Genomic DNA, 101,842 nt, shown 5'->3' with positions numbered 1-101,842 from the left:
TTCTCACGCGTTACTCACCCGTCCGCCACTAAATCCGAAGATTCCGTTCGACTTGCATGTGTTAAGCATACCGCCAGCGTTCATCCTGAGCCAGGATCAAACTCTCCGTTTTGAATAAGTTTGTTTTTAGCTCAATTGGCTGGTTTTACACCTCAGCCCGGTGTTTTTTATTTTCTTGACGCAGGCTATTGTTGTATACTAGCTTTCAAACTATAATATTTTCATGGTTCGGCTCCTTTGAGCGTCGCTTTATCGCGTCCGTCTCTCAGGCACTTATCCAATATAGCTAACCTATTCAGGGCTGTCAACCTTTTTTCCAAGATTTCTGGAAAACATTTTTTCGTCGCTTCAAAACTCCCCACTCAGATGCTTTTCAGGCAACAATGGTGTAGGCATTTTGCTGAGTAAGCGAGGGTAGAGCATGAATTTTCAATCGGTAATAGCTACGTTACATCAGTTTTGGGCTGAACGCGGTTGTTTGATTGCACAGCCTTACGATATTGAGAAGGGGGCGGGGACAAAAAATCCGCATACGTTTTTGCGGGCTTTGGGGCCGGAGCCTTGGGCGGTGGCTTATGTTGAACCTTGTCGTCGTCCTACTGATGGGCGTTATGGTGAGAATCCTAATCGGGTTCAGCATTATTATCAGTACCAAGTTTTGATTAAACCTTCGCCGGATAATATTCAGGAGATTTATCTTGATTCTTTGAGGGCTTTGGGTATTCGTCCTGAAGATCACGATATCCGGTTTGTGGAAGATAACTGGGAAGATGCGACGGTGGGCGCTTGGGGCACTGGTTGGGAAGTTTGGTTGGATGGGATGGAAATTACTCAATTCACTTACTTCCAGCAGTGTGGGGGTATTGATTGCCGTCCGGTGTCGATTGAGATTACTTATGGTTTAGAACGCTTGGTGATGTATCTTCAGGAAGTGGAGGCGATTACTAAGATTCAGTGGACGGACAATATTACTTATGGTGATATTTTTCTGCAAAATGAGATTGAGCAGAGTACGTATAATTTTGAAGCGTCGAATCCTGAGTTGTTGCTGACGTTGTTTAATTTGTATGAGCAGGAAGCTAGTCAGTTAACTGAGAAGGGTTTGGTTTTGCCTAGCTTGGATTATGTGATGAAGTGTTCGCATACTTTTAATTTGCTGGATGCTAGGGGTGTGATTTCTGTGACTGAACGTACTCGTTATATTGCGAGGATTCGTCATTTGGCGCGGAAGGTGGCTAGTTTATATGTTGAACAAAGGGAGAAGTTGGGTTTCCCTCTGCTGAAAAATGCCTCGGTTACACGGTAGAAATTGGTGCTTAATTTTTGTTAAAACTTAGTAAGATTTCTTAACCCTCTTACACTCAGGAGGGTTTGTCTATTTTATATCTTGCACTTTTTCAATAAGCAAATGGTGGGCAGTGCATCGGCCTACGAAATAATGAGCTTTTGGGCTTTTTATTTTGGCAATAAGACAGTAGTGCAAGATTTTCAGTTATTTGAAAAATACTAATGGTGGGTGAGATATGGTGAATTGGAGTGAAGTTTTAGAACCTATTGCGGCTTGGTTTCGTTCTTTGGGTATCCCTGAACCGATTGTGCATTGGGGACATCCTTTGATGATGGCGATTGTGATTTTTGTTTTGGGTAGCTATGTTGCTTGGGCTGGTTGGCAAGGTAGGCTGCTGGAGGGGACAGATAAGGATAAGGCAATTAAAAATCGACTTTCTCATCGACTATTAGCGCCTTGGCTGTTTTTATTTTTGGCTGGTGGTTATACGGGTGGGGTGTTGTCTTTGGTGATGCAGCATAAGCCACTGTTTGAAAGTCCTCATTTTTGGACTGGTTCGCTGGTGTTGGTACTTTTATTTATGAATGGGGTAATTGCTTCTATCGGATTTGGTGGGGAAAAGAAGGGGCTGCGGGGAGTTCATGCTTATTTGGGGACGGCGGCGATCGCAGTTCTCTTCTTCCATGCTTTTCTCGGCTTTAATTTGGGTATTTCTCTGTAATCTAGTGATACAACTTTATTTATAATGTGAAGCCCGCCTGTGCGGGCTTTGTTTGTTTAGAGTTGATGAACTATACTTCACGAGAAAGTATTCACAATACTACCCCCAGATGTTGCCAGAAGTTTTATGATTCAAACCAGTGGTGTGATTATCTGCCTTAGCTACATTTTAGGATTGTTATTTACGGCGGTTCCTGGGGGCGGGGTGTGGATTTTAGTTTTAGGAATTGTCTGTGCAGTTTTTTTCAGGAGGGGGGGAAAGTCACGAAGGCTACTAAAAAAATCAACAACTGATGTAGCGGCTAACAATTTACAAGTGACTCCGCTTGCAAGAGTTTGGTTAATTGCTGGGTTGGTGGGGTTTTTGGCAAGTTTTTATTTGCAATGGCGGACACCTCAACCGACTACAACGGATATTAGTAAATTTGTGCCGCCAGATGGGAGTAATCAAGAACAATTGGTAATTGTGCGGGGGGAGGTGGCTAGTAGTCCGCGTTTAACTCGCAGTCAACGGGGGCAATTTTGGCTGGAAGTTTCTCAGTTGAATGAAGTGAGAAATCAAAAAGATACGGAAGGAACTCAGCAAGGGGCTACAGGTAAGTTATATGTGACTGTGCCAATACTTAAGGCGACTGGGTTACATCCTGGGCAAGAGGTGGCGGTGACGGGGGTATTGTATAAACCGAAGGCTGCTGCTAATCCTGGTGCTTTTGATTTTAGAAAGTATTTGGAACGGGAGGGGACGTTTGCTGGGTTGATGGGACGGCAAATTAATATTCTGGATGAGGAAAGAGGGTGGGGATGGTGGCAAATTCGGGATAAGATTGTGCGATCGCAAGTGATGGGGTTAGATATACCAGAAGGGCCGCTTGTGAGTGCAATGGTGTTGGGTAGCAGGGCGGTTGATTTACCTTATGATATCCGCGATATGTTTGTCCAGGCGGGGTTAGCCCATGCTTTGGCGGCTTCAGGGTTTCAGACTTCGCTGATTTTGAGTGTGATATTGCAGTTAACTAGGCGGGCGAAAAAGGTAACGCAAGTCAGCCTGGGGACGTTGGCGTTGATTGTTTTCCTGAGTTTGACTGGGTTTGCGCCTGCTGTGTTGAGGGCTGTGATTATGGGTTTTGCAGCTTTGATTGGTTTGGCTTTGGATAGGAAGGTGAAACAGTTGGGTTCACTTTTATTAGCTGCAACTATATTATTACTATTTAATCCGTTGTGGATTTGGGATTTGGGTTTTGAGTTCAGTTTTTTGGCGACTTTGGGGTTAGTGGTGAGTGTCCCTGCAATTACTAGTGGTTTGAGTTGGGTTCCGCCGGCGATCGCATCTTTAATTGCTGTTCCTCTAGCGGCGACAATTTGGACTTTACCTGTACAACTCTATGTGTTTGGGGTTGTGCCTGCTTATAGTTTGCTACTAAATATTATTACTACACCGTTGATTTCTGTTATTAGTATTGGTGGAATTATTAGTGCGATATTTACTTTAATTTTACCAGAGGCGGGTAGTTTTGTCGCTGGATTTCTGCACTATCCTACTGATTGGTTAATTCAATTAGTGGAATATTTTAGTAAGTTACCAGGAAATGCTGTTGTTCTGGGTACTATCTCAACTTGGCAGTTATTGAGTATCTATGCACTAATTCTGCTAGTTTGGTTGCTAGGCTGGTGGCAAAAACGCTGGTGGTTTGCAGGTTTAATTGCGGTTGGTTTGGTGCTATTTCCGGCTTGGCACTCTGCTAGTACATTATTACGGATAACGGTGTTGGAAGCTGGGGCTGAACCTGTTATGGTTGTGCAGGATAGGGGTACGGTAACTCTAATTAATAGTGGTGATGAGGGTACGGGACGCTTCACGATTGTACCCTTTTTACAACAGCAGGGTGTGAACCAAATTGATTGGGCGATCGCCACAGACTTTCAAAATAATAATAACGATGCTTGGTTGGAGGTTCTCCAACGTCTGCAAATTAAAAATTTCTACACCTACGCTACCAATAAGGAAAATTCTCTGGCAGATCAAGCCATTCCTCAAGTATTGCAACAACAAAAAGGAATTTATCAGGTTTTAGCTGTGGGGCAAACTATTAATGTTGGTTCTACGGTGGCGCAGTTGATTAATGAACAGCCAATTGTGCAGTTGCAAGTTTTCGGGTTGAGTTGGTTATTGGTGGGAGATGTGGAACCGAAGGAGGTGGAAAGAATTATGAAGGCTGGGGGATGGTCGAGTCCGCAGGTGTTATGGTGTAATGCTGAGTCTTTGAAGGATTTGGTAACTGCTTTGAAACCACAGGTGGCGATCGCTTCTTCTGGTAATGTTGATAGTAATGTGTTATCTGAACTGAGTAGTATACCTACTAAAGTTTTTGTTACAGGGCAGGATGGGGCTGTGCAATGGACTCCTAATGGTGCGTTTGAGTCTTTTACTCAGGTGAGTGAAAGTAAGTCTTCGGTTTTGTAGTTGGTGTTTTTTCACGCAAAGGCGCGAAGAGTTTTATTGGAGGGTTTCGGCTAAGGCGACTGCACCCCATAATGGCGCATCGTCTCCCAATGCTGCGGGGACAATTTCAAATGACACTTCTGGTAATGCTGTTGCTGTGGCTGTTTGTTGTATTGTGTTCCACCAAGTTTCGCCTGCTTTGGTGACACTACCGCCTAAGATGAAGCGTTGGGGGTTGATCAAGTTGGCGATGTTACCAATGCCTACACCTAAAGCCCATGCAGATTTTTTTAACACTGCTTGAGCTATTTTATCTCCTTTTGCTGCTGCTTGGCTGATTAATTGACCTGTGATCAAATTGAGGTCGTTTTCTACTAAGCTTCTCAGTATTTCCCCACCTTGTTGTTTTTGTTGACTTTGTAAGATATCTTTGGCATTTTGCGCCATGTAAGGCCCCGATGCAAAACGTTCTACACATCCACGTTTGCCACATAAGCATACAGGCCCAGCAGGATCTACAACTATATGCCCAATTTCACCAGCCATCCCACCTGCACCTTGCCAAGATTTACCGTTGATTATCCAACCACCGCCTACACCTGTGCTGATGGTAATATAAAATAAGCTATCGTATCCTTGACCTGCACCAAAGCGGTGTTCGCCTAAAGCTGCAACGTTGGCATCGTTATCTACAATGGTAGGTAAGCCAAACTCTTGTTCTAGTAAGTTTTTTAGGGGAATGTTTTCCCAACCAGGGACGTGATGAGATAGTCTGACTGTGCCGGTGGTTGCATCTACGGGGCCACCGAAGCTGACACCGATCGCTGTTGCTATTGTACCTTGGAGTAGGGAAGCAATGAGCGATCGCATGATTTCCATGTCTGTGTTAGCATCTGCATTTGCTGGGGAAAGCCGACGTTCATAACGTAGCCATTCTCTAGAACCTGACTCTACTAATGCTGCGGCTAGTTTCGTTCCCCCAAAATCCAGCGCTAAGATTGATGCCATCGTCTTCTGCTCACAAAGGAATACCAAGTTAAGTCTAAAATATCACCATAGGAAATTCGCAATTCCCAGTTCCGAAACAACAATCTCATCTATTGAGAATCTTTATTGATTGTATTGAGGGTTTCAATAGCGAAAAATATATGCTAATTAACAGATAAATTGTTATAACCCTTATCTGGACTGGATTATTACAATTGATTAATTAGAACAGTATCAGCAATATTAATAAATACTTGCATTTATTACTGCTTTGGGCTAGATTAGTCGTAAACGCTGAAAAAATCCCTCTTAACTATTAACAGTTGAGAAAGACAGATAAGCAAACAATGTCTAACCTGTCAATCTAAGCTGCATAGAAATTGCCAGTGGTCATATATCAACTAGAATCTAGACATTTAAAGTAAAAATTAAAAAATTGGGCATTAGTATGCTGATGACACTTCAGTTTCCTAGGTACGAGGAGGCTATGTTTATAGCCACTCATTACTTCCATATATTTTTTCAATACTTATTGAGAAATTTTATCAATATATCTTGTTGCTTCTATGCTTTCGATTTACTCTCAACTTGCACATTTTAAAAGCCTGAGAAAGTAAAGCTTTGTGAAATCTCAGAAAAATATGAAAGAAACACAACTATTTCCTATGTTCTGAGAATAATTATGTTATGTACCCATCTAGTAAAAGTGCAAATCAAAAAAATAACTGAATAGTAAGTTATGTCAACTATCCAGGGAATTATCTTTAAACAAAAAATTAAATATTTATTCAGTTATTCCCTTCAGGAATATTTCCGTTTGTGGGCTGAGGTCATCAGTTAACTAGTTATAAATACGGTGTTTTTGATTATATATGCTAAGAATTTAACTAAATGTTTGGTTTTTAACTACTGCTTTCACAGTTCTGCTAAGTTAAATATTTGGAATGATTAACCGGATATGAGCAAAAAATTATTGATATCTTAAATAGAATTATTCTTAATAGGGAGGAAAGTGATTAAAAATGATGTTAGAAAGTATCTACTGGGATATACCCAGTAGGCTCAAATGATAGCTTTTAACTTGATAAAATGCAAAAATTGTCGTTGAAAACACAATTGTGTTTTTGATAACTTCGTTAATGAAAAAAATTAATTAGTATAAATCAATGAGTAATTTATTTTGTGCAGATAATACAAGACAAATAGGAGAGGATGTGATTGGTAGTGCAGTAGATTACCAAACATATATTCTAATTGAATGTCCTCAACCTTGGCTAGCAAATGCTTTTAGTTCTAGATGGGTTCCCAGTAGCTTGAGGATTTTGGTAGAAGAAGTAAATAAAGCTAAATTACCAGTTAGGTTTCTTTTAATTGCTAATGAGCTTACCCATAAAGCAGAATATACGACTCTTTTAATTTATCAAAAACAAGAGGGTTTAAGTCGTGGGTATATCAACCATGAATTTAAGCTATCACATATTGAACAAGTAGCTGATGTTGTCAGGAAATGGTTATGGGGTAAAAGACCGGATGCTGAAACAGCTACAAACATAACTAGAGATATCCTAGTTTGTACGCATGGTAGTTATGATAAGTGTTGTGCTAGATATGGCAATTCTTTTTATTTCCATGCTCATGCTACTATAACTAACTTAAAGTTGGAAAATACCAGAATTTGGCGATCTACTCATATTGGTGGACATCGATTTGCACCCACAGCTATAGATTTACCAGAGGGTAGATATTATGGGCTTTTAGATCAGGATTCTTTCCAGTCAATTTTGACTCGCACTGGTGATATTCAACGCTTGAAAAGTGTTTATAGAGGCTGGGGAATTTTACCTCCTGCTATTCAAGTTTTGGAAAGAGATTTAATGTTAAGTCATGGCTGGAATTGGTTTAGTTATAAAGTAGCAGGCAAAATTTTAGAGCAAAGTTTAGACAATAATATTATGTTAGGGCAGCTAACTTTTGAACAAGGCTCTAACCAGTATACTTATCAAGCTAAATTGATGAAAGATAACAAGAGGACTGTGGAAGTGCAGAGTTCTTGTAATGCTAATCAAACTTCCTTAATTGTTAAATATGCAGTGGCTGACCTGTGTTTGCTGACTGAGAATGCCTTAAGTTTGAGTAAATAAAACTGATAATTATTGATGTTATCAAATGCTGCATCTACTCAAGCGATCGCCATCCTCAGTTATCTTTTATAGGACTCACGCAACTGGTACTTGGGGTAGGGTGCGTCAGATGTGGAAAATCCTTGAATGTATACGAAATTATTGGGGCTGACGCACCCTACAGTTAGTTTAGTTATAGCAGTAGCCACATAGGTTAGGACATGGATGAATCATATAATCCAGGACTTACGCACTGAAGTTATCTGTCGAGACAGGGTGTAAGGGTGTAAGGGTATAGGGGTATAGGTTTAGCGCTTTTACACCCCTACACCCCTATACCCCTGTACCCTTGCCAAAACCCTTGATTTTTCGTTTTCATGCGTAAGTCCTATAATCTTTATAGAAAGTGGCTTTTCAGCCTATCACCTGTCCCCTGCTATAACAGGTAATTGGCTAAGTCCCTAACATTTGTAGGTTATGTAAAGTAGAATAAAGCCCTCCTGACTTTAACAATTCCTCATGGCTACCTTGTTCTATTAGTTCACCACGTTTTAATACAAGAATCCGGTCTACGTTGCGGATGGTAGATAAACGGTGAGCAATAATAATTGCAGTTCTGCCTATTAACAATTCGTTTAAAGCTTGTTGAACTAACGCTTCCGTACCTACATCTAGACTAGCAGTTGCCTCATCCAAAACTAAAATTTGGGGATTACGAATTGCTGCACGGGCAAAAGCTAAAAGTTGCTTTTGTCCGCTAGAGAGATTTGTCCCTCGTTCTCGTAATTTAGTGTCGTAACCCAATGGTAATCCTTCAATAAATTCGGCAATATTAGTTTGTTGTGCGGCGGCTTGAATCTCTTCAAAAGTATAATAATCGCCCAAAGTAATATTACTTTTGACATTACCAGCAAACAGGAAACCCTCTTGTAAAATTACTGCCATATATCGACGCAGTTCTGCTTGGGGTAACTCGCGGATATCTATACCATCAACTAAAATACGTCCTTGAGTGGGTTCGTAGAGACGGCACAAAAGACGGATGATAGAACTTTTACCTGCACCTGTTGGGCCTACTAAGGCGACTTTTTCGCCGGGATGAATTACAAAGTCTAAATCTTTAATGACGTAATCATCATCTTTATAAGCAAACCAAACGTGTTCAAAACGGATCTCTCCTAAATTTGGGATATCGCTGACAGTTTGAGATTCTAAATCAGCGACGATTTCATCAATGAACCCGAATTTAGCATCATAGACGGAAATGCGGGGGTTGGTGCGATCGCTAATTTCTATCGGTTCATCTAGAATATCACTTACTCGCTCAATGGCAGTAAACCCAGACTGAATGATGGTAAATTTTTCGGCAAAATCTTGTAAAGGCTCGAATAAACGCTGGGCATATAAAATAAATGTCGATAAAGTCCCAAAATCGAGTTTATTGTCTAAAAGTAACCAGCCTCCCATCCACAATACACAAGCGATCGCAATTAAGCCAATCCATTCTAATGTGGCTGAAACAGCCGAATCATAAAAAATAGTTTCATCTACTTGTTGTGTGTAGCGGCTATTTGCTTTACGGAATAACTCTGCATTAAACTTTTCTCTGCGGAATAATTGGACTACATTAATCCCTAAGATATTTTCTTGTAGCTGGGAATTTATTAAAGAAAGTTCTTCCCTCGCTTTGTAATTAGCTTTGCGGTACTTTCGCTGGAAGTAAATAATTAGTAAAGTTACTGGCAATAACATCACCAGCAGCATGGAAGCAAGTTGCCACTGGATGGAAAACATTACACCACTAATTACCACCATTAAGACAATATTAGAGAAGATGCCGATCGCGCCAGTGGAAAATACGTCTCCTAGCACTTCTACATCGCTAGTCAGGCGAGTAATTAACTTACCTACAGGTGTACGGTCAAAAAACCGCACAGCCAAAGATGTCACGTGATGGAACAGGTCTTGACGAATGGCTGCTGTAATCTTCTGTCCTAACTTCTGGAGTAGGTAGCCTTGATAACCAGTGAGGGTCAACCGAATAATTATAGTTAAGAGCAATAGACCCTCGATTATATATAGCCCTTGTGACAAAGGACGATTCCGCAGAAATTCGTAGGCACTGGGTTCGTTACGAATTAAAGATACAGCCTGTCCAATTAATAGCGGTTGTACTGAGTTAGCCAAAGCCACTGGCAATAACAATCCTAATGCTAGGATCAGCAGTTTAGTGTTACGCCCAGCATAGGGGACTAGACGTAAAAATAGCCGCCAGTCATTGTTACGCCAACGGTTTTGTTTGTAAGATTTTTGGGATTGGTAGATGCTCATAGTCGGAGCATGATATTAATTTTTACTGGAGTGTGTGTGTCAGTTATTTTATTCTAAAGACAACTGTCTGAAGTAACATTTACTTTGCTAGTCATGCCATGCCTGAGATAGAAACTACCAGATTAAGATTAAGGTACTTTAATTTACAGGATTTTGATGATTTGTTTCGTCTCTACTCGGATACAGAAGTGATGAAATATTTGTCACCTCGAAGTCGAGAGCAGACTGAGGCTAGTTTACTCAAACACATCCAACATTGGCAAGAACACAACTTGGGGATGTGGGCTGTAGTTGACAAACAAAGCGGGAAAATGATTGGTCGTTGTGGTTTAGGATTTTTAGATAATACCTCGGAAGTTGAGCTTGGCTATGTGTTAGACAAGTCGTATTGGAATATGGGATTAGGCACAGAAGCATCAATTGCTACTTTAAATTACGGATTTCTAACTATAAACCTAGAACGAATAGTGGCGATCGCTAATCCAGCAAACATAGCATCAAGGCGAGTAATTGAGAAGGTAGGCATGAAGTATCAAAAGCTAGCTCACTACTACGGTCAAGATGTAGTTTACTACGCCATCTCGCAATCGGAATGGCAACCAGATAATACTTTTTATTTGATAGAAACTTAGGAGCTAACAGGTACATTAGTTACATTACTGCGAAACTGTACCATTGCTTCACTAGCGCCAAAATATACCGCAATCTCAGGTAAACGCATTTTTCTTTGTGTTGCCCATAGTAAACCACGTTGAGGAATTTGGAGACATCCACCTAAATAAGTGGCTTCATCTTCGTTAATTTGTTTGCGTTTTGGTAGCCCCGTCAATGAATCGAACCCAACAAACTTATGATTTAACAATATATGAGCTATTTCGTGCATCACATTTGACTCATATCTTGTAGCTGCGTGACGGGGATTATAAACAATTATGACTGGGCGATCGCACACAATTGCGCCTGACCACTCATCACTTTTCAGTAACCGTTCCACTTGCTCTGCTGGTAAATTGGGAAACTGATCAGGTGTTAAGAGTGTAGCCTTTAACTTAGCGGCTAGGGTATTTGCTGGTAATCGCTCAAAAGCTTTCAGTTGCAATAAGTTACGTTGTTCAGTGGCGATCGCTTCACAGCGTTGCCTAAACTCTGCCGATAGTTTTTCAATTAATGACATAGTTATGGGTCTTGCTTGGATTCGTCATCTTGTTGCGAAAGGTCTCGATAGGCTGCTTTGACTAAGGACGCTAAAGCATTGGCGATCGCTGGATCAAGTTTTTTGTCTGCTCGTAATTGAATTGCGATCGCTTCAGGCGTATCTAGTTGATCCTCCTCCGTAGTTCTAAATAACTCCGCAGGTGGCACTTGTAGCCAGTCACAAAGCGCTAAAAATGTTTCCATGTCCGGCATTTTACCGCCCTCTACCCTTGATAGAGTAGATGGACTTACATTCCCAATTTCTGCCGAAGTTTCTCGCAGTCCTCGGCTACCGCGCTTTTTACGAACTAGGCTCGCCAAGCGTTCTATATCTAGATAACTTCCCATTCTCCTATCCTTGTGTCATGTAAAAATCAATCGTTTCTTAGTTGACACATTATAAATAATACTGTACGGTATATGAAACAAATGTATCACAAATGATAAGAGTGTGGCGATTAAATATACTCAAACAAGGATTATCCCTTATGGACATTAGCGAATTTGACCGTCTTGTCATTGGTTTAGCAGAGTTTGTCCGCCGAGATGGCAAGTATCCATATCCAGAACTGCTGCGTCATGCGCTGAATAAACTAGCGCTAGAGATAACTGCTGTACCATATCCGCGTACTCTGACTGGTCTTTTAGCTCTACTGGAAAAACCTGTGAAAACTTGGTATCCAAAGCGTTTAATAGCAAAAGAATTTGACTCAGACTTTGGCTTACTTTACGAAGGAGGATTAAGTGAAGAAGCAAATCGATACTTTTATGAAGAAATAATTGCGCGGACAAAGTTACCAGATTACGCAACTGCGGTAACTCAGGAAATTGCGATAGAAAATCTACACTTTCAGAGAATTTTGTCACATTTGCAAGAGTCATACAACAACGATAACGAGCCTGAGATTGTGCAACGGGAATACATTTTACTGCGGCGATTTCTGATTGAAAATCGATACCCAACTACGGCACAAATCCGCAAGGTATTTTTGAAGACAAAATATATTAAAAATGAAGAAGTTGGTAATTTATATGAAGATTGTGAAATAGAGGAGCTTTACTGGGATTGCGATCGCTGCGGCCCTTTGTTTAAAAAGTATGGACAGCTACGTGGTATTAAACCTAGTGTTTGCAACGACCATCGGCAAAGTTTGCCCTATGTGAAAAAGATTACATGGCAACATGGGCTGCGTCACTTGAAGTTTGGGATTCACTTACGTATCTGTTTACCAGGAATACCGGAAATACGATTATTTGAAATTTTGGCAGAACTACAAAGGAAATTCCCACAACAACTTTGCAGCGTTCATCTTTACCCTGGTATTGATCGCTATGACTTACAACTGTGCTTTTGCGACCAAACAACCTGGGCTGTAGATATTAAAGATTATCAAAGCCCCTACAAGTTAGCACCAAAGCTGACACCTCTATTTGGCGAGGGTGATTTGCGTTATGACGAAAGTTTCTATGTCATTCCTATCGAACGTTTACAACAAACAGAGAATTATCTAGAAATTCTTCGAGAACAGGCGGCAAAACTGCCAAGCGGTACTCATCTTTTGAGTGATGCTGTTTTTGAGGAACGGGTGATCAATAAAATTGAGCGCTTGCGGGAAGGGAATAGTTAATGAGTCAGAAGACCTTATTTGAGCTACCAAGAGAGTTTACAGACCGCCTCGAACAGTTGAAGGATGAAGGCTTGGATCGTATTCAAGCCCAATTGCTACTTCAGGTAGAGCTTTGCTTTGTTCTGATGGAGCGTTTGCAACTTGATGATGAGCCAGTTACCGCACCTTGGGCGATTTTGAGTGGAATGCCTTTAAGACATCCGCGTTTACAAAACTTAGATGGGATGGCAAGAAAAGCGATCGCCAACGCTCGCCAAATTGCTCCATTTTCTGCCCGCTTCGCTTGGTTAGGCGCATTGCGTTCTTATCTGAAGATTCCTTTAGATTGGCGTAACTATGGAGATTTCACGCCGCAAAATTGGGATACATATATTATCAATGCTGCCAAAAACCTGCGACATCCAGCAAATCAAGATGTATATGAACGGTGTTTAATAGCCACTTTGGTTTTTCGGCATCGTCAAGTTGAGCAAGTAGAAGCTGACGTTGCTTATCAATTCGAGGCGAAGACAGGAGAACAGACAGTTATAGTCCCAATCAAATTTACCCAGCAACAGGTACGTAATGCACAGATAGGCTTACCCCAGTTTGCCACATCTCGTTCTCGCAGTTATTTTTCCCTCCGCATTTCAGATTTAGAGCAAGATGCAGCCTGGATTGATGAACGAGAGGAAGCGTTAACCCGACAATATGGGTGGGATGAAACCGCCAAAGGACATTGGGTAAATCGCTTTGGCAAGATTAACTTCCACAGAGTACAGGAAGATGCCACACTGCTTGAGCAAGAGGAGCGGATTCTGGAGTTAGACGGCTTCAGAAACATTGCTGGTATGGTTGCTTCTGGGAAGACCACCTTTTCACAATTGCTGACTGTGAATATTGTGCGACATTATGGCGATCGCCGCATCACCCTAGTCGTCAGTGATGTGCAATCAGCGCTTAAATTAGCTAACCAAATCAACTGGTGGTTCTGTGATGACCCAGAGAATGATGATCCCATAGCAGTACCAATCTTGGGGCGCAGTAAACGGGATGCACACCTGCGGAGTTTCTCTAAGTCGAAGGATTATCTAGAACATCAGCAACGTAGACAGCCGCATTGGGGTGAACGTTGGTTAGGCACAGCTTGTCCTCTACAGGGTCAGATTAATAAGCGTTCCTTTCAGGAATTTTTAAATAACAAACCCCTCATACCGGGAACAGAACCTTGTTACTCTCTGCAAAAGATGCCTGCAAGCGCTCGCCAAAGAAGACGTAAAAGCAGAGGCTCATATCATTTGTGTCCATTCTTTGCCAAATGTCCATCCCAACAGCTTTATCGTGATATGCCAAATGCCCGTGTTTGGATCACAACTCCAGGCGCGATGGCAATGGCAGGATTACCACGTCATCTAGAGTTGCGTCCTATGAAAATAGGTGAACTCGTCTACGAACAATCAGATTTTGTTGTGTTTGATGAAGTAGAGACAGTTATTAAGTGGTTTGATGACACCTACGCTGAGGAGGTGGTGCTTACCGACGGTGGTAAAAACGGGGTTTTTGATGATATTGGCGTGAAAACAGAGCAATTTTCCACAACTAACCGTGTGGTGTCCCCATTAACTCAGAGATGGACTGGTGCAGAACGTGATGCCCAAAAAGCAATTACAGCCACACTAACACTACTTGATAAACATTTTGGACATCAGATTTTACGAGATTGGATTAAACGCGGCTACTTTACACCCAACACTCTGCTGTTCAAATTTGCCCGTCGTCTAGCGGGATTAGAAGAATTTGAACCTCCAGAAACCCCAGAAGCTCGTTCGCAAGCCAACGCTCGACTGATAAAGCCAATTCTGCGTTATTTTGATGCTTTGCTAAATGAGGAAGATCCTTTACGGATGGATTCTCCTCATAACCCAAATCAAAATCCAGTGTATCGTTTAGCGCGTCTCATGCAGGAAATCAACAGCACTGGTGAAAGTGCATTAGATGACAAAATATACATAGCTTGTAGAGCTTGGATTGTGGAATTTTTTCCCAACACAGGAAGGCGTTTAGCACGACTGCGAACAGAATTAGAAAATCGTCAGCATTCGCCACAAACAAGCAATGAGGATGAGGTAGATACTATAGAAACTTTAGCTTACCGCCTACAATTTGCGCTGACGATCGCTCTTTTGGATAGACACACGCGCATTGTCTTCTATGAGTGGCAAAATCGGCCTCAATCAATTACCGATGATTCACCCCATCAGCGAATGCCGTCGGCAATGTTGAATATTTTGCCGCTACCCCTTACAGGAAGACAGTTTGGCACATATTATTCTAGAGACAATGAGAGCAATAAAAGAGCCAAGAATGGTAGTAATAATACGCTAACGTTGTTTGCTTATACAAATATTGGACGTTGTTACATTCTTGATTTCCATCGTTTACTCACAGACTTCAACGGTCAACGAGGCCCCAATGTGCTGGCACTTTCTGGAACATCGTATTTACCGGATTCTACTAGCTTTCACGTTCGTAATACGTATGGTGTTTTAATGCCGGAACAGGAAGCAATGGAGGCGATCGCACAAAGTCACTTCAAGTTTCTGCCCCAATTCAACCAAAATAACGAACCCCTGCGGATTTCCGGTAGTGCTGAACGGAAAAAAATGAGCTTATTTCAAGAAATAGCGCGATCGCTTGTTGGCAGTAATGGTACAGGTCATCTAGGACAAGAACTTAGGGAATTGAAAAATCTTGGTGATGATGCAAGTAACCATTGGCGCGATCGCAATCGGCTTTTATTACTGGTCAACTCCTATGATCAAGCCCGTTGGGTAGCCAAGGAAATTGGCAATTGCTGGTCAAGTATGAGGGAATCTGTTTATCATTTAGTCCCTGATAATACAGATAAATACACAGAGGATGACTTTGATGAAGTAGACAAACTTCTACAACCAACGGATAAAGGTGCGCTCTATCGCGCAGATATTGAGACTTTCGGGCAAACCAAAGGTAAGATTTTGGTTGCGCCTATGAGTGCAATCGGACGTGGCTTTAATATTTTGAATGCCAATGGAAAAGCAGCATTTGGTAGTGTTTACTTTCTCACTCGTCCCTATCCCCATCCCCATGATACACAAGCGATCGCCCAAGAAATGAACTGTCGCGCTTTAGAGTGGGTAAAGAAAGAGGACTTTACAGCCTGGTTGCAGGGAGATGGAGTCGTTCAACGTGCAGAAAAAGTACGGCAACTAGCAGCAGGTTATTGGCGATCGGTTGAACAGCGCTCATACTATAAAACTCTACGTGATGATGAGGAATTACTTGCTTATCCAAGATTTGATTTGGCTGCAACTACTGCTGGGTTAGTCATTCAAGCCGTTGGTCGTCTGTTGCGTGGTGGTGTGCCATTTCGTGCTTATTTCGTTGATGCAGCTTGGGCCCCTAAGAGTGCAGCGAGAATAGCTAATCCTGAACTGAGTGAACATGATACGGAACAAACTAGCCTACTCGTCGCCATGATACTGCGAATTTGCGAGTATGCCGAGGAGGAAAACAGCGTGGGAAATGCACTTTATAAACCCCTGGCTGATGCAATGGAAAAAATTGATAATCTACATTTCTAGCTTTTTGTGTGCAGGAGTTGACAATGCCTAAAAAATCTGATTCAGATTCCCTCTTACTGGCGCGAATGACGCTTCGAGAAGATGCTTTAAACAATTTGCAAATTGCGGTACTTCAGTTTCCATTTGCCGAAATTATTGCGGACTTTAGTAACAGCATGGAGGAGGTTTTATCCCCTAATCGCAAAAAAAAGGTTTATGCCCCGTACCGACAATTGAACAATGGTTTACTTGCCTGTGTATCAACTTTAACTTATGGTTTTGAGTATTTTGGTCAAGGTGATTATCGCGCTTTAGCTGTAGGTACAGATGAAAATCCGCTTCGAGTTCCTACGCCAGAGCAAATACATGAGCTAGTGATTATTTGGGCGCAGGAGTGGACAAAGCAATTTACTGGTAAGGGAAAAGCAGATCAGGTGGCTAGTGTTTGCGTAGGCGTAGCCCGTCGTAGACATCGCTTTCTGGAAAAAATAGAAATGATTCCCCCTAATTGGTATTGGCAACCTATCCTACCAGAAAACCTCATCCAAAATATTAACGCCGAAAAAGGACTTGGATTTCAAGCTATTCCCAGCTTACTAGCAACTATTTTGCATGGGAAAACCTGTGTTATTCGTTCTGGACAAAGAGAGCAAGAAATTCAGTGGCGAAAGGCACAAGGCAATGGCTCAGGAAGAACAGGACTATTCCTAGTTAGTCAACCATTTCTTGCTCTTTACCTAGATGATAATGGCAAATAAAGGACAGGATATTTTGTTTATCGCTTAGATTTTCGTTTACAAACTCAATCAGGAAGGTTTAATGAATCTGGTAAACTCAAACCTTGGATATTTTTACATTTAAGTTGCCAGAGATATGCTCATGAACCATTAATAGAAACTAATTATGGACGTGATATTTCTGTGTTGATGGGCATGAATGAAGAACGCTTATCTGGGTATGATATAGATTCTACTTTAATCAGGCTCACTATTGAAAATAATGGCAGAGAAGACAGTAAGCAGTGGAAATTTCAATTACCAAATTTACTATCTGCTTTTAAGGCGCGATCGCTTCAATCTAGCAATGATATTCTACTGAATCCTAGTAAATATACCAATTTACAAAATATCCCTGACTGGCTAAAAGATGAATATTATATAGTTCATGCTGAAGGATATAAGTATGAACATGAAAACTCTAAAAGAGGACACAGCATTAAACCTGGATTTAGTTTGCAGGAGCGTGGAGATATAGTAAATCAAGTATTGCTGTTATTAGATAATATACTTATTCCAGATGAGCCGATCCAAACTGATATTCCTACTCCATCTGGACAAAATACACCCTTAGCAATGCGTAATTACGAATTTATCTCCCAGCCTAAAATCATTACAAAACCGGAAAAAGCAAAGCTGAGTGAAGCAGAAATTAAGGAACGTGTAGATAAACATCATCAGAAAAGACAAATAATCATTGCTGATGCTATGCGAAGAGCATTAGCAGGAAAAATCATGTATATCTTTCTATTATGGCGCGAACGAGATACCCATGATGTTGTCTATCAAAAATTACGCGATGTTTTTTTACTAAATGAAGAAGAAAATTTTCCCGCGTATATCAAAGTAGTACCTATTTGGGTTGATGATGCCAATCTTTTAAAGCCACTAGATACAAATGGATTAGCTCCTAAAGATGGTCAAGAGTTTGATAAACAAATTAGTAAACAGTATCAGAGTAAACGCGAGGAATGGCGTAAGTTCCTGCAAGTAAAGCTTAAGCCTTTTATTGATGTTTCCATACAACATTATTGCTTTGCAATTGTGGAAATTGGACAAACGAAAAAGAAAGGAGTATATCCACAGCAAAATATTTATGGAGCAGTTCGGGAAGCTTGTGTGTTAGAAAAAATTAGTTCCCAAATGGTGCAAACTGTTTCACCAAAAGCTAATAAGCAAGAAGATAATGAGAAAAATGTTACACCCTCTTATAATAAGAAAACTGAAGGGCGAATCTTAAACGCCGTATTGGATTTGACATTACGTCAGACTGGCACACTATATGGTTTACCTTCAGAAGTTTATGAACGAGCGGGGATAGGGAAGGAAATTGCACAAAACCTAGATGTAATTGCCTTGTGCCGTCGTCAAGTCAATCAAGCTAGTAATAATATTCACTATATTCTTGCAGTTCGTCTACGGGCAACTGGTGAGGTTGATGTATTATTTCCTCATGCAAAGGATTGGATTCCTTATCCAAGAGCAGGAATTGAACTTGGGCTAATTTTCTCACAGGTAAGACGCGATCGCCATCTCTTAAAAACAGTTCAATTAAAGGGGATAGAACTAGCTAAATTTGCGGCTGATGTACTCACACAAATTAGCGCCCCCACACTGGTTTTAATTGAGGCGGAGGGATGGCGTAACGAGCGTGGTGAGGATAATGAGGGTCAAGCTTGGTTTCAATTAAAAAATGAATTTCTTTTTGCCAAGCGTGATGTATTAGATTTCCAACACATTCCGGGTCATGCTTGTGTGTATACTCGTGACCATGAGGTACTCAAAAACTTACTGGGAATCATCCGCTTACGCTCTGGCGATGAAACATCCCAATATATCACTAATAGAAAAACTTGGGATGAAAAGTCTCCAGCAAGGGATCTAATAAATTTAAGTGGCTATTACGATACATCTGTACCTGAGTTACTTCATTACTTCTCAATTGGCAAATTACCAACTACTCAAAAAGGTCAAGATACCCCAACAACAAGGGAACTCTATATGCTTGATTCTCAAAATGAAGAACACGGTGCAAATATTGCTTTCAAGCATCAACAAATATTAGAAATGGTTCCCTTCTTCATTCATCCAGATTTCCAAAAAACAGCAGAAAGTATCAAGGCCCTTTGCCGAGTACCGCATTATCTACGCATTTCTCCAGCATGGTCTATGGGTAATATTATTTCTCCATATCCCTTGCATTTGGGTAAACAACTCATCCAAGATTATTTATGTATTTTGGGCATAGAAATTTAAGTTGATATTTCATATCATCACTTCATGCAGTGCCAACAATAATTCATTGACAGTGTAGGGTTTGGCTAGGAATGAGTTAGCGCCAGTATTAACTATTTCATTTAACTTATTTTTAGAAATCAGTCCACTGGTAGCAATAATTTTGACTTGGGGGTTAATTTTCTTTAAGGTGCGGATAGTCGTCAACCCATCTAGCACGGGTAACATGATATTCATGAGTACAGCACTAATTTTATCGGCATTTTTGGCGTAGAGTGCGATCGCCTCAACCCCATCACTAGCAACTAAGGCTTTATATTGATGAGTTTCTAAGGATGTTTTTGTAATATCCTGTATTGAAGGTTCATCATCAACAATCAAAATTAACTCTCCATGACCTGGAGGCGGTATAAAATTATCACAAATCGGCATTTCTGAACCTGCCACAGCTGGCAAGTAAACTTTAAAAGTAGTACCACGCTCTGGTTCACTATGAACGCTAATAAAACCGCCGTGGCTTTTGACAATACCCAAAACGGTGGAAAGTCCTAAGCCTGTACCTTGTCCTATGGCTTTGGTGGTAAAGAATGGCTCGAAAATTCTATCTAAGTTTTCTTCAGAAATACCAACGCCTGTATCGGCAACTGACACCATAATATAAGAGCCTTGTTTGGCTTCCAAGTTCATGCGGGCGTAATTCTCATCAATTAAAAGATTCTCAGCAGAGATTGTCAGCTTACCACCGTTAGGCATGGCATCGCGGGCATTTACACAGAGATTCATCAGCACTTGATGGAGTTGAGTACTATCTCCCGAAACCATCCATAAGTTACCGGGTATATCTGTGTAAACTTCGATAGATTTGGGAAATGTTTCTTTTAAAATTTTGGCAACTTCCACAATTAAATGCTTCACTTGTAAAGTGATACGCTTCCCTTCTACACCTCTAGCGAAGGACAGCACTTGTTTAACTAAATCAGCACCACGTTTAGCATTAATTTCTAAAATTTCTAATAAGTGTTGAGTGCGTTCATCTGCGTCAGGAAATTTAAGTGGTAATAATTGCGCTCCTGCTAAAATTGGTGTCAAGATATTGTTGAGGTCATGAGCGATACCACTAGCAAGAGTGCCAATACTTTCTAAACGTTGAGTACGAAATAATTGAGCTTCTAAATGTTTTTTCTGCGTAATATCTGTATCGACAGAGAGAATAGATTTTGGTCTTCCCTGTTCATCACAGACTAAACTCCAGCGACTAGCTACTATTATGTCCTTCCCAGCTTTGGTAACTTTATTTAATTCTCCTTGCCAATTACCTTGAGAAATTACATTTAATAAAGCTGCTTCCACTTCTTGAGAGGGTTCACGAAATAAAAGCTCAGTAGCATTTTCTCCTGTAGCCTCATCAGCTTGCCAACCGTAGAGATTTTCTGCACCTTTATTCCAAAACAGAATTTTATTTTCCAAATCACGCACGCATATTGCATCTGTAGTGATGTCGAGTAAGGCTGCTTGTTCGCGAATTTTGGCTTCGGCTAATTTACGTTCACTAATATCAATACAGGCACAAGTTATACCCACAATTTCTTGCGACTCATTCCGCAATGGCTCGACAGTTAAATCGTAATATTTTATTCCTAAAGGCGTGTTAATAGATACTTCCTGACGAGTACCTGTGCCTGTGGTGAGGACATGATATTTGATGGCTGTGAGGCATTGTACATCTTGCTCTGACATAATCTCAGAGTCTTGTTTGCCTAACATTTCTTCAATTGTCCACCCGGTAATAGGGTTATAAATCCAGGTATAACGCAAGTCTGTGTCTTGATTAAACACAAAAATAGGGGAGTTTTTCAAGGCTACGCGAAATCGCTCTTCACTATGGCGCAGTGCTTCCTCTATTCGTTGACGTTCTATGGCATAACGCATGGAACGTACTAATAAGTCGCCAGTGACTTGTCCTTTGACTAAATAATCCTGCGCTCCCTCCTGCATCGCTCTGAGTGCTAAGTTTTCATCATCCATGCCTGTTAAGACGATGATGGGAATAGCTTTTGTCTCACGGTTAGCTCTGACAAAGGTATCTAGACCTTGACTATCAGGTAGCGATAAATCTAATAGCATGACATCAAAAGGTGAACTAAGTCCACCAGAGGTATCATCGGCTAAAATTTTGATTGCTTGTGATAGTTTTTCAACTGTTTCTAACTCTACCTTGGCTGTATTAACCTCTTTAATTAACTCTTGAATTAAAAAAGCGTCCCCAGGATTATCTTCTACTAATATGACCTTAATAATTTCATCTGCCATTGCGTTCACTCCGGTGGCAGCTTGACGATCGCAAACCAAAAGTTTTCTATAGATTGTACAATTCTAACGAATTGGTCAAAGTCAACTGGTTTAGTTATATAACAATTAGCCGATAAGTTATAAGCTTTGATAATATCTTCCTCTGCCTGAGAAGTAGTCAAAACGACTACAGGAATGCGTTTGAGATGGTTATCAGTTTTAATTTCCGCCAATACTTCCCGCCCATCTTTCCTTGGCAGGTTTAAATCAAGCAGCACTATATCTGGGTGAGGTACATTGCTATATTTATCCTGCTTTCGCAGAAACGCCATTGCCTCTACCCCATCTTCGACTATATTCAAGTTAACTGAGATTTTGCTATCTTCCAAAGCAATGCGCGTAAGTTCAGCATCTCCGGGGTTATCCTCTACTAACAAAACCTCAATTGGCATAATAGCTGTTGTAATATTCACGATTGTTTTCCTACTTGTTCTGGAATTGTGAAGTAGAAAGTCGAGCCTTGGCCCGGTTCCGACTCCACCCAGATACGACCACCGTGGCGTTCTATTATTTTCTTACAAATTGCTAGACCAATGCCTGTACCTGGGTATTTACTTCTACCATGCAGGCGTTGAAAAATTACAAAAATACGCTCGGCATACTGGGGTTCTATACCAATGCCATTGTCGCGGACTGAGAATAACCATGTTTTTTGGGGGTTGGGGGTTGGGGACTGGGGACTGGGGACTGGGGACTGGGGACTGGGGGGAGATGGGGGAGTGGGGGGAGATGGGGGAGATGAGGGAGTGGGGGGAGATGGGGGAGATGAGGGAATGGGGGGAGAATATTGGTTTTCCTCCTGTTCCCTGTTCCCTGTTCCCTGTTCCCTGTTCCCTGTTCCCTGTTCCCTGTTCCCTGTTCCCTGTCCCCTGTCCCCTGTCCCCTGTCCCCTATCCCCTGTTCCCTGTCCCCTGTCCCCTGTCCCCTGTTCCCCCCCTGTTCCCTCAAGTCCAATATGGATTTTGGGTGCTGCATCTTGGCGGAATTTGATGGCGTTGGCGATGAGGTTTTGCAATACTTGGGTGAGTTGGGTGGGGTCTGCTATGACTGTAGGTAAGGGGTCGTGGGTGATGACTGCCCCAGATTCTTCAATGGCGATTTTGAGATTAGCGATCGCTCGTTGTAAAATTACACCACAGTCAACTGAAACAAATGGTTGTCCACGGGTGGTAACTCGTGAGTAATTTAATAAGTCGTTGATTAAGGTCTGCATCCGCCTTGCACCATCAACGGCATAGTTAATGAACTGTTCAGCGTTGCTATCTAGTTGATTTTTATACCTCCTTTCCAATAATTGTAAATAACTAGTCACCATCCGCAAGGGTTCTTGTAAATCATGGGAGGCTACGTAGGCAAAGTTTTCTAGTTCGGTGTTAGAACGAGCTAGTTCCTGGCTTTGCTTGGTTTGTAGTTCTAATAATTGCCCTTGGGCTAAGGCGATACCAATTTGGTTGGCTAGCTGTTGCAATAATTCCAATTCAAAATTATTCCAATGACGGGGAGCAGAACATTGATGGGCTATGAGTAAGCCCCAAATTCCATCACGGTTAAGAATGGGAACTACGAGGTTAGCTTTCACACCAAATTGTTGCAAAAATTCTCGATGACAGTTTTGAATATCTGCTTTAGTAATATCTAATATGGCGCTAACTCTGCCTTGACGATATTTCTCGACGTAATCTTCGGCAAAACAAGGGTCAAGAATATTCTGCCCCAATACCACCGGCCAGCCTGGAAGGACAGCTTCTTGTACTACGGTTCCCGAACCATCAGCCCACAACCGGAAAATCAGTACTCGGTCAGCTTGTAACAGTTGCTGCACTTCCTTAACTGATGTTTGCAGAATTTCGTCAATATCTAAGGTCTCTCGAATTTTCAAGGTGATTTCGGCAAATAATTGCGATCGCAAATTCTGTCTTCTTAATTCTTCTTCTGTCCGCTTGCGTTCTGTGATATCGGTATGAGACCCTACCATTCGCACTACATTACCTGCTTCATCCCAAAGCGCCTGACCTCGATCCAAAATCCATTTATAACTACCGTCTTTACACAATACACGATGCTCGGTCACGTAATATGGTGTTTTCTTGGTCAAATGGTCTTCAACTGCTTGCATTACCCAATCAATATCATCAGGATGCACCCGCTTTGACCATTCATCAAAATGGTTAGTAATTTCCTGGTCTTCATACCCCAACATTTGTATCCAGCGACTGGAAAAGAAGACTTCGTTTGTCTTCACATTCCAATCCCAGATACCATCATTGTTACCATTTAACGCCAACAGCCAACGTTCCTCACTCTCGCGCAGTGCGGCGGCTGTGCGTCTACGTTCAGTTATATCTTGGAAGTAAACAGATAAGCCGTCTTTACTTGGGTAGATATGCACTGCAAACCATTTGTTAAGCGGTGGATAAAATTCCTCAAATTCCACGCTGATTTTTTGGGCGATCGCTCGGCGCGTCTCACGATAAAATAAAGAAGCTTCTGTATCTAAAAATACTTCCCAAATACTTTTCCCTAATAGCTCATGTTGGCTTTTCTGTAGTAACCTAGCCGCTTGACCATTGACGTAAGTAAATATCCAATCTTTATCGATGGCAAAAAACGCATCAGTAATACTTTCTAAGATATTGGCAATCTGATCTCTTGCTGCTTCCGATTGTATACGTACTGCTTGCTCGTGATTCATTAACTTTTCGCTAATCCGAGCCACATCAGCTATATTGCGCCTCAGTTCCAACTGACTAATTACTAGGCGGCTTAAAGCTTCAAGTGCGTGAATTTGTTCTGGAGTTAGTTCTTTTGGCTGTCTGTCAATTACACAAAGTGTTCCTAAAAAATGCCCTTCTGGTGTTAACAGTGGTACACCTGCATAAAATCTTACATGAGGATATGATGTAACGACTGGGTTATGAATGAAGCGATCGTCAGCCAAGGTGTCAGGAACTACTACAACACCTTGTTTCTCCTGACAAAGATAAGATAAACCCACATTCCGGGGCATTTCTGGCACATCTATACCGAGTTTCGCTTTAAACCATTGACGATTTTCATCAATAAAATTAACCAAAGCTATGGGTGTACCACAAATAAACGCCGCTAATTGAGCCAAATTGTTATAAATCTCTTCCGGTTCAGTATCCAAAATTTGATATTGGCGTAAAGCTGCTAGTCTCGCCTGTTCATCATGCAAAGGATATTTCATGAAAAAAATTATATAAATTTTTGCTAAAATTTGATACAAAAATAGATTAAAAGCTGCTTATCAAAAGAGAAAGTATAACTAACTTATAGTCTAGACAAAATTATTTATATAATTAAATTAAAAAAAATTATTAAAAATACCCACCTCCAGGGAGATGTTTGTGTAGTGTTCTGGAGGAGGGATGTTGTTAATTATTTTGGTGGGCAGTGCAGCGCCCTACTGTCACTATCCCCTATGATCTTTCTAAACTGCGGCGACAATTTGCGATCGCCTACGGCGCGGCGTAAGCCAATCGCACTTCCTCAACCAATTGATGTAAGTTACCCGTATTCAAGCGATAGCTGAGGGGATGAGCAATTAACCTAGCTGTACTTTCATACAAAGTAGTAATTTCAATCAAACCATTCTCTTTGAGAGTCCGGCCTGTAGAAACGAGATCCACAATAGCTTCAGACATACCCGTAATTGGCCCAAGTTCCACAGAACCATAAAGTGGGACTATTTCCACAGGTAAATCCAAACTTTGGAAATATTCACGAGCGCAATTCACATATTTAGAAGCCACCCGGCTGTGCGGTGGTAAATCTTGCGGTGACTTGTAAGGACTTGATGCTTTAACAGCCACCGACATCCGACAATAGCCAAACTGTAAATCGACTAAATGCGCCACCTGTGGCTGTTTTTCCCGCAGGGTATCGTAACCGATAATACCGATTTGTGCTTGTCCGTACTCCACATAGACAGGCACATCTTGCCCTCTCACTAATAATCCTTTTGCCGTTCCACTAGCATCAGTGATTTGCAACTGACGATTTCCTGAGTCTAAAAAAGCACTAAAATCCAAACCTACAGATTGTAGTAGGCGGATGCTATGTTTGAGTAGTTCCCCTTTCGGCAACGCAACAGTTAACATTCGTTTTCTTGGTATCCTTAGCTAGAGACACATTCTAGTGTCAATATTGAGGATATCTCTATTGCTTCCCCCAAGCACATGAGAATTTTATTAGTTGATGACGAAGTAGAACTAGCAGATCCCCTAAGCCGCGCCTTAACTCGTGAAGGGTACACCGTAGATGCTGCTTATGAAGGGGCAAAAGGTAGCGAAATGGCCAGGGTAGGTAATTACGACCTACTGATTTTAGACTGGATGTTACCAGGAAAAACAGGCTTAGATATTTGTCAAGAATTGCGCCAAGAAGGCAAAGTTACGCCAGTTTTATTCCTCACTGCCAAGGATACCTTAGATGACCGCGTACAAGGTTTAGATGCAGGTGCAGACGATTATTTAGTCAAGCCCTTTGAACTGCGAGAACTGCTAGCTAGAGTCCGGGCTTTATTGCGGCGTTCCGGTTCTCAAACCTATGAAGCAACACCAGGAAGATTAACAGTAGCCGACTTAGAACTTGACTGTGAAAATCAAGTCGCCTACCGTCAAGGGCGAGTCATTGAACTCTCGCAAAAAGAAAGCCAACTGCTGCAATACTTCATGGAACACACCGGACAACTTTTAACCCACGCCCAAATTCTGCAAAATCTTTGGCAAGATAGCGAACCACCAAATAGTAACGTGATCGCCGCGTTAATCAGATTGCTCCGCCGGAAAATCGAAGTAGGCAAAGAACAACCTTTAATTCATACAGTTTACGGTAAAGGCTACCGCTTCGGGATATCTTCAACGGAGTAAGGACTTACGCAACTAACACTTGGGGTAGGGTCTGACTTTTCAAGTCATGTGGAAAAGCTAACGACAGACCTAACCCCCCAGCCCCCTTCCCTAGTAGGGAAGGGGGAGAAATCAAAGCCTCTCTCCTTGTAGGAGAGAGGTTTGGAGAGAGGTCTTCCAGATCCCGTGAAAAGTCAGGGGGTAGGGTGCGTCAGATGGGGAAAATCCTTGAATCTGTAGGAAATTATTGGGGCTGACGCACCCTACAGTTAATATTTTGAGTAAATCAAAATTAAAAATTATGAATCGCCCAAGAATTATTCAACCAGGACAGAGCTATACTTTCAGTAAATATTTTGAATTGCCATTTTCTCCAGAAGATATACTTGTTGAACTGGGTTGTAGTTATGAGCGCGATCGCTTGCAATTACCCAAAACAGAATCTAAAGTTATATCGAGTACCCGAAGAATTATCAGAATTAGTAAAGATTTTGGTTGGTATATTGAGCAATTAAAAGTTGATGATGGCTACAATATCATGGTTTCGGTGCAGCACTCCCCACCCTACAAATACTTTTTCTCTTTGCGCCTTTGCGTGAGAAATTCAAAATTTACTCCACAACACGCAAGTTTTTATTTAACAACTCACTAAGGCGAAATTGCAATCGTTCTTGAAATTGTTTAGCTCGTTGATAAAGCACCTTACGTTCTTGAGCCACAATACCAAAATCTTTTTCCACAGGCTGGATAAAATAACGTAAGCTTGTTCTCATCGCCCAAACACCCATTGAAGGGAAGAGAATTAAAGCAAACATCAAAGGCGATATCGGACAAAACGGTAATTTAGTTAGTTGTTGTAATCTTTTGAGGTTAATAGTCCAAGGATGTAAATTTTCACTGCCGATACAGACAACTGGGAGAATGGGGATATGATAGCGATCGCTCAACTGTAAAAAACTCACATCAAACTTTTGCAGTTGGTAGCGTTTACCCCAACCTTTACGCGGCCCCCGTACCCCTTCCGGTGCATATAACAAGATTTTACCCTGTGCGACTGCTGCCTCAAAATCGCTCAACTCCGCCCGCACTGCACCCAAAACCTGCGACCATTTAGGCGGTAGCCACCAAACCATCCAAGGATGCTCAAATAATGACCCCTCTGCTATGGGATGCGCTACCCATCCCCTTGTTTCACCTAATAAATATCCCAAGCTAATAAAATCCCAAGGGAAAGACATCCCTGCATGATTCATCGCTACAATTATCGGCCCAGTAGATGGCAAATTCTCCACTTGTTGCAACTCTCCCCGGAAATAATGTTGCACAATTGGGGCGAGAATTTCTTGACGAAAAGCTTGTTGATAATTGGGGTTAAATTCCTCAACCTCTGTCCTTGGAGAACGGCAACCCAGACGCAACCATCTACTTATAAATGCTAAATAAAAACCACCAGGAATTAAAAATAAGAGATATTCTAACCAATGCCAACCATCTGGGTCTTGATGATAATGTTGCCAGTGACGGTTCAATAAAATTAACCAGCCTGGAGGATACCACAAACAAAACCAATCAAACCAGTTAAATTTATAACCCTGGTCTATATTTGCCTCTGATTGTAAATTTATCAAGTTTTCAGATGGTTGATTAATCACAAATCTTTAATATAGTAGATAAAAATACTATTAAATAAATATAATAGCTTGTTAAATTTATCATTCATATCTTACCTTAGACGTAAAATTTACTACATTTTAAATTTTGGTTACATATCATTCAGGTGCAACTTATGGCAACAGATAAATGGACTATTAAGCGGATCTCGGTTGGTTTTAGTCAGTACGAAGTTGAAATATTGCAGGAGTATTGTAAAAAATATGGTACAGAGAAAACAGACGTAATTAAAGTTTTTTGATAGTTTATCTACCTGTTCCTTGTTCACTTGTCTTTCTCAGCAACAATGTGTGCTGAGGTTAAGTAATAGGCTCAATGACTAGAAGATTTCATTGTCATCTTTTCTAAAGAAGCGACAGGAAACATCAATCCAGTTGTTTTTGTAGGAGGATTCAGCGTTTTAAATACTCTATCCCAAAATCCTTGAATCCCATAGTTTCCTTTGAAACAACTATGGTGAAGATCGTGAAAATCTGATGGCACAAAAAAGATTGATAAAGAACTATGTCCTTCTAGGTTATAAGCATTGCCGATAATAGTCCAGGCAAGTAATTGGGTAATATCATACCCAAAGATAAATATAGGTAAAAGGTCTGTAACAGTAACAATAATATATTCAGTCAAACTTTTATGTCCAGCTACAAAGCTGGAGGAGTCGGCAAACTCATGATGTTGAAGATGAATTTTCTGCAAGAATTTTCTGTGAAATAACCAATGGGAAATGTAAAAACAGAAATCAGCAGCAATTATTCTCATCAAAAACCATCCAATGTTTAAGAGTAAGCCATTTCCTCTAACCACTTCTGGCGCTAAATAGAGAATAATAAATGCTGCTATGAAACTCTTAATTTCTCCCAAAATTATACCTTTTGCAGTAAAGGGAGGAAATGGTTGTTTTTTTACTTGCTTAACTCTGGAAGTCAATTTATCTCTTAAAGTATCATTCTGTTTAAGGATTTTTTCAATAAAAAGACCAACGCTATAAAAAGAGACAGAACCAACCAGCCAATATAATAGCACCTGAGTGATAAAGTTGAGTTTGATACTGTGTAATAGCCAATACAATATTTGCTGAACAATTGTGCAACTAATAGCGATTTTGATGTAAAACTCGACTTCAAAACAAAAATCAAAAAACTTTTTCATGCCTGTAGACTTTATCGATGATTTTCGTCATAAGCTAAAACACACCTAAATTGCTTAACCACTTGTGAAGGTCGTCCTTGGTCATTCGTCATTTGTATTGGCAAGGTGCAAAGTCTGAGCGGAGGAAGCGTCTGCTGAAAACTTTGTCAGAGAAGACAAGGGACAAATGACATTATCAACCAGAGAATATGCAACTTGAACGCACATTAGCTTACTTTAGAGGATTATATGCTTAAGGAAACGATTTATACAGGGAAAATCTTAAATAACTTTCAGGACTTACACAAGTGGCATAGCGATCGCTATTTATTTTGACTTTCAGTATTAAACTTATTCAATTTAGTAAAAGACTTTACGGCGATGCCTCGTAAAGTAGGCATCGCGGATTTTAGATATTATCTAAAATCCCTATCGATTTAACGATTCACCGCCGCAGCTTCTCTTGCCGCAGCTGCTTGATCTGGATGGATACCCAGACGTGTGAGGTTAATTCGTCCTTTATTGTCAATTTCGCGAACTTTGACAATTACTTCATCACCAACTGCAACTTCATCCTCAACTTTACCGACACGATAATCAGCTAGTTGGGAAATGTGGATCATCCCTTCCTTGCCTGGAAGAAATTCCACAAAAGCGCCTATAGGTATAATCCGTGTCACACGTCCCGCGTAAACGTCGCCTTCATTCAGCTTGCGGGTCATGCCTTGAATAATATTCTTGGCTCTTTTCGCCTTGGTTTCATCAACCGCAGAAATGGTAACTGTGCCATCATCTTCAATATCAACTTTGGCTCCAGTTTCTTCGGTGATACCTTTAATTGTCTTCCCACCAGGCCCAATGACTAAACCAATCATGTCTGGATCAATCTTGATAGTCAACAGGCGAGGCGCGTAGGGTGAAGTTTCGGTGCGTGGCGTGTCGATAGTTTGGAGCATTTTCTCCAAAATATGCAGTCTGGCAGACTTGGCTTGGTGGATGGCTTGGGCTATCACTTCCAAGGATAAACCAGAGATTTTCATGTCCATTTGCAAGGCGGTAATGCCTGTATCCGTCCCCGCAACTTTGAAGTCCATGTCCCCTAAGAAGTCTTCAATGCCTTGAATGTCTGTCAAGACTCGGACTTCATCACCTTCTTTAATCAAACCCATCGCTGCACCACTGACGGGTTTAATAATTGGCACACCAGCATCCATTAATGCCAAGGTGGAACCGCATACGGAACCCATTGAGGTGGAACCGTTGGAGGAAAGCACTTCCGAAACTACGCGAATCACGTAGGGGAACTGCTCTTTGGGTGGGAGTATAGGGATGATGGCTCTCTCTGCTAATGCACCGTGACCAACTTCCCTTCTACCAGGGGCGCGTAAAGGCTTGGTTTCGCCTACGGAGAAGGGGGGGAAGTTGTAGTGATGGAGGTAGCGTTTGGATTGGTCTGTTTGCAGGTCATCGTTGAGGTTTTGGGCATCGCCGGGAGTACCCAAGGTACAAGCTGATAATACCTGAGTTAGTCCCCGGTTAAATAAGCCGCTACCGTGGACGCGCTTGGGTAATACGCCCACTTGACAGGAGACTGGACGCACTTCATCAAGTTTACGACCATCAACGCGCACGTTATCTTCAACGATTTGGCGGCGCATGAAGTATTTTGTAATATCTTTAAAAGTGTTGCCCAGGGCTTTGCTGTCTGCGGTTGCAGCTACCTTGATGGGGTCTTCTTCTGGGAGTTCGGCGATCGCTGTGGCAATATTTTCTTTAACAACATCCAACGCGGCATCGCGTTCGGGTTTGGTAAGTTCAAATTGAGCCAGAATTTTCTTAATTTCGTCGCTGGCGCGATCGCGGATATAATTTTCCAGAGTTTGGTCTACTTCTGGTGGTGCTTCCTGCACAATTTCCAGACCAAGTTCGGCTACTAGGTCTTGCTGCGCTTTGATTAAGTCGCGCACAGCTTCATAACCGAAATCAATCGCCTCAATAATATCTCGCTCTGGTAATTGATTTGCCCCTGCTTCCACCATGATTACACCGTCGGGTGAACCTGCGACCACCAGATCCAAATCTCCAGCTTCGATTTCCGCGTAGGTGGGGTTAATGATGAAATCATCGCCTACTAAACCTACCCTCACGGCTGCCATTGGCCCGTTAAAGGGAATTTTAGCGATTAAAGTGGCAATGGACGCACCTGTTACTGCTAACACGTCCGGTGGTACTTGCTCATCCATCGACATAGTAAAGGCGACGATTTGCAAGTCATCCCGCAACCATGAAGGGAACAAGGGACGTAGGGGACGGTCTATCAAACGACTGGTGAGAATGGCTTTTTCTGGCGGACGACCTTCTCGGCGCATAATCCCACCAGGGATTCTCCCCGCCGCATACAATCTTTCTTCATAATCTACTGTCAGGGGAAGAAAGTCAATGCCCTCTCTGGCTTGCGATCGCGTAGCTGTCACTAGAACAGCTGTATCCCCCGATTCTATCAAAACCGACCCACCCGCTTGGGGTGCTAGTAGGCCTACCTTCAGTCGAATATCCCTTCCATCGAAGGATATTGACTTCTCAAATTCTGCCATTCAACTTTTTTTCCTTCTATGCACGCTATTCTCTCTCTGTGGCAATCCTAACATTTATGCCCTGTAACTGGCTTGTTATCAGTTATCAGTTATCAGTTATCAGTTGTCAGTTGTTAGTTGTTCTCCCTTGCTCCCTTGCTCCTCTGCTCCTCTGCTCCTAACCCCTCCTGGGAGGGGTTAGGGGTGGGTTGCTCCTCTGCTCCCCTGCTCCCCTGCTCCTCTGCTCCTCTGCTCCCCCCACTCCCTCATCTCCCCCCACTCCCTAAACTCTTGTACATCATCACCGCCTTTACTACCTGCCCATCGGCTAGCTTGGCTGCGTTGGGAATGTTGCCAATGATATCAAAACCCAGGGACTGCCAGAGAGTGATTGAAGGTATATTAGTTTCAAATACTAAATTAAACATGACTGCTTCGTAGCCTAACTGGGCTGCTATTAACAGCATTGATTCTCCCATGAATCTACCTATCCCCTGTCCCCGCAGTCCTGGTTGTACAATAAAACCAGCGTTGCAGATATGACTGCACCGCCCTGGAAAGTTCGGCTTGATATAAAATGACCCTAATATTGTTTGTGGCTTGTATGTGCCATCCTCACCAGATACCCTGACGACAAAGGCATCTTTACCCAACCAGTAAGCTGCAAATTCTGGCTGTGATAGTGGTTGCTTTTGGGGATAAGTTTTCCCTTCATCAATGACAAAGTTGAGCAGTGTCCTAACTTCTTCATATTCTTGAGGTTTTATATAATCTAATTCTACAGTTGTACCGTTTTTTAGCGCTTTATATAGAGGAAGATTCATTATTTATGTTCTTTGATTTATAGCGATTATTATATTAGTAAAAAATTATCAGCATTAACCGCCGTTCGTGTAGCGTTCCGGTAGGAATGCAGAGGATAAACGCCGAGATTTTTTTGTGCCAGTAAATGAGGGTAAATTAGCAATGATATTTTTATATTAGTTATTATTAAATAATATATGGATAAATACAAAAAATAAATATTTATTAATTTAAGTAAAATTTGAGAAGTTAAAAGATGGCAATTTTACACGGTAGTTGGATATCAAAAGAGCAAGATAGTTGTTTATTTGTTTGGGGGGAGACTTGGCGATCGCCACAAGTGGAGTTTGATTTTGAGGAGGTATTGCTGAATCCTTTGGCGCTGTCGGCATCTGAGTTAAGTGATTGGTTGCAGTCTCAACATGGGGCAATTTTTAACTTACTACCGCAACAAGTAGAGAAGCGAACATCTAAAGCAGCCAGTGCGACAAAAATAAATTTACCAATTTCCTCGCAGATAATTGCTCTGCCAACAATAATTTCTCAACCTGGTAAAAAAGAAACAGTTGTCATTTCTCCTGTACATTCTGCTGCTTTAGCATCTGAGAATGATTCAAAAACTTATTTACACCCTTGGCTTGTGGAAGGTTTTTGTCTTTCCCCTGGTGCAGCGATTAAATTTCTCACTTCTTTACCTTTAAATATTACTACCGGAGAAAATGCTTTTTTAGGTGGCGACTTACGTTTTTGGTCACAAATTGCCCGTTGGAGTTTAGATTTAATTTCTCGGTCTAAATTTATTCCCAATATTCAGCGACAGCCTAATAATTCTGTTAATAGCAGATGGCAAGTGCTTTTGGATAGTGCTGTAGATGGAACCCGCTTAGAAAAGTTTGCGGCGAAAATGCCTTTGGTTTGTCGGACTTATCAAAATCAATTCAAAATTCAAAATACCCTACGGGAAGCTAAAGCTACAAAATTCAAAATTGAAGAAGTGGTGGGAAGTGGGAAATCTGCTTTATGTATAGATTTTCCTGTGCAGACGCAGGAGTTAATATTGGGGTTTCTCAATGATGTGATAGATACTCAACTGCGGGAGATGGTGGGAAATCAGCCTGTGGTGGAAACTCGGTTGCTGGCTGCTTTACCGCCTGCGGTGCGTCAGTGGCTGCAAGCTTTAACTGGTGCGTCTAATTCGGTGAATGCGGATGCGGTGGGTTGGGAACGGTTAGAGGCGGCGCTGAAGGCTTGGACGATGCCGCTACAATATCAATTGGCTAGCAAAAATCAATTTCGTACTTGTTTTGAGTTAAAAGCACCAGAACCAGAAAAAAACCAATGGACGCTGGCTTATTTCTTGCAAGCAGCCGATGATCCAGAATTTTTGGTGGATGCGGCGACTATTTGGCAGCATCCTGTTGAACAATTAGTTTACCAAGAGCGCTCAATTGAACAACCCCAGGAAACATTTTTGCGGGGTTTGGGGTTAGCTTCTCGATTATATCCGGCGATCGCACCGACTTTAGATACAGAATCGCCGCAATTTTGCCACCTCAACCCCATGCAGTCCTATGAATTTATCAAGTCAGTTGCTTGGCGATTTGAAGATAGCGGTTTAGGTGTGATTTTACCACCCAGTTTGGCGAACCGTGAAGGCTGGGCAAATCGTTTGGGTTTGAAAATCTCCGCCGAAACGCCAAACAAAAAACAAGGGCGTTTGGGATTACAAAGTTTGCTAAATTTTCAATGGCAATTAGCCATAGGCGGGCAAACTATTTCTAAGGCAGAATTTGATCGATTGGTAGCTTTAAAAAGCCCATTGGTAGAAATTAACGGGGAGTGGGTAGAGTTGCGTCCCCAAGATATCAAGACAGCCGAAGCCTTTTTTACTGCCCGTAAAGACCAAATGGCTTTATCTTTAGAAGATGCCTTACGTCTGAGTACCGGAGATACTCAAGTAATTGAGAAATTACCAGTCGTTAGTTTTGAAGCCTCCGGCGCATTACAAGAATTAATTGGGGCGCTAACAAATAATCAAGCAGTCGCACCATTACCCAAGCCGAAAGACTTTCAAGGACAGTTACGCCCATATCAAGAAAGGGGTGCAGCTTGGTTGGCTTTTCTGGAACGTTGGGGTTTAGGTGCTTGTCTCGCCGACGATATGGGATTGGGTAAATGTGTAGCACCTGATACATTGGTGAATGTTAATGGACTGTTACAGACAGCCGAGACTATTTGGAAAAATCACGCAGGTACAGCCATATTTGATGGTGAAGGATTTTGGACAGAACCGACTGCGGAATTGTTAGTTAATTCTATACATGAAGAGACTGGTAAAATTATCCAGGCTCCTATTAAAAGATTATATCGGCAGCAGGTAAGTGAAACATTAAAAAGAATTACTCTCCAAGATGGCAGCAGTATAACTATTACCCATCGCCACAAACTACTAACAAATCAGGGTTGGACAAATAATTTACAGGTGGGTGATTACGTTTGTGTACCTGCGAAAATGCTTTGGCATGGTCAACAGGAAGACCTTGATTTAATTAAATTTTTGGCTTGGCAAATTGCCGAAGGGTATGAACTACTTGATAGAGGAACTGTCACAATTACCCAAAAGGATACTAAATTATTAGCAGAACTTAGGGAGACATTTCAACGTATAGGCGATCGCTACAGTCTCAAGATTAACAACCCGCAAATTTATAGCCCATCAAACAGAGTTCCCTATCTCCAAATTAATAGCCAAACTTATCGGCAATTTTTGGAAGCTAAAGGTTACATTTGGGGCAAACTTTCCGCAGAAAAATCTGTTCCTTCCTTGATTATGCAGGCAGATGTGGATAGTATACGCTGCTTTTTACGTAACTATTTTGATGCTGAATCTGCCGTAATTTTTAGTATGCGGAGTATAGAGATTTCTACAGCCTCACCCTTACTAATTGAGCAATTATCTACACTGCTGCGACGTTTCGGCATTTGGTTGAGGATTTCACCCAAGCAAAAATCAGCAACCAATGGTAAGCAAATTTTCCGTACTTATTATATCGGTGTTATTGGCGGTAATTCTGCTAGGAGATTCTTACAAGAAATTGGTTTTGGTAATGCACAAAAGCAGGAAAAGTTAATAAAAATTTGTCAGCAATTCAATAACACTAATGTTGAAGGCATTCCGGCTAGTGATAGTGCCTTTTCCCAATATTTGCAAAACCTATCTCCTTGTATGCAAGAGGCTTTGATTTCTCCCCCTTCCCTACAAGGGAAGGGGGCTGGGGGGTTAGGTTTGACGATAGCTTTGCCACTAGATGTAGAACAGTTAACCCTTACCAAAAAATCGTTAGAACATTTACTTGAAAAAGAAGTTTTTTACTGCAAGATTGCCAAAATCGAAGAAATTGATTATCAAGGTTGGGTTTATGACTTTGAAGTGAGCGAACATCACAACTTTGTTGCTAATAGTATCATTTGCCATAACACAATTCAATTTATCGCTTTCTTACTGCACCTGAAAGAACAGGATGTACTAGAAAAACCCACTTTACTAGTTTGTCCTACTTCTGTTTTAGGTAACTGGGAACGAGAAGTGAAAAAATTTGCCCCTACACTGAAAGTTCTCCAATATCATGGTGATAAACGTCCCAAGGGTAAAGCTTTTCAAGAAGCAGTCAAAAAACACGATTTAGTTATTACAAGTTACGCCTTAATTCATCGAGATATCAAATCATTACAGGGTGTTTCTTGGCAGATAATTGTCTTAGATGAAGCCCAAAATGTGAAGAATGCCGAAGCCAAGCAATCACAAGCAGTTAGACAAATAGAAACCACATTTCGCATTGCTTTGACGGGTACACCAGTAGAAAATAGACTACAGGAACTTTGGTCAATTTTAGATTTTCTCAATCCAGGTTATTTAGGTAATAAACAATTCTTTCAAAGACGCTTTGCTATGCCAATTGAAAAGTATGGTGATGCAGCATCTTTAAATCAATTGCGGGCTTTGGTGCAACCATTTATTCTGCGTCGTCTAAAAACAGACCGGGAAATTATTCAAGACTTGCCAGATAAGCAAGAAATGACTGTATTTTGTGGTTTGACTGCGGAACAAGCTGCACTTTATCAGCAAACTGTAGAAACATCGTTAGTAGAAATTGAATCAGCAGAAGGATTACAACGTCGCGGGATGATTTTAGCCTTGTTGATTAAACTCAAACAAATTTGTAATCATCCAGCGCAATATTTGAAAGCAGCGACATTGGAAAAATACAGTTCAGGTAAACTACAACGTTTAGAAGAAATGTTGGAAGAAGTATTAGCAGAAGGCGATACTTACAGCGCTGCTGGTGGGGGAAGGGCTTTAATTTTCACCCAATTTGCCGAATGGGGTAAGTTACTCAAACCTCATTTAGAAAAACAACTAGGGCGTGAAATATTCTTCCTATATGGTAGTACCAGTAAAAAGCAACGTGAGGAAATGATTGACCGTTTCCAACATGACCCCCAAGGGCCGCCAATTATGATTCTTTCTCTAAAAGCTGGCGGTGTGGGGTTAAATTTAACTAGGGCAAATCATGTATTTCACTTTGATAGATGGTGGAATCCTGCTGTAGAAAATCAAGCTACAGACCGGGTATTTCGGATTGGTCAAACACGCAATGTACAAGTGCATAAATTTGTTTGCAATGGCACTTTAGAAGAGAAAATTCACGACATGATTGAGAGTAAAAAACAATTAGCGGAACAAGTTGTGGGTGCGGGTGAAGATTGGTTAACTGAACTAGATACAGACCAATTGCGGAATTTACTGATACTTGACCGTAGTGCAGTAATTGATGAAGACACAGATTAATTTATCTCTGTGTTCTCTGTGCCTCTGTGGTGATAATTTTTTAACCACAGAGACAAGGAGACACAGAGAACTGTTAATTTAGTAAACTTGGTTTGTCGGTAAAAGCAGCAATTGTTGATACTGGGTATATTTGACTGATGGGTGCTGGCTGCATATCGCGGTAGTCTAATATTTGCACAATTATGAGATAGGCGATCGCTAAAAGAATCGAAATAGCCCCTGTAATAATTGCCACAATTTTCTTACGTTCCATCACTAGTTCCTTCCATTCAACTTATTCGTCTTTATCTATATTTAACTTAGAGGTAGGGTGCGTCAGATGTGGAAAATTCTTGAATGTGTACGAAATTCTTGGGGTTGACGCACCCTACAGTTAGTTTGATTATGGCACTTGCGTAAGTCCTACAGCACATTTTATCTGAGTGAGGTACATAAGTAGGTAGGGTGGGCATTGCCCACCAAGACTATGATATGGTGGGCAATGCCCACCCTACAGGTACGGAGACTTTTTCAAAATTCAAATAGGATTTCTATATCTATTAGGACTTACGCAACTGGCATATTTTTTCTGTAGGGTGTGTGACGCTCTTAAAATATTTGAACGTAGTCATGAGACTTGTAGCGTCACGCACCAACCACCAATTGTGACACTTGCGTAAGTCCTATCTATATTTAACTGAGTAATACTAATATAAAAAAAGAATGCAACAAATACACAGATCCAGACTATATGTTAACGTGAGTTCGACCAGCGTTGTTTTGACCTCTCCCCCAACCCCTCTCCTACAAGGAGAGGGGAGTAAGAGGGTGATTTTTTCGTTTCTCTTCCCTCTCCTATGAGGAGAGGGAGGTTGGGAGGGAGAGGTTCATCGAACTCACGTTATGTTATGTATGGCTTTTTGAATTTTGAATTTTGAATTAATATCATGTCCCTAACTGAAGAAATTCTTTCCCAATTACCAGGGGATGTTTTAGGAAATTTACGCCGTGCTGATGATATCCTTAAATCTATTCGAGAAAATACCGCGCCCATACCTGCGGTAGTTAAGGAAAGTCAAGCCAGCTTGGGTAGTGTGGATTGGGATGCAGTTATTTGTGGTGGTACATTAGGAATTATCATCGGTTGCGCCTTGGCGGTACGGGGGTTGCGGGTGGCGTTGCTGGAGAGGGGTATTTTACGGGGTAGAGAACAGGAGTGGAATATTTCTCGTCAAGAGTTAGCGGTGTTTGTAGAATTGCATCTGCTGACTGAGGAGGAGTTGGAAAAAGCGATCGCCACAGAATACAATCCAGCCAGGGTCAAATTTAAGGATGGTGCAGAAGTTTGGGTCAAGGATGTCTTAAATATTGGTGTAGATCCAGTTTATTTACTCGCTACTTTAAAACAAAGATTTTTAGCAGTTGGTGGACAGTTATTTGAACAAACACCCTTTAGCGAAGTAGTTGTTCATCCAGATGGAGTAAAAGTCAATCACCAATTCACAGCCAAATTGTTAATAGATGCGATGGGAAACCTTTCCCCCATCACCAAACAAGCACGTCAAGGGAAAAAACCGGATGCACTTTGCTTAGTTGTGGGAAGCTGCGCTCAAGGTTTTAGCGAAAATCATGCAGGTGACTTGATATTATCATTTACATCATTACAAAATCAATGCCAATATTTTTGGGAAGCCTTCCCCGCTAGAGATGGGAGGACGACATATTTATTTACCTACATGGATGCTCATCCGCAACGCTTGAGCTTAGAAGACTTGTTTGGCGAATATCTGCGCCTATTACCAGAATATCAAGGTGTAGAATTAGGACAGTTACAATTTCAAAGAGCCTTGTTTGGGTTTTTTCCTAGCGATCGCCAAAGTCCACTAAAAACTCTCTGGAATCGCATTCTCCCAGTTGGAGACAGTAGCGGAAATCAATCACCCTTGAGTTTTGGCGGCTTTGGCGCAATGGTACGCCACCTCAAGCGTTTAACAATGGGGATAGAAGAAGCCCTACATACAGAACAATTATCAGCCAAAGCATTAACATTACTGCAACCATACCAACCAAACCTCAGCGTCACTTGGTTATTTCAAAAAGCCATGAGTGTTAGTGTCAATCAAAACATTGCCCCAGAGCAAATTAATCAACTACTGTCAACAGTTTTTCAAGAAATGCAACAATTAGGGACACCAGTATTAAAACCCTTTTTGCAAGATATAGTCCAGTTTTCAGCCTTGACAAAAACACTAGCAAAAACTGGGTTATCTCATCCAGCATTAGTAGCTAAAATAATCCCCCAAGTGGGTTTAGCAAATCTCCTAGATTGGCTGGTGCATTATACCAACTTAGGAACTTATACAGCCTTGTTTGCACTGAGCCACATCTTGGAGGCGTGGATGAAAAATTTACCACCCACACAACAATACTATTGGCATCGCTTAGTAGATGCTTGGAAATTTGGTTCCGGTGCTGATTACACAGAGGACTAGGGGTGTAGGGGTGCGTCAGGATGAATATTTTCTTGCTATAGCCAGGGTTTCTCGTACTGACGCACCCTACATTTTGACGATTTTATCTATAAGTCTCTAAATCCCCAATCCCCATGATTTACACTCCTACCCAGATACTACCTTCTTCCACACGGGTAGGAAAGACTGATAGTCCCTTTTCTTTAGAAATCATCCCCATCACTTTCCCGATACCAGGAGGGAAGGGAGTCCAGGTAGTAGGATTACCTGTTGTTAGGTCAAATGCACTACGGTGAAAAGGACATACTATTGCTCCCTCATCGGTAATTTTGCCCTTCTGTAAAGGCAACTTCAAGTGAGGACAAGAATTTTCTATCGCAAAAACTTGGTTGTTATGGTTGAGTAACAGGATATTACGTTGTTCCACCTTCACCACTTTACGCCCATTGGCTGGTAATTCATCTTGGGAAATGACTTTAATCCAGTTCATTTAGACCTCGCTTCTCAAGCGGCTCATAAGATACATCATTTTACAGGCTTGTGTGGTTCTTTGGGAGTGGGGGGAGATGAGGGAGTAGGGGAGCAGGGGAGCAGGGGAGCAGAGGAGAAAATATTCATCATCACTAACAACTGTCACCTGTCACCTGTCACCTGTCACCTGACTAATTACAAACATTTGACTTTTGCCAAGAATTATGCAGTGCGGTGGGTGTATTGGCAGTGAGAACAACATTACCTTGGGAATTTACTTTCCATCCTGTAGCTTCTACAATCTTGGTTTCGGTGGGGGTAGAAATTTTGTTGGTAATGGTGTTTGAGGATTTCTCCACATTATCTACAGCAATCCACTCGGTGAGAACAGCATCAGAGGAGAGAACTTCATCGGGACTGCTTGGCAAACCACCGCGTCCGGTGATAGTAAAACTGTTAGGATTTTTTCCGAAAGCTGCTTGACAGACTTGAGCTAGTTTAGGCTCAACATTTTGAGTTGATAAATTAACTGATCTTTGGTTAGGATCAGCTTCTGGGCTATCAATTTTAACTGTGCCGTTTACCCCAAATTCAGAACTAGCGGTGATGTCATTGGTGAGTGGGTTCTCTTTTTCTCTAGCTTCTATACCATAAATGCGAAAAGCATTGATATTAACGTTGCCGCCTGTGCCATCAAAAGCATTAGCTGTAATATCGCTATTTTCACCGGGAACGGTAATGATAAAACCATCGGGCATATTAATATTTATATTCCCGCCATTGCCAGTACTACCTATAGTGCCTGCTGTTGTGGATATGGAGCTATTCCGGCGTAAAAGTAACTGATTCTCAATTTGCAAATTGATATCACCACCGTTACCTGATCGAGTTGTAGCCTTCAAAGTTGCACGATTATCGAGATTAATTTCGCGGGCGTTAATATCTATTGTGCCTGCATCTCCTCCACCCAAAGTTTCTACCGTGACTGTAGCGCGATCGCTCACATTTAATTTACCTGTAGTAATAAATATAGAACCTGCACTTCCACTTCCTCTGCTGCTAGCAAATAAACCACTGGGGTCTAATCCATTGGATGCTGTGCCACTTAGTTCTATAAAGTCAGTAGCATTTATGGTCAAAATTCCTCCATCGCCTCGACTAATTGCACCAGTACCAGATGTGATAACCGCTCCATCTTGGACAATTAAAGCTGAAGTATTAATAATCAGGTTCCCTGCTTTACCCTGACCCAGAGCTTGAGTAAATAAGCCACTAGGTGGTAGGCCTGAAGCGGGTGAAGTTCCGCTTAGTTTGACTAAATCCAAATCGACTAATTCTAAAGTTCCCCCATTACCTGTACTACCTTCCCAAGCAGTTGTAGATACATTTCCTCCCCCCTCAACTATTAAATTTCTAGTGTTAATTGTTAGTTTACCTGCGTTACCTTGGCTAAAAGTGTAAGCATACAATGCGCTGGGATTGCCAGATGCTGATGATATGCCAATCACTTCTACAAAATCAGTTGCTTTAATTTCAACATTGCCACCATCACCTGTAACGAGTTTAGAATCACGGAAGCCTACTAAAGTTCCTATATTAGCGCCATTTTGAAGAGTTAATCGTTCTGCCTGAATTGAGATTGTTCTACCTGGTTGAGTCCCTAAATTGTAAGCTATTACTTGTGAATCTTTGTTGAGAGTGATTTGTCTGCCATTTAGCTGAATAGAACCACTTCCCAAGTTATCATAATTGATACTTTCATCAACTTTGGTACTTACATCAATTAGGGAGTTATTCTCAAGTGATAAATCTGCTAATGCTGCGTTGTCAGCAAAACTTAAAGGCTGATTATTACTATCTAAGTCTAACTTTACATTTCCTGCTTCTAGGATTCCTCCCACAGCAATTTGACCACTTCGCGCTGTTAAACTTCCACCATTTAGATTAACATTACCACCTACTAAAGCCAAAGTTTTACCTGTTGGCACTTCTAGCTTACCTTGTACATTAATTCCTCCTGCATTCCTCCCAAATTGCAATCCCATTGGCACGTTAATATTGAGTAGAGGTAAGGGTTGGGGAGAAGTGGCACTAAATACAATATCATTAGGAAAAGTGATCCCACTGGCTGTAGTGCCAATAAATGAGCCTGATAAATTCAGTGAGGCTTTTGAACCAAAATAAAGCCCGTTGGGATTTATTAAAAATAAATTTGCATTAGAAAAATTAGCAGCAGTGTTAATATTACCGAGAATATCAGAGCGGTTACTACCTGTCACTCTAACTAAAATATTCCTGATATTAGTATTAATTTCCGGCTTTAAGAAAATGGCTGTCCGTCCTTCGCTAACATTAAATTCTTGAAAACTGTGAAAAAGATTTTCTCCCCTAACGGCTCCGCCTTTGAGTGCTTCTGTAGCACTACCATTGTAGTCTGGAATAACTTGCGAATTTTCATTACCTAGAGTTTGATCAGGCTTAATATTACTGGGAATATTTTCTGCAAAAACTGTATTTCCAAAAGGAAAGTTTATTCCCAATGCTAATGTTCCAGCAGTTGCTAAAACATTTATCCAGGTCAACTTCCAAAATAAATTCTTATTATATGCCATATAAAATTTTATTTCTAATCAAAACTATGTTGATAAAATCACTTGTTATTATTTCCTACTCATGTAGGAGCGGGTTTATTAAGTAGGGGCGGGTTGATGAATATCCACCATAATTAAACCTGAGTTCGACGGCTGAAAAAACCCACTTCCATATCCTCTCACGCCAGTTGCTACAAGTCGGCAGAGCCGCCCAACGCACTAGCTCCCCTAAGAGGAGATAGGCTTTAAAAGCCTAATTTATCCTTAATATCTCATACTCTACACTCCCCTCTCCTCGTAGGAGAGGGGTTGGGGGTGAGGTCAAAACCGCACTGGTCGAACTCACGTTAATTAATGATAATCTTCGTGAACCCGCCCCCACTCCCTACGCAAACAAATTTAGCAGCAACCAGACTCCCATAGCATCCAAAAACTATTAGCTAGATAAAAAAGTGTTTATCTAGCTGAGGAATGCGATTTATTGTAGATATTCCAGTTGACTAAATACTTGCTGGGTCAGCAGGATCTGTATTTTCTTCTGGGTTAGATGGAACCGCTGAAGGTGGAGGTGGAGGTGTAGGTGTAGGTGTAGGTAATGGTTTTGGATTAGGACCCGGTGGTGGTGGGGGCCATTGAATTGCTTCTATGGTGAAACTAGGTTTGATAGCAAAGGTACTTTTTTGCCAAGATGGGGCTACTCTGCTTTTTGTTAAGGTGCTAGCTTGTCCTGATCTGCTATTCATCGGGTAGATTTACCTTTTTCAAAACGTAGGAGTTGAGTTAAATATCGATAAGTAATTGCCGAGCTTGAAAAAACGTCTACAGCAAATCACTATCTCAGTATTTTCCGCAAGGGTTGCTTTCACTATCTCATCTGTTCACTTTTTCGCTTTTATGCAAAGGCGAAAGATTTGTTACAAAAGTTTATAACTTGCTGGTGTACGGCTACTTGCTGGACTATAAAAACTAGCGACTGGGATGCAAAGGAAATATTTTGATAAACTCTTTGGTTGTAGCTGCATAAAGTTTTGCTAATTAAACACAGACTTGAGAGCTTGGGTCAATTCCAGATGATTAAATAGTTGCTGGGTTAGCTGGGGCTGGATTTTGTTGTGGGTTAGATGGATTGAGAGCTTGTTAACACTTGTAAATAAGTTGACCTTGAGCTTGTCACTTAGATTACAGCGTTTCTCTCTGGGATGGAGTATAGATTTACAGAGGGGAGAAATTAGTCAAGCTTGGGCTAGGGTGATGTACTTCATCTAAATGAAAAGCACTATTTCCATCGATGTGTTATTTGGGATGGAAAATTGGGAATCCTAATTTATACACTACTCCCATGAGTAGAGTTGGTCAAGCAGGTGATAGCTTGATTTGCTAGTATAACTGTGAACTTAGCGATCGCTCCCGCGTTATCGTCTATACTTTTGTGGCTGTAAGGAATTAGTAGGTGAAGATAGGCAAAACCAAGATTAGGCCAGGATGACGCTGACTGAACTACAGATTACACTGTGTGTAATGTCCATCCCTTGTTGCATTTAGCAACACTTAAATAAATTCTTAAAAGTCTAAATCCTGCTATATCAAAAATTACCTATGTCATCGCAACAGCGTAATTTTAGGGAGACTGGCGATTTGATGAGTGGTCAACACAACCAGGAACAAAACTTGCCAGCAACTTCATCTCCTGTGGGCGCACTAGCCCGCAGAAAAGGTACTATTTCTACGTTTCTTGCTCCCTTAACTCAGGATACTTTTAAACAAGTTGTTACAGAAGTTGAGCAAAAACTCCAAGTTGTGCATCAAACCCTGTCGATGTTAGATTCTCATGGGTTTGAGACAATTCTACAAGAAATGCTACAGTCAATTACCCTAAAAACAGGGGAATTACTAGGAGCAGACCGAACAACTATATTTTTACTGGATGAAGAAAAACAAGAACTGTGGTCAATTGTCGCCGCCGGAGAGGGCGATCGCCCGCTAGAAATTCGCATTCCCGCCGACAAAGGGATTGCGGGTGAAGTGGCTACTTTTAAAAAGGTCATTAACATACCTTTTGACTTTTATCACGATCCCCGCTCTTGCTTTGCTCAAGCACAAGAGAAAATTACTGGCTATCGTACCTACACCATGTTGGCTCTACCGCTCCTGAACGACCAAGGGCGACTGGTGGCGGTGGTACAATTACTCAACAAATTAAAATCCTTCAACTCCCCCGATGCACCATTGGGAGAACGGATTGATACTAGGGGCTTTACCATTGCTGATGAGCAGTTATTTCAGGAATTTGCGCCGTCAATTCGCTTGATATTAGAGTCGTCGCGCTCATTTTACATAGCGACGCAAAAACAAAGGGCGGCGGCGGCGATGATGAAGGCGGTCAAATCCCTCAGCCAAAGTAGTCTGGATTTGGAAGATACCCTTAAACGGGTGATGGACGAAGCGAAGGAACTGATGAACGCCGATCGCAGTACCTTATGGCTGCTAGACCGCGATCGCCAGGAATTATGGACGAAAATTACTCAAGATGATGGTTCAACAAAAGAGTTGCGTGTCCCCATAGGTAAAGGTTTTGCGGGGATAGTCGCCGCATCTGGTCAAAAACTCAACATTCCTTTTGATTTATACGACCATCCAGACTCGGAAACCGCCAAACAAATCGACCAGCAAAACGGCTACCGTACCTGTAGTTTATTATGTATGCCCGTATTCAACGGCGACCAAGAATTAATCGGTGTTACCCAACTGGTCAATAAAAAGAAAAGCGGCGATTTCCCCCACTATAATCCAGATACCTGGCCCTTAGCCCCCGAATGCTTCCAAGCGAGTTTTGACCGCAATGACGAAGAGTTCATGGAAGCTTTCAATATCCAAGCTGGGGTGGCGTTACAGAATGCACAATTGTTCGCCACAGTCAAGCAGCAAGAACAAATGCAACGGGATATTCTGCGGAGTCTTTCTAATGGGGTGATTTCCACAGATAAAGTGGGGACGATTATCGCGGCGAATGAAAGCGCCCAACGTTTGTTGGGGTTAGAATCAGAGGAGCGTTTGAAAGGTAAGTTAATTAGTGAAGCGATCGCCATCAAGGAAGGTGATTTCAGTAAATGGTGTGACGATGCTTTACATGGGACAGATACCAAAGGTCGCCAACAATATTACCCAGACAGGACACTCATCAGCAGCGAGTCAACACAACACAGCATTAATTTATCTATAAATACTATTGCCGATGCCAGCGATCCCCAGCAAGTTTGCGGCGCGTTGGTGGTGATGGAAGATATTAGTGATGAGAAACGGCTCAAAAGTACGATGTATCGCTACATGACCCAGGAATTAGCAGAAGAATTGTTGAAATTGGATGATGCTAAACTGGGAGGCGATCGCAAAGACGTTTCCATATTATTTTCCGATATTCGCGGCTACACCACTTTGACTGAGAATCTCCAAGCAGAAGAAGTGGTAAGTATGCTCAATGAATATTTTGAGTCGATGGTAGAGGCTGTATTCAAGCATAAAGGGACACTCGATAAATACATCGGTGATGCCATTATGGCTGTGTTTGGTTCGCCCCTCCCCCTAGAAGAACACGCTTGGATGGCGGTACAAACATCGATAGAAATGCGCCATCGCTTACAGGAATTTAACCAACGTCGTCATGCAGCCAATAAACCGAAAATTAACATTGGCATTGGGATTAACTCTGATACCGTAATTAGCGGTAATATTGGTTCTAGTAAGCGGATGGAATTTACAGCGATCGGTGATGGTGTAAATCTGGGTTCCCGCTTAGAAAGTGTCAGTAAGCAATATGGTTGTGACATTATCATTAGCGATAATACCTTTAAGCCATGCCAAGATCGGGTCTGGGCTAGAGAACTAGATTACATCCGCGTCAAAGGTAGAAACGAACCCGTATCCATATATGAGTTAGTCGGTTTACGTTCCGACCCCATCAGCAGTGATAAAATGCGAGTAATTGAGCATTATCATAAAGGTCGGCAATACTACCTCAGACGACAGTTTCCTCTAGCTAGGGGAGAATTCGCCAAGGTTTTAGCATTTGATAACCAGGACAAAGCCGCCATGCTGCACCTACTACGCTGTCAACATTGGCTACAGTCACCGCCAACAGATAGCGAATGGGATGAAGGCGTGTGGACTTTTCAGGAGAAGTGAGGCTTTATCAGTTATCAGTTATCAGTTATCAGTTATCAGGTGATGTTTATTGTTCACTGTTCACTGATAACTGTTCACTGACACCCACTTCCTCTATAACCGACGCGGACGTTGATTTTGATGCGGTCTGCGTAGTGGTAAGATTTCCGCTTCACTACTTTCTCTGGCTACGCGAATTAGTAAAGCTGCACCTATTAAACTGGCTATCATGGAGTTACCACCGTAACTAAACATGGGTAAGGGTAAGCCTGTGGTTGGTAATGCGCCTGTGGCTACGGCAATATGTAATAATGATTGTCCTACCATGATGATTGTGACTCCCATCGCTACTAGCCGATGGACAGAATTTTTAGCTTTAAGTGCAATTACTAGTCCCAAGGTAGTAAATAAGGCTAAAAGTACCAGCAAGACTATACTGCCCACAAAGCCAAATTCTTCAGCGAACACGGCGAAAATAAAGTCGGTGTCTTGAATTGGTAGGTAGAATAGCTTTTGCTGTGACATCCCAAATCCTGCTCCCCAAGTTCTACCAGAACCCACTGCCAAAAGACTCTGTACCAATTGATACCCATCTCCTGTTGCGTCTGCCCAAGGGTTGAGGAATGATAATACCCGTCTGCGTTGATAGTCTTTGATGCTAATACTCAGTAAGCCTAACAGGAAGCCACCGATCGCCGTTCCTGCTAAATAATGGTAAGGTATACCTCCTGCTAGGGCAATTAACCAGATAGTCATACCGCAAAGTGCGGCTGTACTTAAGTTAGGCTGGGCTAGAATGCCTAAAATTACTAAACCGAAAATCCCTAGCCAAGTTAAACGCACTCGCCAAGTCAACCGTTCCCAATTGCCAAACAATCTGGCACTTTGTAGCACTAAAAAGGGTTTAATTAGTTCTGATGGTTGTATGGGGATAGGCCCAAGGGCTATCCAACGGGCTGCGTCAAAGGCTTTTTTACCCAAACCAGGGATGAGGGTAACAAAAATTAATATTAAAAATATTCCTAGTAGCCAGTGAGAGATACTAAGAATTTTTTGTATGGGTCGATTAACAATGATATTAAAGCCGATGAGTGCGGCGAGAACCCAAAGGATTTGTCGTTTGAAGTAATACAAACCATCGCCTTGACGGACATCAGCTACTACATAGGAGGCTGAAAATAGAATTGTCAAACCGACAAATAACCAAATGAACGTTAGCCAGCGCAACAACCGCGCTTCTAAAGCCCAGGTGGAGACAGAATCATCAAAAAATGGAATCAGGCTGCGTAGCTTCACGATTCAGTAGGGGTAAAAGTAAGAAATTGAGTATTGAAAGTTAGATATAACACTCATAACTTATAACTCATAATTCGTGATATGATGCACTGTTAAAATTGCACCATTGATGTAGGATGTTACAGAGGATGGATGTTGTTGTGAATTGTTGATCCTCAACCTTGTTATGATAGCGATCGCCAGGCGAACTTATCGCGATTATCAACGATATTCATCACCGCAATCACCGATGACTTGATATAAATCTCGTGATTGACTGGAGATAGTGTTGATGCCATTGCTATCTTCTGCATCTAAACTAAAACTAAATACCTTGGCGTTATCTTCAATATGTTCCGACACCCCCAACCTTGCACCAACTATCACACCGCCAACAGTTGGCTTATCTAAAATATAACGAGTTGCCACATTAGCAATGCTAACTCCATGCTTATCAGCGATTTGCTTGAGAGTAGCAAGTAACTCTTGAAATAATCTCCAGCCTCCCCAAGCATCAATCATATTTTTGTACTTACGCAAACTAGCCGTACCCAAATCAAAACCCCTTGGTTCTGGTTTTCCTAAATATTTTTCTGATAATAAACCACCGCAAATAGTCCCATAAGTGAAAAGTTTGATGCCATGTTTTTCACAAAACTGGATCATACTTACTTCTGGACGGCGGTCTACCACAGAAAACTGCACTTGATTAGAAACAATTTTAATTCCCGCTTCGGTAATAATTTGCAAACGTTCTGTGTCAAAATTAGTCAAAGCCAAATGCTTAATTTTGCCCTCGTTTTGCAGTTCCGCCATATATTTCAGGGCATCTAAATAATTTTTATCCTGATAATCCCACCAGTGGAACTGCATCAAATCTAATGATTCTACATCCATTCTGCGCCGGGAGATATCTAGATTCTCCTCAACCAGTTTCTTCGTCATCTTCCCTGGACGAGGAACCCATTTTGTGAATGCTTGAATATTAGCTAAAGCTGCTTCACCACGGTTAGCAACTAACTGACGACGAAACTCACCAATAAAGTCTTCCGCCGGGCCATAATGGTCTGCTAAATCCCATGTAGTAAAGCCTGCATCCACGTATTGAAACATAGTTTGGATAGCAGCTTTCTGATTAATCTTACCATGTGCGCCAGATACTTGCCACATTCCTTTTAATATCCGGCAAATGTTTAAATCAGAGGTAAATTGTAAGCGACTTTCTTCTGGTAGTGCCATTTTCTCTTAATTTTAAATTGTTAACGCCAGCCTTTTTCTGCTTGTTCTAAAACATAAGCAGCCACATCTTGAATTTCTTGAGTGCTGAGACGGTCTTTATAAGCTGACATATTATTTTTACCATTAGTGACGATCGCTTCAACCGCCTCTAAAGAATCCATACCATATTTTTTCAGTGCCTTCTTGTACAAATTCTTCCCGCGCCTAACGATGTTCCCACCGTTGATATGACAACCAGCACAGTGAACAGTAAAGATTTGTTCGCCCTTGGCTATGTCTGCTGCGCTTGCGGGTGATGTAGAAATACTTATCAAACATAAAAGAGTTACTAATAGTATTTTGAGTAATTTCTGCACTTAGCTTCTCCAGTAATAGTTTATCTTTCCGCAAAATCTATTAGATAGATATGTACTTATCATCCCATAGAAGGAGTACAAGTTCTTCATCACAATCTGTAGTTAGACTTTATCACTTTTACCTCTCAAGGAAGTACCTCAAATATTAGAGGCTAAATCATAATGTGAATGGAAGACTATCAGCAATTTTATCCAAATTAACTAAATCACCAGAGTTGAAAATGGCTAATAATATCAAACAGCGAATTCAAGCAGACTTACAACAAGCAAAAACAACTGGACAGTTAAGAAGCGAAAACATTCGGGAAATTGTCAGAAACGCAGTTGCTCAATTAGCTTCTGAATTGAAAGAAGGTTCAATTGAAATCCGTTCCCTGGTGAAAGATGCAGTTTCTACCGTAATTGAAAATCTGCAAGATAAAGGCACAGAAATCAAAGAAGAAGTCACCGCATCAATTGAAGGAGCGATTGAAGGCGTTAATACAAAAAGACACGAAGCCATAGTTAAAAATCAGACAGAATTACAAAGACTGCAAGCACAAATTGATGGTGAAGAAGAAAAAATTCAGCAAGAAGTTGATGTAATCTTAGCGGAAATTGCCGAAACTGATCAGGCAAAAACTGATGGAACAAAAACCGCCATCGACTCCGCTATTGAATCAATCAAGAATAGTGAAGAAGCTTCACTCTTAAGGAAGCGTTACGCCCAATTACAAGCTCAATTGTCAATTGTTAGAGCTAATTTAGCAGCTCGTTATGGCGGACGTTCCCAAGAGGTGAAAAATTATCTTGACCAAGCCAAAACTTGGTATGATCAGGCGCGTCCACAAGCGGAAGCCCTATCTACACAAGTAGAACAGAAGCGATCGCAAATCGATGATAAGCTTGGTGAAGCTGGCACATCTTTGGCGAGAAAAGAACATCAAATTAAGCAAACCCTCCGCGAATTACTACTAGCCACTGCTGATTTATTCAAAGATAAAGACCATTCAGAACAAGATAAAACAGTTACCCGCAAATAGTAGGTGACAGGTGACAGGGGACAGGGAATAGTCTTGAAAGCCTTTTATTATCCAGCTTTTGTGATTAATTTATAGCAGGGTACAGGTTACAGGTGACAGGTGACAGAGTTAAAAGTCTTTTGCTGTCTAAGTTTTTTCATTTCTCATGTCCTAACTGTCTTGGCTATTGCTATATGTCCTAATTTATCTGGCGATGGCTATATTTAAAAATATCCCCAACTTCTTCAAGAAGCTGGGGATATTTATTATGGTGGGAATTACTCAGCATATTTAGGTTTTTACCCTATCACCTGTCACCTGTTACCTATCCCCTAAAAAAATAGGCGGGAATATTCCCACCTATTTAACCAATCCAAAGAGTGACATCAACCTTTAAACTCTAATAAATATCGCCACCTCTATTAAATTGTTCATCATGTTTGGCAATGACCCAAACCGCATGAATACTACCAGGAAGCCAACCTAAAACTGTTAACAAGACATTAATTAACAAGGTAGGACCAACACCGACTGTTAAGAAAACACCCAAAGGTGGTACGAGCAAACCAAGCAGAAGACGAAGTAATTTCATGATATTTCTGTTACGTTCCAAAAGTTACTTACATTGTCTGGAATTATCCAGATGACTAACTCCATCCCAGGAATTATCTAGAGGTTAATTCACCTTGAGAAGGTAATTCAGCAGGATTTTGATTGCTTCCGCTTAAAACATTCTTCTCAACAAAGTAGTTGTTAATGAATGTGCTAGCGAAGGAAAGAACAACTGGCCCCAAAATAAATGCGAGAAGACCGTGAGCGCTAAAACCTGGAACCAAAGCTGCTGCTAATGTGAAACACAAACCGTTAACAATTAGAGAAAATGCTCCAAAAGTTACAAGGTTTAAGGGTAATGATAAAGCGGAAAGAACTGGTCTAAGTGAGCTATTGAGGAAACCAACTACAACAGCAGCAATTAACGCAGCAGGAAAATTTGCAATATTAACACCAGGTACTACTATGTCAACAATTAGTAGGCTGAGTGCTGTGGCTAAAACTGTTAAAAATGTTCCCAACATTTTTTTACCTAAAATTCAGTGATAAGGTGTTTGAATCTGCTATTACTATCTTGAAGAATTGGCAACATATCAGCATCTCTTACAAGATAGATAGCTTGTCTATCATCTGGAATATTTAGGTAAATTGAGCGGAAATACTATACGAATACAATATAATTTGTTCGTAGTAAAGGCTTTAGCCTTTTCTTGACCACTAAACTCCTCACGACAAACCTGGAACTATTGACGCTGTTCTACTTAATGCTCAAAATAATTTTATTTTTAATGAGGGCTAAAGCCCTCACTACGAACTTTGTTACTGCTTAACAGCTTTCATCGATAAACTAATTCGCTTTAATTTGGCGTTAACTTCTAGCACCCGGACTTTGACTACTTGTCCTACTTTGACAATCTTTTTGGGGTCATCAACAAATCTGTCAGCCAGTTGGGAGATATGCACCAAACCGTCTTGATGTACGCCAATATCGACGAATGCGCCAAAGTTGGCAACGTTGGTAATAATACCTTCTAATTCCATCCCTTCTTGTAAGTCGGTGATTTCTTTAATCCCTTCTTTAAAGGTGGCGTACTTAAATTCAGCGCGGGGATCTCTCCCTGGTTTTTCTAACTCGCTGAGAATATCGCGCAATGTCGGTTCGCCAACGCTATCGGTGACGTATTTCTTCAAGTTGGCTTTTTTGAGCTTTTCGGCTATCTGCGTCACCTGATTTAAGGGTACATTTAAGTCAGAGGCGATCGCTTCCACTACGGCATAACTTTCTGGATGCACTGCTGTATTATCCAAGGGGTTCTCACCGCCACGAATACGCAAAAACCCAGCCGCTTGTTCAAAAGCTTTCGGACCCAATTTGGGAACCTTCAACAATTGGCGGCGATTTTTAAAGGCTCCATTCTGATTACGGTAAGCCACAATATTATTAGCTACTGCTGGGGTAATCCCGGAAACAAAAGTTAACAGTTCTTTGGAGGCGGTATTTAAATCTACGCCAACGTAGTTAACACAGCTTTCTACAGTCTCATCTAATTTCTTTTTCAGCAACTTCTGATCAACATCATGTTGGTATTGTCCCACACCAATCGACTTGGGATCAATCTTCACCAGTTCCGCTAATGGGTCTTGCAAACGCCGACCTATACTAATCGCACCCCGCACCGTCAAATCTAAATCAGGAAACTCTTCTTGTGCGACTTTGCTAGCAGAATATATAGATGCACCAGACTCATTCACCATCACCTTGGTAGGTTTACGGTCTATTGCTTGTAATACTTGCGAAACAAACTCATCCGTTTCGCGGGAGGCTGTACCGTTACCAATAGCAATTAACTCTACTTGATATTTCTCCAGCAAATTTTTGACAGTTTGCGCCGCTTTTGTGCGTTGTTCAGCAGCTTGATGGGGAAATATTGCCTGATACTCCAAAAATTTCCCAGTCTGGTCAATAATTGCCACTTTACAACCAGTCCTAAACCCAGGGTCAATTGCCATAGTCGGTTTCATCCCGGCTGGTGCAGATAGTAGCAACTCCCGCAAGTTGATTTCAAATGTCTTAATAGATTCAATATCCGCGTAGGCTTTCTTCTCAGCAATGACTTCACTAATTAAGGAATTTTTCATCAAGCGGTTAAACGCATCTTTCAGCATCGCCTGATAGAAATCTCGAATTACTCGGACTTTTGTTTTAATTTCTTGAGATTCCAGATAAGACAGAATCAAATCTTCTTCATAGGCAATATCAAAGCTTAAAATTCCCTCAGTCTCACCCCGACACAAAGCCAACAAATTATGGGGGGCAATATTTTTAACTTTATTTTGATAATTACGGTACATTTCAAATTTTGTTGTACCTTCTGGATAATCATCTTTAATCCGGGAAACAAACACCCCATCTTCTAACAGATAATCGCGAATATATGCTCGCAAATCGGCTTTTTCTGCCACTTCTTCTGCTAAAATATCCGCCGCACCCTTAAGTGCTTCATCGGCGCTGCTGACTCCGTTTGTTTCCGAAACATATTTTGCGGCTTCATCTTCTAACGATGCAGTCAGCGGATTTTTGCCATTTAAAGATTTGATTAAGTCTGCCAGAGGTTGTAATCCTTTTTCTCTAGCAATAGTTGCGCGAGTGCGGCGCTTAGGTCGATAGGGTAAGTATAAATCCTCAAGTTCAGTTTTTTGTAGACAAGCGACAATTTTTGCTTCTAGTTCATCTGTCAGTTTATCTTGTTCGGCGATCGCTTTTAAAATCACCGCCTTTCTTTCTTCTAATTCTGTTAAGTAAGTATACCTATCAGCCAAATCACGCAACTGTACTTCATTCATCTCCCCAGTGCGCTCTTTGCGGTAACGTGCAATGAAGGGAATAGTTGCACCTTCCGCCAAAAGTTCCAGCGCGTTTTGCACCTGATAGGGTTTGAGTTCTAGTTCAGTTGCCAGTAGTTGAGGAATGTTCAGCATCGGGTAATTAATGTGAAAAATTTCTGCCTAAAGTTACTATGCTAAATCTTAGTTTTAGCGCCAGTGATATATATTAAGTTAATTTACCAAATCATTATATTATTTTGAGAAAAATGCGTTATTTTTAAGTAATATACTGTAACTCAACTTGCTAAAATACAAGATTACCTGAGAAAAAAGCAAGAAAAAAGGAAAACTCCCATCTTGTTTTAGCAAAAGTTTACGTTTCTAGTTGGAAGGTTAAGTAAAAATGCCTATGTTTTTTCTGCTTCCCCTAGTTGCGGGTATAGCAACTGGTTACATATCAAACAAATGTCAAGATGAAGTAGCTTATTTAACTGGTACATTTACAGTGCTGAGTCTGGTTTTAAGCATAGTTTTAGCACCTTGGCAAATTCAAGCCCTACTACTGATTGTAGTGTTGGCTAGTACCAACAAATTTTTGAGAAGGAATTAGTCCATAGTCAACTGCCAACTGTCACCTGTTTTTCAGTAATCTCCATACCTACTTTTCTGAGCATTACCAACTACACCTAAAATATTGACAGGAAGCAGTTTTAAATCGTCAATAGCAGCCTTTAAAACTGATGAATCTGTTTTATCAATCTTTACTACCATTAAAACACCATCAGTACTAGGTGCTATTAAGCTAGCATCAGCCAGTCCCAAAAAAGGAGGAACATCATAAATTACTAAGTCGAACCTCTGGGAAAATTCCTGCATCAGCCTCTTCATTTTTTCTGAAGACAGCAATTTTGCTGGATCAGGTGGTATGGAACCAGCCGCAATGATATTCAACTGAGTTATGTCAGGTGCTTGCGTGGTCACTTCATCTACTGATAAGTTACTAGAAATTAAATTGCTCAATCCGCACTCAGTACTGACATTCGCTAGTTTATGAATCGTTGGTTGACGCAGATCCGCATCTACAATTAGTACTCTTTGCCCCATTGTGGCAGCGATTATAGCTAGATGAAAAGCAACTGTAGACTTACCATCACCTTCCGTAGCTGAACTAATCACTAAAGAGCGAATAGCACCATCGGAATTAAGTAATTGAAGATTTGTATACAGCACACGTAAAGCTTCTAAAAATTTGGTTGAATATTCACCAGTCTCCTCAGATTTGTCTGGCGATCGCCTAACTTTTGGTATCAAGTTTAATAGCCACCTTTGATAATTGAGAGACTGGCTACTATCAAGTTGTTCCTCAAAAGGAATATTCCCTATCAAGGGTAATTTGATATCGGCTTTGAGAGCTTGAACGTTATGGTAAGTACTATCGATTTTGTCCAGCAAAAAAGCAGTAACAACACCTAACGCTATACTGCCGACCAAACTAGTTAAAAAACCACGTATACTATATGAAGAATTTGCCGCTAATTGGGGTCTCAGGGGAGCCTCAAGTAATTGCCAACCCAACTCCGTCTGAGAGATGCGAATTTTGAGATTTTCCCTTGTAGAGAGAAAGCGATTTAAACTTTCAGTTGCTACTTGTAGTCTGCGTTGCAATTCTGTATACTGCCTTGTAAATACTGGCAATTGTCGGCGTTTTTGTTCCAGTAGCTGCTCGTTCTTCATGAGTTCCTTGTTAGCAACTTCTAGCCTTTGTAGTTGTACTTCTGCTAGCCCAATTTTTTCCTGCATTTGTTGCTGTGCTTCCTGATGCAGTAACTGCAACAAGTATGCTCTTCTCTCCTTTAGTGTTTGCACTGTTGGATTTTCTTCCTGCAAAAGATTTAAAGCAGCAGCAATTTGAACATCTAGTTGACGCACCTGTGCTAGCAACTGCTGATATGTTTGAGCATCACTCAGCCCTACAGTTTCCCCATCTTTTCCTTTTAAGATCGCTAAATTTTTCCGAGCTTGGGCTAGCTGTAAATCAAATTCCTGTCTTCTACTAGATAACTCCAATGTCTGGTTATTAATTTGGCTTGCTAGAGACTCAGGATCATTCAAGTTAAATTTCTGCTTTAAGATTTGTAGTTCTTTTTGAATCTGATCAACCCGATTTTGTAAAGATGGGAGTTCTCTAGCAATAAAGCGAATTCCTTGACGTAGTTTAGTTTGTCGCCTTTCTTGACTGTATTCTATATATTCCTTAGCTATGCGATCTAATACTGCTTTTACCTGGTCTGGATCTTGGCTACTATAGCGAACCTCGATAATTTTCGTTTCCCCTACTCTCTGAACAGTCAGAGATAACAGCAACACATTATAGTTAATGTCTGGATATTTTTTTTGCAATTCCAACACAACGCTTCTCATGAGTTCAGGACTCTTGAGAATCTGAATTTGAGTCTCGTAATCTAGAGTAGATTGTACTGGATTAGGCTCATTGACAACAGTCACAGCTTTACTATCTTCGTTAACTGGCTCCACCAATAAGCGAAAATTACTTTCATATACTGTTGGTTTGGGGTTTAATGTTGAGTGAACAGCTATAGCTAAAGTAGCTATCAAGCTAACACCTGCAATCACTAATGCTCGTCGTTGTAACAAGCTAACGACCTTAGCCACATTCAACCCGCTTTCTTCTTCTTGCGTGTCAGGTACAGAAAAAGGTTGCGGTTGAAATAAGGGAGCTTGAGAGTTACCTTTGCGTTCAGTATTTACGCCCTGGGTAGATTTGTAAGAATTATTTTCCATTTTTAATAATCTTATGTAATATATTTGTAATTCCTATATTACTATTGATGGTATTATTTCTCTTAACTTCCAAGAATAACCCTTTTATCATGAAGAATTGTGAACCCTGTTTTAAGTCATATTTACATTGTATGAATGTTTCGCTGCTAATCCTGATAAAATATTAAGTTTCGATTATTTTTTTTATGCAAAAGTAGTTAATAATTGTCAGACATATCACTATTTTGTAATGTCGAGTCTGTGATGACGGACACTTCACTGAAGGTTTTGTGTTTATTCATTAAAACTTTATGATTTTTTATAGTGTAAGTATGCTGAAGAAATTGGAAAATAATTTTGAAATATTTATTGATTATATAAAATTTCTATAAAAAATAGTCTACTAAACTTCATAGTATGATACTCATACGACTACTGAGTACATAGAGTTGGCTGATAGCGCTTTTCATTTCCGGGATATCACCATAGTCTCTAGCCTCCTAGCTCTAGCTCCTATTGTATGGACTCTCGTCTCTGTTTGTTGATAAACACACCAAATTACTTTGGTCAATCAATTTTAATAATATGATTTATATAATATGTTTGTTTCTTAAGTAAATTTATTCCATTAAAGATAAAATGTGTTAGCTGGTTAATAAATTGATTAACATAAATTTTGCCACATAATTTGAATATGATAAAGATTGTGTAAAAAGTACTTTGAAAAAATAAAGATTCTATGGTGAGAAGATAGTTATATTTTAAACGTGATATCGTAATTTTACAGATGTAACCTGTTTATTTATATATTATAAATGTAACAAAAGCGCAATCAAGCAAATAGATGATAATTAAGCAACTGATAACAGTCAGAATAAAATATTGAGGCAATAAGTTATGGAGAGAAAATTTATTAAAAAAAATATTAACCTTTTTTGATTAAATCAAATATCAAAATGACTAGTAAAAGCAAAGAGTAACTCTAAAGATAAACACTTTTAAAAAGTGTTATGGATAACAAATATAAAAAAATATTTTTATCCTAGAATTAAGAGTGTAAATTATTAAGTGTTACCCTTGAGTAAGACCGAGCTATTTACGCAAAATCAACCTATATATCCCGATATATATGATTGTAATGGTGTAAAAAACTATTAAATTAAGTAAGTTTGATTTATACGTAAATTAAAAATAGCTGGAAAAGTTCCCAAATAGAAATTAATGGCTAGAGTATTTCGGTAATAGATTCAAGACAATCATGTTTTAAAAGTAGGACACAGCCGATGAGACTCAATGAATGGATTCATCGAAGATTTCTTCAATCCATTGCAACTCGGTTAGAATACAAGGACGATTTCCCAGTAGCTAACCATTCTAGACAGTCAATTAAGCTGTCTGTAATCACTCAATTTTTCCCACCAGACTTTGCGGCTACAGGACAGTTAATTGAGGAATTAGTGCAACAGCTAGGACACCAGGGAGTGAATGTAGAGGTTTTTACAAGTCAACCTGGATATGCTTTTCGTTCTGATACAGCTCCTAATATTGAGCAAGTAGATAATGTAAGAATTCGGCGATCGCGCACAGCACAAATGTGGCCGGGAAGGATTCGCGGTAAAGCGGTCAATGGAATCCTCTACACTTTACGCGCTCTGGTTCATCTATTAAGAGCTTGGCGACGGAACGATATATTGTTGGTAACGACGGCTCCACCATTTTTACCCTTAGTAGGATATTTAGGCAAACTATTGTTTAAATTGCCCTACGTTTGCATACTTTACGATTTATACCCAGATATTGCGATCGCCTTGGGCGTAATTTCTCAACGTAGCTGGCTGGCAAGATTTTGGCAAGAGTTAAACAGAAGAATTTGGCTCAATGCTAAGGGAATTGTGGTTCTCAGTCCGGGGATGAAACAACAGATTTTATCTCAATGTCCACAAATCGCCCATAAAATTTCTGTAATTCACAGTTGGGCTGACCCTGATTTAATCGTACCGATTGCCAAACAAGAGAATTGGTTTGCTTGGAAACATAACCTAGTGAACAAATTTACAGTCTTATATTCTGGTAATATGGGGCGATGCCATGATATCGAAACTATCTTAGCAGCCGCCAAAGAATTGCAAAATGAGCCAGTTCAATTTGTTTGTATTGGTGGTGGGGCTAAACGTGAAGAACTGATTGAGCAAGTGAATCAATTAGGCCTGCAAAACTTCACATTCCTACCTTACCAAGATAAGCAAGTTTTACCTTATTCTTTAACAGCTTGCGATTTATCATTAGTCAGCGTCGATTCCATTAGCGAAAGTTTAGTTGTACCTAGTAAGTTGTATTCAGCCCTAGCGGCGGGAAGACCCTTAGCTGTAATTTGTTCACCCTACTCTTATCTGCGACAACTAATTGCCGAAGCTGGTTGTGGTGGTACATTTGATAACGGTGATGGGCATGGACTAGCACAATTTATCCGCTTACTCAACCGGGATCAACAGTTAGGAGAACGTATGGGCAAAGCTGGTCGGCAATATATGCGATCGCACTTCACTCCCAAAGTGATCTCTCAACAATACTTGGAAGTTTTACGGCAAGCAGTTTCATCTAATGAGCAAATTCCCGTATCACCAAGGAATCACAATTAAGCAGACTAGACATTGAGCAATTTGCATTTATACCAACAAAGATACTGTAAAGTTAATAGAAAACATAGTGATTTGTGGTAGAAATTAATCAGATAATAATGATGAACCCCATCATTTAAACTGCTAAATTGTGAATTGTTGCTTGATGGATAAGTACAATTGGTAGAAGTAGAACAATATAACTTAGCAACAATTACATCACAGGTAATTTATCGCCGTTTCCTCTGATGAGCAAATCCCTGTATCACCAAGGAATCACAATTAAGCAGACTAGATATTAAGCAATTTGCATTTATACCAACAAGATTCTGTAAAGTTAATAGAAAATATAGTAATTTGTGGTATAAATTAGTCAGATAATAATGATGAATCCCATCATTTGAACTGCTAAATTGTGGATTGTTGCTTGATGAAGAAATTCAATTAGTAGAAGTAGAACAATATAACTCAGCAACAATTACATCACAGGCAATTTATTGCCATTAACTAAAGATTTTTGTGGTAATTCTTAGGAGTTGGGCTTCGATGGTCTTGTTGATCTCAGTCCCTCCAAACGGAACCTTCCTATTTTGCTGTTTATTAATTGACATGGGAGGTCGAATTGCAGAGAAGGTGTGACCGAAATCGGAAACGTTCGAAAAGAAGAGCTATATATTGTCCAATTCATGGTTGTTATCTTGACAGCGTGAGCCAAAAATATAAGTTATTTGCTGATCAAGCAGGACAACTGCAACAAAGGGGAATCAGCCGCCGTAATGCCTTAATGCTAGTAGCAAACCAAACCGCAGTTCCCATAGAGGGAGAATGGTTGGAGGCTTTTTGGTGTGAGCAATGTCAGGCGAAGAAATGGTATCACGTCCGCAAAACTGAGGAACGTAGTTATAAAATTGAGCTAGCACCTAACAACTTATGGCAGCAAGTAACAGGGGTAGTTGATTCTCAAGGAAACCCTTCCGTGGGAGAGTTTACCCGCCGACAAGCTAGAATGCTGAGTTATCCCACCATCAAAGATTTCCAATTTGTAAGTTAACTCTGAGAAGATTTATAGTCTTAAGTTAATAGTTATGAGTAGTCAAAATATAGCTTCTAAACAAGAGTTAGTGTTAGAAGCTGGAAGAGCGGAGCGCCAATACTGGCAAGATTTATGGCGCTACCGCGAATTGCTATATTTTCTTGCTTGGCGGGATATTTTAGTGCGTTATAAGCAAACAATCATTGGTCTAGCATGGGCTTTGATTAGACCCTTTTTGACAATGGTTGTATTTTCAGTCATATTTGGCAATTTAGCTAAACTACCTGCTGAGGGTGCGCCTTATCCAATTTTGGTGTTTGCAGCCATGTTACCTTGGCAATTTTTTGCTAATGCCTTAACAGAATGTAGCAATAGCTTAATCGGTAACGCCAACTTGATTTCCAAAGTCTACTTTCCTCGCTTGATTGTACCTATAAGTTCAGTTGTTGTTAGCTTTGTAGATTTTATGGTTTCTGGGATGATTCTACTGGGCTTAATGGCTTGGTACAACTTTGTTCCTGATTGGCGAATACTGACACTTCCCTTATTTATTGGTATTGCCTTTGCTGCTTCGGTAGGTGTTGGCTTGTGGTTTGCAGCGCTAAATGTTGAATACCGGGACTTTCGCTATATTGTGCCATTTATTGTCCAGTTTGGGTTGTACATATCACCCGTAGGCTTTAGTAGCACGATTATTCCTGAAAAATGGAGGTTTTTGTATTCCTTGAATCCGATGGTAGGAGTAATTGATGGTTTTCGCTGGGCGATTATTGGCGGTGAGTCCAAAATTTACTGGACTGGGTTTGGGATATCTCTGGCATTAGTTACACTGCTCCTCTTCAGTGGTATTTGGTACTTCCGCAAAACTGAACGGACGTTTGCTGATGTAATTTAACGTGAGTTCGATGAACCTCTCCCTCCCAACCTCCCTCTCCTAAAAGGAGAGGGAGGAGAAACGAAAAAATCACCGTCTTACTCCCCTCTCCTCGTGAGAGAGGGGTTGGGGGAGATGTCAAAACAACGCTTGTCGAACTCACGTTAATTTAGAAAGGAGAAAAGCAGATGTCTGATACTGTAATTCGCGTTGAAAATATTGGGAAGAAATATATCATTAGTCATCAGCAGGAAAACTCAGGTCGCTATCGCTATAAAGCTCTCAGAGATGTAATTGCTGATGGTGCTAAATCTTTAACACAGAGATTTGTCAAACCTAATAATAATAAAAAAATAGCTAATCCGTCCCGTGAAGAATTTTGGGCATTGAAGGATGTTTCCTTCGAGATTAAACAAGGTGAAGCAATTGGTGTAATTGGGCGCAATGGTGCAGGTAAATCCACACTCCTGAAAGTTCTCAGTCGGATCACAGAACCAAGTAAAGGACGGATCGCTATTCAAGGAAGAGTCGCCAGCTTATTAGAAGTCGGTACTGGATTTCACCCAGAACTGACGGGACGAGAAAACATCTATCTCAACGGTTCCGTTTTGGGGATGAGTAGAGTTGAGATTAAGAAAAAATTTGATGAAATAGTTGCTTTTGCTGACGTGGAAAAGTTTTTAGACACACCAGTCAAGCGCTATTCTTCAGGAATGTACGTGCGCCTAGCATTTTCCGTAGCCGCCCATTTAGAGCCAGAAATTCTCGTTGTTGATGAAGTTTTGGCTGTGGGTGACTCAGCATTTCAGAAAAAATGCTTAGGCAAAATGGATGATGTCGCCACTAAAGAAGGACGCACAGTTCTGTTTGTGAGTCATAGTATGCCAGCGATCGCTCAACTAACCAAACGCTGCATACTACTTTCGCGAGGTGGTGTTCAGTTTGATGGTAGTACTAACAAAGCAGTGCAGCTATATTTAGCTGGACAACAAGATGATTCTGCGCCCCAAGCATACTACCAAGCGCCTGCAAGCAAAACTGGTAATCATATAGCTTGGGCCAAGATACATACTTCCGAAGGTGGCGGAGTTCACTGTTGGGGAAAACCAATTACGGTTGAGTTTGCCCTACATATAACTCAACCCCATGAAAGTTTATGGTTTTCTTTTCAGATAGTCAGTGCTTTGCAACAACCTATTTGTATGATCTGGTTTTACGAACCTGATGCACCGTTTCGACGGGAAGCTGGAACATTCATTCTGCGCTGTCAAATTCCTAAATCTCGGCTCTACATGGGTGCGTACACCTTAACAACATGGCTGTCTGAGCGACGCAGCGAAACTCTGTTAGAAAATCTCCGGGAGATATGCCCATTTGAAGTGTCGATGCACAATTTTGAGCGTCCTGAGTATGAATGGCAGCCTGATGAATGCGTTTATTTAGAAGATGCTGTTTGGCAATCGGTGGAACAAATTATATAGCAGGTGATAGGTGATAGGGAACAGGTAAGAAATCTCTGATTTTTCATGTTTGATGATGGCTATTTTATAGCAGGGGACAGGTGACAGGTGACAGAGTTAAAAACCTTTTCTTGGATAAGTTTTCTCATTTTCTGATGTCCTAACTGTCTTGGCTATTGGTATAAAAATCAAAATTTTCATTGCAAATTGAGCTAGAAAGGTAGATAAAAGTGCCAATAAATTCTGATGTCATCTTAGGCGAAGATGTCAATATTTATCATCCCAATCTGGTGAATCTCTATGGTTGTGAGATTGGCGAACAAACAAAAATTGGAGCCTTTGTCGAGATCCAAAAAGATGTCATTGTCGGCAGTCGCTGTAAAATTTCATCACACAGCTTTCTTTGTGAAGGTGTCACTTTAGAAGATGAAGTTTTCATCGGTCATGGGGTGATGTTTACCAATGATATTTATCCCCGCGCTACCAATGAAGATGGCAGTTTAAAAACAGCAGATGATTGGTACACAGTCAAGACACTAGTTAAACGCTGTGCTTCTATTGGTAGTAACGCGACTATTCTCCCCGGAATAACTATTGGCGAAAAAGCCATCATTGGTTCTGGTGCAGTAGTCACTCATGATGTTCCTGACTATGCAATTGTAGTTGGAGTGCCGGCGCGGGTGATTGGTGATGTACGCGATAAGCTTGTTTCCACTGAAGGCGATCGCACACAAAATTTAGCCATTTCAACTAGCGATATCAATTAATAGTATGCTGAATTGCCGTCAATTAAATTCCACAGTTGCTGTTGTGTCTGTTCTGGGTGTTGCTACCACAGTTACTAGTATGCTCCCCGCTCAAGCGGCGCAGATTATATACAGTAGCTCTGGTGATGTTAGTGGCATCAATGGTCTCATCGTCGATGGCATAAGTTACGAGGTTAGCTTCCAGTTTGATACATTTACTAATGTGTTTGGTACTCCCAATAGTTCTAATTTTGATGAGCCAACTTTTTGGGGAAACCAACAAGCAGCACAAACTGCTGCCAATAGTATTGTGTCTCTTTTGAATAGTCAAGAACCTATTCCTAGAAGAATCAATAGCATTTCTTCGGTTTTGATTCCCTATAGATCCATTATTGCCAGCAATAAATCAACTTTCATTACTAATAAAATCGGTAATTTTATTAGATTTAGGTGGGATAATTACCGAGGTAATTCTCAAGATATTGAGGTACTTGATTTTGGAAAACAAAACTATGCTGTATTCAGACCAATAGTAGCACAAACATCTGTTACTGAACCTGGGGTGTTATTAGGCTTGGTTGGGTCTGTTAGTTTCTTAGGTTTAAGTCATTGGCGAAAACAACTTTTCCAATAGGATTAAGTAAACCGTCGAAAATAAATCAAACTATGTTAACTAGCCTAAAGTTATCACCATAGAGTTCGTAGTCAGGACTTTAGTCCTGACTACAAACCTTGATTTATTTAGTCCGTTCTACTTAATTACTTTTTCAAAAAATAGATTTAGTTAAAAACAATGGGAAGTAAAATTAATATCGGTGTCATCGGTTATGGTTATTGGGGGCCTAACCTAGTACGCAATTTTGCAGAAATACCAGGGGCGCAAGTTACTTGTGTAAGTGATTTTAAGCCAGAATTACTGGCAAAAGCACAAGCACGCTATCCCGCCATCAAGGTGACTAGAGATAGTCGGGATCTACTAAAAGACCCAACAATTGATGCGATCGCGATCGCCACACCCGTTTCCACCCACTACGACTTAGCCCTAGCCGCATTGCAAGCTGGTAAGCACGTCCTAGTAGAGAAGCCCATGACCACCACCTCTGAGCAAGCAATGCGCTTGATTGATGAAGCAGAAAAGCGCAACCTTGTATTAATGGTGGATCACACCTTTGTCTATACGGGTGCTGTCCGCAAAATGCACGACCTAATCGCCACCAAAACATTAGGTGATATTTATTACTACGATTCTGTCCGGGTCAACCTGGGACTATTTCAGCATGATGTTAACGTCATTTGGGATTTAGCAGTTCATGACCTGTCAATCATGAGCTATTTATTACCATCCCAACCTTATGCTGTCTCCGCTACAGGGATGAGCCATGTACCAGGGGAACCGGAAAATATTGCTTACTTAACCTTATTTTTTGCCAATAACTTAATTGCACATATTCATGTTAACTGGCTAGCTCCGGTGAAAGTACGCCGGACGCTGATTGGTGGTAGTCAACGGATGATTGTCTACGATGACTTAGAGCCTAGCGAAAAACTGAAGATTTACGACAAAGGTATTACCACAGTCAATGGTAATACGGAAAGTGTGTACCAAATGCTCATCGGTTATCGTACTGGTGATATGTGGTCGCCTAAGCTCGATGTGACCGAAGCATTAAATACCGAAGGATTGCACTTTATTGATTGTATTCAAAAAGGCGATCGCCCGATTACCGATGGACAAGCCGGACTGCAAGTAGTCAAGATTCTTGAAGCTGCTACCCAGTCTCTCAAACAACAAGGAAAATTAATTGAACTCAATCGAGTAGAGGTAGCAGCATGATTCCCTTTGTAGACTTAAAAGCTCAGTATCTCAGCATCAAAGACGAAATTGATACCGCCGTCCTCAAAGTTTTAGAAAGTACCCAATTCGTTTTAGGTAGTGAAGTCAAGGCTTTAGAGCAAGAGTTTGCTGCTTACTGCAACGCCGAATTTGGTATTGCTGTTAACACTGGTACTAGCGCCCTCCACTTAGCATTATTAGCTGCTGGTGTCGGCTCTGGTGATGAAGTCATTACCGTACCCTTCACCTTTGTCGCCACAGCCGCCGCCATTTGTTACACCGGAGCTACACCCGTTTTTGTTGACATTGACCCAGTTACCTACACCATAGATGTCAACAAAATCGAATCAGCGATTACTGAACGCACAAAAGCCATTCTGCCTGTACATTTGTACGGTCAACCAGCAGATATGGAACCAATCATGGAAATCGCCCGCCGTCACGGTTTGACGGTGGTTGAAGATGCCGCCCAAGCGCATGGCGCGGCTTACAAAGGTAAGCGAGTAGGTAGTATTGGGGATATTGGTTGTTTTAGTTTTTACCCTGGCAAGAACTTAGGCGCTTACGGTGAAGGCGGGATGATAGTTACCAACAATCCCGAATACACCCACACCATGCAGATGTTACGCGACTGGGGACAAGAAAAGAGATATCACCATGTCCTCAAAGGCTATAACTACCGCATGGATGGCATCCAAGGCGCGATTTTGCGGGTGAAGTTACGCTACATCGAAGAGTGGACGGAAGCCAGAAGAACCCACGCCGCCCAGTACAACTACCTTTTAGCCAAGTCTGGTTTAAATACACCTGTAGCCCTAGCCCATAACCGCCACGTTTATCACGTTTATGCAGTGCGGACTACCCAAAGGGAATGGCTACAACAACAACTTAACGCCCAAGGGATTCAAACAGGGATTCATTACCCAATTCCCGTTCACCTGCAACCCGCCTATGCGGATTTGGGTTACCAACCCGGTGATTTCCCCCACTCGGAATTAGCTGCTAGGGAAGTCCTTTCCTTACCTATGTATGCTGAACTCAGCAGCGCTCAAGTCAACCAAGTTGCCCAAACCTTGCAAAACATTCTTCAGGGAGTAGCCGCTTAATGAGTGATCCCCGTCCTGGTTTAAATCCCCATCGCCTCGTCTCCTTGATGCGTCAGGCTATTGAGCGTTGCGATTTGCAATTGTCAGATGCAGTGGTCTTGACAGAAGCGGCAACAGGTGCATATGCAGTCACCCCGGTTGTAGCTGCGATCGCTGGAGCCGAGAAAGTGTTTGCTTTCACCCGGACTACTCGGTATGGTACGGTAGAGCAAGTTCAGGCATTGACACAGCAACTAGCAGATATTGCGGGAGTAGGCGATCGCATCAAATTTATCCCAGAAAAAACTGCCGATATCGTTAGTCAAGCAGATATCATCACCAACAGTGGACACCTGCGCCCCATCAATACAGAAATGGTTGACTGGATGAAGCCGAATGCCGTGATTGGCTTGATGTATGAAGCTTGGGAGTTTAGACCAGAAGACGTGGATCTCGTCGCCTGTCGCCTCAAAGGTATCCAGGTAGTAGGGGTGAACGAACGCCATCCCGCCGTAGACGTATTTTCCTTTTTGGGAATCATGGCGGTAAAACAACTGCTGGATGCAGGTATATCCGTTTATACCAGCAACATTCTACTGTTATGTGACAACCCCTTCCGCCGATTTATTGAACATGGTTTAGTCCAAGCTGGAGCGACAGTTGATAGTGTTGATAGCTTGGTAGCTGCATCTATAGATAAAAATTATGATGCGATCGTCGTCGCCTTGCAACCAAGACTTGAACCCATACTTGCAGCCCAAGACGCAGCAATGATTGCCAAATATTGGCCTGGTACGCTCGTAGCTCAATACTGGGGCGACATCGATCGCAACGCCTTCGCTGCCCATAATATACCCATATCTCCAGAAATTGAGCCAAAACCGGGGCATATGGGCATTCTCCCCTCAGCAGTGGGGCCAGAACCCATCGTGCGCCTGCAAACAGGCGGACTCAAAGCCGCAGAGGTAATTTGGCGGCAAACCTTCCAGCCACAAGTATCAGGGATGGAATTTGTGCAACTGCTGTGATCAGGGCTGACGCACTAATATTATCTGTTGAGACTGGGTGTAAGGGCAATACGGTTCAGTTAGCCCTTTAAAAACAAGCTGATTTTTTCCGTATACCGCATGATAATTAGCTAATCAATTATGCCAAGTACTTTACATATTGGATTATTTGTTTTAGGGGCAGTTCTTGTAATTATAGGCTTTGTTGGAGGTAATTTTAAGTTGTTTGGAGCTGAATTTAGCTCAACTGTTTCTAATCCGTTTTTACGCTTTTCAGCGATTGCTTTAGGTATCTTCTTAATTATTCTAGCAATTGGTCTCAATGAACCAGTACCTACAACACAACAACCACCTGTACAAGACCCACAGTTAATAGCTGATGAATGGTTTAATGAAGGAAAGAAATTAGAGAACGAAGGGAAATGCCAGGAAGCAATCAAAGCCTTTAGAAAGGCAATCAAATCCATCGATGCTTCTCAAGAGTTTTGCCTTATGTGTACTTATAAACATAAAGGAGACTGCGAATTTAAACTAAATCAAATAGATGAGGGAATCGCTTCTTATAATTTAGCAGCACAAACAGCTAGAAAAGCAGGGAGGGAGAATGATGCACAATGGTTTGAAAATGAAATTAAAAATAGAAAGAAGTAATTTATAAACTATTTGACGGAAGTATTGGTAATCTATCCATGCTGGTTGTCCTGGTTTACAAGGTGAAAATTCTACTGTATCAGCTAATAAATGATAGGTTTTTTATCAAAAAAACAATCAGGCTAAATGGGATTAAATATTCTGCATATAAGCATAGTAACTCTTCCATTTTATAGATGTTTCAGCATTTTTGTTCCCAATGCACCATTCTTCTTTTAGCCAAGGTTTTACTTGATTTTTGTTAATGTTGTACTTATTGTTTCGTCTGAAATGCTGTCAATTAATTCTAAACTAACTAATCTATCAGCTAGCAATTACATTGCCCAACTTTCACGCCCAGTTAGTGGATTGCTACAGGCAGTTGCAAGTAAGAAAGCTTTTGTTTCTGGAGTTTAACCTGTTACTTATACCCTATGGTGAATGTACTGCTGATTGGTATCGGCACAACCACCTTGAGCGCCTTGGAATCTTTGATATCCAAGTGTAATGTTCAAGGAGTAGTGCGTGAAGCCCCCATCGATGATTCTGTAATTCAGTTAGCTCAACAAGCAAATATCCCAGTATTTACCGATACCTCCCAAAAAGCAATCAAATCACTCGTTCTCAAATTGCAGCCTGATTGTGTGGTAGTTTCTTCCTACAATCAAATTTTGCCTTCATCAATAATTGAACTGTCTACATTTATCAACGTTCATTATTCGCCTTTACCCCAATATCGGGGTAGAGCTAATGTGAATTGGGCAATTATTAATGATGAACCTGCGGCGGCAATTTCTATCCATAAAATTTCTCCTGATTTAGATGAGGGTAACATTTTATTTCAGCAACTAATTCCCATTCATCTTGAGGATACAGTATCTGATTTATATAACAGATTAAATCAGATTCAACAGGAAAATTTAGGCGAAACAGTTGTTAAAACTTTTCATGGTTATGCAGGAGTAAAGCAAAATAACGCTGAAGCCACCTATGGTTGTACTCGTCTACCAGAAGACGGGGAAATTAATTGGTCTGCTGCTACTAGAACTATTGATTGTTTAATCAGAGCATTGGTTGAACCTTTTCCCGGAGCTTATACATATTTTCAAAGCAAAAAACTGGTGATTTGGCAAGCCAAGCCTGTGCAAAATCCGCCTGTTTATGTAGGCAGAATACCCGGTCGAGTAATTGCCCGATCTAAAACAGCAGGTTTTGTCGATGTGCTTACAGGCGATGGAGTCTTGAGAATATTGGAAGTGCAATTTGCGGGAGAAGAAAGAACAGCAGCAGCTAATGTGATTAAGTCTGTGAAAAGTACTTTAGGTTTACAAACGGCTGATTTATTAAATCGTATTCAAAATCTAGAAGCTCAAATTACCCAACTCAAAGAAAATGCAAAATAAACGAGTATTAATTACAGGTGGCGCAGGTCTAGTCGGTTCCCATATTGCCGACTTATTGGTGCAAGAAGGTGTATCCGAAATTATTATTTTGGATAACTTCACCCGTGGACAAATGAAAAATTTGGCTTGGGCAAAAGAGCATGGGCCTTTAGTAGTTGTAGAAGGTGATATCAGGGATCAAAAACTGCTCGGTGAAGTCATGCAAGGCGTGGATATCGTCTTCCATCAAGCTGCTATTCGCATTACCCAATGTGCCGAAGTGCCACGTTTAGCTTTGGAAGTTTTGGCTGATGGAACTTTCAATGTTTTAGAAGCGGCTGTAAACGCGGGTGTGAAAAAAGTAGTAGCTGCTTCTTCCGCTTCTATATATGGAATGGCGGAAGATTTCCCTACCAACGAATCCCATCATCCCTACAACAACCGCACCCTGTACGGTGCAGCCAAGGTCTTTAATGAAGGCTTATTACGCAGTTTTTATGATATGTATGGGCTGGATTATGTAGGGCTACGCTACTTTAATGTATATGGCCCACGTATGGATATTTACGGAGTATATACTGAAGTACTGATACGGTGGATGGAACGCATCGCCGCCGGACAACCACCATTAATTTTTGGCGATGGTAAGCAGACAATGGATTTTGTCTACATCGAAGACATTGCTAGAGCCAATATTCTCGCTGCCAAAGCCGATGTTACCGATGAGGTGTTTAATGTTGCCAGTGGTACGGAAAGTAGCCTGAATGACTTAGCCTACAGCTTGGCGAAGGTGATGGGATCAGATTTACAGCCAGAATACGGCCCAGAACGCAAAGTCAACCCAGTGCAGCGTCGATTAGCAAGTGTGGACAAAGCGAAGGAATTATTGGGTTTTGAGGCGCAGGTATCCCTGGAAGAAGGATTGAAGCGGTTAGTGAGTTGGTGGCGTGAACAGAAGCTGACAAAGGAAGCGAGCAATGTCTGAAAAAATACAAACTATCCCCATTGCTAAACCCTGGATGGGTGAAGCTGAGGCAGAAGCAGCAAAGCGTCCAATCTTAGCGGGATGGGTCACACAAGGACCAGAAGTTGCCGCGTTTGAACAAGAGTTTGCTGCCTATGTAGGGGCGAACCATGCTTGTGCTGTGTCCAATTGTACCACGGCATTACATTTGGCACTGTTAGCTGTGGGTGTGCAACCAGGGGACGAAGTAATTACCGTCAGCCATTCCTATATTGCCACTGCTAACAGTATCCGCTACTGTGGGGCAATTCCGGTGTTTGTGGATATTGAGCCACAGACATATAACATCAACCCGATGTTAATTGAGGATGTCATCAATGAACGCACTCGCGCCATTTTGATTGTCCATCAAATGGGAATGCCTTGTGATTTGAAGGTAATTTTGTCTATTGCCCGTAGTCACAATTTACCAGTAATTGAGGACGCAGCTTGTGCGATCGCTAGTGAAATCCTCTGGGATGGACAGTGGGAAAAAATCGGTAAACCCCACGGAGATATAGCTTGTTTTTCTTTCCACCCCCGCAAGGTAATTTCCACAGGCGACGGGGGAATGTTGACTACCAACAACCCAGAATGGGACAAACAGTTCCGTCTCTGGCGACAACATGGGATGAGCGTTCCTGATACCGTGCGTCACGGAGCCAAGCAAGTAATATTTGAGTCTTACCCCATGTTGGGTTACAACTACCGCATGACTGATATTCAAGCAGCAGTGGGACGGGAACAACTCAAACGCCTACCGGAAATTGTGGAACGTCGGCGTTACTTGGCACAGCGTTATCAGCAAATGCTGGCAGATGTACCAGGATTGAAATTACCCACAGAACCGCAATGGGCAAAAAGTAACTGGCAAAGCTTCTGTGTCCGGCTACCAGAGAAATGCGACCAAGTGCAAGTGATGCAGGCAATGTTAGATGCTGGCGTATCTACCCGACGTGGTATTATGTGCGCTCACCGTGAACCAGCTTACAGTATAGAAGCTTGGTCTTGTGGAGTTGATAGCGATGCTTGTAATTGTGAGTTAGGCAAGTGTCAGCGTCTCACCGAAAGTGAACAAGCTCAAGAACGTGCTATTATCTTGCCACTGTTTCATCAGATGACCGAGCAAGAACAGGATCGGGTAATTGAGCTTTTGAAAAGCACAATATTAGGGTGAGTCAGATGTGGAAAATCCCTTTATTTGTAGGAAATTATTGGGGCTGACGCATCCTACTGGACTGTCTAAGCTAAAATGTGGCATTATTTTTTTCTTGTGGGATGGGCATCTTGCCCGTCCGGTGCGGGCAGGATGCCCACACCACAAGATTTATTTTTATTGCACAAAATTAGTCCGGTCACGCTACTACTGGCGTGGCAAGCTTAAAATGTTGCATTAATTAACCACAGAGGCACAGAGACACAGAGGTTAGAGAGGAAACTTATTGCACTATTTTAGCCTTGCCACGCCACTACAGTTAGTTTGGTTATGACAGTTGCGTAAGTCCTATTTAATTCTCTTTCTGACGTTGCTTACTTGTGGGATAGCAAAATGTAGGTAGCGTCAGTACGAGAAACCCTGGGTACACCAAAAAAATATTTAAATTGACGCATCCTAATAACTCACAAGAATCATCCTTTAATATAGATAATTCATATGTTGGAAACGACATTGCAAGACACCATCAGCCTGTGGCGAGAAGAAAGTCTTCGCCTCATTCCGCAAAACTTTGAAGTATTTCAGAACTTAGTTGCGCGTGCAGAAAATTTAGTTCAAAGGCGAAAGTATGACGAAGCTGCGGTTTATGCAGGGATAGCGGCTTGGTTTGCTTGCGCTCAACCTTGTGGGTTGTTTGTCAGTTCTCAGCTTGAACAAGTACTTTTAACAATTGGGCAAAAAGCTATTAGAAGTAGTTATCAAACTCAAAATTTATCTCCATCCCAAAAACCCAGAAAAATACTCCATGTTTGTACATCTGTGGTGTCTATTGGTGGGCTTCCGAAAATGCTTTGTCGTTGGATTCAGCAGGATAAAGAAAGTCACCATTCAGTTGCTTTGACCAATCAAGATTTTAACAAAATACCACAAATTTTAAAAGATTCTGTAAACGAGAGCGAAGGCAAAATATATATTTTGAATCGGTTAGCTAATGGCATTGTTGATAGAGCTAAAAAGCTACGGGAAATTGCTACAAAGGCAGATTTAGTTATCCTGCACATACATAACCAAGATGTAATTCCCATAATTGCCTTTGCTAATAAAGAACAATCACCACCAGTGTTATTTGTAGATCATGCTGATCACCTGTTTTGGTTAGGTGCTGGTATTAGCGATGTAGTTGTGAATTTGCGCGAGTCTGGGATGCGTTTATCACAGCAACGTCGGGGTATTGAGGCAAAACGTAACGTACTTCTACCAACTATTGTAGAACCAACTTACAGAAAATTTTCTCGCTCCCAAGCCAAGCAGCAGTTAGGTATTGAAGACAATAGTATAGTCCTGCTTTCAATCGCCAGAGCCATTAAATACAGCAAAACTGTAAACGGGATCAACTTTGCAGATGTACACCTGCCTATTTTACAAAAATACAAGAATGCTTATTTGTTAGTGGTGGGGGCAAACAATCAGGAGGATTGGGCAACAGCGATTAATCAAACACAAGGTAGAATTAAAGCGATCGCGGAAACTGAAAACACTGCTATATATTACCAAGCTGCTGATATTTATGTTGATTCGTTTCCCTTTGTTTCTATTACTTCTTTATTAGAAGCGGGTAGCTATGGTGTACCTTTAGTTACTCGTTATCCTTACTCTTCTGAGGCTTCGGAAATTCTTGGTGCTGATATGCCCGGTTTAACGGGTAATCTCATTCGAGTAGGGAATATTGAAGAGTATACAGCTTGCTTAACGCAATTGATTGAAAATGAAGAATATCGACTTTCTTTAGGGGAAGCAACCAAAAATAAAATAGCACAGACACACTGGCCCGCAAATTGGCAATTAGCTTTAGAAAATCTGTACGCACAAGCTACTATAATACCTCGGTTAAGTGAGCGATCGCCTCTTAAGGATCAAATGTTTTTGGGTGAGCCTGATCTATTTTTACCCCAGGTTCATGGTTGGAAATTCGATTTAGATTTGGCTATTCAACCTTATCTAACATCCATGCCATTTACTCAACGGCTCTACCACTGGTGGCAACTAGCCAAAAAGTATGGTTTTAACAATCGTCTCAGTTTGTTATTACCTAGTTGGCTTTATTCATATTATCAAAAATTGAAAAGTTAATATCTCGTTATCAGTATAGCAGGGGATTGATAGAGGAACCTTGCTTAATATAAGGATTTTGTGATTTCTCATTGTCCTAATCTATGTTGCTAATGCTGTAAGTAATACAATTATTATCCTAGATAAAAAAGAAAATGAATATAAACATAGTGCGTCACAGCTTGAAGAGAATTAAATTAGGAAGAATTTTATATCAAAGTTTTTACAAACCAAAGGCAGAGCTTGTATATAATTACAATTTACTTTTAGCCAACCGTGGGGAAGAACAACTAAAAAATAAATTGCTACTATTGGAACCTTTACAATTTCCTTTCATAGATATAAGTATCACCTTTCTCACAGGAAAAAAACATTGGCATCAAACTGTATTATGTGCCTTATCTTTGGTCAAAGTCATTAAGCATATTCCATCTTTCACTATCTATGACGATGGCACTCTCGGTCAGGAAATAACTGATTTGCTAAAAAAGCTATTACCAAATGCTTCTATAATATCTACACAACAAGCCGAAGATATTGTTAATAATTCATTGTCAAGAGATGTTTATCCAGCCTTAAGAAAGGCAAGAGATAAATGTATTTTTATGCGAAAATTTATAGATAATAACTTGGTTTCACCAGGAAGCATTTATTTAGATAGCGATATGATATTTTGGCAATATCCCCAAGAATTAATCGAGTATTATCAAAATAAAACCCCTTTCTTCATGAAGCAAAATAAAATGCCAAATGATTTAGGGTTAATTTGTAAAGCTTCCATAATTTATGAAACTCTAGGCATAGAAACATCACAGCATTTAAACGGAGGGATTATTTATCTAGGTAAAATCAACATCGATTGGGATCAAGTTGAGATTTGGACAGAAAAGTTGCTCAAAATACCTAATCAGTTTAACCCTAAACATATTGAGCAAACTCTATATTCATTACTCTTTGCTCAACAACTAGAAAATGTCGTAGGGTTGCCTGATAGTTATTATGTGGCATTTGATGATGATTTTCCCGAAAATTTAATCTTATCTCATTATGTACATCCTCTGATGAAATGTAAGTATATGAGTCAAGAATGGCATCGCTGGTTTTATAATTTTAATTAAAATATCAGACAATATATAATAAAAAATGTATTCCTTTTTTGTAAAACTACTGCCTAAAACAGTCAGACCAATCATAAAGAATAAGCTGCAAATACTCCATTATACCTGGTTAAGATTCATCAGCTACTTCTTGTTTCCCTTCATCAGTTACCGTTCACCATTACGTGGATATTACCTTTACACTAAAGATTTAATCAATAATATTGATGGAGAATACATTCTTTTAGAGAAAGAAAAATCTATAGACTTTCCCAGCTATCAAAGCAGTCATCTCAACAAAACTGCATCTAAACAAAAGTTTCTTTCTCCAGAAACTTTTGTGTCTGTCATTCCCAATGGAAGAGTATTATATGACTATGGAATCGTAATTTCTCCTGACCATAGGCTGGTAGGTGATGTTTCTATCAAACTGGGAGGAGAAGCTTCAGAACACCCAGTGATGTTTGACCTCTATTTTCCATCAGTAGAAAAGGTTTCTGGAACTCTGGCTGTTATCAGTTCCACAGCACATCAAAGATATTTTCATTGGATGTTAGATATAATGCCTCGTTTTGATTTACTTAAAAGCTCAGGCATTATAGTTGATAAATATTTCATCAATTGTGAAAAAAGTTTTCAAAGAGAGTGTATAGAAGCATTAGGTATACCTGAAGAAAGAATAATTCAACCCCAATTTAATACTCATCTACAAGCTGAGAGTCTAGTTGTTCCTTCACTCCCAGGGAAAATACATTACGCGACTCTTCGCTCATGTAATTTTCTACGTTCTATTTTTTTAGATGAGCCTAATTATATTCAGCCTTATAGATATTTATACATTACACGTACAGATGCTTTGACTCGGAGAGTAATTAATGAACAAGAAGTTTTGCAAGAACTGGCAAAATATGGTTTTGAAAGTTTAGCAATAGAAGGACTGACTATTAAGGAACAAGCAGAACTATTTGCCAGTGCCAAGATAATAGTTGCACCACATGGTGCTGCATTGACCAATATAGTTTTTTGTCCAAAAGGCACTTTGGTCATAGAGTTTATGCCAGATACCTATATAGAAAAATGCTTTCAGCGTTTAGCTGAGTTATTATCTTTAAATTATCAATGCCTAACAGCAAAAACCTATTCAAAATCTTTACAATCAACACATGATCATTATGTTGATGTACAAGAGCTTAGTTCACTATTACAAAGTTGTGGATTAATTCATTAATAAACTAAGCTAATTGTTGATAATATTAATATGAGATTATTATTTATAATTCCCGAATATCCACCATATTCAGCAGGAGGAATATCTACTTTTTATCGTCACATTTTACCAGAACTATCTAAACAAGGGCATCAGATTCATGTTTTGGTTGGTAGTGCGTTTACTAGTAAGCAACCAAGTTATGAATTAGATGGTGTGACTGTTGAGTTCTTAGACTCTAATGTAGTTGCTTCTAACCTAGCGAAATTTAACCGCTACCAAGCCATTCCCGAATTTCAACGTCACCTAGCAGCAGCTTGGACTGCTTGGGAACAGGTAAATGGAGGTCGAGGTTACGACTTGGTAGAAACAACAGATTGGGGTATGCTGTTTGCACCTTGGATGATCTCACCGGAAAGTCCTCCTACGGTTGTGCAACTGCACGCCAGCATTGGTCAAATAGATTTTCACGACCCCCAAGTTGATAGTCAACTGCAAGGTAATTTAGTTCGCTTATTAGAATTAACTCTGCTCTCAGTTGCAGATGAGTTACAGACCTACAGCCATTCTAATGCTCAAGCTTGGAAAAAACTGACTGGGAGAGATGTTAACAATATTCCTCCGGCTATGCCGTTTATATCTGATATTCAAGCATCAGAAAAATCCTCTCATGGTTTAGTCGTAGGACGGGTTCAATACTGGAAAGGTACAACAATTCTTTGTGAAGCTTTGCAATTGTTAGGAGAAAAAGCACCAATAATAGAATGGGTTGGTCGTGATACAACTTATCGTGATTTCAACACTTCGATGGCTGGTTATCTTAAGCAGACTTATCCTGATATTTGGGGAAATAAGGTACAGCCACTTGGCACTTTTTCACCAGAAGAAACTTGCCAACTGCAAGCAAAGGCAAACTTCATACTTGTACCTTCTATTTGGGATGTGTTTAACTACACCTGTGTAGAAGGAATGGCTCAAGGAAAAGTTGTATTGTGTTCTCAAGGTGCTGGAGCAGCAGATTTAATTACAAATGAAGTTAATGGGCTAACTTTTTTAGCAGGCCATGCCCAAAGTTTAGCAAATAGTTTGGATACTTTACTAAGTTGGAGTCAAGCAAAGCGAGAAGAAGTTGGCAAAGTTGCTCAAGAGACTATAAAAACTCGCCTTAATCCTCAATTTATTGCTCAAAAAAGACTTGAGGTTTATGAAAAACTGGTTAATCATGGCAGATATTCAATTGCTCCTAACTCTTGGTTAATTGATGCTGTTTCTCCTCAAAAACCTTTAGACAAACCTTTAGGGTTTTTAGACCGCTTACCCTTACGAGAGTTAGCAAACTATTTACTAGAACGTAGTCTGAAAAAATTTGGGAAACGATCGCTATGAGTCATCCTTCTTTAGCCCTGTGTATTCCTGCATACAATGCGGCGGCTTATTTACCAAGATTACTTCAGTCTGCTTTGGCTCAAACAATACCATTTGATGAGATATTGGTTTACGACGATTGTAGCACAGATGACACAGGAAAAATCGCTGTAGAGTTTGGAGCCAAGGTAATTAGAGGTGAGATAAATCGTGGCTGTTCTCATGGGAAAAATGCCTTAGCAGAGCAAACAACTTGTGAGTGGATTCATTTTCATGATGCAGATGATGCTTTATATCCAAATTTTGTAGAGCAAGCTTACAAATGGATGGTTTTGGATAACGCTCCAGATGTTGTTTTATTCAATTATGAATGGCGACATGATGATACTGGGGAATTAATTAGTATTCGCTATTTTGATGATGCTGAATTACGACGTGATGCGATCGCCTACGCAATTCGAGAGCAAATTAACCCTTTTTGCGGCTTGTATCGTCGTTCAGCTTATCTACAAGCTGGTGGTTATGACACTGATCCATTAGTGCTTTACAACGAAGATGTAGCATTCCATTGTCGGCTGGCGATCGCAGGTTTAAAATTTGCTGCTGAACCAACCATAACAATTATCAACTATTATCGCCCCAATTCCATGTCCTCTGCCAATCAGATTAAATGTGCAAAAGCGCAATATCATGTGATGCGGAAAGTAGCGGCTTCCCTTTCAGGAAGATATGCACAGGAAATTGCTCAGAGGCTGTGGGCGATCGCTGGAGTTTCTGCTGCTTATTTAGATTGGGAAAATGCTGATAACTGTTTGCATTTAGCTACTGCTGTTTACAGTAAATCTCCCAACAATTTAAGTGTTATATTTCGCTTTATATGTAATTATAATCCTTATTTTGCCATTCGTCTTAGAGAGTGGTTAATCAGACTACTCAAACCACAGTTACGTCAGCAAACCACAACTTAATTTTTGGATAGTAATTCTATTTATTTAAACCATAATCAAATTCATGAAACCCTTAGTTTCGATACTCATGCCCTGCTACAATGCCGAAGCTTGGTTAGCAGAAACCTTAGAATCTGTCTTACAACAAACTTGGGATAATATAGAAGTCATCTTAGTAGATGATGGCTCAAAAGATAACTCATTAGCAGTAGCTAAAAGTTTTGCCTCATCGAAAATTAAAATCATTAGTCAGGAAAATGCCGGACAAAGCGCCGCCGAAAATCGGGCTTTGCGAGAAGCACAAGGAGATTTTATTGAATATTTAGATGCTGATGATTTGTTAGCACCTGACAAAATAGAAAAGCAAATTAAATTATTGGGTGGAAGAGAATCAGAATTTGTCGCCGCAGGTGAATGGGCTAGATTTTATCAAAACATTTCTGAAGCTCAATTTATAGCGGAACCTGTTTGGGCAGATATGTCACCCGTTGATTGGTTAATTACTTCTTGGGAAGGGGGAGGAATGATGCACGGGGCTGCATGGTTAGTTCCTCGGAAAATTGCCGAAAAAGCAGGTTTATGGAATGAAAGTTTATCTCTCATCAATGACTTTGACTACTTTAGTCGCGTGTTATTGGCTAGTAAAGGAGTAAAGTTTTGTTGGGGAGCCAGAACTTATTATAGATCAGGCTTACCTAATAACTTAAGCAGCGCCCGTTCCAGAATTAGTTTAGAATCAGCATTTCGTTCTTTGGAATTGGGTACAAACAATCTGTTGTCAACAGAAAATAGCCCACGCACCCGTCATGCTTGTGCTACAGCTTTCCAACGGTTTATTTATTCCACATACCCTGATGCACCTGATTTAGTTAAACAAGCAGAAGCCAAAGTTCAATCTCTTGGCGGGGCAAATTTGCAGCCAGAGGGTGGTGTTGTTTTTCACATGGTAGCAAATACTTTAGGGTGGAAATCAGCAAAGCGGTTACAAAAAGTAGCTAGTAAAGTGCGGCGGTAGTAAATCTGACTTTTCACGTTATGTGGAAAAGCGCACCGCCAGACCTAACCCCCCAGCCCCCTTCCCTACAAGGGAAGGGGGAGGAATTAAAGCCTCTCTCCTTGCAGGGGAGAGAAATGAAAGTGCTGTTTTCCAGCCCGTGAAAAGTAAGGTATTGACACTCCTCGCTCTAAAGAGACGTTCGCGTTAGCGTCCCGGAGGGAGGATTCTTGCTTCATCCGTCCTCTCTAGAAATCTGAATACTAGTATTCAACTTTCTCCGTTTGGATACGTCCACAAGCTTACACGGACTGCCCGACCGCGTTTGAAAAGGTTTTTAATTTCTGCGTTTACTCCCACATTTGTCAGCCACTGCGTTGGACGGGTTTCCCGGCATAAAGCAAGTGGCGGTACAAGATGCGCGGATTTATACTACCTGTCTTTCCGGATCAGGAGCAGTCCGCTTGACCTACTTCGTCTTTTATTTGTGCGCTTTACCGCTATTAGTTATACTACCACAAAAGCCGCCCTAGAAGGGCGGGGCTTTAAACCCAGTTTTTCGGTAAATATAGCAGATGACAGAGTTAAAAGTTTTTTGTTGTCTAAGTTTTCTCCTTTCTTAATGTCCTAACTGTCTTGGCTGTGACTATACATGATTGCAAATAAGGTAAAAAAATGCAGATAAAACCAATTAATTTGTTTTATGAAGAACCAGAAAGCGATCGCTGGCTACCACTTGATCGCTATCCCCGTCGAGTAATTCGTCGTCTGATCCGAGGTAAACCTCAGCCTGGTGGGATGATGATTTATTTTATCAATCTTTGCTTAGGATTAGACCGCCTTGGTATACCTTACCAAGTCAATAAATATAGTTACATGAAAAAGCATCCAGAAGAAGTTGCTTGTATTATTGGTAAGCCTCATGTCCTATATAAAATTAAATGGCATAATCCCATAATATTTGGCCCAGCCGTTTACTCTCATCCTAGTGATGAACCTCTGCTTTTTCAGAAAGCTCCTATTCAGAAACTTCTTGTTTCTTGCGAATGGCTGAAAGATATGTATAAAACTTTATTACATGAGGATATAACAGTATGGCCGTCAGGAATTAATACTTATAGATGGCAGCCAGCAGCTCCAGCACAAAAAGATATTGATATTCTTATCTATAATAAAATTAGATGGCAATATGACAGCCTGGAAGCAGAATTATTAATACCAATCCAATCTCGCCTAGACAAGATGGGCTTGCGGGTAGAAAACATCCGCTATGGATTTTATAAAGAAGAAGAATATGAATTACTCCTCAAGCGAAGCAAGGCAATGATATTTTTATGCGAACATGAAACACAAGGTTTCGCATATCAACAAGCGCTCTCTGCTGGAGTACCGATTCTCGCATGGGATCGGGGCGGTTTTTGGCAAGATCCAACTTACTTTCCTCACAAAGCAAAGTTTGCTCCTGTCAGTTCGGTTCCTTATTGGGATCATCGTTGTGGAATTAAATTTCAAAACATTAATGAATTTCCTACTAAATTAGCAGAGTTTCTAGATAAGTTAGAAAGTGAACAATTCGCGCCTCGTGATTATATTTTAGAGAATTTGAGTTTGGAACAATGCGCTAAAAATTACGTGGAAATTCTGCATCAAGTTCAGGGAAGATTATAGAAGTTTGATTTTTGTAGCAAAATCATCCTCGATTAATGGCGAAAATACTAATTTTAATAGGCGGACATTTATCTACGGCTCCTCGCCCCCAAAAAGAAGCAGCAGCCCTAGCAAATGCAGGCCATGATGTTACAGTACGTGGTTTTTGGTTTGAACCAGAATTGGTAGAGCGCGATCGCCTACTCATGGCTGACAAAAAATGGCGATTTGCGCCCATTATTGACTTTCAACCAAGCCAAAAATTCCCCAACTGGCTAATTCGTTTGCAAGGACGTTTAGCTAGAGAAAAATTTCAACGTTTTGGGATTTTTTCACCGGAAATTCTCGGTTACGGAGCCAAAGCCATGCTCCAAGTTGCTCTAAAAACCCGTGCAGATTTAACCATAGTCCACTCAGAAGCGGGGCTTTGGGTAGGGAATCAACTTTTAGACAGGGGTTTGAGAGTTGGTGTGGATTTTGAAGATTGGTTTTCACAAGACCTATTACCAGAAGCACGTATCACTCGCCCAATTACACAGCTAAAAATTCTCGAAGCTCGGTTAGCCCAGGAATGCAGCTATTGCTTAACTACTTCTGATGTTTTAGCTGAGGCTATAGCCAAAGCTTACAACGCACCCAAACCCAAGGTAATTTATAACGTTTTTCCCTGGTCTGAGCGATCGCAAATCGACCAGCAAAAGCGCGATCGGCAAAACCACAAATTGCCCTCTTTGCATTGGTTTTCCCAAACTATTGGCCCTGGAAGAGGACTAGAAATCTTATTCCCAGCTCTACCCCACATCCAAATTCCCTTAGAAATTCATTTACGAGGTAATTATCCCCAAAGTTCCCGCCAATGGTTAGAACCATTAGTACCTGATCAATGGCGCGATCGCTTATTTATTCACCCTACTGTTCCTAACAGTGAATTACTATCACGTATCGCTGAACATGATATTGGTCTAGCCTTAGAACGTAGTGATATTCCTAGTAGAAATCTGACAGTTACAAATAAACTATTTCAATATATACAAGCTGGTTTAGCAGTTATTGCTACTGATACCGATGGGCAGAGAGAAATCTTATCTCAACATCCTGCCATTGGTCAATTGATCACAAATAATCATCCAATAGAACTAGCTCAAGCAATTAATCAATTATTAAATCATCCTGATAAATTACATAATGCTAAAAAAGCTTCCTTGCAAGCTTTTCAAGAAAAACTTTCTTGGGAGCAGCAGATTGGTAAACTATCACAGTTAATTGGGGAAAATTTTTAGGACTTACGCATAAAAACGAAAAATCAAGGGTTTGGGCAAGGGTGTAGGGGTATAGGGGTATAGGGGTGTAAATCTTTAAAACCCTTACACCCTTACACCCTTACCCCCCTACACCCTGTCTCAACAGATAACCTTGGTGCGTAAGTCCTGATTTTTACATTTAATCAACATTAGCCAGCCCAAAATGCGTATTTTACTTACAGCCGACCCAGAACTACCAGTACCACCAAAACTCTACGGTGGGATTGAACGTATTGTTGATTTATTAATCACTGGTTTGCAAAGTCGTGGTCATACCGTAGCACTCGTTGCACACCCTGAATCTACCTCCAAAGCCAGTCAATTTTTTCCTTGGTGGGGGAAACAATCTCAAAATAAATTAGATGTGTTGAAAAATACAGCCGTTTTATGGTCTGCTGTGCAGCAATTTCAACCTGATATAGTCCACAGTTTTTCTCGCATCCTTTATTTATTACCTCTGTTGAGTTCTCCCATCCCCAAAGTCATGTCTTATCAACGCAACCCCAGCCTACGCACTACAAGTTGGGGTGCAAAACTTGCTAAAGGTTCTCTCACCTTTACTGGTTGTAGTGATTATATCTGTGGTATTGGACAGAAAGCTGGCGGACTGTGGCAAACAATTCACAACTGCGTAGAACTAGAAAAATATACATTCCAACCACAAGTTAAAGCAGATGCTCCCCTAGTTTTTCTCAGTCGAGTTGAATATATTAAGGGAGCGCATCAAGCGATCGCCGCAGCTCGTCAAGCAAAAAAACCGCTAATTATAGCAGGTAATCAAGTCAATACACCAGAAGGAAAACAATATTGGCAACAAGAAATTGCCCCCTATCTGGGGAAAGATGGAATTGAATATATTGGCCCAGTCAACGATATTCAGAAAAATGAATTGCTTGGTCAAGCATTAGCAATGATTGTACCTATTCAATGGGATGAACCCTTTGGAATTGTCTTTGCTGAAGCCTTAGCTTGTGGTACACCTGTAATTTCCTGTCCACGCGGAGCTTTACCGGAAATTGTCCGTCAAGGTATAGATGGTTATTTAGTAAATAATCTTCAAGAAACCTGTACTGCAATTGAAAAAATATCTCAAATTAATCGTTATAATTGCCGTCAACGTATTGAGCAGTGCTTTTGCGCTGATGTAGTTGTCAATAAATACGAGCAAATGTACTTGAGTTTGTTATCTTCTGAATCTTTAACATTTGCCAAAAATTAACCTAAATACAATTCATTTTTTTGCCTACAAGCTGGCTATTTCTACTAGGAAAAATCCTGAAAAATTATTTTCCACTATTTCACGAATATCGAAACTGCTGTCACTATTCCCTATTTTCTTGTTTCTGTCACCTGTCACCTGTCACCTGTAACCTGTATTTCTTGATAGTAACTTTGAATCTTGAATTGGTATAAACCTTGGTTAATCGCGTCTTAATTATCAGCCCACACTTTCCACCCATTAATGCGCCAGATCACCAACGGGTAAGAATGTCCTTACCTTATTTGGCACAGTTTGGATGGGAAGCCCATATTTTAACAGTGCGTCCAGATAGCGTTGAGGGAATTAACGACCCTCTTTTAGAGAAAACAGTACCCCAGGAGATCCCAGTTACAAGTACAGGAGCATTACCCATCCAACAGACTCGAAAATTTGGTTTAGGTAGCTTGGGTCTGCGTTCTTTTCCTTACTTGCTGCAAGCAGGTAATCGCCTTTTACAACAGCAGAAATTTGATTTATTATATTTTTCTACCACTATATTTAACTCAATGGCACTAGGCCCAATTTGGCAACGTCGTTTTGGTATTCCTTATGTGTTAGACTTTCAAGACCCCTGGCTGAGTGATTACTACGAAAAACCCAATGCAGGAAGACCTCCAGGTGGGCGTTTAAAGTATGAGTTTTCGCAACTACAAGCTAAACTACTAGAACCTATTACATTAAGTTCAGTTAGTCATGTAATTAGTGTTTCACCTGCCTATCCCCAAATTCTACAACAGCGATATCCTCAGTTACGCCCAGAACAGTTTACTGTTTTACCCTTTGGTGCGCCAGAACAAGATTTTGCATCACTCCCTGCAATTGAGGTGCAACAGAAAATATTTAATCCTCATGATGGTAAACGTCATTGGGTTTACGTAGGTAGAGGCGGTGATGATATGGCACTAGCTTTACGAGCTTTATTTTTGAGTATACAGTGCGATCGCCGTCAAAATCCTCAAGTATGGGAGTCCGTTCGCTTACACTTTATTGGTACTAGTTATGCACCAAAGGAACTCGCACTCAAAACTGTAGAACCAATAGCCCAAGAACTTGGTATTGCAGATTTAGTCAGCGAACATCCTGAGCGTATTCCTTACTTTGAAGCCCTCAAAGTCCTCACCGATAGCGATGCCATCTTACTAATTGGTTCTAATGACTCTACATACACCGCTTCTAAACTTTATCCTTGTATTTTAGCCCGTAAGCCCATACTGGCAATTTTCCATCATCAAAGTTCTGTAATAGATATTCTCAAACAATGTCAAGCCGGCGAATATATCACTTTTAATTCCCATAGTCAGCCAGAAAACTTACTAACTCAGGTAACTACAGCCGTTCACAAATTGCTTTCCCTACCGAACGGGTATATACCGGAAACCAACTGGTCAGCATTCAAACCTTATACAGCAAAAGAAATGACCAGAAAGCAATGCCAAATTTTTGATCAATGTCTTACAAGTCATGGACAAAGTAAATCGCCATGAATGAGTCCCACCCCAGCAATTATTATTCATTAGCCTTGCTACCAGTCGTCGAAAGACATCAACGGCGACAGCTGCTAAAAATATTTTGGTTGCTTGCTTCAGGTTTATTGCTATTTGAATTTTGTGCAGAAACTAACTCATTACTGTCAAAATCATCGGCAATTATCATTACTATAGCTGCACTTTTGCCCAGTTACTTTTGGTGTTCTGGTCGAGCATTGGGGATGCCTATTTTTCCTTTATTTGCTCTCACATACACTTGGACTCATGGCTTACCTTTAGTAGCACATCATCCCACAGTGCTAACTTATTCTCCAGAGAGTCATTTATTTGCTAGTCTAACTGTAGCAATATTTTTAGGCATAGGAACTTTATTTTGGTTGCCATTAGTCAAATCTCCCCCAAAGTTACCTAAACACTATCGCGCATTAAATGGGAAAAAGGGCAATAAATTTTTCCTGTTTATTATGGCTGTAGCCATCATATTTAATTTATCTAACAATGGAGGCTGGTTATTGCTAAATAGCGGGATTTTTGCCATCGTTCGTGGTGGTGTTTTAGGGCTGACTGTTCTAGCTAGTTTCGTGCTGAGTTATCAATTAGGTAGTCGCGCCTTATCAAAATCTCAAGCAAAATTATTTTTAATCTTGCTAATTACCTACATGGTAACTGACGCAGTTGGTTTATTAGTTGTAGGTGCGGCTTCTACCTTTATGGTATCTACAGCCGCCTTTATTATTGGTCGTAATAAAATTCCTATTATATCTATTTTAATTGTTGCTACCTGCTTGTCTGTTTTACACCAAGGTAAACATGAGATGCGTAGTAAATATTGGTTTAACCCCAACAAACCAGCCTATGTTCAACCTTGGCAGTATCCTGAATGGTTTAGAGAATGGCTCGGTTATAGCTTCGAGAATATGCGAAAAAAAGATGATGACTCCACATCTAAATCAGAAGAAAGAGAATCTTTTGCCGAACGTTCCAGTTTAATTCAAATGCTGCTGTTAGCTCAAAAGAAAAGTCCAGATACAATCCCTTATTTAAACGGTGCAACTTACGCTATCATCCCGGAACTCTTAGTTCCTCGGTTCTTAAACGCCAATAAAATCCGCAGTCATGAAGGCACATATATTTTAAGCATTCATTATAAATTACAAACATATAAAGATACTTTAACCACAACTATTGGTTGGGGTTTATTAGCTGAATCTTACGCAAACTTTGGCATTTTCGGCTCGGCTGGGCTGGGGATGATTTTGGGAATTTGGTATGGAAAAATCACTCGCTGGTCGATGAATGCACCAATTCTTTCAGCCCAATCACTATTTGCTGTGTTATTACTCGCCTTTTGTTTTCAGTCAGAATTTAGTGCTGGAGTTTATGTTGCTAGTTTATTTCAATCTAGTATGGTATTGATGGGAATTGTAGTAGTCTTGATGAATAATCAAAAGACACAACGATTTCCAGTTTATCCTTGATAAAATACGAGTGCAGCCAGAGCATGAAAAAATTGGCAATTGTTGTTTCCCATCCCATTCAATATTATTCTCCTTGGTTTAATTATTTGTCTAACACAGCAGGTTTAGCTGTGAAAGTTTTTTATTTATGGGATTTCGGTGTCACCAAGCGAATAGATTCTGGTTTTCAGCAAGAAATTCAATGGGATATCCCATTATTAAGCGGATACGATTATGAATTTGTCCCTAACATCAGTTCTCGTCCTGGTACTGATCATTTTTGGGGTTTACAAAATCCATCTTTAAGTTCACAAATCAAGAAATTCCACCCCGAAGCGGTATTGTTAATGATTTATAACTATGCTAGTATTTATCGCTTATTGTGGAGTGGTTCTCAAGATTTACCTCCCTTGTTATTTCGCGGTGATTCCCATAGACTCTTGATATCTCATAATATCAAAGCTTTGCTCAAGCGGGAATTTATTACACAAATTTATCGCCGATTTGCTGCTTGCCTTTATGTAGGTAAAGCCAATTATAATTATTTCCGTTATCATCGAGTTGCCGAAGAAAAATTATTTTTTTCTCCCCATGCAGTAGATAATCATCGCTTTTTAGCTCAAACTGATGTAGTTAATCAGCAAGCACAAGCATGGAAACAAGAATTGGGTATACCCGCAGATCATGCAGTAATTCTATTTGCGGGTAAGCTGGAAGAGAAAAAACGTCCTTTGGATTTGCTCCAAGCTTTCTTATCAATAAATATTCCCCAAGTATCTTTATTATTTGTCGGTGCTGGGCCTTTAGAAGCAGAATTGAAAACCGCAGCAGCAGGAAAATCTCATATTTACTTTGCCCCTTTTCAAAATCAAACATTTATGCCTCGTACCTATGCGGCGGCTGATTTATTTGTTTTACCTAGCTACGGTAGTGGAGAAACTTGGGGACTAGCTATTAATGAAGCAATGTGTTTGAGTCGTCCTGTAATTGTGAGTAATCATGTAGGTTGTTCTCAAGACTTAGTTCACAATTATGAAAATGGTTTAGTTTTTCCGGCTGGTGATGTATCTGCCTTAGCGCATAGCCTCAAGGAAGCATTAGCAAATCGGCAACGTTTACAAAAATGGGGAGAAAATAGCCGTAATATAGTAGCCAATTACACTTATGCTCAGGCAACTCAGGGACTCATTCAAGCACTCGAATATACCAAACTACGCCTGATGTGAATTAGAAAAACCTTTATTATCCAAACAATAGCCTATGCGGGTAGCTCATGAGACTCGGTAGGGGCGGGTTCACCGGGATCATCGCTAATTGTTGATGATATTTGATTAACCCGCCCCTACAAATGTCTATCCAATTACAAGATTTTAATTCACATTAGACGTAAATTACAATAAATCCATGAATATACATCTCTGGTTGCCTCATCTGTTTAGTTTTAATGGTGGCATTCAAACATACTCAGCTTTTTTGTTTCAAGCTTTACAAAACCTATATCCTGAGAGTCGCTACGAAGTCTTTATCAAACATGAAGTTGAAACTTTGCCTAGCATTAACTACTTACCCCAAACGCGATTTCACTTTGCTGGTGGTTCACCACTCAAATTCCGTACACCCTTGTTTGCAGCCCAACTTATTGGGCATGGTCTGATCAAAAAACCTGATTTAGTGCTAGCAACTCACTTAAATTTTGCGGTGGCTTGCTTAATACTTAAGCGTTTGTTGGGTGTACCTTACTGGGTAGTGGCTCATGGGATAGAAGCATGGAATATCAAAAATAAGGCGGTAAAGACTGCTTTGATGGAAGCTGATTTAATTTTAGCGGTTAGTAGTTACACAAGCGATCGCCTACTCAAAGAACAAAACCTCGACCCCAAAAAAGTCACTCTTCTACCCAACACCTTTGATGCCCATCGTTTTCAACCTGCCCCTAAACCACCATATTTATTAGCAAAACACAACCTCAAACCAACACAACCAATTATCTTGACTGTGGGCAGATTATCTGCTGGTGAGCAATACAAGGGTTATGACCGAGTTTTAAAAGCAATTCCCCAAATTCGTCAGTTGCTGGGCGATATTCATTATGTAATTGTTGGTGAAGGTAGTGATAGACCCAGAATTGAGCAGCTAATAGCCCAGCTACAACTACAAGATTGTGTCACCTTAGCCGGGTTTGTGCCTGATGAACAACTATGTGATTACTACAATCTCTGCGATGTTTTCGCCATGCCCAGTAAAGGGGAAGGCTTTGGAATTGTTTATTTAGAAGCATTAGCCTGTGGTAAAGCTGTTTTAGCAGGTAATCAAGACGGTGCTATAGATGCTCTGTGTCATGGTAAATTAGGGGCGCTTGTCAATCCTGACGATGTTGAAGCGATCGCCCAAACACTAACTAAAATTTTGCTCAAACAATATCCTAATTCCTTAATTTATCAACCAGATGAACTCAGGAATTTAGCCATCGATACCTTTGGATTTAAGCAGTTTCAATCCACTCTCGCCAGACATTTTCCAACCCTCTAAAAATCACTCATTCACCTCCTTACTTTCCTTCCTCAATAAATTAATATTGTATAATTCCTTAATTCAAAATTTCCATAATAAATCTAACTTAAAAATATGTGTGGAATCGCTGGCATTCTGACAAAAAATCAATATCAGGAACAATTAGAACCGACGATTCAGCGAATGCAAATTGCTTTGCGACATCGTGGCCCTGATGATGCAGGTATTTTTATTGCCCCAGAACGGCAAGCCGCTTTAGCCCATACTCGTCTGTCCATTCTCGACCTTAGTAGTGCTGGACATCAGCCCATGTCTACCCCTGATGGACGTTACTGGATTACTTTCAATGGTGAAATCTATAACTTTCAACAACTGCGACGGGATCTAATTAATCAAGGTGAAAAATTTAATTCCCAAACAGACACAGAAGTTATTTTAAAATTGTACCAACGATTGGGTACTGTATGTGTTCAGTATCTCCGGGGGATGTTTGCCTTTGCTATTTGGGACGATGTTGAAAAAACTTGTTTTTTAGCCCGCGATCCTCTGGGTATAAAACCCCTATATTACTGGCAATCTGGTTCCACATTCATCTTTGCCTCTGAACTCAGAGCTATTCTAGCCTCCCGCTTACCTGCTGTAAATTTAAGTATGCAGGGATTATATGGTTATCTTGTTACTGGTTCAGTTCCAGAACCCCATACTTTAATTGAAGGAGTTCACTGTTTAAATGCTGGACACCATCTACATTGGCAGGCAGGTTCATTCACCCAAAAACAATACTGGCAGGTTGATTTTACTCCTCAACAAATCACTTTAGAACAAGCCCGCAAACAAGTACGCAACGCACTGATTGATTCTATTAAACATCATTTCGTCAGTGATGTACCAGTAGGTGTATTTTTGAGCGGAGGTATAGACTCCTCCGCAGTAGTTGCTTTAGCAAGGCAAACTCAAACTGGTGTACTCAAAACTTATTCCATTGCTTTTGAAGAATCAGCCTGGAATGAAGGAGAAATATCTTCTAAAATTGCTCATACATTTGAGACTGAGCATACAGAACATATTATTACATCTGCTTTGGGTAAGTCATTATTTAGCCAATTTATAGAAACAATTGACCAACCAAGTATTGATGGTTTCAATACTTTTTGTGTGTCCCAAGTCGCGCACAATGATAGCACGAAAGTAGTTCTATCTGGATTAGGAGGAGATGAACTATTTGGAGGTTATAAAGCCTTCCAACAAATCCCAAAAATGCTGCGATGGGGGCAGCAATTCCACAAATTTTCACCCATCAGTAATAGTCTAGGTAAAGCCTTAGCACATTGGGGAAAATCACCAAAACAAAAACGATTAGGAGACTTTTTACAACAAAAACCCACAACCGCCGCCGCTTATCGTAGTTTTAGAGGTATTTTTTCTCAAACAGAAGCTGGGAAAATTACTCAGCATTACCTCAAACAGTTGCCAACCCCTGTCTCAGGTTGGCAGCAGGATATAATTAATAATACGGCAATATCCCAAAATCCGCCTTCGGTAGAAGATGAAGTTAGCCTACTGGAACTGAGTCAGTATATGCGTAATCAGTTGCTACGGGATAGCGATGTCATGAGTATGGCATGGGGATTAGAATTGCGAGTCCCGTTTGTTGATCGAGTTTTACTGGAAACAATTGCATCTATTCCTAGTGCTATGCGTTTAGCACCAAGTAAACAATTATTAATTGAAGCAATACCTGAGTTACCAAGCTACTTATTAAATCGTCCCAAGCGAGGATTCTCTTTTCCGTTTCAGCAATGGATAGACCAAGAGTGGAGTGATTATTTTCCGGTTCATGAACTGAATAAAAACATTGACCTTAACCTGTGGTATCGTCGTTGGAGTCTCGTCATCCTCGACTATTGGTTACAGCAAGTTACCAACTAAATAGCTGCTAATAAATCAACGTGAGTTCGACAAGCGTTGTTTTGACCTCACCCCCAACCCCTCTCCTACGAGGAGAGGGGAGTAAGACGGTGAGGTTTTCGTTTCTCCTCCCTCTCCTACGAGGAGAGGGAGGTTGGGAGGGTGAGGTTCATCGAACTCACGTTAAATCAGTAAGTTATACATACCCCAGTTAGGTCAAAATTTTAATTTATCATGAAAGTTCTTCATATCATTCCTTCAGTCGCATCGGTCAGAGGCGGTCCCAGTCAAGCAATTATAGAAACAGTTAAATCATTGCGAAATATCGGTGTTGAAGCCGAAATTGTTACTACTAATGATAATGGTGATCACTTATTAGATGTGCCTATGGGTGAGTGGATAGAATACAAGCAAGTACCAGTACAGTTTTTTCCCCGCTTCTCTCCTCCCATTCATGCCATTAGAGAATTTGCCTTTTCTCATCAACTTACTCTATGGTTGTGGAAAAATGCTGCTCAATATGACTTGCTACACATTCACGCTATTTTTTCCTATGCTTGCACTGCGGCAATGAGAATTGCCCGTCTCCAAGGCATTCCCTACATTGTCCGCCCTTTAGGACAACTATGTAAATGGTCACTACAGCAAAGTCCCCGCAAGAAACAGGTTTATCTGGATTTAATCGAACGAGCAAATATTAATCAAAGTCTAGCTATTCACCTGACTTCTGAGCAAGAACAACAAGAAGTTTCCCTTTTAGGTTTTGATGCCCCTAGCTTTGTTCTACCCCACGGACTTGCTATTCCTGATCTTATCAGCAATGCTCGTCATCGGCTCCGCAAACAGCTAAATCTTGCGGACGATGAACCAGTAATTTTATTTTTGTCCCGTCTGCATCCCAAGAAAGGTTTAGACTATATTATTCCTGCCTTGGGGAAACTTCTTAATCATCGTTTCACCTTTATTTTAGCAGGCAGTGGTTCACCAGAATACGAAGCAGAAGTTGAATCTCTTTTGATAGCAAATGGTATGCGAGAACGCACCCGTTTTGTGGGATTTGTGGAAGGAGAAACCAAAAACATCTTTATGCAAGGTGCTGATTTATTTGTCCTCACATCCCACTCGGAAAATTTTGGCATCGCTGTTCTAGAGGCTTTGGCGGTGGGTGTGCCTGTCCTTGTTACTCCTGGTGTAGCTTTAGCTTCTTTAGTGCAACAACACCAACTGGGTTACGTTCCCCAACTAGAAGTTTTAGATATTGCATCTGCACTTGATGATTATTTTAGCCATCCTCAAGCAGCTAAAGATATGGGCGATCGCGCCCGCAAACTAATTGTTAAAAATTATACTTGGACTCGCATTGCTGAACATCTCAGCCACATATATATGCAGCTGATAAATTAAGATTTTATCAATGACAAAATCTCACATTTTATGCTAGAAGAAATCACTCCATTAATCCTCACATATAATGAAGCCCCAAATATTGCTCGTACCCTCAAAAAACTGGATTGGGCAAACACAATTGTAGTTATTGACAGCTATAGCAATGATGCAACTCTAGATATTTTATCTTCCTATCCCCAGGTACAAATATTTTCAAGAAAGTTTGATTCCTTTGCGAGTCAATGCAATTACGGTTTAACAAAAATTACCTCGTCTTGGGTACTTTCACTAGATGCTGATTATATATTGACTGATGAGTTAATTGCGGAAATTCAAGCAATCCCAGCTAATTCAGATGTAAATAGTTACAGTATCAGATTCAAGTATTGTGTATTTGGCAAACCCCTGCGCGGGACTTTGCTACCACCCCGTAAAGCCCTTTACAAAAAAGAACAAGCAGTATATCAAGATGATGGTCATGCCCATAGAGTTGTGGTAGAGGGGAAATCTACCATGCTTTCAGGCTATATCCATCATGACGATCGCAAATCTCTCAGTCGATGGCTAGCAGCCCAGGATCGTTACATGATTATTGAAACAGAGAAATTATTGACAACTCCAACACATGAATTGAGTTGGGGCGATCGCATCCGTAAACAAAAAATTGTCGCTCCTTTGATCATACTGTTCTATTGCTTAATACTCAAAGGTGGTATCCTTGATGGTTGGCAAGGTTGGTACTATGCTTTCCAACGAGTATTGGCAGAGATGCTACTAGCTACTCGTTTAATTGAAACTGAGAAGTTATCGCCCTAGCCAGAGTTAGCACTTGACACTCTCACCTTCAAGGCTGTGCCTGTGAAGGGAGATTCTTGTTTCATCCCACTTGTCTAGATTAACGACATTAAAGATCTAGGATTTACGCAACTGGCAGATTTTTTCTGTAGGGTGTGTGAGGAGCGATAATATTTGAACGTAGTCATGAGACTTGTAGCGTCACGCACCAACCACCAATTGTGACACTTGCGTAAGTCCTGAGATAGATAAATCATAAGATCCTGATCCCAAGCAGCTTTTTGTCACCTGCTATACCTTGAAAGCACTATAGAAAAACAGCCTGTAATCAAACTACAGGCTGTTTTTCAGAATTGAAAAGTCTATTTTAGTTAGGCGCTCTTACACCATTTGTCCCTGATGCAGAATAGTCAGTAGTAGCGAAGATACTGGCCTGACCATCTACCTTAAAGCTAAAGCCCTGAGTAGGAACAATTTGCTTCAAGTTAATCCCCCCCGGAGTAGGTGATGTTCTAGCATTTCTTCCATAGGCATCTGTGTAGACTACAGAAGATTGAGAATTATCAAAGCTAAGAGCAGAGAAGTGGCTGCTAGATTGAACTGTTCCCCGGAATGGCGAACGAGGATCATCCCAACTTACCTTGCTTCCCGCACCCCTGGTTTCCTGGCACAATAGGGTGTTATAGAGAGGATGACCTTGAATGTAACAGTTATCCACTGTTCTACCGATTTTAGTTGCAGAAGAAGGATCATAAAAACGAGCGGGATTTGTGATAGTAAAGTAAAAATCACCCCCTACTAAACTAGTCAGCCAAAATTCTCTTGTTCTTGTGGCAACAGCAGAAACTTGTTGAGCAGTAGTACCACGTCTATAACAATCTGAAGTGGGAATAGCCCTATGGACATTTCCTGTCGGCTGGTTGGATGGCGTTGGCAAAATACCAGAAGTCACAGGCAAGTTACATTGTGACTCTTCTGCCTCTTTAAACGAACCAGGTGTACCAAACAAGGCAAATCGCTTTAAGTTAAATGCTTGTTGTCCATCGCATTTCCCAGATAAAAGTATCTCATGTGCCGTATTGGTCAGTGCATCTGGCGAATGTGTACCCATATGCAGTTTTATCACTACATCGCATTTGGTAGTTAAACTGCTATTGTTGGCATTGTACATAGTCCAGTTATTGGCTACCAAGACCTTGTGACCAAAATGATCCTCATGTCTGGGATTAGCCGGATCATTAACTGCCTGTTGTTCATTGACATAGCCGAAAGCTGGCATACCTCCGATAGAAAATGCCTCAGAGCCACGCGGATCATCGCCATGATCATGCCCATATGTACAATAACTATTGGTTTCCGGGTTGAAATCTACAGGAGGATGCCATGTGGGGTATACTTTGCCGTCTTCGCCTTTCACCCAATAGGTATCGTGTATCCACTTAGGACATTCCCAAGTTTTTCCGGGAGACCACAACCCATAGGACTTGGCTAATGTCTCGGAACTTGCAGGCAGCATACTTTTTGTTCGCACCGACGTACCAGAAATTTTGCTCACAGGTGCAGGCTTGTTAATCGCCTCATTATCTGACTTTTTCTGTATATCGTCAATTTTCTGCGTCGTGTCCTTAGCCCAGAAAGCAAACCAATTAAAGCGCATTTGGCTATTTGTTCCTGTAAACCTGATCACCAAGTTTTGTATTCCCTTAGCAAGGTTACTATCCACAGGACAAGGAACAGTACGATAGGTTGTTACAGAACCAGTACTGTTGATCGTACAAGTTCCCACAAGGGTTCCACTGGACGAGTTTAAACGAACTTCAACAGTGTTCGTCCCCGAAGCCAAGGCGATGCGGAGCATCAGCGCTTCTACACCACTACCTAAGTTAATGCTGTTGTATACAGCATAGTTGCCATTTGCAGTATTCGTTAGCTCTTGGGTATTCCCAACGTATGAAATATCATTTGGCTCTTCACTACGCTCCCAATAATCTCCCCAAACTGTTGACAAACCAACGCGAGACGAAAAAGTGAGAGCATCTATACGTTGAAAAACTGGCCAAGGTGCCACCGCACTGACCGGAATAGTCGTAGTGCCAGAAGTTTGTGCGTAAGTCACGCCAGAAACGCTCAAAATCAGCGTCATGGCTGCGAGCAGGAAAAATTTGATATACTTGAGTTTCGTCATAATTACCTATTGCCTAACATATGAAATCTTTAACATATGTTAGGTTTTCTTCATGAGTTCATTATTTTCAATTACCATCACAAGAAGGTATCATGAATTTTGTAAATCTGCCATCTGCGGTTTCTACTGATTTGTTACCCTGATAACTTTAAGATTTTTCATTCAAATCTCTGATAATGGTTACAGATAAGCCTATTCATGCTTCAAAATTTAATTTGTTCAGATTAATTTTTTAGTAATTATACAGTTCTTAGCTGGTTAATAAGTTCATATTTAGTAAAACCTTCTGCTTGAGGATAAGCATCTATTTGTGACTAAGTGAAATTTCTCACCCTAAAAACCTAAACTTAACCCCATTTACATACACAAATTTTATTAATACTCAGTGAGTATACTGCAACGCCATAAAATTAAGTAGAGCTTATTCAATGCAATGTAATTTTGCTACTTCTCTAATTGGATTAATTTGAACAGTAAAATCCCAATGCGATCGTAAATACAAGGAGTTAATTTACAAAGATGTTTATCAGAATAAGTGTGTTTTTTAATCATCTAATTCAATAAAAGAAATTCGTGAGCAACATTAAGATACCGTATATTCTTCACTCTAATTATAATTTTTCTGTAAATCATAGTATCAAATTTTCATTTTTAGATAGTGGTAATACTTACAGCAATCTGAATGTGAGTCCTTATTCTCTCCTTGTTATTATTTAGATGCAGTAATTTTTTATAAATTACGTCTAATGTGAATAAAAATCTTGTAATTGACTAGACATTTGTAGGGGCCGGTTAATCAAATATCATAAACACTTAACGATGATCTCGGTGAAGCTGTAGCTACTCCTTGCATAGGCTATTGTTTTGATAATCAATGTTTCCTAATTCACATCAGGTGTAAATTATACCATTTCTTGACGAAGCTGCACTTTATTCTGCACTGTAAAGATTGGCCTGCCAATCTCTACATTATTTATTTGGTGCATCTTCACAGAAAATTGGTATTACGTGGGACTTACGCAAGTGTCATAATCAAATTAACTGTAGGGTGCGTCAGCCCCAATAATTTCGACACATTCAAGGATTTTTCACATCTGACGTACCCTACCCCAAGTGCCAGTTGCGTAAGTCCTGTTACGCATAAAAACGAAGAATCAAGGATTTGCATAAGGGTGTAGGCGTATAGTCTAAAGTAGATACGATTTCTAACCACCCATTTCACGTTAATAGGACTTACGCACCGAGGTTATCTATTGAGGCAGGGTGTAAGGGTGTAGGTTTAGAGCTTTTACACCAGCCAAGCAAGCTCAAGTCGGGAAACCCCTTCGGGTATGCCTTCTCTACGTTCTCTACGAGACGCTTACGCGAACGCGGAGCGTGTCGTAGACAGAGGCTGCGCCAACGGCACGCCAAGGGCGAACAGCAGTTCACCCGTCGCTTGGCTACGCAAGTGTGACTGCACTCACGCAACTGGCTCCACTACACCCCTATACCCTTGCCAAAACCCTTAATTTTTCGTTTTCATACGTAAGTCCTAGTTAACGTGAGTTCGACAAGCTTTGTTTTAACCTCTCCCCCAAACCCTCTCTCTTGAAAAGTTCTGAACGCCGGAAGCCGGCGCACCCTACGGGTTCGCGTAGCGTCTCGTTAGAGAAGCAAGCTACAGACTTTTCGCCCCTTCGAGGAGAGGGGTTGGGGGTGAGGTATTTTTTCGTTTCTCCTCCCTCTCCTGACGGAGACGCTACACGAACGCCTTTTAGGAGAGGGAGCTTGGGAGGGAGAGGTTCATCGAACTCACGTTAGTTAAGTTGACACTTTGCTGTATTTGAAAAATTGCTACAAAAATAATCTCTTATACTTTTATTGGTATAAGAGATTATTTGTTATGGCCGTATCCACATAGGTTAGGACATAGGTAGATCACAAAACCTTTATGTATGTTAAATGGTTTTTGAGCCTGTCCCCTGGCATACACAGCATGATAGTCTTAAAACCAGCTAAGACAGCTATATATAGTGTTAAGACTAATTCGGAGTAAACACAACATCAACCCAGTAATTGCTCGACTGGTAGCTAGAATTGGGGAAGGCAGGGGTTGAACTATACCTATAAACACCATTACCACCACTTTCTCCATTACGTAGGGCATACAATGGAGTATTAGAAACACCAGAGTTATTAAAGTAATTTTTGTCTATAGAGTAGCGACCTACATTAGTGTGGTAAGAAACAACATAGACAGTGTTAGCAGTAATAGAAACTGGTGTAGCAAAATTAACTTGCTGCCAGCCAGAAGCCGTTTCGTTAATAAAAGTTGCCCTAGCTAACTGAGTACCAGTGCTACTCCATAAAGTACCGACGTGAGTCCCTGTATTCAGGCTACTCTTATAAAACCGGATGCCAGTAACCTTACCAGCGACAGTTGACCGGAACTTGACTCCCACTTCAACAGCACTAGTTTCCTGATCTGCTAACAAGGCTGGAGTCGCTGTCGAGTTCCAGATAGTAAACGATGCAGCCCCAGTAGTAAAAGTCCAAGTGTAGTTTGATACTAAAGCATTACCTGCTGAATCTTTGACCCCGGTTGCCCCGCCTTTAATGGTGGCTGTATAAGTTGTGGAAGCTGCCAGGAAACTGCTTGGTGTTAGCGTTGCCGTGTTGTTGCCAGCATTATAGGTGACGGTGGCTGTAATCAAACTATTATTGGAGTTCCGCAACTCAAAGGTATTACTGTTAATAGTTGCCGGATCTATGGCCTCGCTAAAGGTAGCCATAACGCTATTTCCTACACTCACTTCTGTAGCATTACTCATGGGGGATGTCGCCGTTACCGTCGGTGGGGTGGTGTCGGGAACTCCTGTAGTAAACAACCAACTGAAGTTTGCTGCTAAAGCATTACCAGCAGTGTCTTTCACCTTGGGGTCAGTTGTACCACCTTTGACTGTAGCAATGTAAGTAGTATTGCCAACCAAAGCAGTATTGGGTTTTAGTGCGGCAGTGTTGTTACTGGAGTTATAGGTGATGCTAGCAGTTACCAACGTATTATCATTCGCATTACGCAACTCAAAGGTATTGCCGTTAATAGTAGCTGCATCAATTGCTTCACTGAAGGCTACGGTAATACTACTATTGGTGCTGACTCCTGTGGCATTGTTTGCGGGAGTTGTGGCTGTGACAGTCGGCGCAGTTGTATCTGGCCCAAGACTAGAGGCAAATACCACATCTACCCAATAGTTGCTGGAGTTAAAGCTAGAGTTGGGGAAGGTGGGGTTAGCATTATAAGCATAAACACCATTACCACCGCTTTCACTGTTACTGAAAGCATAAAGCGGGTAGCTGTCTACGCCAGAATTGGCAAAATATCCACTGTCAATAGAATAACGCCCGACGTTAGTGTGATAGGAAGCAACGTAGGTAGTATTGGCTGTAATTGCTACTGGGGTGGAAAAGTTAACTTGTTGCCAACCGGAAGCTGTTTCATTGCTAAAGGTTGCCCTTGCTAGTTGTGTGCCGTTACTGTTCCATAAAGTACCAACATGAGTGCCTGTATTTTGAGGACTTTTGTAGAAGCGTAGGCCAGTAATATAACCACTGATCTGGGAGCGGAACTTCAAACCCAATTCCACTGCTCTTGTTTCTGAGTCTGCAAGTACGCTGGGTACTGTACTACTATCCCAAATACTGGTACAGGGGCTGGTAGTATTACACCGAGCGCCAACAGTAACAGTTACACTGGATACTAGCGTTTCCAGGTTGCCACTATCGTCAATAGCTCGACTCTTAATAGTGTATGTTCCAGTGGTCGTAGGTTTCCAAACATAGCTCCAGTTAGCACGACCATTTGCCGGATGCCATGTTGCGCCATTATCAACAGATACCTCAACACCACCAACGATACCACCACCAAAATCACTGGCTGTGCCAGTAATTGTCACCGAGGTATTTGTTTGGATGTTTGCACCATTAGTTGGTGAAGTAATAATCGATGTAGGAGTTTGCAGATCACTGGATAGGGATGCTGGAACTATACCCGACTGGGGTGTGGCAGGTTGTACACCCATGTCTGCAAACAGGTTGACAGTTGCCTGCTGCATACTTAAATTTGGGGTTGTATTCCCGCGATCGTGATTACCGTCTAGACCCCAAGACCATTGTACAGTTCCAGAACCAAACACTAGAGCATTTTTCCCGGTACTACCTTTGTATTTGTAAAGTGTTAAATGGTGGATAGCTGTACCAGAACCAAAAGTTGATCCGAAGTCTGTAAGAACAGGAGCATTATTGACGGTTGTAGTTGACATCCGAATAGAGCCAGTAGGTCGAAAGCCGTTATCGATGTCTTCATCCCACTCATAGCCTAAAGTTCGCTCAGTGAGTGTTGCAGTGCTACCGGGGGCGAGATTAGCAACGCTAGTGTTGCGCCAAAAGCGCAATTTGCCGTCTTCTGCTGGCACTTGAATAGCAGTCGTAGCACCGTCGTTGACTGTAAATAATGTGCCGGTTAAGGAATTTTCAGGACGACCACCATCAGCAGGTGGACTAAAACGGGGGTCGCGCCAAGTACCAGTCCACTCTGGAGAGGGATCAATTTTTGCGTTAGCGTGGGTTTCTTTGTAACAAACTAGTGTGCGATAAGGTGTCCCTGAGCCGTCGATACTGTTTTCCCAACGAGTTTTCCAGTAGACTTCGTTGCCACTAAAGAAGGCTAGATGAACACCATCATCTCTGGCTGCTTCAACTTTCTGACGCTGTTGTTTAGACCAATACTCGTCATGAGCAACGGATAGGAAGACTTTGTGATTTTTAATTAAATCACCATAGCGATCGCTATCAACGCCAGTAAAATAAGTCACATCATAACCGTTAGCCTCTAGCCAACGCACCATCGGATATTCCGCATTAAACAGCCAATCCTGACCATTATCCACAGAACGAGTATTGAAGGGACGGTTGTAGCTAACTTTGTAAGCGCCCCCTTGAGAGCCAGGCCCACCAAAATAAAGGCTAGCACCACCGTATTGGTTATATGCCTGCCAAGTCGTATCAGCTGTTTGAAACAGAATATCAGAGGTGCTAGCATCATCCCGGACAATAAAAACAATATGACTAGAACCTGTTAGTCCACCGATTAATACTGCTTTGGCAAAATAAATTCCTGAAGTGGCATCACTAGGAATAGTCCAAGACCCAGAGACATTCCAATTACCACAATCATATAGTGCCGTGCTTGAGTCTTTGTTGCAAGCAGGTTGATTTCGAGCATTGGCAATCTGTGATGTACTAGGCGATACAGTATCTACTTTGCGTGCGCCATTGCCACCATAGTAACCCATGCGGTAAATATCCAGCCGATAATTAGTGCCAGTGGTTTTAATTTTGAAGTTGACTGTTTGCCCTTTGTTATAACTGATGTCTGTGGCGAAACCTTGGATATCAGGGCTTCCAGCACCATCCACATCCCACTCAGAAGCAGGATTGCCTGACATACAGTTCTCCTCCATAATCTTGTTAGCTGGAGAATTACAGGAACTCACTGCCACTACTTTTTGCATTGCGAATTGCCCATGTCCATTTGTTCCTAACACCAGAACTATTGTTAGGAATATCAAGAACATCATTCGTAATAACTTTTTCATCAAGTCTCCTGAAAAGCAAAGTAATTACTGATTAATCAGACTTTTATGTTGATATTTGACATATACCAGTTGTGAGATAAATAGGAAATAAATTAATCATAAAATCTTGGTAATGACAGACTTTCATGACTATTTCCTATTCCTATTCCCTCCTATAAATTGAAAAACATTTGGCTGGTGAAAAATTTTTCTTACCCTATAAAGAGGGTAAGAAATAAAATAGCCAATCACTGAATTCGGGCTTTAATTGGGAGTAAAGACAACATCGACCCAATAATTAGTTGACTGGTAAGTGCCAGTAGGGAACCCGCTTGCACCATATTTATAAACACCGTTACCATCACTTTCTCCGTTTTTGAGCGCATAAAGTGGTGGATTGCTGAATCCAGAGTTGGCAAAGTATCCGACACTTGTCGAGTAGCGACCGACATTTGTATGGTAGGAAGCCACATAAACGCTGTTAGCGGTAATCGGTACAG

At 40.9% G+C, this 101,842-nt stretch carries 71 protein-coding genes, 1 rRNA gene and 2 pseudogenes (1 of these 74 running past the window's edge); 47 read left to right on the top strand and 27 right to left on the bottom strand.

Features of this window, described 5'->3' with window-relative positions:
* Positions 1–112 (bottom strand): 16S ribosomal RNA (locus H6G83_RS13315); the annotation flags it as partial.
* A gap of 309 nt (positions 113–421) precedes the next feature.
* On the opposite strand from H6G83_RS13315, the gene glyQ reads away from it, so the two are divergent.
* The 3 genes from glyQ to H6G83_RS13300 all read left to right on the top strand — a co-directional run bounded on the left by glyQ (position 422) and on the right by H6G83_RS13300 (position 4,469).
* Positions 422–1,306, top strand: a complete 885-nt coding sequence (gene glyQ / locus H6G83_RS13310; protein WP_190472638.1) for a glycine--tRNA ligase subunit alpha — start codon at positions 422–424, stop codon at positions 1,304–1,306.
* Between the two features lie 217 nt (positions 1,307–1,523).
* Positions 1,524–2,009, top strand: coding sequence for a DUF4079 domain-containing protein (locus H6G83_RS13305; RefSeq protein WP_190472634.1), 486 nt, complete (start codon positions 1,524–1,526; stop codon positions 2,007–2,009).
* 126 nt (positions 2,010–2,135) lie between these two features.
* Entirely contained in the window at positions 2,136–4,469 is a 2,334-nt protein-coding gene (locus H6G83_RS13300; RefSeq protein WP_190472631.1) for a ComEC/Rec2 family competence protein, read from the top strand.
* 33 nt (positions 4,470–4,502) lie between these two features.
* On the opposite strand, the gene H6G83_RS13295 is transcribed toward H6G83_RS13300, so the two are convergent.
* A complete protein-coding gene (locus tag H6G83_RS13295) occupies positions 4,503–5,456 on the bottom strand; it encodes an ROK family protein (RefSeq protein WP_190472629.1) in 954 nt (317 codons plus the stop codon).
* Between the two features lie 1,145 nt (positions 5,457–6,601).
* Here H6G83_RS13295 and H6G83_RS13290 point away from each other — a divergent pair.
* Positions 6,602–7,576 carry a sucrase ferredoxin gene (locus tag H6G83_RS13290; RefSeq protein ID WP_190472626.1) on the top strand — a complete coding sequence of 325 codons (975 nt, stop codon included), beginning with the start codon at positions 6,602–6,604 and terminating at the stop codon, positions 7,574–7,576.
* A gap of 432 nt (positions 7,577–8,008) precedes the next feature.
* On the opposite strand, the gene H6G83_RS13285 is transcribed toward H6G83_RS13290, so the two are convergent.
* Positions 8,009–9,886, bottom strand: coding sequence for an ABC transporter ATP-binding protein (locus tag H6G83_RS13285; protein WP_190472623.1), 1,878 nt, complete (start codon positions 9,884–9,886; stop codon positions 8,009–8,011).
* A gap of 98 nt (positions 9,887–9,984) precedes the next feature.
* On the opposite strand from H6G83_RS13285, the gene H6G83_RS13280 reads away from it, so the two are divergent.
* Positions 9,985–10,518, top strand: coding sequence for a GNAT family N-acetyltransferase (locus H6G83_RS13280; protein ID WP_190472619.1), 534 nt, complete (start codon positions 9,985–9,987; stop codon positions 10,516–10,518).
* Here H6G83_RS13280 and H6G83_RS13275 read toward each other — a convergent pair.
* Complete coding sequence (locus H6G83_RS13275; RefSeq protein WP_190472616.1) at positions 10,515–11,060, bottom strand: ImmA/IrrE family metallo-endopeptidase; 546 nt, start codon at positions 11,058–11,060, stop codon at positions 10,515–10,517. The two genes, H6G83_RS13280 and H6G83_RS13275, sit on opposite strands and share 4 nt — an antisense overlap.
* A gap of 2 nt (positions 11,061–11,062) precedes the next feature.
* Positions 11,063–11,428 (bottom strand): helix-turn-helix domain-containing protein, encoded by a 366-nt coding sequence (locus H6G83_RS13270; protein ID WP_190472614.1) that lies wholly within the window; start codon positions 11,426–11,428, stop codon positions 11,063–11,065.
* A gap of 140 nt (positions 11,429–11,568) precedes the next feature.
* Here H6G83_RS13270 and H6G83_RS13265 point away from each other — a divergent pair, with 140 nt between their 5' ends.
* The 4 genes from H6G83_RS13265 to H6G83_RS35320 all read left to right on the top strand — a co-directional run bounded on the left by H6G83_RS13265 (position 11,569) and on the right by H6G83_RS35320 (position 19,321).
* A complete protein-coding gene (locus H6G83_RS13265) occupies positions 11,569–12,708 on the top strand; it encodes a restriction endonuclease-related protein (protein ID WP_190472611.1) in 1,140 nt (379 codons plus the stop codon).
* A complete protein-coding gene (locus H6G83_RS13260) occupies positions 12,708–16,310 on the top strand; it encodes a pPIWI_RE_Z domain-containing protein (RefSeq protein ID WP_190472608.1) in 3,603 nt (1,200 codons plus the stop codon). Before H6G83_RS13265 ends, H6G83_RS13260 begins: the two co-directional genes overlap by 1 nt.
* A gap of 23 nt (positions 16,311–16,333) precedes the next feature.
* Entirely contained in the window at positions 16,334–17,047 is a 714-nt protein-coding gene (locus H6G83_RS13255) for a hypothetical protein (RefSeq protein WP_190472606.1), read from the top strand.
* A gap of 174 nt (positions 17,048–17,221) precedes the next feature.
* Positions 17,222–19,321, top strand: a complete 2,100-nt coding sequence (locus H6G83_RS35320; protein ID WP_242044580.1) for an RNaseH domain-containing protein — start codon at positions 17,222–17,224, stop codon at positions 19,319–19,321.
* Positions 19,322–19,330: 9 nt separating this feature from the next.
* Here H6G83_RS35320 and H6G83_RS13245 read toward each other — a convergent pair whose 3' ends face one another.
* The 4 genes from H6G83_RS13245 to hisG all read right to left on the bottom strand — a co-directional run bounded on the left by H6G83_RS13245 (position 19,331) and on the right by hisG (position 25,770).
* Positions 19,331–21,610 carry a hybrid sensor histidine kinase/response regulator gene (locus H6G83_RS13245; RefSeq protein WP_190472603.1) on the bottom strand — a complete coding sequence of 760 codons (2,280 nt, stop codon included), beginning with the start codon at positions 21,608–21,610 and terminating at the stop codon, positions 19,331–19,333.
* Positions 21,611–21,615: 5 nt separating this feature from the next.
* A complete protein-coding gene (locus tag H6G83_RS13240; protein ID WP_199328422.1) occupies positions 21,616–22,041 on the bottom strand; it encodes a response regulator in 426 nt (141 codons plus the stop codon).
* A gap of 17 nt (positions 22,042–22,058) precedes the next feature.
* On the bottom strand, positions 22,059–24,857 hold the full coding sequence (locus H6G83_RS13235; RefSeq protein WP_190472597.1) for a GAF domain-containing protein: 2,799 nt from the start codon (positions 24,855–24,857) through the stop codon (positions 22,059–22,061).
* Positions 24,858–25,128: 271 nt separating this feature from the next.
* A complete protein-coding gene (hisG, locus tag H6G83_RS13230) occupies positions 25,129–25,770 on the bottom strand; it encodes an ATP phosphoribosyltransferase (protein WP_190472593.1) in 642 nt (213 codons plus the stop codon).
* A gap of 78 nt (positions 25,771–25,848) precedes the next feature.
* Between hisG and rppA the strand changes: the two genes are divergently transcribed.
* Together rppA and H6G83_RS13220 are read left to right on the top strand one after the other, a co-directional pair.
* Positions 25,849–26,541, top strand: coding sequence for a two-component system response regulator RppA (gene rppA, locus H6G83_RS13225; RefSeq protein ID WP_190472589.1), 693 nt, complete (start codon positions 25,849–25,851; stop codon positions 26,539–26,541).
* 280 nt (positions 26,542–26,821) lie between these two features.
* Positions 26,822–27,172 (top strand): hypothetical protein, encoded by a 351-nt coding sequence (locus H6G83_RS13220; protein WP_190472649.1) that lies wholly within the window; start codon positions 26,822–26,824, stop codon positions 27,170–27,172.
* Here the strand turns inward: H6G83_RS13220 and H6G83_RS13215 are convergent.
* The 4 genes from H6G83_RS13215 to H6G83_RS13200 form a co-directional block, all read right to left on the bottom strand.
* Positions 27,132–28,172 (bottom strand): lysophospholipid acyltransferase family protein, encoded by a 1,041-nt coding sequence (locus tag H6G83_RS13215; protein ID WP_190472588.1) that lies wholly within the window; start codon positions 28,170–28,172, stop codon positions 27,132–27,134. The two genes, H6G83_RS13220 and H6G83_RS13215, sit on opposite strands and share 41 nt — an antisense overlap.
* Before the next feature lie 331 nt (positions 28,173–28,503).
* The gene (locus H6G83_RS13210; RefSeq protein ID WP_190472584.1) at positions 28,504–29,337 is read right to left on the bottom strand and encodes a sterol desaturase family protein; all 834 of its coding nucleotides are present in this window, start codon (positions 29,335–29,337) and stop codon (positions 28,504–28,506) included.
* Between the two features lie 416 nt (positions 29,338–29,753).
* On the bottom strand, positions 29,754–31,910 hold the full coding sequence (locus H6G83_RS13205; protein ID WP_190472581.1) for a polyribonucleotide nucleotidyltransferase: 2,157 nt from the start codon (positions 31,908–31,910) through the stop codon (positions 29,754–29,756).
* A 245-nt stretch (positions 31,911–32,155) separates the two neighbouring features.
* On the bottom strand, positions 32,156–32,713 hold the full coding sequence (locus H6G83_RS13200) for a GNAT family N-acetyltransferase (RefSeq protein ID WP_190472578.1): 558 nt from the start codon (positions 32,711–32,713) through the stop codon (positions 32,156–32,158).
* Positions 32,714–32,949: 236 nt separating this feature from the next.
* Between H6G83_RS13200 and H6G83_RS13195 the strand changes: the two genes are divergently transcribed.
* Positions 32,950–37,542: an SNF2-related protein gene (locus H6G83_RS13195; RefSeq protein WP_190472572.1), complete on the top strand. Its 4,593-nt coding sequence runs from the start codon at positions 32,950–32,952 to the stop codon at positions 37,540–37,542.
* A gap of 73 nt (positions 37,543–37,615) precedes the next feature.
* On the opposite strand, the gene H6G83_RS13190 is transcribed toward H6G83_RS13195, so the two are convergent.
* Positions 37,616–37,795 (bottom strand): hypothetical protein, encoded by a 180-nt coding sequence (locus H6G83_RS13190; protein ID WP_190472568.1) that lies wholly within the window; start codon positions 37,793–37,795, stop codon positions 37,616–37,618.
* Between the two features lie 673 nt (positions 37,796–38,468).
* Here H6G83_RS13190 and H6G83_RS13185 point away from each other — a divergent pair.
* Positions 38,469–40,013: an NAD(P)/FAD-dependent oxidoreductase gene (locus tag H6G83_RS13185; RefSeq protein ID WP_190472565.1), complete on the top strand. Its 1,545-nt coding sequence runs from the start codon at positions 38,469–38,471 to the stop codon at positions 40,011–40,013.
* A gap of 118 nt (positions 40,014–40,131) precedes the next feature.
* On the opposite strand, the gene H6G83_RS13180 is transcribed toward H6G83_RS13185, so the two are convergent.
* From H6G83_RS13180 to H6G83_RS13170, 3 genes are all read right to left on the bottom strand, one after another.
* A complete protein-coding gene (locus tag H6G83_RS13180) occupies positions 40,132–40,482 on the bottom strand; it encodes a Rieske (2Fe-2S) protein (protein WP_190472562.1) in 351 nt (116 codons plus the stop codon).
* A gap of 172 nt (positions 40,483–40,654) precedes the next feature.
* A complete protein-coding gene (locus tag H6G83_RS13175; protein WP_190472559.1) occupies positions 40,655–43,075 on the bottom strand; it encodes a two-partner secretion domain-containing protein in 2,421 nt (806 codons plus the stop codon).
* Between the two features lie 479 nt (positions 43,076–43,554).
* Positions 43,555–43,797 carry a hypothetical protein gene (locus tag H6G83_RS13170; protein ID WP_190472557.1) on the bottom strand — a complete coding sequence of 81 codons (243 nt, stop codon included), beginning with the start codon at positions 43,795–43,797 and terminating at the stop codon, positions 43,555–43,557.
* A gap of 853 nt (positions 43,798–44,650) precedes the next feature.
* Here H6G83_RS13170 and H6G83_RS13165 point away from each other — a divergent pair.
* Complete coding sequence (locus tag H6G83_RS13165; protein WP_190472554.1) at positions 44,651–47,233, top strand: GAF domain-containing protein; 2,583 nt, start codon at positions 44,651–44,653, stop codon at positions 47,231–47,233.
* A gap of 93 nt (positions 47,234–47,326) precedes the next feature.
* Here the strand turns inward: H6G83_RS13165 and H6G83_RS13160 are convergent, their stop codons facing one another.
* The 3 genes from H6G83_RS13160 to petJ form a co-directional block, all read right to left on the bottom strand.
* The gene (locus H6G83_RS13160) at positions 47,327–48,508 is read right to left on the bottom strand and encodes an FtsW/RodA/SpoVE family cell cycle protein (protein ID WP_190472551.1); all 1,182 of its coding nucleotides are present in this window, start codon (positions 48,506–48,508) and stop codon (positions 47,327–47,329) included.
* Positions 48,509–48,709: 201 nt separating this feature from the next.
* Positions 48,710–49,726 (bottom strand): aldo/keto reductase, encoded by a 1,017-nt coding sequence (locus H6G83_RS13155; RefSeq protein ID WP_190472549.1) that lies wholly within the window; start codon positions 49,724–49,726, stop codon positions 48,710–48,712.
* 20 nt (positions 49,727–49,746) lie between these two features.
* Positions 49,747–50,082, bottom strand: coding sequence for a cytochrome c6 PetJ (petJ, locus tag H6G83_RS13150; RefSeq protein WP_190472546.1), 336 nt, complete (start codon positions 50,080–50,082; stop codon positions 49,747–49,749).
* Positions 50,083–50,303: 221 nt separating this feature from the next.
* On the opposite strand from petJ, the gene H6G83_RS13145 reads away from it, so the two are divergent.
* Positions 50,304–51,104: a histidine kinase gene (locus tag H6G83_RS13145; protein WP_190472543.1), complete on the top strand. Its 801-nt coding sequence runs from the start codon at positions 50,304–50,306 to the stop codon at positions 51,102–51,104.
* A gap of 379 nt (positions 51,105–51,483) precedes the next feature.
* Here H6G83_RS13145 and H6G83_RS13140 read toward each other — a convergent pair whose 3' ends face one another.
* The 3 genes from H6G83_RS13140 to H6G83_RS13130 all read right to left on the bottom strand — a co-directional run bounded on the left by H6G83_RS13140 (position 51,484) and on the right by H6G83_RS13130 (position 54,614).
* Complete coding sequence (locus tag H6G83_RS13140) at positions 51,484–51,675, bottom strand: YqaE/Pmp3 family membrane protein (protein WP_190472540.1); 192 nt, start codon at positions 51,673–51,675, stop codon at positions 51,484–51,486.
* Positions 51,676–51,748: 73 nt separating this feature from the next.
* Positions 51,749–52,159: a phage holin family protein gene (locus H6G83_RS13135; protein WP_190472537.1), complete on the bottom strand. Its 411-nt coding sequence runs from the start codon at positions 52,157–52,159 to the stop codon at positions 51,749–51,751.
* A 295-nt stretch (positions 52,160–52,454) separates the two neighbouring features.
* The gene (locus tag H6G83_RS13130) at positions 52,455–54,614 is read right to left on the bottom strand and encodes a Tex family protein (RefSeq protein ID WP_190472534.1); all 2,160 of its coding nucleotides are present in this window, start codon (positions 54,612–54,614) and stop codon (positions 52,455–52,457) included.
* 250 nt (positions 54,615–54,864) lie between these two features.
* Here H6G83_RS13130 and H6G83_RS13125 point away from each other — a divergent pair, with 250 nt between their 5' ends.
* Positions 54,865–55,071 (top strand): hypothetical protein, encoded by a 207-nt coding sequence (locus H6G83_RS13125; RefSeq protein WP_190472531.1) that lies wholly within the window; start codon positions 54,865–54,867, stop codon positions 55,069–55,071.
* A gap of 32 nt (positions 55,072–55,103) precedes the next feature.
* Here H6G83_RS13125 and H6G83_RS13120 read toward each other — a convergent pair whose 3' ends face one another.
* The gene (locus H6G83_RS13120; protein WP_190472529.1) at positions 55,104–57,263 is read right to left on the bottom strand and encodes a GumC family protein; all 2,160 of its coding nucleotides are present in this window, start codon (positions 57,261–57,263) and stop codon (positions 55,104–55,106) included.
* A 1,262-nt stretch (positions 57,264–58,525) separates the two neighbouring features.
* Here H6G83_RS13120 and H6G83_RS13115 point away from each other — a divergent pair.
* From H6G83_RS13115 to H6G83_RS12970, 31 genes and pseudogenes are all read left to right on the top strand, one after another.
* Positions 58,526–59,881 (top strand): glycosyltransferase family 4 protein, encoded by a 1,356-nt coding sequence (locus H6G83_RS13115; protein WP_190472526.1) that lies wholly within the window; start codon positions 58,526–58,528, stop codon positions 59,879–59,881.
* 601 nt (positions 59,882–60,482) lie between these two features.
* Positions 60,483–60,911: a hypothetical protein gene (locus H6G83_RS13110; RefSeq protein WP_190472523.1), complete on the top strand. Its 429-nt coding sequence runs from the start codon at positions 60,483–60,485 to the stop codon at positions 60,909–60,911.
* Between the two features lie 34 nt (positions 60,912–60,945).
* A complete protein-coding gene (locus H6G83_RS13105; protein ID WP_190472519.1) occupies positions 60,946–61,788 on the top strand; it encodes an ABC transporter permease in 843 nt (280 codons plus the stop codon).
* A 167-nt stretch (positions 61,789–61,955) separates the two neighbouring features.
* Positions 61,956–63,248 (top strand): ABC transporter ATP-binding protein, encoded by a 1,293-nt coding sequence (locus H6G83_RS13100; protein ID WP_190472516.1) that lies wholly within the window; start codon positions 61,956–61,958, stop codon positions 63,246–63,248.
* Positions 63,249–63,457: 209 nt separating this feature from the next.
* Positions 63,458–63,619: pseudogene (locus H6G83_RS36390) on the top strand (N-acetyltransferase); the annotation flags it as partial.
* A 60-nt stretch (positions 63,620–63,679) separates the two neighbouring features.
* Positions 63,680–63,910 (top strand): annotated as a pseudogene (locus tag H6G83_RS36385) (DapH/DapD/GlmU-related protein); the annotation flags it as partial.
* Positions 63,911–63,998: 88 nt separating this feature from the next.
* Positions 63,999–64,607 carry a hypothetical protein gene (locus H6G83_RS13090; protein WP_190472509.1) on the top strand — a complete coding sequence of 203 codons (609 nt, stop codon included), beginning with the start codon at positions 63,999–64,001 and terminating at the stop codon, positions 64,605–64,607.
* 159 nt (positions 64,608–64,766) lie between these two features.
* Positions 64,767–65,807, top strand: coding sequence for a Gfo/Idh/MocA family protein (locus tag H6G83_RS13085; protein WP_190472506.1), 1,041 nt, complete (start codon positions 64,767–64,769; stop codon positions 65,805–65,807).
* Positions 65,804–66,913: a DegT/DnrJ/EryC1/StrS family aminotransferase gene (locus H6G83_RS13080; RefSeq protein WP_190472503.1), complete on the top strand. Its 1,110-nt coding sequence runs from the start codon at positions 65,804–65,806 to the stop codon at positions 66,911–66,913. The genes H6G83_RS13085 and H6G83_RS13080 overlap by 4 nt, the downstream gene beginning before the upstream one ends.
* Complete coding sequence (locus H6G83_RS13075) at positions 66,913–67,920, top strand: hypothetical protein (protein ID WP_190472499.1); 1,008 nt, start codon at positions 66,913–66,915, stop codon at positions 67,918–67,920. The genes H6G83_RS13080 and H6G83_RS13075 overlap by 1 nt, the downstream gene beginning before the upstream one ends.
* Before the next feature lie 120 nt (positions 67,921–68,040).
* Positions 68,041–68,550 carry a tetratricopeptide repeat protein gene (locus H6G83_RS13070; RefSeq protein WP_190472496.1) on the top strand — a complete coding sequence of 170 codons (510 nt, stop codon included), beginning with the start codon at positions 68,041–68,043 and terminating at the stop codon, positions 68,548–68,550.
* Positions 68,551–68,963: 413 nt separating this feature from the next.
* Entirely contained in the window at positions 68,964–69,932 is a 969-nt protein-coding gene (locus H6G83_RS13065) for a methionyl-tRNA formyltransferase (RefSeq protein ID WP_190472494.1), read from the top strand.
* On the top strand, positions 69,922–70,896 hold the full coding sequence (locus tag H6G83_RS13060) for an NAD-dependent epimerase/dehydratase family protein (protein WP_190472492.1): 975 nt from the start codon (positions 69,922–69,924) through the stop codon (positions 70,894–70,896). The genes H6G83_RS13065 and H6G83_RS13060 overlap by 11 nt, the downstream gene beginning before the upstream one ends.
* A complete protein-coding gene (locus tag H6G83_RS13055; RefSeq protein ID WP_190472488.1) occupies positions 70,889–72,091 on the top strand; it encodes a DegT/DnrJ/EryC1/StrS family aminotransferase in 1,203 nt (400 codons plus the stop codon). The genes H6G83_RS13060 and H6G83_RS13055 overlap by 8 nt, the downstream gene beginning before the upstream one ends.
* Before the next feature lie 477 nt (positions 72,092–72,568).
* On the top strand, positions 72,569–74,200 hold the full coding sequence (locus H6G83_RS13050) for a glycosyltransferase (RefSeq protein WP_190472485.1): 1,632 nt from the start codon (positions 72,569–72,571) through the stop codon (positions 74,198–74,200).
* Between the two features lie 134 nt (positions 74,201–74,334).
* Complete coding sequence (locus H6G83_RS13045) at positions 74,335–75,297, top strand: hypothetical protein (protein ID WP_190472482.1); 963 nt, start codon at positions 74,335–74,337, stop codon at positions 75,295–75,297.
* A gap of 25 nt (positions 75,298–75,322) precedes the next feature.
* Entirely contained in the window at positions 75,323–76,504 is a 1,182-nt protein-coding gene (locus H6G83_RS13040) for a glycosyltransferase family 61 protein (RefSeq protein ID WP_190472479.1), read from the top strand.
* 30 nt (positions 76,505–76,534) lie between these two features.
* A complete protein-coding gene (locus H6G83_RS13035; protein ID WP_190472476.1) occupies positions 76,535–77,869 on the top strand; it encodes a glycosyltransferase family 4 protein in 1,335 nt (444 codons plus the stop codon).
* Entirely contained in the window at positions 77,866–78,816 is a 951-nt protein-coding gene (locus H6G83_RS13030; RefSeq protein ID WP_190472473.1) for a glycosyltransferase family 2 protein, read from the top strand. The genes H6G83_RS13035 and H6G83_RS13030 overlap by 4 nt, the downstream gene beginning before the upstream one ends.
* A 43-nt stretch (positions 78,817–78,859) precedes the next feature.
* Positions 78,860–79,810, top strand: coding sequence for a glycosyltransferase family 2 protein (locus H6G83_RS13025; RefSeq protein ID WP_190472470.1), 951 nt, complete (start codon positions 78,860–78,862; stop codon positions 79,808–79,810).
* A gap of 304 nt (positions 79,811–80,114) precedes the next feature.
* Positions 80,115–80,420, top strand: coding sequence for a hypothetical protein (locus tag H6G83_RS13020; RefSeq protein WP_190472468.1), 306 nt, complete (start codon positions 80,115–80,117; stop codon positions 80,418–80,420).
* Positions 80,421–80,464: 44 nt separating this feature from the next.
* On the top strand, positions 80,465–81,457 hold the full coding sequence (locus H6G83_RS13015; RefSeq protein WP_190472465.1) for a glycosyltransferase family protein: 993 nt from the start codon (positions 80,465–80,467) through the stop codon (positions 81,455–81,457).
* 35 nt (positions 81,458–81,492) lie between these two features.
* Positions 81,493–82,716, top strand: coding sequence for a glycosyltransferase family protein (locus tag H6G83_RS13010; RefSeq protein WP_190472462.1), 1,224 nt, complete (start codon positions 81,493–81,495; stop codon positions 82,714–82,716).
* 184 nt (positions 82,717–82,900) lie between these two features.
* Complete coding sequence (locus H6G83_RS13005) at positions 82,901–83,956, top strand: glycosyltransferase (RefSeq protein ID WP_190472459.1); 1,056 nt, start codon at positions 82,901–82,903, stop codon at positions 83,954–83,956.
* Positions 83,957–84,153: 197 nt separating this feature from the next.
* Entirely contained in the window at positions 84,154–85,482 is a 1,329-nt protein-coding gene (locus H6G83_RS13000; RefSeq protein WP_190472456.1) for a glycosyltransferase, read from the top strand.
* A complete protein-coding gene (locus H6G83_RS12995; RefSeq protein ID WP_190472451.1) occupies positions 85,479–86,963 on the top strand; it encodes a hypothetical protein in 1,485 nt (494 codons plus the stop codon). The genes H6G83_RS13000 and H6G83_RS12995 overlap by 4 nt, the downstream gene beginning before the upstream one ends.
* 23 nt (positions 86,964–86,986) lie before the next feature.
* Positions 86,987–88,168, top strand: a complete 1,182-nt coding sequence (locus tag H6G83_RS12990) for a glycosyltransferase family 4 protein (protein ID WP_190472448.1) — start codon at positions 86,987–86,989, stop codon at positions 88,166–88,168.
* Between the two features lie 178 nt (positions 88,169–88,346).
* Positions 88,347–89,471 (top strand): glycosyltransferase, encoded by a 1,125-nt coding sequence (locus tag H6G83_RS12985; protein ID WP_190472445.1) that lies wholly within the window; start codon positions 88,347–88,349, stop codon positions 89,469–89,471.
* A gap of 96 nt (positions 89,472–89,567) precedes the next feature.
* Positions 89,568–91,382, top strand: coding sequence for an asparagine synthase (glutamine-hydrolyzing) (gene asnB / locus H6G83_RS12980; protein ID WP_190472441.1), 1,815 nt, complete (start codon positions 89,568–89,570; stop codon positions 91,380–91,382).
* Positions 91,383–91,595: 213 nt separating this feature from the next.
* Positions 91,596–92,765, top strand: a complete 1,170-nt coding sequence (locus tag H6G83_RS12975) for a glycosyltransferase (RefSeq protein ID WP_190472437.1) — start codon at positions 91,596–91,598, stop codon at positions 92,763–92,765.
* 30 nt (positions 92,766–92,795) lie between these two features.
* Complete coding sequence (locus tag H6G83_RS12970; protein WP_190472435.1) at positions 92,796–93,563, top strand: glycosyltransferase family 2 protein; 768 nt, start codon at positions 92,796–92,798, stop codon at positions 93,561–93,563.
* Between the two features lie 346 nt (positions 93,564–93,909).
* Here H6G83_RS12970 and H6G83_RS12965 read toward each other — a convergent pair whose 3' ends face one another.
* The 3 genes from H6G83_RS12965 to H6G83_RS12955 all read right to left on the bottom strand — a co-directional run.
* On the bottom strand, positions 93,910–95,727 hold the full coding sequence (locus H6G83_RS12965) for a carbohydrate-binding protein (RefSeq protein WP_190472432.1): 1,818 nt from the start codon (positions 95,725–95,727) through the stop codon (positions 93,910–93,912).
* Between the two features lie 2,024 nt (positions 95,728–97,751).
* Positions 97,752–101,213: a DUF4082 domain-containing protein gene (locus H6G83_RS12960; protein WP_242044579.1), complete on the bottom strand. Its 3,462-nt coding sequence runs from the start codon at positions 101,211–101,213 to the stop codon at positions 97,752–97,754.
* Positions 101,214–101,606: 393 nt separating this feature from the next.
* A protein-coding gene (locus tag H6G83_RS12955) for a DUF4082 domain-containing protein (protein WP_313935965.1) crosses the window boundary here: on the bottom strand, positions 101,607–101,842 show its 3' portion. The gene runs 4,252 nt beyond the window's last position; only the last 236 of its 4,488 coding nucleotides appear in the window; its start codon lies off the right edge, out of view; the stop codon is at positions 101,607–101,609.

The organism is Anabaena azotica FACHB-119 (assembly GCF_014697625.1).
In the GTDB taxonomy this organism is placed as follows: domain Bacteria; phylum Cyanobacteriota; class Cyanobacteriia; order Cyanobacteriales; family Nostocaceae; genus Trichormus; species Trichormus azoticus_A.
Note: the sequence above shows the minus strand (reverse complement) of the source record. Positions and strands in the feature narration are given on the sequence as shown.

Bases quoted from the DNA above. Each gene is read 5' to 3' on its own strand.
- glyQ (WP_190472638.1), top strand. From the start codon at position 422: ATGAATTTTCAATCGGTAATAGCTACGTTACATCAGTTTTGGGCTGAA.
- H6G83_RS13305 (WP_190472634.1), top strand. From the start codon at position 1,524: ATGGTGAATTGGAGTGAAGTTTTAGAACCTATTGCGGCTTGGTTTCGT.
- H6G83_RS13300 (WP_190472631.1), top strand. From the start codon at position 2,136: ATGATTCAAACCAGTGGTGTGATTATCTGCCTTAGCTACATTTTAGGA.
- H6G83_RS13295 (WP_190472629.1), bottom strand. From the start codon at position 5,456: ATGGCATCAATCTTAGCGCTGGATTTTGGGGGAACGAAACTAGCCGCA.
- H6G83_RS13290 (WP_190472626.1), top strand. From the start codon at position 6,602: ATGAGTAATTTATTTTGTGCAGATAATACAAGACAAATAGGAGAGGAT.
- H6G83_RS13285 (WP_190472623.1), bottom strand. From the start codon at position 9,886: ATGAGCATCTACCAATCCCAAAAATCTTACAAACAAAACCGTTGGCGT.
- H6G83_RS13280 (WP_190472619.1), top strand. From the start codon at position 9,985: ATGCCTGAGATAGAAACTACCAGATTAAGATTAAGGTACTTTAATTTA.
- H6G83_RS13275 (WP_190472616.1), bottom strand. From the start codon at position 11,060: ATGTCATTAATTGAAAAACTATCGGCAGAGTTTAGGCAACGCTGTGAA.
- H6G83_RS13270 (WP_190472614.1), bottom strand. From the start codon at position 11,428: ATGGGAAGTTATCTAGATATAGAACGCTTGGCGAGCCTAGTTCGTAAA.
- H6G83_RS13265 (WP_190472611.1), top strand. From the start codon at position 11,569: ATGGACATTAGCGAATTTGACCGTCTTGTCATTGGTTTAGCAGAGTTT.
- H6G83_RS13260 (WP_190472608.1), top strand. From the start codon at position 12,708: ATGAGTCAGAAGACCTTATTTGAGCTACCAAGAGAGTTTACAGACCGC.
- H6G83_RS13255 (WP_190472606.1), top strand. From the start codon at position 16,334: ATGCCTAAAAAATCTGATTCAGATTCCCTCTTACTGGCGCGAATGACG.
- H6G83_RS35320 (WP_242044580.1), top strand. From the start codon at position 17,222: ATGAATGAAGAACGCTTATCTGGGTATGATATAGATTCTACTTTAATC.
- H6G83_RS13245 (WP_190472603.1), bottom strand. From the start codon at position 21,610: ATGGCAGATGAAATTATTAAGGTCATATTAGTAGAAGATAATCCTGGG.
- H6G83_RS13240 (WP_199328422.1), bottom strand. From the start codon at position 22,041: ATGCCAATTGAGGTTTTGTTAGTAGAGGATAACCCCGGAGATGCTGAA.
- H6G83_RS13235 (WP_190472597.1), bottom strand. From the start codon at position 24,857: ATGAAATATCCTTTGCATGATGAACAGGCGAGACTAGCAGCTTTACGC.
- hisG (WP_190472593.1), bottom strand. From the start codon at position 25,770: ATGTTAACTGTTGCGTTGCCGAAAGGGGAACTACTCAAACATAGCATC.
- rppA (WP_190472589.1), top strand. From the start codon at position 25,849: ATGAGAATTTTATTAGTTGATGACGAAGTAGAACTAGCAGATCCCCTA.
- H6G83_RS13220 (WP_190472649.1), top strand. From the start codon at position 26,822: ATGAATCGCCCAAGAATTATTCAACCAGGACAGAGCTATACTTTCAGT.
- H6G83_RS13210 (WP_190472584.1), bottom strand. From the start codon at position 29,337: ATGAAAAAGTTTTTTGATTTTTGTTTTGAAGTCGAGTTTTACATCAAA.
- H6G83_RS13205 (WP_190472581.1), bottom strand. From the start codon at position 31,910: ATGGCAGAATTTGAGAAGTCAATATCCTTCGATGGAAGGGATATTCGA.
- H6G83_RS13200 (WP_190472578.1), bottom strand. From the start codon at position 32,713: ATGAATCTTCCTCTATATAAAGCGCTAAAAAACGGTACAACTGTAGAA.
- H6G83_RS13195 (WP_190472572.1), top strand. From the start codon at position 32,950: ATGGCAATTTTACACGGTAGTTGGATATCAAAAGAGCAAGATAGTTGT.
- H6G83_RS13190 (WP_190472568.1), bottom strand. From the start codon at position 37,795: ATGGAACGTAAGAAAATTGTGGCAATTATTACAGGGGCTATTTCGATT.
- H6G83_RS13185 (WP_190472565.1), top strand. From the start codon at position 38,469: ATGTCCCTAACTGAAGAAATTCTTTCCCAATTACCAGGGGATGTTTTA.
- H6G83_RS13180 (WP_190472562.1), bottom strand. From the start codon at position 40,482: ATGAACTGGATTAAAGTCATTTCCCAAGATGAATTACCAGCCAATGGG.
- H6G83_RS13175 (WP_190472559.1), bottom strand. From the start codon at position 43,075: ATGGCATATAATAAGAATTTATTTTGGAAGTTGACCTGGATAAATGTT.
- H6G83_RS13170 (WP_190472557.1), bottom strand. From the start codon at position 43,797: ATGAATAGCAGATCAGGACAAGCTAGCACCTTAACAAAAAGCAGAGTA.
- H6G83_RS13165 (WP_190472554.1), top strand. From the start codon at position 44,651: ATGTCATCGCAACAGCGTAATTTTAGGGAGACTGGCGATTTGATGAGT.
- H6G83_RS13155 (WP_190472549.1), bottom strand. From the start codon at position 49,726: ATGGCACTACCAGAAGAAAGTCGCTTACAATTTACCTCTGATTTAAAC.
- H6G83_RS13145 (WP_190472543.1), top strand. From the start codon at position 50,304: ATGGCTAATAATATCAAACAGCGAATTCAAGCAGACTTACAACAAGCA.
- H6G83_RS13140 (WP_190472540.1), bottom strand. From the start codon at position 51,675: ATGAAATTACTTCGTCTTCTGCTTGGTTTGCTCGTACCACCTTTGGGT.
- H6G83_RS13135 (WP_190472537.1), bottom strand. From the start codon at position 52,159: ATGTTGGGAACATTTTTAACAGTTTTAGCCACAGCACTCAGCCTACTA.
- H6G83_RS13130 (WP_190472534.1), bottom strand. From the start codon at position 54,614: ATGCTGAACATTCCTCAACTACTGGCAACTGAACTAGAACTCAAACCC.
- H6G83_RS13125 (WP_190472531.1), top strand. From the start codon at position 54,865: ATGCCTATGTTTTTTCTGCTTCCCCTAGTTGCGGGTATAGCAACTGGT.
- H6G83_RS13120 (WP_190472529.1), bottom strand. From the start codon at position 57,263: ATGGAAAATAATTCTTACAAATCTACCCAGGGCGTAAATACTGAACGC.
- H6G83_RS13115 (WP_190472526.1), top strand. From the start codon at position 58,526: ATGAGACTCAATGAATGGATTCATCGAAGATTTCTTCAATCCATTGCA.
- H6G83_RS13105 (WP_190472519.1), top strand. From the start codon at position 60,946: ATGAGTAGTCAAAATATAGCTTCTAAACAAGAGTTAGTGTTAGAAGCT.
- H6G83_RS13100 (WP_190472516.1), top strand. From the start codon at position 61,956: ATGTCTGATACTGTAATTCGCGTTGAAAATATTGGGAAGAAATATATC.
- H6G83_RS13090 (WP_190472509.1), top strand. From the start codon at position 63,999: ATGCTGAATTGCCGTCAATTAAATTCCACAGTTGCTGTTGTGTCTGTT.
- H6G83_RS13085 (WP_190472506.1), top strand. From the start codon at position 64,767: ATGGGAAGTAAAATTAATATCGGTGTCATCGGTTATGGTTATTGGGGG.
- H6G83_RS13080 (WP_190472503.1), top strand. From the start codon at position 65,804: ATGATTCCCTTTGTAGACTTAAAAGCTCAGTATCTCAGCATCAAAGAC.
- H6G83_RS13075 (WP_190472499.1), top strand. From the start codon at position 66,913: ATGAGTGATCCCCGTCCTGGTTTAAATCCCCATCGCCTCGTCTCCTTG.
- H6G83_RS13070 (WP_190472496.1), top strand. From the start codon at position 68,041: ATGCCAAGTACTTTACATATTGGATTATTTGTTTTAGGGGCAGTTCTT.
- H6G83_RS13065 (WP_190472494.1), top strand. From the start codon at position 68,964: ATGGTGAATGTACTGCTGATTGGTATCGGCACAACCACCTTGAGCGCC.
- H6G83_RS13060 (WP_190472492.1), top strand. From the start codon at position 69,922: ATGCAAAATAAACGAGTATTAATTACAGGTGGCGCAGGTCTAGTCGGT.
- H6G83_RS13055 (WP_190472488.1), top strand. From the start codon at position 70,889: ATGTCTGAAAAAATACAAACTATCCCCATTGCTAAACCCTGGATGGGT.
- H6G83_RS13050 (WP_190472485.1), top strand. From the start codon at position 72,569: ATGTTGGAAACGACATTGCAAGACACCATCAGCCTGTGGCGAGAAGAA.
- H6G83_RS13045 (WP_190472482.1), top strand. From the start codon at position 74,335: ATGAATATAAACATAGTGCGTCACAGCTTGAAGAGAATTAAATTAGGA.
- H6G83_RS13040 (WP_190472479.1), top strand. From the start codon at position 75,323: ATGTATTCCTTTTTTGTAAAACTACTGCCTAAAACAGTCAGACCAATC.
- H6G83_RS13035 (WP_190472476.1), top strand. From the start codon at position 76,535: ATGAGATTATTATTTATAATTCCCGAATATCCACCATATTCAGCAGGA.
- H6G83_RS13030 (WP_190472473.1), top strand. From the start codon at position 77,866: ATGAGTCATCCTTCTTTAGCCCTGTGTATTCCTGCATACAATGCGGCG.
- H6G83_RS13025 (WP_190472470.1), top strand. From the start codon at position 78,860: ATGAAACCCTTAGTTTCGATACTCATGCCCTGCTACAATGCCGAAGCT.
- H6G83_RS13015 (WP_190472465.1), top strand. From the start codon at position 80,465: ATGCAGATAAAACCAATTAATTTGTTTTATGAAGAACCAGAAAGCGAT.
- H6G83_RS13010 (WP_190472462.1), top strand. From the start codon at position 81,493: ATGGCGAAAATACTAATTTTAATAGGCGGACATTTATCTACGGCTCCT.
- H6G83_RS13005 (WP_190472459.1), top strand. From the start codon at position 82,901: ATGCGTATTTTACTTACAGCCGACCCAGAACTACCAGTACCACCAAAA.
- H6G83_RS12995 (WP_190472451.1), top strand. From the start codon at position 85,479: ATGAATGAGTCCCACCCCAGCAATTATTATTCATTAGCCTTGCTACCA.
- H6G83_RS12990 (WP_190472448.1), top strand. From the start codon at position 86,987: ATGAAAAAATTGGCAATTGTTGTTTCCCATCCCATTCAATATTATTCT.
- H6G83_RS12985 (WP_190472445.1), top strand. From the start codon at position 88,347: ATGAATATACATCTCTGGTTGCCTCATCTGTTTAGTTTTAATGGTGGC.
- asnB (WP_190472441.1), top strand. From the start codon at position 89,568: ATGTGTGGAATCGCTGGCATTCTGACAAAAAATCAATATCAGGAACAA.
- H6G83_RS12975 (WP_190472437.1), top strand. From the start codon at position 91,596: ATGAAAGTTCTTCATATCATTCCTTCAGTCGCATCGGTCAGAGGCGGT.
- H6G83_RS12970 (WP_190472435.1), top strand. From the start codon at position 92,796: ATGCTAGAAGAAATCACTCCATTAATCCTCACATATAATGAAGCCCCA.
- H6G83_RS12965 (WP_190472432.1), bottom strand. From the start codon at position 95,727: ATGACGAAACTCAAGTATATCAAATTTTTCCTGCTCGCAGCCATGACG.
- H6G83_RS12960 (WP_242044579.1), bottom strand. From the start codon at position 101,213: ATGTCAGGCAATCCTGCTTCTGAGTGGGATGTGGATGGTGCTGGAAGC.